At 44.0% G+C, this 106,674-nt stretch carries 92 protein-coding genes and 3 tRNA genes; 49 read left to right on the plus strand and 46 right to left on the minus strand.

Going from position 1 to position 106,674, the window contains the following annotated elements:
- Window positions 1-243: 243 nt before the first annotated feature.
- The 3 genes from DBZ36_RS19935 (at window position 244) to DBZ36_RS19945 (ending at window position 545) form a co-directional block, all read left to right on the plus strand.
- Window positions 244-320 (plus strand) — tRNA-Met (locus DBZ36_RS19935).
- A 30-nt stretch (window positions 321-350) separates the two neighbouring features.
- A tRNA-Leu gene (locus DBZ36_RS19940) sits at window positions 351-435 on the plus strand.
- 25 nt (window positions 436-460) lie between these two features.
- Window positions 461-545 (plus strand) — tRNA-Leu (locus tag DBZ36_RS19945).
- 503 nt (window positions 546-1,048) lie between these two features.
- Here DBZ36_RS19945 and DBZ36_RS19950 read toward each other — a convergent pair.
- Window positions 1,049-2,209 carry an FAD-dependent oxidoreductase gene (locus tag DBZ36_RS19950; RefSeq protein WP_120356755.1) on the minus strand — a complete coding sequence of 387 codons (1,161 nt, stop codon included), beginning with the start codon at window positions 2,207-2,209 and terminating at the stop codon, window positions 1,049-1,051.
- Between the two features lie 218 nt (window positions 2,210-2,427).
- On the opposite strand from DBZ36_RS19950, the gene miaB reads away from it, so the two are divergent.
- The 5 genes from miaB to lnt are packed head-to-tail and all read left to right on the plus strand — an operon-like array spanning window position 2,428 to window position 7,857.
- Window positions 2,428-3,861, plus strand: a complete 1,434-nt coding sequence (gene miaB / locus DBZ36_RS19955; RefSeq protein WP_120356756.1) for a tRNA (N6-isopentenyl adenosine(37)-C2)-methylthiotransferase MiaB — start codon at window positions 2,428-2,430, stop codon at window positions 3,859-3,861.
- 41 nt (window positions 3,862-3,902) lie between these two features.
- A complete protein-coding gene (locus tag DBZ36_RS19960) occupies window positions 3,903-4,961 on the plus strand; it encodes a PhoH family protein (protein WP_120356757.1) in 1,059 nt (352 codons plus the stop codon).
- Window positions 4,958-5,410, plus strand: coding sequence for an rRNA maturation RNase YbeY (gene ybeY, locus DBZ36_RS19965; RefSeq protein ID WP_120356758.1), 453 nt, complete (start codon window positions 4,958-4,960; stop codon window positions 5,408-5,410). Before DBZ36_RS19960 ends, ybeY begins: the two co-directional genes overlap by 4 nt.
- Before the next feature lie 19 nt (window positions 5,411-5,429).
- The gene (gene corC / locus DBZ36_RS19970; protein ID WP_120356759.1) at window positions 5,430-6,308 is read left to right on the plus strand and encodes a CNNM family magnesium/cobalt transport protein CorC; all 879 of its coding nucleotides are present in this window, start codon (window positions 5,430-5,432) and stop codon (window positions 6,306-6,308) included.
- Between the two features lie 4 nt (window positions 6,309-6,312).
- Window positions 6,313-7,857 carry an apolipoprotein N-acyltransferase gene (lnt, locus tag DBZ36_RS19975; RefSeq protein ID WP_147395052.1) on the plus strand — a complete coding sequence of 515 codons (1,545 nt, stop codon included), beginning with the start codon at window positions 6,313-6,315 and terminating at the stop codon, window positions 7,855-7,857.
- On the opposite strand, the gene DBZ36_RS19980 is transcribed toward lnt, so the two are convergent.
- A complete protein-coding gene (locus DBZ36_RS19980) occupies window positions 7,813-8,340 on the minus strand; it encodes a zinc ribbon-containing protein (RefSeq protein WP_120356761.1) in 528 nt (175 codons plus the stop codon). The two genes, lnt and DBZ36_RS19980, sit on opposite strands and share 45 nt — an antisense overlap.
- Before the next feature lie 199 nt (window positions 8,341-8,539).
- Here DBZ36_RS19980 and leuS point away from each other — a divergent pair, with 199 nt between their 5' ends.
- The 14 genes from leuS (at window position 8,540) to lipA (ending at window position 22,284) form a co-directional block, all read left to right on the plus strand.
- Window positions 8,540-11,119, plus strand: coding sequence for a leucine--tRNA ligase (gene leuS, locus DBZ36_RS19985; RefSeq protein ID WP_120356833.1), 2,580 nt, complete (start codon window positions 8,540-8,542; stop codon window positions 11,117-11,119).
- Window positions 11,120-11,130: 11 nt separating this feature from the next.
- A complete protein-coding gene (locus DBZ36_RS19990; protein WP_120356762.1) occupies window positions 11,131-11,634 on the plus strand; it encodes an LPS-assembly lipoprotein LptE in 504 nt (167 codons plus the stop codon).
- Window positions 11,627-12,652: a DNA polymerase III subunit delta gene (gene holA / locus DBZ36_RS19995; protein ID WP_158589160.1), complete on the plus strand. Its 1,026-nt coding sequence runs from the start codon at window positions 11,627-11,629 to the stop codon at window positions 12,650-12,652. The genes DBZ36_RS19990 and holA overlap by 8 nt, the downstream gene beginning before the upstream one ends.
- On the plus strand, window positions 12,633-13,286 hold the full coding sequence (gene nadD, locus DBZ36_RS20000; protein WP_120356764.1) for a nicotinate-nucleotide adenylyltransferase: 654 nt from the start codon (window positions 12,633-12,635) through the stop codon (window positions 13,284-13,286). Before holA ends, nadD begins: the two co-directional genes overlap by 20 nt.
- Window positions 13,287-13,348: 62 nt before the next feature.
- Window positions 13,349-13,696 (plus strand): ribosome silencing factor, encoded by a 348-nt coding sequence (gene rsfS / locus DBZ36_RS20005; protein ID WP_233558192.1) that lies wholly within the window; start codon window positions 13,349-13,351, stop codon window positions 13,694-13,696.
- Window positions 13,693-14,163 carry a 23S rRNA (pseudouridine(1915)-N(3))-methyltransferase RlmH gene (gene rlmH / locus DBZ36_RS20010; RefSeq protein WP_120356766.1) on the plus strand — a complete coding sequence of 157 codons (471 nt, stop codon included), beginning with the start codon at window positions 13,693-13,695 and terminating at the stop codon, window positions 14,161-14,163. The genes rsfS and rlmH overlap by 4 nt, the downstream gene beginning before the upstream one ends.
- Window positions 14,164-14,168: 5 nt before the next feature.
- The gene (mrdA, locus tag DBZ36_RS20015) at window positions 14,169-16,067 is read left to right on the plus strand and encodes a penicillin-binding protein 2 (RefSeq protein ID WP_233558193.1); all 1,899 of its coding nucleotides are present in this window, start codon (window positions 14,169-14,171) and stop codon (window positions 16,065-16,067) included.
- Complete coding sequence (gene rodA, locus DBZ36_RS20020; RefSeq protein WP_120356767.1) at window positions 16,060-17,163, plus strand: rod shape-determining protein RodA; 1,104 nt, start codon at window positions 16,060-16,062, stop codon at window positions 17,161-17,163. Before mrdA ends, rodA begins: the two co-directional genes overlap by 8 nt.
- Before the next feature lie 28 nt (window positions 17,164-17,191).
- On the plus strand, window positions 17,192-18,172 hold the full coding sequence (gene mltB, locus DBZ36_RS20025) for a lytic murein transglycosylase B (RefSeq protein ID WP_233558194.1): 981 nt from the start codon (window positions 17,192-17,194) through the stop codon (window positions 18,170-18,172).
- A complete protein-coding gene (locus DBZ36_RS20030) occupies window positions 18,150-19,007 on the plus strand; it encodes a septal ring lytic transglycosylase RlpA family protein (RefSeq protein WP_233558195.1) in 858 nt (285 codons plus the stop codon). Before mltB ends, DBZ36_RS20030 begins: the two co-directional genes overlap by 23 nt.
- A gap of 124 nt (window positions 19,008-19,131) precedes the next feature.
- On the plus strand, window positions 19,132-20,289 hold the full coding sequence (locus DBZ36_RS20035) for a serine hydrolase (RefSeq protein WP_120356836.1): 1,158 nt from the start codon (window positions 19,132-19,134) through the stop codon (window positions 20,287-20,289).
- Between the two features lie 100 nt (window positions 20,290-20,389).
- Window positions 20,390-20,653: a DUF493 family protein YbeD gene (ybeD, locus tag DBZ36_RS20040; protein ID WP_120356769.1), complete on the plus strand. Its 264-nt coding sequence runs from the start codon at window positions 20,390-20,392 to the stop codon at window positions 20,651-20,653.
- A 3-nt stretch (window positions 20,654-20,656) separates the two neighbouring features.
- Window positions 20,657-21,316, plus strand: coding sequence for a lipoyl(octanoyl) transferase LipB (lipB, locus tag DBZ36_RS20045; RefSeq protein ID WP_120356770.1), 660 nt, complete (start codon window positions 20,657-20,659; stop codon window positions 21,314-21,316).
- Window positions 21,316-22,284 carry a lipoyl synthase gene (gene lipA / locus DBZ36_RS20050; protein WP_120356771.1) on the plus strand — a complete coding sequence of 323 codons (969 nt, stop codon included), beginning with the start codon at window positions 21,316-21,318 and terminating at the stop codon, window positions 22,282-22,284. Before lipB ends, lipA begins: the two co-directional genes overlap by 1 nt.
- An 11-nt stretch (window positions 22,285-22,295) precedes the next feature.
- Here the strand turns inward: lipA and DBZ36_RS20055 are convergent, their stop codons facing one another.
- A complete protein-coding gene (locus DBZ36_RS20055) occupies window positions 22,296-23,333 on the minus strand; it encodes an HD-GYP domain-containing protein (protein ID WP_233558196.1) in 1,038 nt (345 codons plus the stop codon).
- Between the two features lie 60 nt (window positions 23,334-23,393).
- Entirely contained in the window at window positions 23,394-24,953 is a 1,560-nt protein-coding gene (locus tag DBZ36_RS20060; RefSeq protein ID WP_120356773.1) for a hybrid sensor histidine kinase/response regulator, read from the minus strand.
- 218 nt (window positions 24,954-25,171) lie between these two features.
- On the opposite strand from DBZ36_RS20060, the gene DBZ36_RS20065 reads away from it, so the two are divergent.
- Both DBZ36_RS20065 and DBZ36_RS20070 read left to right on the plus strand, forming a co-directional pair.
- Window positions 25,172-26,155: an aldo/keto reductase gene (locus DBZ36_RS20065; RefSeq protein ID WP_120356774.1), complete on the plus strand. Its 984-nt coding sequence runs from the start codon at window positions 25,172-25,174 to the stop codon at window positions 26,153-26,155.
- Window positions 26,156-26,288: 133 nt separating this feature from the next.
- Window positions 26,289-27,158: a fumarylacetoacetate hydrolase family protein gene (locus tag DBZ36_RS20070; RefSeq protein WP_233558197.1), complete on the plus strand. Its 870-nt coding sequence runs from the start codon at window positions 26,289-26,291 to the stop codon at window positions 27,156-27,158.
- A gap of 6 nt (window positions 27,159-27,164) precedes the next feature.
- Here the strand turns inward: DBZ36_RS20070 and DBZ36_RS20075 are convergent, their stop codons facing one another.
- The 3 genes from DBZ36_RS20075 to DBZ36_RS20085 all read right to left on the minus strand — a co-directional run bounded on the left by DBZ36_RS20075 (window position 27,165) and on the right by DBZ36_RS20085 (window position 30,394).
- On the minus strand, window positions 27,165-27,608 hold the full coding sequence (locus DBZ36_RS20075; RefSeq protein WP_120356775.1) for an FKBP-type peptidyl-prolyl cis-trans isomerase: 444 nt from the start codon (window positions 27,606-27,608) through the stop codon (window positions 27,165-27,167).
- 29 nt (window positions 27,609-27,637) lie between these two features.
- The gene (locus DBZ36_RS20080; protein ID WP_120356776.1) at window positions 27,638-29,431 is read right to left on the minus strand and encodes an ABC transporter ATP-binding protein; all 1,794 of its coding nucleotides are present in this window, start codon (window positions 29,429-29,431) and stop codon (window positions 27,638-27,640) included.
- 72 nt (window positions 29,432-29,503) lie between these two features.
- Complete coding sequence (locus DBZ36_RS20085; RefSeq protein ID WP_120356777.1) at window positions 29,504-30,394, minus strand: LysR family transcriptional regulator; 891 nt, start codon at window positions 30,392-30,394, stop codon at window positions 29,504-29,506.
- 119 nt (window positions 30,395-30,513) lie between these two features.
- Between DBZ36_RS20085 and DBZ36_RS20090 the strand changes: the two genes are divergently transcribed.
- Window positions 30,514-31,236: a sulfite exporter TauE/SafE family protein gene (locus DBZ36_RS20090; protein ID WP_120356778.1), complete on the plus strand. Its 723-nt coding sequence runs from the start codon at window positions 30,514-30,516 to the stop codon at window positions 31,234-31,236.
- On the opposite strand, the gene DBZ36_RS20095 is transcribed toward DBZ36_RS20090, so the two are convergent.
- The 3 genes from DBZ36_RS20095 to DBZ36_RS20105 all read right to left on the minus strand — a co-directional run bounded on the left by DBZ36_RS20095 (window position 31,233) and on the right by DBZ36_RS20105 (window position 32,485).
- Window positions 31,233-31,487 (minus strand): VF530 family protein, encoded by a 255-nt coding sequence (locus DBZ36_RS20095; protein WP_120356779.1) that lies wholly within the window; start codon window positions 31,485-31,487, stop codon window positions 31,233-31,235. The two genes, DBZ36_RS20090 and DBZ36_RS20095, sit on opposite strands and share 4 nt — an antisense overlap.
- Window positions 31,488-31,614: 127 nt before the next feature.
- A complete protein-coding gene (arfB, locus tag DBZ36_RS20100) occupies window positions 31,615-32,034 on the minus strand; it encodes an alternative ribosome rescue aminoacyl-tRNA hydrolase ArfB (protein WP_120356780.1) in 420 nt (139 codons plus the stop codon).
- Between the two features lies 1 nt (window position 32,035).
- Window positions 32,036-32,485 (minus strand): MarR family winged helix-turn-helix transcriptional regulator, encoded by a 450-nt coding sequence (locus DBZ36_RS20105; protein WP_120356781.1) that lies wholly within the window; start codon window positions 32,483-32,485, stop codon window positions 32,036-32,038.
- A 394-nt stretch (window positions 32,486-32,879) separates the two neighbouring features.
- Here DBZ36_RS20105 and DBZ36_RS20110 point away from each other — a divergent pair, with 394 nt between their 5' ends.
- The 4 genes from DBZ36_RS20110 (at window position 32,880) to DBZ36_RS20130 (ending at window position 34,801) form a co-directional block, all read left to right on the plus strand.
- Window positions 32,880-33,233: a DUF2057 family protein gene (locus DBZ36_RS20110; RefSeq protein ID WP_158589161.1), complete on the plus strand. Its 354-nt coding sequence runs from the start codon at window positions 32,880-32,882 to the stop codon at window positions 33,231-33,233.
- Between the two features lie 82 nt (window positions 33,234-33,315).
- On the plus strand, window positions 33,316-33,543 hold the full coding sequence (locus DBZ36_RS20115) for a DUF2057 family protein (RefSeq protein WP_120356783.1): 228 nt from the start codon (window positions 33,316-33,318) through the stop codon (window positions 33,541-33,543).
- A 75-nt stretch (window positions 33,544-33,618) separates the two neighbouring features.
- Window positions 33,619-34,041 (plus strand): organic hydroperoxide resistance protein, encoded by a 423-nt coding sequence (locus tag DBZ36_RS20120; protein WP_120356784.1) that lies wholly within the window; start codon window positions 33,619-33,621, stop codon window positions 34,039-34,041.
- A gap of 397 nt (window positions 34,042-34,438) precedes the next feature.
- Entirely contained in the window at window positions 34,439-34,801 is a 363-nt protein-coding gene (locus DBZ36_RS20130; protein ID WP_120356786.1) for a DUF2057 family protein, read from the plus strand.
- A 290-nt stretch (window positions 34,802-35,091) separates the two neighbouring features.
- Here the strand turns inward: DBZ36_RS20130 and DBZ36_RS20135 are convergent, their stop codons facing one another.
- A complete protein-coding gene (locus DBZ36_RS20135; protein WP_120356787.1) occupies window positions 35,092-35,583 on the minus strand; it encodes a MarR family winged helix-turn-helix transcriptional regulator in 492 nt (163 codons plus the stop codon).
- A gap of 185 nt (window positions 35,584-35,768) precedes the next feature.
- Between DBZ36_RS20135 and DBZ36_RS20140 the strand changes: the two genes are divergently transcribed.
- The 6 genes from DBZ36_RS20140 (at window position 35,769) to arsJ (ending at window position 41,780) form a co-directional block, all read left to right on the plus strand.
- Window positions 35,769-36,764: an ABC transporter substrate-binding protein gene (locus DBZ36_RS20140; protein WP_120356788.1), complete on the plus strand. Its 996-nt coding sequence runs from the start codon at window positions 35,769-35,771 to the stop codon at window positions 36,762-36,764.
- 186 nt (window positions 36,765-36,950) lie between these two features.
- Window positions 36,951-37,847, plus strand: coding sequence for an ABC transporter permease (locus DBZ36_RS20145; protein WP_120356789.1), 897 nt, complete (start codon window positions 36,951-36,953; stop codon window positions 37,845-37,847).
- The gene (locus DBZ36_RS20150; protein WP_120356790.1) at window positions 37,844-39,061 is read left to right on the plus strand and encodes a quaternary amine ABC transporter ATP-binding protein; all 1,218 of its coding nucleotides are present in this window, start codon (window positions 37,844-37,846) and stop codon (window positions 39,059-39,061) included. The genes DBZ36_RS20145 and DBZ36_RS20150 overlap by 4 nt, the downstream gene beginning before the upstream one ends.
- A gap of 90 nt (window positions 39,062-39,151) precedes the next feature.
- Window positions 39,152-39,466, plus strand: a complete 315-nt coding sequence (locus DBZ36_RS20155; RefSeq protein ID WP_120356838.1) for an ArsR/SmtB family transcription factor — start codon at window positions 39,152-39,154, stop codon at window positions 39,464-39,466.
- 79 nt (window positions 39,467-39,545) lie between these two features.
- Window positions 39,546-40,559, plus strand: coding sequence for an ArsJ-associated glyceraldehyde-3-phosphate dehydrogenase (locus DBZ36_RS20160; RefSeq protein WP_120356791.1), 1,014 nt, complete (start codon window positions 39,546-39,548; stop codon window positions 40,557-40,559).
- Between the two features lie 3 nt (window positions 40,560-40,562).
- Window positions 40,563-41,780: an organoarsenical effux MFS transporter ArsJ gene (arsJ, locus tag DBZ36_RS20165; protein WP_120356792.1), complete on the plus strand. Its 1,218-nt coding sequence runs from the start codon at window positions 40,563-40,565 to the stop codon at window positions 41,778-41,780.
- Here the strand turns inward: arsJ and DBZ36_RS20170 are convergent.
- The 16 genes from DBZ36_RS20170 to DBZ36_RS20240 all read right to left on the minus strand — a co-directional run bounded on the left by DBZ36_RS20170 (window position 41,777) and on the right by DBZ36_RS20240 (window position 58,792).
- Window positions 41,777-44,803, minus strand: coding sequence for an EAL domain-containing protein (locus DBZ36_RS20170; RefSeq protein WP_158589162.1), 3,027 nt, complete (start codon window positions 44,801-44,803; stop codon window positions 41,777-41,779). The genes arsJ and DBZ36_RS20170 overlap by 4 nt on opposite strands.
- A 397-nt stretch (window positions 44,804-45,200) precedes the next feature.
- Window positions 45,201-45,836: an urease accessory protein UreG gene (gene ureG, locus DBZ36_RS20175; RefSeq protein WP_120356794.1), complete on the minus strand. Its 636-nt coding sequence runs from the start codon at window positions 45,834-45,836 to the stop codon at window positions 45,201-45,203.
- A 37-nt stretch (window positions 45,837-45,873) separates the two neighbouring features.
- Window positions 45,874-46,569, minus strand: a complete 696-nt coding sequence (locus DBZ36_RS20180) for an urease accessory protein UreF (protein WP_120356795.1) — start codon at window positions 46,567-46,569, stop codon at window positions 45,874-45,876.
- On the minus strand, window positions 46,570-47,130 hold the full coding sequence (locus DBZ36_RS20185; RefSeq protein ID WP_120356796.1) for a HupE/UreJ family protein: 561 nt from the start codon (window positions 47,128-47,130) through the stop codon (window positions 46,570-46,572).
- A 49-nt stretch (window positions 47,131-47,179) separates the two neighbouring features.
- The gene (gene ureE / locus DBZ36_RS20190; protein ID WP_120356797.1) at window positions 47,180-47,644 is read right to left on the minus strand and encodes an urease accessory protein UreE; all 465 of its coding nucleotides are present in this window, start codon (window positions 47,642-47,644) and stop codon (window positions 47,180-47,182) included.
- 15 nt (window positions 47,645-47,659) lie between these two features.
- Window positions 47,660-49,363 carry an urease subunit alpha gene (gene ureC / locus DBZ36_RS20195; protein WP_120356798.1) on the minus strand — a complete coding sequence of 568 codons (1,704 nt, stop codon included), beginning with the start codon at window positions 49,361-49,363 and terminating at the stop codon, window positions 47,660-47,662.
- Window positions 49,363-49,683, minus strand: coding sequence for an urease subunit beta (locus DBZ36_RS20200; RefSeq protein ID WP_120356839.1), 321 nt, complete (start codon window positions 49,681-49,683; stop codon window positions 49,363-49,365). Before DBZ36_RS20200 ends, ureC begins: the two co-directional genes overlap by 1 nt.
- Before the next feature lie 42 nt (window positions 49,684-49,725).
- Window positions 49,726-50,028, minus strand: a complete 303-nt coding sequence (gene ureA / locus DBZ36_RS20205) for an urease subunit gamma (protein ID WP_120356799.1) — start codon at window positions 50,026-50,028, stop codon at window positions 49,726-49,728.
- A gap of 13 nt (window positions 50,029-50,041) precedes the next feature.
- Window positions 50,042-50,902 (minus strand): urease accessory protein UreD, encoded by an 861-nt coding sequence (locus DBZ36_RS20210; RefSeq protein ID WP_120356800.1) that lies wholly within the window; start codon window positions 50,900-50,902, stop codon window positions 50,042-50,044.
- Window positions 50,899-51,594, minus strand: coding sequence for an urea ABC transporter ATP-binding subunit UrtE (urtE, locus tag DBZ36_RS20215; protein ID WP_120356801.1), 696 nt, complete (start codon window positions 51,592-51,594; stop codon window positions 50,899-50,901). Before urtE ends, DBZ36_RS20210 begins: the two co-directional genes overlap by 4 nt.
- 17 nt (window positions 51,595-51,611) lie before the next feature.
- Window positions 51,612-52,475 (minus strand): urea ABC transporter ATP-binding protein UrtD, encoded by an 864-nt coding sequence (gene urtD, locus DBZ36_RS20220; RefSeq protein ID WP_120356802.1) that lies wholly within the window; start codon window positions 52,473-52,475, stop codon window positions 51,612-51,614.
- Window positions 52,472-53,608 (minus strand): urea ABC transporter permease subunit UrtC, encoded by a 1,137-nt coding sequence (gene urtC / locus DBZ36_RS20640; RefSeq protein ID WP_199711941.1) that lies wholly within the window; start codon window positions 53,606-53,608, stop codon window positions 52,472-52,474. The genes urtD and urtC overlap by 4 nt, the downstream gene beginning before the upstream one ends.
- 3 nt (window positions 53,609-53,611) lie before the next feature.
- A complete protein-coding gene (gene urtB / locus DBZ36_RS20645) occupies window positions 53,612-55,222 on the minus strand; it encodes an urea ABC transporter permease subunit UrtB (RefSeq protein ID WP_199711942.1) in 1,611 nt (536 codons plus the stop codon).
- Window positions 55,223-55,289: 67 nt separating this feature from the next.
- Window positions 55,290-56,585 carry an urea ABC transporter substrate-binding protein gene (gene urtA, locus DBZ36_RS20230; protein WP_120356840.1) on the minus strand — a complete coding sequence of 432 codons (1,296 nt, stop codon included), beginning with the start codon at window positions 56,583-56,585 and terminating at the stop codon, window positions 55,290-55,292.
- 443 nt (window positions 56,586-57,028) lie between these two features.
- The gene (locus DBZ36_RS20235) at window positions 57,029-57,421 is read right to left on the minus strand and encodes a glycine zipper family protein (protein ID WP_120356841.1); all 393 of its coding nucleotides are present in this window, start codon (window positions 57,419-57,421) and stop codon (window positions 57,029-57,031) included.
- A 186-nt stretch (window positions 57,422-57,607) separates the two neighbouring features.
- Window positions 57,608-58,792: an amino acid aminotransferase gene (locus DBZ36_RS20240; protein WP_120356803.1), complete on the minus strand. Its 1,185-nt coding sequence runs from the start codon at window positions 58,790-58,792 to the stop codon at window positions 57,608-57,610.
- A gap of 244 nt (window positions 58,793-59,036) precedes the next feature.
- Between DBZ36_RS20240 and DBZ36_RS20245 the strand changes: the two genes are divergently transcribed.
- On the plus strand, window positions 59,037-60,041 hold the full coding sequence (locus DBZ36_RS20245) for a gluconeogenesis factor YvcK family protein (RefSeq protein WP_158589163.1): 1,005 nt from the start codon (window positions 59,037-59,039) through the stop codon (window positions 60,039-60,041).
- Between the two features lie 491 nt (window positions 60,042-60,532).
- Here the strand turns inward: DBZ36_RS20245 and DBZ36_RS20250 are convergent, their stop codons facing one another.
- A complete protein-coding gene (locus DBZ36_RS20250) occupies window positions 60,533-62,419 on the minus strand; it encodes a monovalent cation:proton antiporter-2 (CPA2) family protein (RefSeq protein WP_120356805.1) in 1,887 nt (628 codons plus the stop codon).
- A complete protein-coding gene (locus tag DBZ36_RS20255) occupies window positions 62,409-63,044 on the minus strand; it encodes an NAD(P)H-dependent oxidoreductase (protein ID WP_120356806.1) in 636 nt (211 codons plus the stop codon). Before DBZ36_RS20255 ends, DBZ36_RS20250 begins: the two co-directional genes overlap by 11 nt.
- Window positions 63,045-63,343: 299 nt before the next feature.
- On the opposite strand from DBZ36_RS20255, the gene DBZ36_RS20260 reads away from it, so the two are divergent.
- On the plus strand, window positions 63,344-64,078 hold the full coding sequence (locus tag DBZ36_RS20260) for a DUF3581 family protein (RefSeq protein ID WP_120356807.1): 735 nt from the start codon (window positions 63,344-63,346) through the stop codon (window positions 64,076-64,078).
- Window positions 64,079-64,110: 32 nt separating this feature from the next.
- Here the strand turns inward: DBZ36_RS20260 and DBZ36_RS20265 are convergent, their stop codons facing one another.
- Complete coding sequence (locus DBZ36_RS20265; RefSeq protein WP_120356808.1) at window positions 64,111-64,587, minus strand: Lrp/AsnC family transcriptional regulator; 477 nt, start codon at window positions 64,585-64,587, stop codon at window positions 64,111-64,113.
- A 400-nt stretch (window positions 64,588-64,987) separates the two neighbouring features.
- On the opposite strand from DBZ36_RS20265, the gene DBZ36_RS20270 reads away from it, so the two are divergent.
- Window positions 64,988-65,488 carry a dual specificity protein phosphatase family protein gene (locus DBZ36_RS20270; protein ID WP_158589164.1) on the plus strand — a complete coding sequence of 167 codons (501 nt, stop codon included), beginning with the start codon at window positions 64,988-64,990 and terminating at the stop codon, window positions 65,486-65,488.
- Window position 65,489: 1 nt separating this feature from the next.
- Here DBZ36_RS20270 and DBZ36_RS20275 read toward each other — a convergent pair whose 3' ends face one another.
- Together DBZ36_RS20275 and DBZ36_RS20280 are read right to left on the minus strand one after the other, a co-directional pair.
- Window positions 65,490-67,748 (minus strand): malate synthase G, encoded by a 2,259-nt coding sequence (locus tag DBZ36_RS20275; protein WP_120356842.1) that lies wholly within the window; start codon window positions 67,746-67,748, stop codon window positions 65,490-65,492.
- Between the two features lie 336 nt (window positions 67,749-68,084).
- Window positions 68,085-69,164 (minus strand): class I mannose-6-phosphate isomerase, encoded by a 1,080-nt coding sequence (locus DBZ36_RS20280; RefSeq protein ID WP_120356810.1) that lies wholly within the window; start codon window positions 69,162-69,164, stop codon window positions 68,085-68,087.
- Between the two features lie 248 nt (window positions 69,165-69,412).
- Between DBZ36_RS20280 and DBZ36_RS20285 the strand changes: the two genes are divergently transcribed.
- The 4 genes from DBZ36_RS20285 to DBZ36_RS20300 all read left to right on the plus strand — a co-directional run bounded on the left by DBZ36_RS20285 (window position 69,413) and on the right by DBZ36_RS20300 (window position 73,388).
- On the plus strand, window positions 69,413-70,864 hold the full coding sequence (locus DBZ36_RS20285; RefSeq protein ID WP_120356811.1) for a TPR end-of-group domain-containing protein: 1,452 nt from the start codon (window positions 69,413-69,415) through the stop codon (window positions 70,862-70,864).
- 193 nt (window positions 70,865-71,057) lie between these two features.
- Window positions 71,058-71,972 carry a sensor domain-containing diguanylate cyclase gene (locus DBZ36_RS20290; RefSeq protein WP_120356812.1) on the plus strand — a complete coding sequence of 305 codons (915 nt, stop codon included), beginning with the start codon at window positions 71,058-71,060 and terminating at the stop codon, window positions 71,970-71,972.
- A gap of 109 nt (window positions 71,973-72,081) precedes the next feature.
- Window positions 72,082-72,429 (plus strand): rhodanese-like domain-containing protein, encoded by a 348-nt coding sequence (locus DBZ36_RS20295; protein WP_199711943.1) that lies wholly within the window; start codon window positions 72,082-72,084, stop codon window positions 72,427-72,429.
- A 170-nt stretch (window positions 72,430-72,599) separates the two neighbouring features.
- A complete protein-coding gene (locus DBZ36_RS20300) occupies window positions 72,600-73,388 on the plus strand; it encodes a hypothetical protein (protein WP_120356814.1) in 789 nt (262 codons plus the stop codon).
- Here DBZ36_RS20300 and DBZ36_RS20305 read toward each other — a convergent pair.
- The gene (locus DBZ36_RS20305) at window positions 73,385-74,431 is read right to left on the minus strand and encodes an NADP(H)-dependent aldo-keto reductase (protein WP_120356815.1); all 1,047 of its coding nucleotides are present in this window, start codon (window positions 74,429-74,431) and stop codon (window positions 73,385-73,387) included. The genes DBZ36_RS20300 and DBZ36_RS20305 overlap by 4 nt on opposite strands.
- A 201-nt stretch (window positions 74,432-74,632) precedes the next feature.
- On the opposite strand from DBZ36_RS20305, the gene DBZ36_RS20310 reads away from it, so the two are divergent.
- From DBZ36_RS20310 to DBZ36_RS20325, 4 genes are read left to right on the plus strand one after another with little or no spacing between them, the layout of a single operon-like run.
- Window positions 74,633-76,039, plus strand: a complete 1,407-nt coding sequence (locus tag DBZ36_RS20310) for a TolC family protein (RefSeq protein ID WP_233558198.1) — start codon at window positions 74,633-74,635, stop codon at window positions 76,037-76,039.
- Between the two features lie 12 nt (window positions 76,040-76,051).
- The gene (locus DBZ36_RS20315; RefSeq protein WP_120356816.1) at window positions 76,052-77,050 is read left to right on the plus strand and encodes an HlyD family secretion protein; all 999 of its coding nucleotides are present in this window, start codon (window positions 76,052-76,054) and stop codon (window positions 77,048-77,050) included.
- Window positions 77,047-78,174, plus strand: a complete 1,128-nt coding sequence (locus DBZ36_RS20320; RefSeq protein ID WP_120356817.1) for an ABC transporter permease — start codon at window positions 77,047-77,049, stop codon at window positions 78,172-78,174. The genes DBZ36_RS20315 and DBZ36_RS20320 overlap by 4 nt, the downstream gene beginning before the upstream one ends.
- Window positions 78,171-79,325: an ABC transporter permease gene (locus tag DBZ36_RS20325; protein ID WP_158589165.1), complete on the plus strand. Its 1,155-nt coding sequence runs from the start codon at window positions 78,171-78,173 to the stop codon at window positions 79,323-79,325. Before DBZ36_RS20320 ends, DBZ36_RS20325 begins: the two co-directional genes overlap by 4 nt.
- Here the strand turns inward: DBZ36_RS20325 and DBZ36_RS20330 are convergent.
- The 4 genes from DBZ36_RS20330 to DBZ36_RS20345 form a co-directional block, all read right to left on the minus strand.
- Window positions 79,301-80,425 (minus strand): DUF1513 domain-containing protein, encoded by a 1,125-nt coding sequence (locus tag DBZ36_RS20330; RefSeq protein ID WP_120356819.1) that lies wholly within the window; start codon window positions 80,423-80,425, stop codon window positions 79,301-79,303. The two genes, DBZ36_RS20325 and DBZ36_RS20330, sit on opposite strands and share 25 nt — an antisense overlap.
- Entirely contained in the window at window positions 80,412-81,410 is a 999-nt protein-coding gene (locus DBZ36_RS20335) for an imelysin family protein (protein ID WP_120356820.1), read from the minus strand. Before DBZ36_RS20335 ends, DBZ36_RS20330 begins: the two co-directional genes overlap by 14 nt.
- A gap of 10 nt (window positions 81,411-81,420) precedes the next feature.
- Entirely contained in the window at window positions 81,421-82,803 is a 1,383-nt protein-coding gene (locus DBZ36_RS20340; RefSeq protein ID WP_233558199.1) for a di-heme oxidoreductase family protein, read from the minus strand.
- A 108-nt stretch (window positions 82,804-82,911) separates the two neighbouring features.
- Window positions 82,912-84,153 carry an imelysin family protein gene (locus DBZ36_RS20345; protein ID WP_120356821.1) on the minus strand — a complete coding sequence of 414 codons (1,242 nt, stop codon included), beginning with the start codon at window positions 84,151-84,153 and terminating at the stop codon, window positions 82,912-82,914.
- A 145-nt stretch (window positions 84,154-84,298) separates the two neighbouring features.
- Between DBZ36_RS20345 and DBZ36_RS20350 the strand changes: the two genes are divergently transcribed.
- Window positions 84,299-84,871: a 5-formyltetrahydrofolate cyclo-ligase gene (locus tag DBZ36_RS20350; protein ID WP_158589166.1), complete on the plus strand. Its 573-nt coding sequence runs from the start codon at window positions 84,299-84,301 to the stop codon at window positions 84,869-84,871.
- A 49-nt stretch (window positions 84,872-84,920) separates the two neighbouring features.
- Entirely contained in the window at window positions 84,921-85,574 is a 654-nt protein-coding gene (gene rpiA, locus DBZ36_RS20355) for a ribose-5-phosphate isomerase RpiA (protein ID WP_120356823.1), read from the plus strand.
- Between the two features lie 66 nt (window positions 85,575-85,640).
- On the opposite strand, the gene DBZ36_RS20360 is transcribed toward rpiA, so the two are convergent.
- Entirely contained in the window at window positions 85,641-87,632 is a 1,992-nt protein-coding gene (locus tag DBZ36_RS20360; protein WP_120356824.1) for an amylo-alpha-1,6-glucosidase, read from the minus strand.
- Window positions 87,633-87,890: 258 nt separating this feature from the next.
- On the opposite strand from DBZ36_RS20360, the gene serA reads away from it, so the two are divergent.
- A complete protein-coding gene (serA, locus tag DBZ36_RS20365) occupies window positions 87,891-89,120 on the plus strand; it encodes a phosphoglycerate dehydrogenase (protein WP_120356825.1) in 1,230 nt (409 codons plus the stop codon).
- 68 nt (window positions 89,121-89,188) lie between these two features.
- Here the strand turns inward: serA and DBZ36_RS20370 are convergent, their stop codons facing one another.
- The 8 genes from DBZ36_RS20370 to DBZ36_RS20405 are packed head-to-tail and all read right to left on the minus strand — an operon-like array spanning window position 89,189 to window position 106,654.
- A complete protein-coding gene (locus tag DBZ36_RS20370) occupies window positions 89,189-89,869 on the minus strand; it encodes an SIMPL domain-containing protein (protein ID WP_120356826.1) in 681 nt (226 codons plus the stop codon).
- Window positions 89,866-91,827: a bifunctional diguanylate cyclase/phosphodiesterase gene (locus tag DBZ36_RS20375; RefSeq protein ID WP_120356827.1), complete on the minus strand. Its 1,962-nt coding sequence runs from the start codon at window positions 91,825-91,827 to the stop codon at window positions 89,866-89,868. Before DBZ36_RS20375 ends, DBZ36_RS20370 begins: the two co-directional genes overlap by 4 nt.
- A complete protein-coding gene (locus DBZ36_RS20380; protein ID WP_158589167.1) occupies window positions 91,824-92,519 on the minus strand; it encodes a transglutaminase-like cysteine peptidase in 696 nt (231 codons plus the stop codon). The genes DBZ36_RS20375 and DBZ36_RS20380 overlap by 4 nt, the downstream gene beginning before the upstream one ends.
- A 2-nt stretch (window positions 92,520-92,521) precedes the next feature.
- Window positions 92,522-93,124: an OmpA family protein gene (locus DBZ36_RS20385; RefSeq protein ID WP_120356828.1), complete on the minus strand. Its 603-nt coding sequence runs from the start codon at window positions 93,122-93,124 to the stop codon at window positions 92,522-92,524.
- Window positions 93,124-94,428, minus strand: coding sequence for a TolC family outer membrane protein (locus tag DBZ36_RS20390; RefSeq protein ID WP_120356829.1), 1,305 nt, complete (start codon window positions 94,426-94,428; stop codon window positions 93,124-93,126). The genes DBZ36_RS20385 and DBZ36_RS20390 overlap by 1 nt, the downstream gene beginning before the upstream one ends.
- Window positions 94,429-94,455: 27 nt before the next feature.
- On the minus strand, window positions 94,456-95,847 hold the full coding sequence (locus DBZ36_RS20395; RefSeq protein WP_120356830.1) for an HlyD family type I secretion periplasmic adaptor subunit: 1,392 nt from the start codon (window positions 95,845-95,847) through the stop codon (window positions 94,456-94,458).
- Window positions 95,844-98,015 carry a type I secretion system permease/ATPase gene (locus DBZ36_RS20400; RefSeq protein ID WP_120356831.1) on the minus strand — a complete coding sequence of 724 codons (2,172 nt, stop codon included), beginning with the start codon at window positions 98,013-98,015 and terminating at the stop codon, window positions 95,844-95,846. The genes DBZ36_RS20395 and DBZ36_RS20400 overlap by 4 nt, the downstream gene beginning before the upstream one ends.
- 56 nt (window positions 98,016-98,071) lie before the next feature.
- The gene (locus tag DBZ36_RS20405; protein ID WP_120356832.1) at window positions 98,072-106,654 is read right to left on the minus strand and encodes an Ig-like domain-containing protein; all 8,583 of its coding nucleotides are present in this window, start codon (window positions 106,652-106,654) and stop codon (window positions 98,072-98,074) included.
- Window positions 106,655-106,674 lie beyond the last annotated feature (20 nt).

A 106,674-nucleotide genomic window follows, 5' to 3' on the forward strand; every position in this document is an offset into this window, starting at 1 on the left:
CTGCTATCCCTGCCAACCTTTAGACTTTGGTTATTCGTAACGAGAGTCGGTAGGATAGAGTTTGATGCGCAATATGTCGTAGATTCAAACCCACTATCCCTGCCAACCTTTAGACTTTGGTTATTTGTAACGAAAGTTTTGCGATGCGGTAATTCGTAATCGTTACCAAATTTTACTTTTATTTTCGGATGAGAGTAAGATAAACAGTTCAGATGGCTTCTTCGGGAGTTACTTGAATATGTTGGCTATGTAGCTCAGCTGGTTAGAGCACAGCACTCATAATGCTGGGGTCGCAGGTTCAAGTCCCGCCATAGCCACCATCTTAAGTTTTGGCTTAAGAGAACAAAGATGCGGAAGTGGTGAAATTGGTAGACACGCTGGATTTAGGTTCCAGTGCTTCGCGGCGTGAGAGTTCAAGTCTCTCCTTCCGCACCATCTTTGAGAACAACAACATTTTGATGCGGAAGTGGTGAAATTGGTAGACACGCTGGATTTAGGTTCCAGTGCTTCGCGGCGTGAGAGTTCAAGTCTCTCCTTCCGCACCATTAATGTTGAGTACGTTCTAATAGTCTTTGTCCCCCAGCAGTTAAGCTCCCTTACCCAACAAATAACAGCTACTCAACCGAACTTTGCACACAGCAGCATCACTTCTAAAAGTCTATAACTACAATCTTCAATCGCCCGACTCAAGATTTAATTTCATTGTGTGCGCCAAAGCACTCACAGAACCAAGCACAGAACCAAGCCACTATTAGCGTTAAAATAATTCATCCCCCAGGAATCTATCTAATACCATTGCTATTAATTTGTTGGTCTTTATTAGTCGTATATAGAATTGCTTAGATCAAGGAAAGAATTGCAGTTACTAGTTGACCTAATGACACCATTTTTGACGCTGATATCAGAAATTGTGGTCGACGAAGTTGAGTTAATAATTTGAACGATTTGTATAAGCACCAAGTCCCTGTATTGCGAGCCCCCAAACTGTAGACTATAAAATCACCAAAATCCTCAGTAAAAAAGCTAAAAAAGGACGCTCTTAAACGCCTTATAAAGGCGCTAATCCAAGCGCATAGCGCAAAGCTACGAGTTTTAGAGGGCCACTTTTTTGCGCCAGATTTAATCCAACTTTACGCAATCCTTTCGCTAGCGGATTGTCATTTGAAAAGCCTAAGTAGAAACCATCCATCATCGATTGCATTAAAAGGTTGTCACGACGTCGTTGGCGTTGATAATTCGCTAAGGCAAAGTTGTCCACCGATTTACCATGTTCAGCTATCGACTCGAGAAGAGCTTCAACATCCTTAAAGCCCAAGTTAACTCCCTGCCCTGCCATCGGATGAATGGTATGCGCAGCATCACCAAGCAACACCGCACAATCTTTAACATAAGATTTTGCGTGCATGCGAGTTAATGGGAAGCTGGCAAAGTTGGAAATCTCAAAGTTACCTGGTAGCTGTGGGAACTGTTCCTTAATGGTGAGTTTTAAAGCAGCTGAGGATAGTGCTTTAAGCGTTTTGATTTGGGCTGGAGTATCGTACCAGACCAAGGCTGCTTTTTGTCCGGGCAAGGGCAATAAGGCCCGGGGTCCCGAAGGATTAAACTGTTGCCATGTTGTAGTTTGCTGCGGTGCATCTAACTCAATATTTATGAGTAAGCAATGCTGTCGATAATTCCATCCACTCGTGGCTATTCCAAGTTGGCTGCGCATACTAGAGAGAGCTCCGTCAGCAACTAGTAGTCTTTTGGCTTTCACTTGTTGCTCGCCTAGTAGAATTTGACAGTCATGCTCTGAGATAGAAACTAGCTTACTACTATCACTTTGAACAAACTCAACATTAAATGCTTCAAGCTGATCCCAAAGTGCAAGTTGTATAACTCGGTTCTCTACAATCGAACCTAAATTCTCTAGGCCAACATCATCAGCCTCGAAACTTAAAACTTGCTCTGGATTTTCCCAAGCTTGCAAACTGCGATAAGGGGCATGCCGCATGGCTTCTACGGCCTGCCATGCGCCTAGACGCTCTAGCAGTGCAATGCTTTGATGACTCAGCGCGCTAACTCTAAGATCAATCGCTTGACTGGCTTGATAGGCCACTGGTGGACACGCTTCGACAACTAAAACCCGCTGACCAAGTCTAGCCAGCCCTAAAGCGCTAGCTGCTCCAATCATTCCCCCGCCGATGACAATTGAATCGTAGTTTTTCAAACCCTAAACCTTTAAAATTGCTCTATAAGCAACAGTATACCAAAGACTGCGTTTTTACTCCCTTATAGTGCAGCCCAGCAATCGTTTTGACACACCGTTTACCTAATTCCTTACTTGCCTAGATTAATCCCATTTAGATTAAGCCATGAACTGGCATTCCCTCCAACAAAGGTTTAAAATGCCGCTCCTTAAAAATCTGAACAGAAATAGAGCAACTTATGGCCAAATTACTTCACATCAAAACTTGGGGCTGTCAAATGAACGAGTACGATTCGTCCAAAATGGCGGACTTACTTGATGCGACCCACGGCTATGAACTTACCGACGAAGCAAAAGATGCAGATGTCGTGCTACTCAACACCTGTTCGATTAGAGAAAAAGCTCAAGAGAAAGTATTTCATCAGCTTGGTCGCTGGAAAAATATTAAGAAAAAAAATCCTAACTTAGTTATTGGGGTGGGTGGTTGTGTTGCCTCACAAGAGGGAGCAGCCATTCGTCAGCGCGCACCTTATGTAGATATAGTATTCGGCCCCCAAACCCTGCACCGCTTGCCTGAAATGATTGCACAAGTGCAAGCTGGTGAGAAAGCAGTAGTGGACGTAAGTTTCCCCGAGATCGAAAAATTTGACCGTTTGCCCGAACCAAAGGCAGATGGAGCCACAGCGTTTGTCTCTATTATGGAAGGCTGTAGCAAATATTGCTCGTTTTGCGTTGTCCCCTACACCCGTGGTGAAGAGGTTAGCCGTCCCTTAGACGACGTACTTTACGAAGTTGCCACCCTAGCCGAGCAAGGAGTTCGAGAAGTTAATCTACTCGGACAAAATGTAAATGCTTATCGAGGATTACAACACGACGAGAGCATTTGTAGTTTTGCTGAATTACTGCGTTATGTTGCTTCAATTAATGGTATTGATCGAATTCGTTTCACAACCAGTCACCCTATTGAGTTCACCGATGACATTATTGATGTCTATGCCGATACACCAGAATTAGTTAGCTTTTTACATTTACCGGTACAAAGTGGCAGCGACCGTATTCTGACTTTAATGAAACGCAGTCATACCGCCTTGGAATACAAATCTATAATTCGTAAATTAAAAGTCGCTAGGCCGGATATAGAAATAAGCTCCGATTTCATAGTTGGCTACCCAGGAGAAACCCAAGCCGACTTTCTGGACACCATGCAGTTGATAGAACAAATAAACTTCGATATGAGCTATAGTTTTATCTACAGTGCACGCCCTGGAACGCCTGCCGCTGATTTACCTGACGATGTCAGTGACGATGAGAAAAAACAACGACTCTATATTTTGCAAGATCGTATCAATCAACAAGCCATGCAAGTTAGTCGTAGAATGCTTGTTACTGAGCAGCGTATTTTGGTTGAAGGTCCATCCAAGAAAAACCCAATGGAGCTTCGGGGTCGCACTGAAAACAACCGCGTTGTCAATTTTGAGGGGCCACACGATTGCATTGGACAATTTGTTGATGTAAAAATCAAAGATGTGTTTGCCCACTCCTTACGTGGCGAACTTGTACGTGTTGAGTCAGAGATGAAGCTACGTGATGCGATGTCACCATCTAGCATTATTGAGAAATCCCAAGAGGGACAAGCGGATGAACTTGGCGTAAGTACCTTTACCCCTGCTTAAACATCCCTCGAAACTTGGCCGCGTAGCGGCCAACAAGGACTATTTTGAGTCAGACTAGTAATATAGAGATCCACCTAGAGCCAGCAAATAGCCAACGTTTAGCCAGTTTGTGCGGCCCATTTGATGACAATATAAAGCAAATCGAACGCCGTCTTGGGCTTGAGATTTCCTACCACAACAATCAATTTAGTATCATCGGCCCTTCACGAGCAACCCTTGCATGTGCAGACATATTGAAAAAGCTTTATGTAGAAACACAAGGTCTTAAAGGCAAAAAAGTGACGGAGTTAGATCCTGAGCAAGTCCATTTGGCAATTCAGCAAAGTAATGCACTAGAATCCGATCACGCCGCACAAAGCTACTCCAAAGAATTAAACATAAAAACCAAACGTGGCGTCGTCAAACCACGCGGTGACAATCAAGCAAATTACGTAGCCAATATTTTACGTCATGACGTCACCTTTGGGATCGGCCCTGCCGGTACCGGGAAAACCTACTTAGCTGTTGCTTGCGCTGTCGATGCACTAGAGCGTCAAGAAGTGCGTCGGATTCTTTTGACAAGGCCTGCTGTTGAAGCAGGTGAGAAACTAGGATTTCTACCCGGCGACTTAAGCCAGAAAGTTGACCCTTACTTACGCCCTCTCTATGACGCCTTATTCGAAATGCTTGGTTTCGAAAAAGTTGAACGACTCATAGAACGAAACATAATTGAAGTTGCACCACTTGCTTATATGCGCGGCCGTACCTTAAACGATGCCTTTATTATCCTTGACGAGAGCCAGAACACGACCCCTGAACAAATGAAAATGTTCTTAACTCGCATAGGCTTTAATTCGCGCGCAGTGATTACTGGTGATGTAACCCAGATTGACTTACCAAAACATCAGAAGTCAGGTTTACGCCACTGCATGGAAGTGCTCAATGAAGTTGAGGCTTTAAGCTTTAATCACTTCGAAGCTGCAGATGTTGTGCGTCATCCAGTGGTTGCTAGTATTGTTCTTGCTTACGAAAAAGCTGACTTAAAAGAGCAGTTAGCAGAACGTTTACGCTTGCAAGCTCGCGAAAAAGCTCAGCAATCCAATAGCAAGGCACCGTTATGAGTTTTGACGTCGACTTGCAAATTGCCTGCAAGGACCAACAATCGATTCCTGAACCAGCTTATATTCAAAGCTGCGTTGAATCTGTACTGAGTCGGTTTCGAGAACAAGCCGAAATAACAGTGCGCATTGTTGATGTAGACGAAAGTCAGACCTTAAATCATGAGTTTCGGGATCAAGATAAACCAACCAACGTGTTGTCATTTCCCTTTATCGCTCCCCCGGGTATAGAGCTGCCTTTACTCGGTGATTTAGTGATTTGCCAAGCCATTATTGCTAAAGAAGCTACTGAACAAAACAAGCCTGAGATCAATCATTGGTCGCATATGCTTGTACATGGCTGCCTGCATTTGCTAGGTTATGATCATATCGATGATCACGATGCTGAAGAAATGGAAGCCCTTGAGGTCGAAATCTTAAACAGCATGGGCATTGCTGATCCTTATTTATAACTGTTAAAACAAGAAGCGAATGAACGACGACCCAAACTCGAGCAACGGCTCCTCTAAAAAATCTTTGCTAGGAAAACTAGCACAATTGGTTTCAGGCGAGCCGAAAAACAAAGAACAACTCGTAGAACTAATCAAAGATGCGAATCAACGAGAATTAATCGATAGTAATACTACCGATATGCTCGAAGGAGTATTAGACATCACCAAATTGAGGGTGCGGGATATTATGATCCCGCGTTCGCAAATGGTGACTATCGATGTCAATACCACCATCAGTAAGGCGCTTCCAAAGCTGATCAAAGCGCGTCACTCGCGCTTTCCCGTGATCAACGAAGACAAAGACCATATTGAAGGAATACTGCTTGCGAAAGATTTATTGCAGTATAGTTTTGATGACAATGCTGAAACCTTACTCATTGGCGAGACCATTCGCGCTGCAGTGGTTGTCCCCGAGAGTAAACGCATCGACAAACTTCTCAAAGAGTTTCGCAGCAAGCGTTATCACATGGCAATTGTGGTTGATGAATTTGGTGGCGTTTCAGGATTAGTGACCATTGAAGATATTTTAGAACTAATTGTCGGTGATATTGAAGATGAATTCGCCAAGGCTGAAGACTTGCTCGACGATGTAAAGCGCATTAACAACAGCACTTATTCAGTCAACGCGCTAACCGAAATTGAAGACTTCAACGAACAGTTTTCGTGTTCATTTCATAGTGATGAAGTAGACACCATTGGTGGTTTAGTGACACACGCTTTTGGTCACCTGCCGGCTAAAGGTGAAATCATAAAAATCGATGGATTTAAATTTAAAGTCAAAAGTGCAGACCGCCGGCGCTTAAATCAACTACGCGTGACAGTCCCAAAAGGCACCGTGGTAACCCTTAATCAGGATTAATCTATTGGCGCTTTCAACGCTCAAAAGCTGGCAGGCTTACCTGCTAGCTTTTTTATTAGGCCTTAGCACCCCATTTTCGTTTGCTCCTTTTGATATCTGGCCAATAATGCCACTAAGCCTTGCTGGCTTATGGCTCCTAGCGAGTCACCACAATCACCCAGGAAAACTTGGTTTCGTTTATGGGTTAGGTTGGTTTGGTTACGGTGTTTCTTGGGTACATGTAAGCATGGCTCAATTTGGAGGAATGCCGCTCGCAGCTAGTTTAGGGTTAATGCTGTTGTTGGTAAGCTACCTGTCCCTATTCCCTAGTTTAGCGATGCATCTCGCCTTTCGCTGGGCGCGAAATTACTCCATAGGTTTTTACTTAGTTTACCTACCTAGCTGTTGGCTTTTAACCGAATGGCTACGCTCATGGCTACTAACCGGCTTTCCTTGGCTTCAACCTGGTTATTCGCAGTTGGCATCGCCGCTTTCAGCATTCGCACCCTATCTAGGTGTACTTGGGGTCAGCGCTGCAACTTTTGTGCTTTCCGGCATCCTAGCCTATGGTTTTTTGAACCCTAAACATCGCTTGCCCCTTGCAGCCCTTATTGTGCTAAGCGCAGTTGCATTGATGATTGTTAAGCCCATTCAATGGACAAAAGATAGTTCTAGCCTTGAGCTCGCACTTGTCCAGGGTAACATTGATCTCAATCAGAAATGGTTACGCAAAAATCGAGTACCGATGCTACAGCGCTATCAAGAATTGAGCCTTGCCCAACCCCAAGCTGACGTTATCATTTGGCCAGAATCAGCTATTGCAGCAACCGAATTCGAAACCTTAGGTTTTTTGGAATCACTTGATCGCCGACTATTAGAGCGCCAACAAGCTTTAGTTACTGGAATCATCGCGCTAGATTACCAAAGCAATCATTTTTATAACGCGATGATTACGCTTGGACAATACACCTTACCTAACACCGATCAGAGTACCGAACATGAGCAGCTCAGTTATGAGTTTGAAGGGGATAATCGATATTATAAGCAACACCTACTCCCTATTGGAGAGTTTGTCCCCTTTGAAACCATCTTAAGGCCCTTGGCTCCCTTTTTTAACCTTCCGATGTCGTCGTTTGCTCGAGGTGATAGCACTCAAAAAAATCTAGTGGTTAAAGGCCAACAATGGATACCCGCAATTTGTTATGAAATTGCTTTTAGCGAATTAGTTAGAAAATATGCGAATAAGCACAGCGATGCAATCATCACGGTTAGTAACGATACTTGGTTTGGCTCATCAATCGGTCCCGAGCAACATTTGCAAATAGCTCAAATGCGCGCTCTTGAATTGCAGCGACCAGTAATTCGCTCAACAAACAGCGGCGTGACCGCCATCATAGACCGTCGCGGCCAAATAAACGCTAAGGCAGCAAGCTTTGAAGAAGCAACCTTAGTTGCCAATATAACAGGCGCCCAGGGGCTCACCCCGTTCCAACGTTGGGGAGAGCGTCCGCTATTATATGTAATGCTATTGGTTTTGGTTGTCTACCGATTTAGATTCAAAGGCAAATAGCTGATCCAGCGGTAAGTGCTGATAACTATCATGTTGGCACTTTGGACAAGGGCTAAGCTTTTCTGGGTGCCAAATCGCATGTTGGTACCCACACTTAGTACATTCTATAAGTCCCAAACCTAATCGCTCACCACTTTTATAAATACCTTGGTGTTTTAGATCTTCACTTAGGTCATGCCACGCGATTTGACTTGGGTCACTTACTTTGCCTAACCAATGCCAAATACTATCCTCCAATAACCCCATCGATGGGCTGGCTTGCCAATCTTCTCGATAATCTTGTTGCCACTGCGCAATATCGCGTTTCACATAGACTTTAACAAGTTCTATCTCATCTTTACTGAGCTCTTGAGCTGCATTAATGTATTGCGAACTTTTTTCTAGTAAGCTTTTTAGCTCTTCACTACTTGGATTGTTTTCCCCATTTAAACGTTGCCCAATATCTTTAATCACCTGCTGATATACATCGGTAAATTTTGACATTTCATACCTCCTAGCGGCTAGTTTTAACTCTAACGAGCAATCGCTTGAATAAAAGCGCTCTAAATCACAACTTTAAGCATAGAAAAAACACTTCATAGCACAAGGAGTATTGTTGTTGTAAGGCGTACTCGGTATCCTATGCTGATTTGCATCATGCCGGAAAACCCGGAACAACTGGAAGTACTCAGCAATGCCACACATGTCAGAGCAATATAGTCCGCGCGATATCGAAACCCGCATCCAAGAACAATGGGATAAAGACCAAACTTTTGCCGTCACCGAAGACGCTAGCAAGGAAAAGTTTTATTGCCTATCAATGTTCCCGTATCCAAGCGGACGACTGCACATGGGTCACGTACGCAACTACACTATTGGTGATGTGGTCTCGCGTTATCAACGCATGCAGGGTAAAAACGTTCTCCAACCCATGGGTTGGGATGCATTCGGTCTACCCGCTGAAAACGCAGCAATCAATAATAATACTGCGCCAGCGAAGTGGACTTACGAAAACATCGAGTACATGAAGACCCAATTAAAACAGCTAGGTTTTGGATATGATTGGAACCGCGAGCTGGCCACATGCCGCCCTGATTACTATCGCTGGGAGCAATGGTTCTTCACCAAACTATATGACAAAGGTATGGTTTATAAGAAAATGGCTACGGTTAACTGGGATCCGGTTGACCAAACTGTACTCGCCAATGAGCAAGTTATCGACGGTCGCGGCTGGCGCTCTGGAGCCTTAGTTGAACAAAAGCAAATACCGCAATGGTTCATTAAGATTACTGATTACGCTCAAGAGTTACTTGATGATTTAGATCAGCTAAATGAATGGCCAGAGCAAGTTAAGACCATGCAACGCAACTGGATAGGTCGTTCTGAAGGCGTAGAAATGACCTTTGGTCTTGCTGGGCGCGACGATAGCTTTGATATCTACACCACCCGCCCTGACACGTTAATGGGTGTAACCTATGTAGCATTGGCTGCTGCTCATCCTTTAGCTGTTGAAGCCTCTGTCAACAATCCGGAACTAGCGAGTTTTATTGATGACTGTCGTAACAACAAAGTTGCCGAAGCTGATATGGCAACGATGGAAAAGAAAGGTGTTGATACCGGTTTAAAAGCAATTCATCCAATTAGCGGTGAGCAAATCCCAGTATGGGCAGCTAATTTTGTGCTGATGGATTATGGCTCAGGCGCCGTAATGTCAGTACCCGCACACGACCAACGCGATTATGAGTTTGCTAAGACTTTCGGCCTAGACATAAAAGCGGTTATCAAACCTGCCGACCAAGATGTAGACATCAGCGAAGTTGCTTATACAGAAAAAGGGATTCTATTCAACTCTGGTGAATTTGATGGCTTAGATTTCCAAGCAGCCTTAGATGCCATATCCAGTAAGCTTGAAGCTCAAAACAAAGGTCGTAAAACCGTAAACTTCCGATTGCGAGATTGGGGCGTATCGCGCCAACGCTATTGGGGCACTCCAATCCCCATGCTAAATTTGCCAAATGGTGACGTGGTGCCCGTACCTGAAGACCAACTGCCGGTGCGCTTACCTGAAGATGTGGTTATGGATGGCGTTAGCTCGCCAATCAAGTCAAATCCGCAGTGGGCTAAAACAACTTACCAAGGCGAAGAAGCGTTCCATGAAACCGATACCTTTGACACCTTTATGGAGTCAAGCTGGTACTACGCTCGCTACTGTAGCTCGAATCAAGATGAAGTCATGCTTGATCCAGAACAAGCCAACTACTGGTTACCCGTTGATCAATATATCGGAGGCATTGAGCATGCCATTTTGCACTTACTATATGCGCGATTCTTCCACAAACTATTGCGTGATAGCGGCTTAGTTGAGTCTGACGAACCGTTTAAGAAACTACTTACACAAGGCATGGTACTCGCTGACGCCTTCTATTATGAAGATGAGAAAGGCGGCAAGGTTTGGGTATCTCCAAGCGATGCGGTATGCGAAAAAGACGAAAAAGGTCGTATTACTTCAGCTGCTACAACTGACGGTAAAACTCTGACTTATGCGGGCATGAGCAAAATGTCTAAGTCAAAAAACAACGGCATTGATCCCCAACAAATGGTTGACCGTTACGGTGCTGATACCGTGCGCCTATTTATGATGTTTGCAGCACCTGCTGAACAAACACTTGAATGGCAAGATAGCGCTGTTGAAGGTTCCTTGCGCTTCCTGCGCCGGGTATGGAAACTGGCTTTCGACTACAGTAACAGTGGCGAACACTCCAAATTAGATGTTGAAAATCTAAGCGCTGTTCAACAAGAATTGCGTCGTGATTTGCACAAAGCTATCGCTAAAGTAAGTGATGATGTTGGTCGTCGTCAGACCTTTAATACGGCAATTGCAGCCATAATGGAATTGATGAACAAACTAGGCAAAGCAAGCTTAGAGCACGAACAAGATCGAGCATTAATGCGAGAAGCCATCGAAGCAGTAGTACTAATGCTTAGCCCTATAACACCACATATCTCCAAAGAGATTTGGCGTCTACTAGGTAATCAAGAAGAAATAGATACCGTTGACTGGCCGCTAGCTGACGAAAAAGCCTTGGTTGAAAGTAGTAAACTTATAATTGTTCAAGTCAATGGTAAGCTTCGTTGCCGCTTGACGGTTGCCGCTGATGCGGATCAAGACCAAGTGCAGACGCTAGCAATGAATGATGAACACGTTCAGAAATTTACCGAAGGAAAAACCATCCGTAAGGTGATATTTGTACCCGGTAAACTTCTTAATATTGTTGCAAATTAAGGTCTAAATGCATGTCGATTAAAGCAGTTCAGATTGTTTTTGTCAGCATTGTTATCGCAACCCTCTCGGGTTGCGGTTTCCAGCTGCGCGGTGACTACTTGATGTCAGAAGAGCTCAATCGTATGTATGTCAGTGGTGGCGAAAAATATTCGCCTATCCACCGTGAAGTACGCCGTCGTTTAGAGCTTAATGGTACACAATTAATGGCTGAGCCTAGCGATGACTACCCAACTCTGCGTTTAGGAAGAGTATCAAGAACGAAACGAACTTTATCGCTCTATGAAAACGGCCAAGTTGCGGAATATGAAATGAGTTATCGCATCAATTCATCATTAATCTCGCCAAAGCATAACAACCAGGTTTACCCTATAAACGTGAAAATGCACCGTGATTTTCAAGACAACCCACTGAGCTCTTTAGCCAAGCAACGTGAAGAAGATATGTTGGATAAGGAAATTAATGGTCTAGCTGCGGATCAAATCATTCGTCAATTGGCTGCGATCCAATTTGACTAAAATTTACGCAGATCGTTTAAACCAGTATCTAGATAAAGCTTGCTTGGCTTACGCAGTTGTTGGTGAGGAACCTTTAATCAAACTTGAAAGTTGCGACGCAATTAGGAATTCCTTGCGACAACAGGGTTTGCTTGAAGAGCGTTTACGCTTCAACTTTGATAGCGATTTTCGTTGGGAAGACGTCATCGATGCCTTTCAAGAGCTCTCATTATTTGCCCAACAACGCTTAGTTGAGATCCACTTTGAACAAAGCCCGGATAAAAGCATCAATCAGCAGCTAGAGCGGGTAATGCAGTTGCTCCAAGCTGATTGTCGCCTATTGCTAAGTTTTAGCAAATTAAACAAAAGTGTTGAGAAACAAAACTGGTACGTCTCACTTGAGCAACAGGGCTTACTGGTTATGGTCTATGCACCAGAAGGACAACAACTCAATCGTTGGATAGTCCAGCGGCTTAAGAATAATCAAATAGAACCCAGTAACGACCGCGTTGAACTGCTCTCTCATTATTACGAGGGAAACTTACCAGCGATGTCACAAGCAATTCAAACCATCGCTTTGTTAAGTCACGGTAAGAAGCAACACGCACTTAGCATTCACGACATTGAGAATTGCCTCGATCAAGCCAGTCATTTTACGGCCTTTCACCTTGTCGACGCCATGCTACAGATGGACCTGCGCCGTAGCTTACATATCGCGCATCAACTCCAACAACAGCAAAGTGATAGTTTATTACTCGTCAACTGGGGGCTAAGCAATGACTTTAAATGCATTCAAGCCTTGTGGAACGGCGAAGCTGAACGCAGTGTGTTCCAACGATTTAGAATTTGGTCAAAACGCCAAAACATGCTGCGAAATGCAAGCCACTCTCTAAGCCAACAACAGTTAGCTTCAGCCTACGAATTACTAGCCCAAATTGATATAGCTCTGAAAACCTTTGATGCAGCGTGGGCTTGGCATTTGCTAGAGCGTTGTATGTTGTTAATGGTCAAACCCAATTATGTCCAAGCTCCACACTAAGTTAATTTTTGGCGGTAGTTTTGACCCTATCCATCTAGGGCATCTACAGCATATCGAATCACTGAAGCAAGAATTCGATCCTTGCGAAGCAATTCTGTTACCAAATGCATTGTCGCCGCTAAAACAAAAACAGTTCTGCTTGCCTGAGCAGCGCCTTCGTTGCTTAGAACTTGCCGTGGCTCAATCGCCGAATTTGCAACTAGATACCCGCGAATTGAAGCGCCAAGAGCCAAGCTATACCTTACTTAGTCTACAAGAGTTTGCTAACGAATCCCCCCATGACTCGCGTATCTTTGTGCTTGGTATGGATTCTTTAATTCATTTAGACCGATGGTACAAGTGGCGAGAGCTATTTGATTATGCCAATTTACTGGTTCTTAATCGTCCCGGATACAACCGGGTACTCGCACCAGAGCTGCGAGACTTCTTAGCGCCTCGCCAAGTTGATAGTGCTAATGCGCTAAGCCAAACCGAGGCTGGAAGAATTGCCTTTATCCAGCAGCAAGAAATACCTATATCTTCAAGTCAGATCAGGGATTACTTAGTATCACAGCCTAAACACCCAGATCTGAAACGATGGTTGCCGAAGTCTGTATACGACTACATCCAGGCCGAAGGTATTTATCAGTTGTAAGGCAGTACGGCCGGCTTAGGCCGTGTTATACTCGGCCGCAACGAAAACACATAGGACCGATTTTGAAAAAAGAACAAGCACTTGTCGACTTTGTTGTCGACAAAATAGAAGACCTGAAAGGCCGCGATATCAGCGTACTCGACGTACGAGAAAAATCGACGGTAACTGACTATCTCGTTGTATGTAGCGGTAATTCAAAACGTCACGTTCAATCCATTGCACAAAATGTCAATATCGAAGCCAAACAAGCCGAGGTAGAAATTCTCGGAATTGAAGGGCAAGTTGAAGGTGAATGGGTTTTGGTTGATTTGGGTAATGTTGTTGTACACGTGATGCAAGATCAAACTCGTGATTTCTATCAACTCGAAAAACTATGGTCACAAGGCCCAAGTGAGTCAGCTGCAGGATGAAAATCCAGCTACTTGCCGTCGGCCACAAAATGCCGGCGTGGGTTGAGCAAGGCTACCAAGAATATGCCCGCCGATTCCCTAAAGATATGCCCTTAGAGCTCGTCGAAATTAGTGCCGGTAAGCGGGGTAAAAATGCTGATATACGCCGTATTCTTGAGAAAGAAGGCGAAGCCACCTTAGCAGCAATTCCCAAAGGTAATCGTATTGTCACCTTAGAAGTGACAGGAAAAGCCTGGACGACCGAACAGCTTGCAAAGAATATGGACGCCTGGAAAATGGATGGTCGCGATGTTAGTTTGCTCATTGGCGGTCCCGAAGGATTAGCGCCAGCTTGTATTCAAGCATCAGAGCAACGTTGGTCGCTTTCTGCGTTGACCTTACCGCACCCTATGGTTCGAGTCATTGTCGCAGAAGGCTTATATCGCGCTTGGAGTGTCACAGCTAACCACCCTTATCATAGAGAATAAGTTGCATGAATAAGCGCGTCGCAATGCGCGATCATAGCTCAGAATCAAATTTATTTAAGCGCCGAGCATTTGTTTGTTTTGTCGGTGTTATAGCTTTGTTGTGCCTATTACTCGCGAATATGTACTATCTGCAATTACAAAATTTCGAAACCTATAACACTCGCTCCAACGACAACCGAATAAGCATCGTACCGATAGCACCTCCACGCGGCCTAATTTATGATCGTAATGGAGTATTGTTAGCGGAGAATCGTCCAACATTTAGTATTGAAATTATACCGGAGCGCGTTGATGATATTGACGTGATGCTTAAAGAGCTCGGCAGTCTTATCACGCTCAGCGAAACCGATATCAGTAGTTTCAATACCCGGCACAAACAAAGTCGTCGCTTCAAGCCTATCACCTTAAAAGACCGTCTAAGCGAACGGGAAGTCGCCATTTTCAGCGTGAATCAACATCGCTTTAAAGGGGCTCAAATCGAAAGTAATCTCAGCCGTTACTATCCTTATGGAGAGGCGATTACCCATGCTTTAGGCTATGTTGCCCGCATTAATACCAAAGACGTTGAGCGCCTAACTAAAGATGAAAAAATCACCAATTATGCCGCCACCAAAACCATCGGTAAGCAAGGCATTGAGCGCTACTACGAAGACTTACTACATGGTGAAGCTGGCTACCAAGAAGTTGAAGTCAACAACCGTGGGCGTATTATTCGGACATTAAGGGTTAAGCCACCTGTACCCGGCCACGATCTATACTTGAACATTGATATTAATTTGCAGCTTCAAGCCCATTCCATTTTGGAAGGACGTCGAGGTTCTATCGTGTTGATAGACCCTGAAACCAGTGGCATCTTAGCGTTGGTTAGCAGTCCTAGTTATGACCCTAATCAGTTTGTAAGCGGCATCAGTAACACCAATTATAGTGCTTTGCTAAACTCGCGCGATAGACCTCTAATTAACCGTGCCAGCCAAGGTACCTACCCTCCCGCCTCAACCATAAAACCTTTGATGGCAGTCATGGGCTTAGAGCTCGACAAAATTGATGAAGAAGAACAAATTTTCGATCCCGGCTTCTTTCAAATTCCCAATACTAAACGTCGTTTCAGAGACTGGAAACGCTGGGGACACGGTTGGGTAGACGTTACTAAAGCAATTGAACAAAGTGTTGATACATTCTTCTACAAACTCGCCTACGATGTAGGCATCGATAACATCCATAACTATATGAATAAATTTGGTTTTGGACGTTATACGGGTATTGATATCCATGAAGAAACAAAAGCCAATATGCCAAGCCGAGAATGGAAAAGAGAGCGCCATCGTCAGCCATGGTGGCAAGGTGACACGATTTCAGTCGGTATAGGTCAAGGTTACTGGACAGCAACCCCATTGCAGCTCGCTCAAGCAACTAATATTTTAGTTAATAAAGGCCGCGTAATTGATCCCAAAATTGTCCATGCGATAGACGACGGAAACCAAACCGTAGCCTTGCCTCTACTCGAACATGATTCAATTGAAGTAAGAGATCAGAGGCACTGGGAGATCGCGCTTAATGGCATGTATGGTGTTGTTAATCGCTCTAATGGTACAGCCAGACGAGCTTTTGTAGGGACCCCTTACGTTTCCGCTGGGAAATCGGGCACAGCACAAGTTATCGCAATCGCTGACGACGCAGAATACGATGCAGATGCGATCGACGAGCGTCACCGTGACAATGCGATGTTTATTGCCTTTGCTCCCTATGACAAGCCAAAAATTGTTGCCAGTATCGTTGTCGAAAACGCTGGTGGGGGTAGTTCAAATGGCGGTCCAATAGCTCGCGAGCTTTTCGATAGTTTCATGAGTCGGCAAGACTTCAATGATGTATTAAACAGATATGATTTAGTGGATGAAAATGAATAAACAGCAACAGCAGTCAATTTGGTGGCGACTGCACATCGACTGGCCACTGTTACTCGGTTTGGTCGTGCTTTGCGGTGTCGGTAGTTTCATCCTATATAGCGCTAGTGGCGAAAGTATGGCGATGCTCAATCGACAATTAGTGCGTGTTTTCTTTGCCTTTGTGGTGATGTTTGTTATGGCGCAAATATCACCCGATGTGTATGCACGTTGGGCACTACCACTATTCTTAGTCGGTCTGATAATGTTGGTTATGGTACTCGTTTTCGGACATGTCGGTAAAGGGGCCCAACGTTGGCTTGATCTAGGTGTAGTTCGCTTCCAACCCTCTGAAATAATGAAAGTAGCTGTCCCATTAATGGTTGCAAGTTATATCAGTAAGCACTCACTTCCACCTAAGTTTACGGTGCTGCTTGTGGGTGCAGCCATCGCCATCGCACCTACCTTGCTCATTGCTCGACAGCCAGACTTAGGCACGTCCTTACTGGTTGCAGCTTCAGGAATATTCGTTCTGTTTCTTGCTGGCATGAGCTGGGCTTTAGTTGCCGCTGCCGCAGCCGCTATCGCAGCTTTGCTCCCAGTATTATGGTATTTTTTCATGCACGATTATCAGCGTCAGCGAGTGCTCACCTTACTAAATCCAGAGCGAGACCCTCTCAATACCGGTTATCATATTATTCAGTCAAAAATATCTATTGGCTCAGGCGGTTTATCCGGCAAAGGATGGTTGCAGGGCACTCAAAGCCAACTAGACTTTTTACCCGAGCGGCATACCGATTTCATCTTTGCAGTTTTCGCGGAGGAGTTTGGCTATATAGGAGTGATACTGTTACTGGCTTTATATTTATATATTATCGCTCGAGGACTTTTAATCGCTATTCAAGCTCAAACAGCCTTCGGACGCTTAATCGCAGGAAGCCTAACACTCACTTTTTTCGTGTATGTGTTCGTAAATATCGGTATGGTTAGCGGACTATTACCGGTTGTGGGCGTACCTTTACCCTTAATTAGCTATGGCGGCACATCCATCGTAACCTTAATGGCAGGTTTTGGTGTATTAATGTCGGTGCACACTCACAAGCGATTATATGCTCAATAACTCAATCCTCAGAATTTTAGGAGAAAGAATGCGCCAACTTGTTCTCGCGCTAAGTTTAGCTCTCGGTTTTTCTCAATCTGCATTAGCAGCCCCTATGGACGACGCCACACGAACCAGAATCGCTGAGCTAGCGGAGCAATTGTCGATCGATCAAAGCAAGCTTGAGGCAGCTATAGGCCAAGCTAAAAAGAGCCCAACTGTTCTTAAAGCAATTACTAAACCTTGGGAAGCCAAGCCTTGGTATGAGTACAGGCCCATTTTTCTAACCCAAAAACGCATCGATAAGGGTGTTGAGTTTTGGAAGAAAAACCAAGACACCTTAATCCGCGCCGAACAGGAATTTCAAGTACCCGCCCATGTTATCGTCTCTATCATTGGAGTGGAGACTTATTACGGAGGTAATAAAGGAAGTCTTTCAGTTCTAAATTCTCTGTATAGTTTAGGTTTCCACTATCCCAAACGAGCCGAATTTTTCTCTAAAGAATTTGCTTACTACGTCAAACTAGCAGCAGAACAAGGTTGGGACCTAAAGTCAGTAAAAGGATCATATGCCGGAGCGATGGGATATGGCCAGTTTATCCCCAGTAGCTACATCCATTACGGTGTCGACTTCGATGGTGACAACAAAGTAGACATACTAAATAATGAAGTTGATGCGATTGGTTCAGTTGCTAATTATTTCAGTGAGCACCATTGGAGTTTTGGAGAGCCCGTTATTCACCCAATTGAGATAGGTGAGTTAGATCCAGCTCTATTTGAGCAAAAAGGCTTGAGTTTTGACCACACTTGGGCGCAATTAAATGCTCAGGGTCTAAAAAGCAGCGACGCTATTCCCCAACAAGCGAAAGTGCGGTTTGTAAGCCTCAAAGAAAGTGACACCAAGACCAGCTACTGGGTTGCTCGCGAAAACTTTTATGTCATTACTCGTTACAATCGCAGTGTGTTGTACGCTATGGCCGTTCACCAACTAAGTGAAGAGATCAAACGTGCTTATCAAGCTTCGAATTAAACCGAATAATCTGCGCTTAATTGCTGCCGCAGCGCTAAGCCTAATTTTAGCCGCATGTAGTTCTAAAGCGCCACCGCCACAAAGCAAACCCAGTGCTGCTGACCCCAATGCCGGCCGCTATTCCATCAGTCAGGACATAGCACCAGACGACGCGCCAAAATTGGACCATTTAGAAAATCCTGTCCCTCGTGCGGAACCGCTTAGCAAAGGGGGTAACCGAGATTACACGGTACGTGGGATTGCATATAAAGTTTGGCGTGATATTGAAAGCTATGAAGTCGATGGTATCGCCTCTTGGTACGGTAAAAAGTTCCATGGGCACCTTACTTCAAATGGTGAAATTTACGATATGTATAGCTTCTCAGCAGCGCATAAGAATTTGCCTTTACCTAGCTACGTTGAAGTTACAAATTTAGCCAACGGGAAATCAGTGATTGTTCGGGTAAATGATCGCGGACCATTTCATAGTAAACGCGAGATCGATTTATCATACGCAGCTGCGTACAAGCTTGATATGCTAGCAAATGGGACGGCCAAGGTTCGCGTAAAACTGATACGACCGGATGCGCCACAGACGGATACTGAACGGGCTTACATTTACGAAAGCGAGTTCTTAATCCAACTTGCCGCCAGTAAGAACAAAGAAGCATTACAATTACATCAGCGGAAATTACAACAGCAGGGTTTAAAAGCTAGAATTGTCGAAGATAAAGGGTGGCAGAAATTACAATTAGGCCCCTATGTCGACAATAGAGAAGCGGTTAAAACTCTGGAACAAATTCGGGAACCCGACTACAAAAATGCCTTTATCATTGAGCAAAACTTATCGAATTAGCAAACGAGGGCCTAAAGTGACATTTTTCCAAGCTAGATATCTAGCCTAGTCATTCTATCTGCTGCCAAATTTGTTAAACTACCGGCGTTTTACTCGCCCTTAACGACCAAGAAGACTTTTTATGATGCAAATCGTTCGAAATGGCCTTATCGCCTTAGCACTAACAACTCAAATTGCAGTCGCTGCACCGCAAGTAATCCCAAGTGCGCCGTTAATTTCCGCGAAAGCCTATTACTTAATCGATTTTGATTCAGGTGAAGTACTAGCGCAAAGCAATGCTGATGAACGTCTACCCCCAGCAAGCTTAACTAAAATCATGACCAGCTACATAGTTGGTAAAGAAATCGTCAATGGCAATATCAGCCCCAAAGATATGGTTACTGTAAGCGAAAACGCATGGGCAGCTAATTTTCCAGACTCTTCAAAAATGTTTATTGAAGTCGGTAAACAAGTCAGTGTAGAAGATCTAAATCGCGGAATCATCGTACAATCAGGTAACGATGCATGTGTTGCCATGGCAGAACACATTGCAGGCAGTGAAGATTCATTCGCAACCTTAATGAACAGCTGGGCTGAGCATTTGGGTCTGCAAGACACTCGCTTTGAGAACAGTCATGGTTTGCATACCGATACTCACTACACCACAGCCAAGGACATGGCACATTTGGCTATCGCGCTTATTCGAGATGTGCCAGACGAGTATGCTATTTATGCTGAGAAAGAGTTTACCTACAACAACATTACTCAATCGAACCGCAACACCTTACTCTGGGATCGTAGTTTAAATGTTGATGGAATGAAAACCGGACATACTAGCCAAGCCGGTTATAGTTTGGTGTCTTCAGCTACTGACAATGGCATGCGTTTGGTATCTGTAGTTCTTGGTACGGCTTCAAGCAAAGCGCGTTCTGCTGAGTCTAAAAAGCTATTGAATTGGGGGTTTCGTTTTCACGAAACGGTTAAACCATATGCTGCTGGAGATACCTTAAGTCAGCAACGAGTTTGGATGGGTGAACAAGATCAAGTTGCGTTAGGCGTTGCAAATGATATAGCCATGACCTTACCTCGCGGTCAAGCTAAAGACCTAACTGCCAACTTCGAATTATCACAACAGTTAAAAGCACCGTTAAGCGCTGGACAGGTTGTGGGTAAGGTTTATTTCCAACTTGAAGATAAAGATGTTGCTGAATATCCTTTAGTAGTTTTAGAGCCGGTGCCTGAAGGCAGCATTTTTAAACAAATACTGGATTACATTAAATTGTTCTTTTCTCAATGGTTTTAGCCTCTTTGTATAACAGTTATTGTATATAACTAGAAACTAAGGCACTCCAACTAAAAACGCGTTAAAATAACGCGTTTTTTGCTACTCTCAAGTGATATCTATGCAAACCAAATTTGACGAATACCTAGAGTTTCCCTGTGCTTTCACGTTTAAAATCATGGGTGTAAACAACGACAAGCTTGAAGCTGACGTCCTCAAAGTAATCCAAGAACTTGTCCCTGGCGAATACTCGCCAAAGTCGCGTCCTAGCTCAAAAGGCAATTATCTAGCCCTCACGCTATCGGTCGTGGTGACGAGTAAAGAGATTATTGAGGCCATCTATACCCAAGTTGGTGCTCTCGAAGATGTTCGGCACATTCTCTAACTAATGCCTTATGACGCGCTGCAACACAGCATTCAAATTATAGACTTAGGTTTGCAAGACTATGCGCAATGTCTCGAGCAGATGCGACAGTTTACAGACCAAAGAAACAGCGATTCCTTGGACCAACTATGGTTGGTTGAGCATCCAGCGGTGTTTACTCAAGGACAAGCAGGTAAAGCAGAACATGTGCTTAACGCTGGTGATATCCCAATAATTCAAGCGGATCGGGGTGGACAAGTTACCTATCATGGTCCCGGCCAATTGGTCGCTTATCCTCTAATCGATTTACGCCGCCGCAAACTGGGTGTCAGAGAGCTAGTAACGGCTATTGAAAACAGCTTAATCAAAGCATTGGCGACTTGTTCAATTGATGCCTACGCTAAACCTGATGCCCCAGGTGTTTATGTTAACAACAAGAAGATTGCGTCTCTAGGGCTACGCATTCGTAAAGGCTGTTCATTTCATGGCTTAGCGTTAAACGTCAATATGGATTTAGAACCCTTTTCGCGCATCAATCCTTGCGGATATGCCGGACTAAACATGACTCAAACCTGCCAAGAAGGTGGTTTTGAAAATCTCGATTTAGCCAAACAAGCGCTGATCGAAAGCCTGATGACGACACTAGATTATCAGCATCGAATTCAACATAGTGAGCAATCATAATGACTAACAAACCAAGCCGGCTCGAAGCAGGAGTTAAGCTTCGCGACGCCGACAAGATGGCTTATATCCCAATTAAAGTTTTACCAACAGAAAAACAAGATATGTTGCGTAAGCCGGATTGGATGCGAATTAAGTTACCCAGTGATTCAACCCGGATTAACGAGATTAAAGCAGCAATGCGCAAACATAAACTTCACTCAGTTTGTGAAGAAGCGTCATGCCCCAATTTGTCTGAGTGTTTTAATCATGGCACCGCTACTTTTATGATCATGGGAGACATCTGTACTCGCCGTTGTCCGTTTTGCGATGTTGGACATGGCAAACCCTTGGCTTTGGATGTTGATGAACCAGCTAAATTGGCTGCCACTATAAGGGATATGAAGCTTCGGTATGTCGTCATAACCTCGGTAGATCGTGACGATTTACGAGACGGTGGTGCTGGGCATTTCTCTGAGTGCGTTGCACAAATCCGACAGGCTTCACCCAGTATTCAAATTGAAACACTGGTACCCGATTTCAAAGGCCGTATGGATAAAGCATTAGCGATTATCAAAGACAGCCCGCCTGACGTATTCAACCACAATTTGGAAACTGCACCGGGTCTATACAAGCAAGTTAGGCCTGGCGCGGATTACCAATGGTCTTTAAAGTTATTGCAACGCTTTAAAGAACAACACCCAGACATCCCAACCAAATCAGGTTTAATGATGGGTCTGGGAGAAACTAACGAAGAGATTTTGCAAGTGATGCAAGATCTACGAGACCATGGTGTAACCATGCTCACACTTGGTCAATACTTGCAACCAAGCCGACATCACTTGCCAGTTGTGCGCTACGTACCACCTGCAGAATTTGATGAGTTAAAAGCTAAGGCTGAGGCTATGGGCTTTAGCCACGCCGCTTGCGGTCCTTTGGTGCGTTCTTCATATCACGCAGACCTGCAAGCAAAAGGGGTTGAGGTAAAGTAAGGGAGCGCCTACTAGTCTTTAAAGCTATCTCGTACTTCGAGTAACTGGGGTACGAGAGCAACAAAGACGGCTACTAACTTTGGATCAAAGTGGGAGCCGGCTGACTTTTCGATTTCCTGAACGGCGTCGTCAACCTTCCATGCCTTTTTGTAAGGTCGCTCTGAGGTTAACGCATCGAATACATCTGCTATGGCTACTATTCGCCCTTCAATGGGGATTCCCTCACCCACTAAGCCATTCGGGTAACCGCTACCATCCCACTTCTCATGATGGGTTAAAGCGACGCTTCGAGCCATTTTCATTAAAGAACTACTCGAACCGTCGCCAAGAATTTCTGCCCCAATTTGCGTATGTTCCTTCATAATTAGCCATTCATCAGCATCTAAGGCCGCAGGTTTCTTGAGAATGTGGTCTGGAATTCCAATTTTACCCACATCATGCATAGGTGCAGCGTTAAGCAATAACTCACAAAACTCTTCACAGTGCCCAGCTGCGGCGGCTAACAATTGACTATATCGACTCATACGTATCACATGCATACCCGTTTCGTTATCCTTATATTCAGCAGCTCGACCTAAGCGTTGAATGATCTGACTTCTCGTCTGTTTGATAACTTTGGTTTGCTCGTTTACTTTGCGGTCCAATTCTCTATTTTGTTGACTCAATGCGAGGTGAACTTTCACTCGTTGCGTGACCAACGGCGGGCTTACGGGCTTGGTGATATAATCTACAGCGCCGAGTTCAAGCCCTCGAATCTCATCTTCTACCGCAATTTTTGCACTCACAAAGATGATAGGAATATGTTTGGTTTCGAGGTCAGCTTTCAAGGTTTCACAGACTTCATAACCATCAATTTCAGGCATCATAATGTCGAGTAATATCAGATCTGGAACAGGCTGCATTCTTGCGAGCTTTATTCCAGTGCGACCATTTCTTGCGACCCTAATTTGATAGTTGTTCTTGAGCACACCGGCCAATACGTCAATATTTTCAGGCACATCATCAACAATTAAAATTAGTGGATTCTCTTGCTGTTTTCTTTTTGTCAAAATAATCCTTAGAATAGACAAACCATTCATGGTTGCAGTTTATGAATCACCAATATCGAGCTAAATCACGAAGGGTAGCGAAATAAGAATCCGAGTGAGGTCACTGCTATCATCCGTCTGCATTTCTATTTGCCCCTTTTGAGCTTCTATCATTAATTTTGCCGAGTATGTCCCTAGGCCTGTCCCTTGATTTTTGCCGGAACTGACATACTTACGCCAAAACTTGTCTCTAATATCCTCTGGCACAACCCCACTGTTGTAGATGCCAAATTCGATGTGGTCAACTTTGATATCTAGTCGAGCAGTAATTTTTCCACCGACAGGCGACGCCTCACAGGCATTTTTAAACAAATTAAATAACGCTGATTGGCTCAAGGATTCATCACCATAGCACTCAACTTTCGAGTGCTCTCCGGCTAGGTTTTTAATTTCAAACTGCAGACCTTTCGATTTATAAGTGCTATCTAAGGTCTTTAATAGTCGCTCCAGGAGCTTCAACAAACTAAACTTCTCAGGTTTTAGGGTGTAGGACCCGGACTCAATTTTGTAAAGTTCTGCGGTGTTATTAACCATGTCTAAGCTTCGGGTAGATAAATCTTCTATCATCTCCAAACTATCGCGGACCGCAGAAGGTAGGCGCGGATTCGCCAATAGCTGTTCAGCTAAACTAAAAATACCCGCCATTGGTCCTTTTAAATCATGATGTAGAATTTGTTCAACGTCATCTTTTAACTTCTGGTTCTCGAGCATTTGCTGGTAATCATCTTGCAAGTTCTGACGCATGCGTACATCTTGCATCAAATTCTTAACTCTCAACTTCAACAACTCGGGCTGAACCGGTTTGGTAATATAGTCAACCGCTCCTCCACCTAAACCACGACTCTGGCTCTCAACATCGCCAAGAGCAGAGACAAAAATCACGGGTATCTGTTCTGAAGCTGGATGTTCGCGCATCCTCTTTAGCACCTCAAATCCATCCATGCCAGGCATCATCACATCAAGTAAAACCAAGTCAGGAGGCGTTTCCGACTGACAAAGCGACAACGCTCTTAGTCCATCTTTGGCTAAAAGAATACGGTAGTCTTTCTTTAGCAAACCCGCTAGCAGGGTTAAATTGTCAGCTACATCATCGACAATCAAAACACTTCGCTGAGTAGTACTTCCAAGAGAGCTGGTGTTAGGGCTAATACGCACATCTTTTTCCAACTCAAGCTCTTTACTTTTCACCCTATTTCTAATTTCGCCATTTAGTGCAGCTACAACCCTTTCTTTTAACCTGCCTAGAGTAAATGGCTTAATCAGTAAGTCGCTTACGCCGCTACGAACTGCGTAAGCGACTCGACTACGTTCAGACTCAGCAGTGACCATCACAAATGGAATATCTTCCCAAGCAGGGTTCTTGCGTATCTGCGAGAGCAATTCAAGTCCATCCATAACAGGCATACTCCAATCACTAAGAATCAAATCAACTTTACGCTGTTTCATATGATTTAGTGCAGCTTGACCATTGTCCGCTTCTAAAATCATCCCTACCCCAAATCCGCGTAAGTTAGAGATATTGATTTTCCGCATTGCTTCCATGTCATCTACGATCAGTACGGTGGCGTACTTCAATTCCATAGTGTCACCTTTTAATTAGTCTCTATTTATTAAAGTCGTAAATCCCTTTTTTTCCAAATATTTTAGGAACTTATTCAACTTTTGTTGAAAAAGTGTTTATGAGGATTAGTTTGAATCAGTTTCTTTCTAGTTAAATGCGGCTTACGTAACACTAATACTGTCCGATATTTCTTAGAATTAACCAATATGAAGAAGTGTCTAATAAAAAAGGAATGTAAATGTTATATCGTCGATTAGGCCGTAGTGGCTTGCAACTTAGTGAATTTGGACTTGGCTCCTGGGTTACCTTTGGTAAACAAGTAGATTTAAGTGCAGCCAAAGAAATTATGAGCCAAGCCTACGCCAACGGAATTAATTTTTTTGACAATGCTGAGGGCTACGAAGCGGGTGAAAGTGAGCGCTTAATGGGACAAGCCTTAAGCGATCTTAATTGGTCTCGTGATAGTTATGTTGTTAGCAGTAAAGTATTTTGGGGTGGCGATAAGCCAACTCAACGCGGCTTAAGTCGTAAACATATCTTCGATGCCTGCCACGCTGCGCTAGCTCGACTACAAGTTGACTATCTGGATCTCTTCTATTGCCACCGCCCCGATATAGATACGCCAATCTATGAAACAGTGCGCGCCATGCACGACTTGATTACTCAAGGTAAGGTTCTGTATTGGGGAACGTCTGAGTGGAGTAGTCAGCAAATTACCGAAGCGTGGGCAGTTGCCAAGGCCGAAAACCTGCACGCACCGGTAATGGAGCAACCGCAGTACAATATGATGGTACGCGAAAAAGTCGAGCTTGAATATTTGCCCTGCTATTCGCTAACCGGTTTAGGGACCACTATATTCTCGCCTTTAGCAAGTGGGCTTCTAACCGGTAAATATTTAAGTGGAGTACCTGAAGACAGTCGCCTTAACCTGCCTGGTTACGAATGGCTGAAAGACATGCTAATTGGTGAAAAGAACCAACTCGCTACCATTTCAAGCTTGCAGGATTTAGCCCAAGATTTAGGCATGCCACTGCATCACTTAGCGCTTAATTGGTGTCTACGCAATCCCAATGTTAGTAGTGTCATCTTAGGGGTTTCGAAACTATCCCAGTTGCACGATAACTTAAGTGCGCTAGAGCAACGTAACAAATGCAATGCTTCAGTTTGGGCTCGTGTCGATGCAATTCTGGACAATACTCCCGCCAAACCAGAACGATTTTAAGCATTTCCCACGCGGTAAATAGATGTTTATCTCATCTATTTACCCCCATACAAGAAAATTTGAACCTTACTAATCTATTTACAGCTTATGATCGTAAGTTAATACGAATTCTAAACGATATAAGAGATGTTCAATGCGTACAGTCAGCAATATCCGCTATCGCGGTGCTCCAACCATACAACTAACTAGCATGCTTATGATGAGTTTTGGCTTAGCATTACTTAGCTCGAAAGCAAATGCTGCGGAAACCAGTTCAACACAATTTGCTCGGGTAAATTACCAGAACCAGCTTTATTGGGCTCAAAGCGTCGACTCTTCTCAACTACAACTCTTAAGTGATGCGCCTTGGATGACCCCTACAAACGTCGCTGACCCCTTGCCACTAGATGAAGTCGAGTTTGAGGTTCCATTTACAGGAACCAACGTATTTGCTATCGGCTTAAATTACCGCAGCCACGCAGGGGATTCAGGAGCAGCCAAACCTGAAGTATTCTTCAAATCACCGGCTTCTTTGTCGCTAAGCGATACATTAGCTCTATCTGAGGACATGAAAAACCTTCATTTCGAGGGCGAAATGGTGTTGGTTATCGGTAAACAATGTGACGCAGTAAGCATTGAAATGGCACCGGAATGCATATTTGGATATTTAGCCGGCAATGATTTAACCGAACGCAGCTGGCAATCAAGGGATCTACAATGGTGGAGAGCCAAAGGAGCAAAAGGTTTCGCACCCATAAGCCAGTGGGTAACAACATTTTCAACTTCTGAGCCCAAATTTAATGTAACTACAAAACTAAATGGGCAAATTGTTCAACAAGAAAGCAGCTCGAACATGATTCATTCAAGCGCCGCCATTGTCTCCTTTATTAGCCAATATATACCACTGCAAGCAGGGGATCTTATTTTTACAGGTACTCCTGGCCGAACCCGAGCACTGCGAGCAAGTGACCAAGTGAGCGTCGAGATCGAAGGGATTGGCATTGTTACAACACTTATCGAATAGACTTAACTAATCGAGTATTTTCAGCAAACGTACATCGACAATCATCAGTGCATTGGGTCCGATACCGCTCCCATTGCCCTTTTTCCCCCAGGCTAAATCGGGTGGGATCAAAAACTCGTATCGAGATCCTACTGCCATTAATGCAATGCCTTCTTTCAAACCTTCGATAGCTTCATTCATGTGAAATCGCTCCGGCAAGGCGCGTTTGTAACTGTCATCAATCACACTGCCATCAGCCAGCAAAATCCGTTGGTTAACTTCCACCCTTTGCTTCAAATTGGCTCGCGATCCATCGTCAATTTCTGGCAAGGCGATTACACGGCTAATTAAGCCGCTATGACTATGTTCTACCTCATGCTTGTTGCAGTACTTATCAATAAAATTCTGCGCTAAGTTTTTATTTTGTCCCGCTGATCCTTTTGCATTTCGTCTATGTTTTTGCTTTGCCATAACCACGTCTTTTTTTTAGTTCATTAAAGTTAATTGGAATACAAGGTTTGATAAAGACCAGGTGTGTCTATTAAATCCCGATGGCTTCCCGACTGTGTCATTTTACCGTCGTCTAAAACGTAAATAAGGTCTGCACGTTGGATTGCGCTAAGTCGATGAGCAATGATTAATGTCGTCCGTCCTTTTAGAAAGCTATCCAGATTCGCCAAAATCCTAGCTTCGGTCTCCGTATCAAGAGCAGAAGTTGCTTCATCAAGAATAACTACTTTTGGATCGCTAAGTAACATTCGAGCAATCGCCAAACGCTGCCTTTGACCGCCAGACAAACGCACCCCATTACGTCCTATTCGGGTATTAAGTTGATCCTTGAGTTCCCGAACTGTCGACTCCAGCTCTGCGAGTTTTAAAGCTGACCAGATTTCAGAGTCACTAAAGCTATTCCCCATACTCAGGTTTTCGCGGATTGTGGTGTTAAATAATATAGGTTGTTGCAGTACCGTCGCCACGTTATTACGTACGCATTGGTAACCAATATCTTCAATCGAATGCCGATTATACCGAATAGCACCAGCTTGGGCTTGATATAGGCCTAACAATAGCTGCACTATTGTCGACTTACCGCCACCGCTGACAGAAACAATGGCTGCTTTTTGGCCCGCTTCAATTTGCATAGAAACCTGTTTTAACAGCGGTTTATTCTTAGAGTAATAGAAATCAACATTCTCAATTTCGACAGAAATACCTTTTTCCGGTTGCTCAAAAGGATTTACTTTATTGGGATAAAATGGCTCTGTCTCTAGAGCTAACAATTCGTTGAGCCTCGACATTGCTGCCTGGGCGCCAAAAAAACTATATTGCATGCTTAGCAACTCTTGCACAGGTCCCATCATGAACCACAGATATCCGAAGACCGCAAAAATCTCCCCCACGCTAAGCCCAGAGAACACCACCATCAACATCGCAATGGCTCTAAATATTTCAAAACCAAGCAAAAAGATGGTGAAACTTAAGCGCTCAACCGCTTCAGTTTTCCAGTTTGATTCAATTGAATAGTCTCGCAGTTGCTGCGCAGCATCTGATACGCGGGCAAAGTACTGCTGTTCTCGTTGCGCCGTTCGAAGTTGATTAATCGCATCCAAGGTTTCGACAAGCGATAACTGAAAAGCCTCAAATGCAGCGTTCTCCTTACGTTTGAGTTGTTTTACTCGCTTTCCAAAACTGCGGGAAAAATAAATAACCGCAGGGTTAAGCACAATGATAATTAAACCTAAAGTCCAATCAATCCAGAGCAAAATTCCAGCCACACCAATGATCGTCATAACGCTCATCAATAACTTTGACAACGATACACTGATAAATTTGTCGAGCGTTTCCACATCTGTTACACAGCGAGCACTGATAGCAGCAGCACCTTGAGTTTCGTATTCGCGCAGCGACACCTTGGGCAAAAAATCCAAAACTTGTTCGCGAATCTGAAAACTGATTTGCTTTCCAATAATTGTAAATTGCCGGCTTTGGGCAACGCCAAGAATCAAAGCTGCTATGCGCATACAACACACCATAGCAAGGATGAACAATATGTATGCAGTGGGTCCATGCCATGATTGCGGCAAAAATTGTTGCATCAAATCAACGGCTTTCCCGGGCTGATTTAATAGCACTTCGTCGACCAATAAGGGCATCATTAGTGGGATCGGTACCGAGACTAAGGTTGCAAGCAATGCAATCACATGCGCTTTTATAAGAACGGGTTTATGCTTGAAAATTTGCTGGCGGATTTGCTGCCACGAAAGAGTATTTACTACAGAGGGTACGACTGACATGCCAACCTAAATGAGAATCAATAATAGTATGTTTTATACTAAACCTGACCGACCTAAAAAACTACAAAAAACCTAGTCTTTATCAAAGTGCTCCGCGATGAATGTCCAAAACAGGGAAACCGTTTCTCTTAGTGCAACGTCACGGTGTCGGAGCATATATATGGGAACTTCACTTTGCCAATTAAAGTCCTGAACCTTAATTGCAATTAATTGCCCCCTATCAAGTTCTTCACGAACTAAGTGTAAGGGAATACGAGCCCAGCCCATGCCACTAAGTAAGAGCTGCTTTTTGGCGTAGTAATCACTTACAAACCAGCGCTGCGCGCCATTAATCACATTGATATTGTCAAACGGTGCTTGTGATCCCGAATCGGCGAGCAAAATATGCGGATGCCTTCTAATTTGGGCATGACTCAGGCTTTGACCATCAACCATACTTTCAAATAGCTCGGGGGCAGCAACGGTTAACATACGCATACTAGTAATCTGTTTAAGCTCAAAATGTCCATCAGCACCAATACTAGGCCCTATAGATAAATCGCTACTACCGAGTTGCAAGGGTTCTAGTATTCCAGATAAATGACCTGTCTCAATATTGAGCTGCAAGCTAGTTTGCTGAGTTTTGAACGCCTTAATCGCTGTAAACAGGGGTTCTAGTTCGCACATCGGGCTTAAGGTTAAGCGTAAAACCGGGTCGGCGCCCTTCGATAGTTGCTGAGCAAATAAATCGAGCTCTTGAGCATGCAGCATTAATTGTTGCGCTTGCTGATACAGCTGTTCCCCTGCGCTGGTTAACTGCGGCCGGTAAGGCTCACGATCGAACAGTTGTAAATCGTAATGCATTTCCAGTTTTCTAACCGATGCACTAATGCTTGGCTGAGTTTTGTGAAGGTGTAAGGCCGCACTACGAAAACTACCAAATTGGACCACTGCAATAAACGCTCGTAAGTGTTCATGGTTCATAGTAATGAGATTCCCAAGCCAAAAACATCATAGATTAAAACTATCATCATTAATCAAACTTGCAATTATTATGTTTATGTACTGGCTGTTATTCTTGCTGCAATCAAACAGGAGGTACATTGGATAATTCAATATTGGTATTACATGTAGCAGCCATGCTTAGCGGCATTTCGAAGTTTTCAGTTGGCGGAATGGGTGCATTAATTCTACCTTTGCTCTTGTTGGCCTTCCCTGGTCAGCAAGCACTTGCCATACTCATCCCAATGTTTCTTGTCGCAGATCTTTTAACCATGGTCTGCTATCGAAAAAACATTAATTGGAAAGTCTTACTGCGCCTACTAGCTTTGATGGCGGTAGGTTGCGTATTAGGAGCCGTGCTTATGAATAGCATCAACACTCACCAATTTGCACGGATTATAGGCCTAACTATACTTGGTATGCTGCTACTGAGCATCTACCTAGAATATAACCAGACGCAAATAAGAACATCTTCGCTGGCTCAATCCAGTAGCGGTATTTTCGCAGGTTTTATTAGTATGACGGCAAATTCGGCGGGCCCAATAATGAGCCTATACCTACTCGAAGAAAAGCTAGGTAAACCCAGCTATGTCAGCACTCGAGCATGGCTAGCCGGAATGGTTAATATCATCAAAATACCGTTGTTAGTTAGCATTGGAGCTTTAAACACACAAACAGCACTCTTAAGCTTGAGTGCTTTACCAAGTCTATTGCTTGGTGCATGGCTCGGATACAAACTACTCAAACGAATAAGTTTTACTCAGCTCACATGGTCTGTCAGGTGTCTAATTGTTTTAGCAGCTGGAAGTTTACTCTTAAATTAGGCTCTTGGTGAATCAGCCCAAGGGTCGTCGGCTTTTTGTTTAGCTTGCAAATCAATATACAACTCTTCAACTTTTGTTCTAGCCCAAGGAGTTTTACGCAAAAATGTGAGACTAGACTTCAAACTTGGATCATGAGAGAAACAACGTATATCGACGAGCTTAGCCAGCCCATCCCAATCGTAATGGCCCTGAAGCTCGGTTAGGATCAGCTTAAGGGTTTTACCGTGAAGGGGATCTGAGGAAGCGTGCATTGAGTAATTCTCGATTAGAAACCATTTATTCGTGGATCATAGCAAGCTACAGACAAACTTACTAAAGAAATGCGCTATAAGGCTCGTTAAACACAACAATCAATCAGCTTCGATCAATAGCCCAAGACTACTCTGAGTTGCTTACTTTCCTGCGTAGCGCTTTGGTTTGGCCAGCTTTAGTTTTTTTGTCCATACGTCGTCGTTGCGACCCACGAGTCGGCTTTGTAGCGCGGCGCGCTTTTTGTACCACAACAGCTGATTGGACAAGCTCTATGAATCGAGTAATTGCGTCCTGGCGGTTCTTGTCTTGAGTTCGGTGCTGCTGCGCCTTAATGATCAAAACACCGTCTTTGGAGATACGTTTGTCTTTCAGCTCAAGCAGCCGTTGCTTATAAAACTCAGGCAAACTGGAATTCACAATATCAAAGCGCAAATGGATCGCACTTGAAACCTTATTGACGTTTTGTCCCCCCGCGCCTTGAGCACGGATAGCTGTCAGCTCTAGTGCATCCTCTTCGAGCTCAACAGTATTGGACAGAGTGATCATTTTAAGCTTTCGAATCTAGAAGAAGCATAAGCAATTTATCAACTTTTAGTTTCAAACCTTCAACTTCTTGCATATCTAGATCCACATGACATCGCATTTGCGAAGGCACTTTGCTAGCTTCTGTCTGTAGTTGTTTGCCTTCATCAGTTAAACTTATCAGGCGTACTCGCTCGTCCATCTCGCAACGGCGGCGCATAATTAAACCTTTACTATCGAGCCGTTTTAACAAAGGCGTCAACGTTCCAGAGTCCAAATGTAAACGCTCACCAAGAACTTTTACATTAACCTGCTGCTCTTGCCACAATACCATCATCACAATGTACTGCAGATAAGTTAAATCTATTGCCTCTAAGATTGGCCGATAAGCACGAGTCATAGCATTTGATAGACTATAGATAGAGAAACACAACTGGTTTTCTAACATCATTTCGGCATTACAGGGCTTATTCATATTCGTCGACCTTTTATATACATTGCGCACAATATACTTCAAAACTCTTTTAATTTCGACCTCTTTTTGTACAACATTCAATATAAATTCTGCTTTAGCATTTGCTCTATTTCAGCTCATACACTCGAGTTTAAAAAACATTTTAAAAAAATAACTTTCTAAGGCGTTGAAATTAAATAAAAAATAACAAGCAATATAGTTGCCATCAAATTAATTGCGCACAACCCTATTGCAATCAATCGACACTACCAATATAGTTGTCCGCAACCTAATTGCTAAATCGCAGTTATCCAGTAATTGTAACTGAAGAGCTAAACAAGATTTCAAAACAAGAACGTCTCGAAATTAGATTTTAGTCCTTCGATATCAAAATAAGTATTTTTGGAGATATATGATGAATACAACAACAACTCTTTTGACAGCCGCTGCACTATTCGGTGCATTCACAGTGAACGCAGCCACCATCAACACCGGCCCAGGTGTCATTGTGAGTGCCATTGATGGCGTAAACACCACCCTTGAAACACGTCACTCTACCCAGTTAAACCCGGGGACCTATGAACTTGCAGTCCGCTACGGCATTCAAGATCACAGTAGCAACGATGCTAGCTACTTCCACAGTGAGCGCCAGATTATCACTGTGAATGTTCAAGACAGCGACTTAACTGTCAGTGTTCCAAGTTACTACGCTGACCCCGAAGTGGCCGCCTATCACTTTGCCCGCAGCCCACAAATCATCGTTAAATAATCGAATTAAAATTTTGGAGTCAACATGAAAAGTTCAATCAAAGCAATCGTAGCCCTTAGTTTCCTTGGCGCAGTTGGCGTAAATGCGGCCACCATCTACCCAGTTAAACCCGGGGACCTATGAACTAGCAGTCCGCTATGGCATTCAAGATCACAGTAGCAACGATGCTAGCTACTTCCACAGTGAGCGCCAGATTATCACTGTAAACGTTCAAGACAGCGACTTAACCGTCAGTGTTCCAAGTTATTACGCTGACCCCGAAGTGGCCGCTTATCACTTCGCAAGAAGCCCAGAAATAATAGTTAAATGATAAACAAAATGGGCGATCTCCCAAACGCCCATCAGATTACAAATTGATTAGTAAACATATATAAGGAAGTTTAGAATGAGCGCACTTTACACAACTAAAGCAACAGCCCTAGCGGGACGAAATGGCCAAGTAGCTACTGACGACAATAAATTGAATGTTGAACTAAGTTACCCAAAAGAAATGGGTGGTTCCGGTTTAGGCAGCAATCCTGAGCAACTGTTTGCCGCCGGCTACGCAGCTTGTTTCTCCAACGCAATATTATTTGTGGCTAACGAAGCTAAGATTGCTTTAAAACAAGCACCTACAAGTGCAGAAGTAGGAATCCATCCCCGGGCTGAAGGTGGATTCGAATTATCAGTAAGTCTTAGTGTTGAACTTGAACTCGAAGCTGAGCAAGCTCAAAGTCTTGTCAAAACGGCGCATCAAGTCTGCCCTTACTCCAACGCGACCCGCAATAATATTGACGTAAAACTTAGCGTTAATGGCGTAGCCATCTAGTGCAATACCCCAGTAAATCGTTGTTTGCCGGCGTTATACTCAATAGCGCCGCCGCGTCAATCAAGTCTGCTGGCTTACTGGGTTACAATTTACTTCAACAATCAGTTTTACTGAGCCCTCTTAGAGTAATCGCGATCTAATAATAATGGTCGTGAGACTTCCACTCCTAAATTACCTCTGGGAAGTTCTGCGGGTATATCATCGGCGATTTGATTAGCTAGTAATCGGCCTAGAGCTCTTTGACTATAGTCCTTATCCCTGGTGTCTAACTCAAAAATGCTACACTTGATATAGAGTCCCAAAAGCTGAGACATAAAAACGGTCTTTTTATTGGTAAACTTATCGCATACTTTGTACGTATAGAAAGAACCAACTTTAGAATGTTTTGGAGATTGTTATGAAAACTATTACACCTTTTTTGACAACAATTCTGTTACTCACAAGCTTTGCAGGACATGCTGCGTTTGTAAAAATGGGTTCGGGAATGACTTTGCTTTCAGTAGATAGTGCTAAAACCGATGCCGAAACCCGAAGAGGAATCGAACTAGCCCCTGGTTCTTATGAATTGGTTGTTCGCTACGCAACGGTAGATGACAGAAAGGGTGATATTAAAAGGTTCTCAAGTAAACCCCAAACAATAGCTATCGATGTCGGGAATATCGACTTACACATAGGAGTACCAGGGCATTACGCAAAACCGGATACTGCGGCTTATCACTTCGCTAATGAACCCGAATTTATTATCAAAGAGAAAAAGTAACACGCAATCGTTCATGATTATCAAACTAGGATATTTTAATTCTCGAAGAAACATTTCATGTAAACGGGCACCATACTAAGAGATGAATTAACCCACGCCTATCAGCAGTGCAGGTAAAAGTCCGGTGAAGCAGATTGATCTGGGATCCATGGTTTGATTCTTCAATCCAATATTGTTTGCGCAAACAATATTGGATTATCTAGATACAGTCTTGTTGTCTAAAGCACTCTCAACTCAACCTAGGCTCAGTATTTAGCAAGCCTTATGATTAAAGTATAAGGGTCTTAGTTCTATACCTGTAAATCTCTGTTTGGTGGTGCGATATCCAACAATGGCGCAGCATCAATTTCATCCGCCTGCATCATTTGTCCAACCCGCTGCAACGATGACAGAATCTGGGTTTTTTCCCACTCATCAAGGCTTTCAAATTGTTGAATAAACTGCTCATGCAATAATGGTGGGACTTCCTCTAGAATTGCCGCACCTTGATTAGTCAAGCGTGCATTTACGATTCTGCGGTCAACGGCACTGCGCACCCTGGCAACATATTCACGCTGTTCTAAGCGATTTAAAATGGTTGTTACTGTGGCCTGACTGAGAGATACCTGAATAGAGATTCGTTTTACCGTCACATCACCGAGCTCGTCAATCGCCCGAAGTACCATCACTTGCGGAATAGTTAACCCACAAACCTTCATAATACGTTTAGATTGCAAATCAGTTGCACGAATAATCCTTCGAAGTGAAATTAAAACTTCTTGCCAATAATCACTTTTATTCATGCTTTAACCTTGTTTTCAATGCCATTATCGATCAAATCAAATCCTACTTTACACACAATAGTTTGAAGTCTAATGATTAGAGTTGTAACCTAATGCACGAGTAAGTACAAATTTTCTGCTGTATATAAGTGTAATTGCTTACAATGCGAGCAAGGATCCAAGAATCTCAACAAGGAAGGTAGGATATGAAAAAACTTTTAGGCGCCGTGTCGCTTTTAGCTCTTAGCACTGGCGTACAAGCGCAAGACTGTGGTTCTGTAACGATTGCAGATATGAACTGGAGTTCAGCAACATTCCTAGCGTATGTTGACCGATTTATTCTTGAGCACGGTTACGACTGTGATGCAGAGATCGTCCCTGGAGACACCATGCCAACCGGTGCTTCTATGATGGAAAAAGGCCAACCTGATATCGCTCCTGAGTTTTGGACTAACTCTATGCGTGAAGCTCTTGACCGTGGTGTTGCTGAAAAACGCTTACGTTATGCCGGTCAATCATTATCTGACGGCGGCGAAGAAGGCTTCTGGGTTCCTCAATACATGGTTGACAAAGACCCAAGCCTTGCAACCATCGAAGGTGTAATAAAAAATGCGGCTTTATTTGAGCATCCAGAAGGTGAAGATGGTTACGCTTTTTACGGCTGCCCAGCTGGCTGGAACTGCCAAATCAGTGGTGAAAACCTGAATAAAGCACTTGGTCTAGATGAAGCTGGCTTTGTTGTTATCGATCCAGGTTCAAGTGCCGGTCTATCCGGTTCAATTGCAAAAGCATATGAACGTGAAGAAGCTTGGTTTGGTTACTACTGGGCTCCGACTGCTGTTTTGGGCAAGTACAAAATGGTTAAAGTTGATTTTGGTTCTGGTATTGATGAAGAGCACTTTAAAGCGTGTACCACTCAAGCCGATTGTGCTGATCCAAAACCGACCATGTACCCTGTTTCAGTCGTTCAAACTGTGACCACGGAAGCCTTCGCAAGCCGCGCGCCAGAAGCGTACGACTACTTGGCTAAACGTTCATTCACTAATGCAAACATGAACGAATTGTTAGCATGGATGGAAGACAACCAAGCTGATGGCGAAGTTGCTATGGAGTACTTCATGGTCAACAACCCAGATACTTGGAAAGCTTGGTTAGGTGCAGACGCTGCTTCTAAAGTTCAAGCGGCACTCGACTCGCTATAGTCTTTCCTAGCAACTAGTTTTGTTGCTAAAAGATATAAACAAATGCTCTACATTCTGAGCGTTTTCGGTAGGGAGGTCTTTGACCTCCCTAAGTCAATTTTGTAAGTTATTATTGATGGCAAAACAGATCGCCAACTCACTAGAAAATATTGCAACTTGCTACACGTCAATTGCACAAGGAAGACAATGTCTGACTCATCTTGGTTAACCAAATTCCCACAAATGGAACGCGCCGATCTTTTGGCCATTCGAAAAACTCTCGACAATGCTTACCGTGGATTTTCACGCGAATATGGCGAAGCCATCGAAGGTTTTTTTGAACCCCTATTACAGTTTTTAATTGGCTTTGAAAAACTACTACTCACCACCCCCTGGTGGATCGTTCTACTGACAATGACCGTACTTGTCTATGGCGTTGCCCGTTCTTGGAAACTCTGCGTCGCTGTCGTTGTATCTATGCTTCTCATCGGCTACTTTGGCATGTGGGAAGATACCATGCGAACCATGAGTATCATCGTCGTATGTACCTTTATTGCCATCGCTCTAGGTATTCCTATCGGTATTATTATGGCGCGCTCCAATCGCGGCCAACAAATTATTACTCCCATTTTAGATGTGATGCAAACCATGCCTGCATTCGTATACCTTATTCCAGTGGTCATGTTGCTCGGTATAGGCCGTATACCTGGTGTAATAGCCGTGGTTATTTACGCTATTCCGCCTGTCATTCGTTTAACCAACCTAGGGATAAGGTTAGTCGACAAAGAAGTCATGGAAGCGTCAACAGCCTATGGAGCAAGTCCTTGGCAACGTCTTACCGGCGTTCAACTCCCCTTGGCAATGCCAACCATAATGGCGGGTATAAACCAAACAATAATGATGGCCCTTTCGATGGTTGTTGTAGCTTCAATGATTGGTGTAAAAGGATTGGGCCAACCAGTATTGAAATCCATTACTAACCAATACTTCACCATGGGCTTGCTTAACGGCTTAGCCATTGTTGCACTAGCAATTATTTTCGATAGAGCTTCACAGGCCTATGCTAAGCGTACCCAACAACATTTAGGGAATAAGCACTCATGAGCGACACATTAATTAAAGTTGAGTCCCTATACAAAATTTTTGGGCCAAAACCAGAGTCAGTTTTCCCTCTCATAGAACAGGGCTTATCTAAAGACGAAATATTGGCTAAAACCAATCATACCGTTGGTCTGAAGGACATAAATCTAGAGATAAAACGTGGCGAGATATTTGTGATTATGGGTTTGTCCGGCTCAGGAAAATCAACATTAATTCGTCATTTTAATCGACTGATTGACCCTAGCAGTGGTGAAATTGAAGTCGATAAAATTTCGGTGATGCAGCTTGAGCCTAAGCCTCTAATGGAGTTCAGACGTCACAAAATGTCGATGGTATTTCAAAACTTTGGCTTGCTCCCCCATCGTACCGTTGGGCAAAATGTCGCCTATGGTCTTGAGATTCAAGGTTTAAATAAAGCAAAGCGTCAACAGCAAGCACAGCAATGGCTAGAAGCAGTTGGCTTACTTGGCTATGAAAACCATTACCCTTCGCAACTCAGTGGTGGTCAGCAGCAGCGAATTGGCCTAGCACGAGCGCTTTGTACCGATGCTGAGATTTTATTAATGGATGAAGCCTTTTCTGCGCTTGACCCGTTAATTCGAAGTGAGATGCAAGACCAGCTTATTGAGCTTCAAGAAAAACTTCACAAGACAATTATCTTTATTACTCACGATTTGGATGAAGCCTTGCGCCTTGGAGATCGAATTGCAATTTTGAAAGATGGTGTGATAGTTCAACAAGGTAAGCCCGACGAAATTTTACTTGAACCCGCCGATGACTATGTCGAAGCTTTTGTGAAAGATGTAAACCGCGCTCGAGCACTAACGGTTGCGACGGTCATGCAAGCACCAGCTGCGCGTATCACAGCAGAAACAATAGCCGGCGCGCTCAAACAAATGAAGCAAATCGACAGTGATTACGGACATTTAGTGAGCGATGATGGTTACCAAGGCGTCGTAACTAAAGACACTTTGGAACAGGCATTGAAGGACGATGCCAGCAGCCATCTTAACGATCAAATCCAAGATGAGATTCCTAGCGTTATGCCGGATGCTATTTTGGAGACGGTGATCCCAGAAACATTAGAAGCGGATTACGCTCTACCAGTGGTAGATGAAGATGGCCACCTACATGGCGAACTATCACGCCGCGATTTAGCCGAAGTTTTAGGCGAGCAAGACAGTGATAAATCAAGCGAGAAATCAAGCTATCGCTAGAGTCGAAGCTTTGTCTTAAAACTTTCACTTGCAATAATCAAGTAAGGGCCTTATCGTTCATCGTCTATGAACGATAAGGCCCTTGCTTTTATGCACTGCACTTCTTCTATCGATAACATCAGCATCGATACTGAACTCGAATCTGATATCGCCAATATTGCAAAAGCATTTTCACACCCTGCCCGCGTCCGTATCATTCGAATTTTATCTCAGCTCAATGGCTGTATGACCAGTGACTTAGTCAATGAGTTAAACCTAGCGCAATCTACGGTATCTGAACATTTACGTATTTTACGTCAAGCAAAACTTGTTATTGCTCAGGTTCAAGCCCCCAAAACTTGCTACCGCATTAATGCTGAGCAACTGCAAAGGTTCTATCAACAACTTGAGTACACTCAAATTTGATGCGCGTTTAACAATAAAAATCTAGTCCGTTTATGAGCAATAAATTGCTGATTAGACTCAACAACTCTCGAGGAATAACATGACGATTAAAGTAGGTATCAATGGTTTTGGACGCATGGGCCGTTTAAGTTTTCGGGCAGCTTTTGACTGGCCTGAAATCGAATTTGTAATGATTAACGATCCTGCCGGCGACGCACAAACCCTTGCGCATTTGGTCAATTTCGATTCAGTTCATGGACGTTGGAGCCACGAAGCTTCAGCCCAAGATAACACCATACTCGTCGATGGCCATCGGATTGAATGCAGTAGGTATACAGATATTGCTCAGAATGATTGGTCACAATGCGACATCGTTATCGAAGCCAGTGGCAAAATGAAAACTAAAGCGCTATTACAAGCCTATTTAGACCAAGGTGTTAAACGGGTGGTCGTCACCGCACCAGTAAAGGAAGATGGTATTCTCAATGTGGTGATGGGCGTCAATGACGACCAATACCAACCAGATCTGCATCCCATTGTTACCGCAGCATCGTGTACCACAAACTGTTTAGCACCTGTAGTTAAGGTCATTCATGAGTCCTTAGGTATCAAGCATGGAAGTATGACCACCATCCACGATATTACTAATACTCAAACTATCTTAGATGCTCCCCATAGTGACTTGCGCCGTGCTCGAGCCTGTGGAGCAAGCTTAATCCCAACAACAACAGGTAGTGCAACCGCAATCACCCATATATTCCCCGAACTTAAAGGAAAGCTAAATGGCCACGCAGTGCGAGTACCATTGGCAAATGCTTCTTTAACCGATTGCGTTTTTGAAGTTAATCGCGCAACTAGTGTTGAAGAAGTAAACCGTATTTTAGAAGATGCCTCTAAAGCGATGCCAACCATTCTGGGCTTTGAAACTCGTCCACTAGTCTCCGTGGACTATCGAACCGATCCGCGAAGCTGCATAGTCGATGCGCCATCAACTATGGTTGTAAACAATACGCAGGTGAAAATGTACTTGTGGTACGACAATGAGTGGGGCTATGCCAACCGGGCTGCAGAGTTAATGCGTAAAGTGGCCGATATGGACAGCAGGGCAGAATAAATCATGTCAAAACTTCCCGAACAGCTAAAACAGTATTTCATTATCACCGGCAACTACTGGGCATTTACCCTTACCGATGGTGCGCTGCGAATGTTAGTCGTTTTGCATTTCCATCGTTTGGGCTATAGCCCATTTGAAGTTGCCATGTTGTTTTTGTTCTATGAAGTGTTCGGGGTAATAACCAACCTGGTCGGAGGATGGTTGGGGGCGCGCATCGGTTTAAACAAAACCATGAACATTGGCTTAGGGCTACAAATATTAGCCCTGCTGATGTTAATCCCAAACAATCTGTTAAGTTTGGCTTGGGTAATGCTAGCTCAAGCAATTTCTGGAGTCGCCAAAGACCTCAATAAAATGAGTGCCAAGAGCTCCATTAAAGCCTTAGTAAGTGATAGCCAACAAACGAAGCTCTACAGTATGGTTGCAGCGTTAACCGGCTCAAAAAACGCGCTAAAAGGTTGCGGCTTTTTCTTGGGAGGAGCGCTGCTAAGCCTTTATGGCTTTCAGACTGCTATCGCTATTATGGCCGTAGCACTCGCATTGGTTTGGATTTTCAGTCTATTGTGTCTGAAACAAGATTTGGGTAGAGCCAAGAATAAGCCAAAATTCTCACAAATATTTTCGAAAAGCGGCCCTGTAAATACTTTATCCGCTGCACGAATGTTCCTATTTGGCGCTCGCGATGTATGGTTTGTGGTCGCCCTTCCGGTTTATTTAGCCTCAGTATTCGCTTGGGACCACTGGAACGTAGGCGGGTTTATCGCATGCTGGGTTATTGCATATGGCTTTGTACAGTCTGTAGCCCCCTACTTCACAGGTAAACGCCAAGGTCGGGTTCCCGACGGCAAAAGTGCATTCATCTGGGCCAGTACTTTGGCTTTAATTCCGGCAAGCATAGCACTTGGACTCCATTTCTCTAGCAACCAAGAATCCGTAGTTGTCATCGGATTACTAATATTTGGTGTTGTTTTTGCCATAAATTCATCATTACATAGCTATCTTATTGTTAGTTATGCCGATGCCGATGGCGTATCTCTTGATGTTGGATTTTACTACATGGCTAACGCCATGGGACGCTTAATCGGTACCGTATTATCAGGCTGGGTGTATCAAGTGTATGGCTTTGAAGCTTGCCTATGGATCAGTTCTTTGTTTGTCGCTGTTGCCGCTGCTATTTCTATTAAGCTACCCCTTAGGAAGCCGGCTGCTAGGCACAATTAAGACTTCCATGCGATATCTGGACGCCACTGCTTAACCCAGCTTGGTATGTCCTCGGCTGGCATCGGACGCGCAATTCCATAACCTTGGGCAAGCTCACAGCCTAAGGCTAGCAATTGCGTTCCATGTTCAATACTTTCAACCCCTTCAGCGGTAACTCGACGATTAAATGCATTCGCAAGGCTAATAACCCCTCTAACTATTGCTTGATCGTCGGCGTCATCTAACATATCTCTTACAAAGCTTTGGTCAATTTTCAATAAGCCTACGGGTAGGCGCTTAAGATAAGTTAAAGATGAAAAGCCAGTGCCAAAGTCATCTAAAGCAAAATTCACCCCGAGTTCAATACAAGCATTCATCGTACTTAATGCTTCAGCTATTTCACCTAAAGCACTAGTCTCTAAAATTTCTAATTGCAATCGACTTGGTTTAACTAAGGGGTGTAGAGTTAAAGCTGTAGCCAACTTTTCGACAAACCCTGGTTGTTGCAATTGAAAAGCATCAATATTAACACTCACCGAAATGTCTAGATCTTCATGCTGCCATTTAGTCATTTGCTCAAGAGCTGTCTCGATAACCCAGTCACCAATTTCTAAGCTAATCGGGTGATTATCAATAACTGGAAGAAAATCCGCGGGATACACCAAACCTCGTTCTGGATGCTGCCAACGGATTAAGGCTTCAGCACCAATGACCTCCCCAGTTTTCATATTGACTTGAGGTTGGAAATACAACACAAACTGACGTTGTAACAGACCTTGTTTAATATGCTCAATGGTTTCACGTTGGGTTTGAATAGACTGGTCTTCATGAACATCAAATAAGTGATAGCGATTTTTTCCAGTCTGTTTTGCTATATACATCGCCTGATCCGCATGGCGCATGAGTTGGTCTGCATCAACACCATCTTGTGGGTAAATGGTAACCCCAATACTTGTTGAGACTTGTAACTCTTGTCCGCCAATAACAACCTTGCTTTTTGCCGCACAAAGCAAACGGTCTAAGACCAATGTATAGTCACCCATTTGCTCAATATCCGCGAGAACAGCAACAAACTCATCACCGCCAATTCGGGCTAATGTATCCCCATCTCGCAGGCTTTTATTCATCAAATCCGACAAGGCGATCAACAATTCATCGCCAATCTTATGTCCGTAGTTATCATTGATTATTTTAAAGCCATCTAGATCAAGGTAAGCGACGGCTATCGAACTCCCTCGTCGCTCACTTTGACTCATGGCATGGTTTAAACGCTCAGCGAGCAACATTCGATTGGGTAAGTTGGTGAGCGCATCATACAGAGCAATATGTTCTAGCTGTTGTTGGTGGTGTTTCATTGGTGTGATATCGGAAAACAATGCGACATAGTTTTGAGTATTGCCAAAGCTATCCAAAACCGCACTAATTGTAACTAATTCAGCGAATAACTCGCCATTTTTACGTTTATTCCAAAGTTCGCCACTCCATTGCTTAAGCTCAATAAGTGAGTTCCACATTTGCTCATACAATTCTTTATCATGTCGCCCTGAGCGTAAAATTCGAGGATTTTCACCCAGTGCTTCTTCGCGGCTAAAACCGGTTATCGATGTGAATGTTTCGTTCACATCAATGATGTTTCCTTGGGGATCGGTGATCATAATCCCTTCTCGAGCATGGGTAAAAACGCTCGCTGCTAATTTTAATTGTTCTTCAGTTTTCTTACGCTCTGTAATGTCCAAAAACTCGATGACCCGCGCGTCTTGCGATTTGTAGACAATATTCTTGCCTTTAATAGCTAACGGAAATTTAGAACCATCTTTTCGTAAGCCCTCCACTTCGTAGCTTTGCGTATAATCCAAACGCATTTTTTCCAAAACTGTGTCGATATGCTCTGGGGCAATAAGTTCCAAGCCGTCTTTGCCAATAAGCTGGAAATAGCTATAGCCGGTAATATCAGACAGGCTTGAATTACACTCGAGAATTTTCCCCTTGTCGTGAATTATAATTCCGCCGTAAGTTGCAGCGCTAAGTGCTTTAAATCGTTCTTCACTTTCGCGCAAGGTCATTTGTGTTGAAGCCATGCGTCGATTAAAACGATGCAAATAGAATATGGTAATACTACCTAAGACAACCAAGGTTAATGCCGCAATCAGTACCGGTAATACCCATGTTGGTAACCTGCTACTTCGAGGACCATAAATAAAGCCGTCAAGATGATGATCGTCAACCACTAGGCCCGATGTAATAAATGTATCCGCCATATGTTGCCATCGTTCTGGATTCATATGACCAATTTGAATAAGGTCAGGAATGATCAGTTTTCGTATTTGTTGTGCTTCAAACTTCAAATGCTCGCGCGACTTATTCACTTGATAATCATTAATTAGAAGGTCAATGATTTCATCCGGATGATTCATCGCATATGACCAGCCTTTAAGCGTGGCTCGCAACATCGCTGCAACTCGTTTCGGATTAGCTTTAAGTTCAGTCTCTGAAGTGAACAAAATATCGCTATAGAAATCGACACGATAGCTAACCGGGTCAATGATGTTATAGGCGATATTATTTTGTTCTAAATAGTAAGGTTCATTAGTGCTGTAGGCATTAAATGCGTCGACTTTGCCAGTAATGAGATCATCAAGCTGGTAACTACTAGCAATAATGTCGAGCTGCGAAAGGCTAATTCCTTCATTGATTAACATCGTTAGAAAATCAGCGTCGGCATCTTGATTTGCTAACATGACTTTTTTGCCAACTAAGTCATGAACCGACCGAATACCAGAACTTTGAAGCGTGATTAACACTGACGGAGAATGTTGGAATATGGAAGCCATCGCAACGAGAGGTTGACCGAGCAAGCGTTGATATAGAACCTCACTGTTGCCCTCGGCATAATCTGCTCGACCTGACAGCACTTCATCAACCGGTTGGCGTGAAGGGTCTCCATTTATTATTCGAACATCTAGCCCTTCGTCACGATAAAACCCTTGCTCTAATGCCGCGTAATAACCTGCAAACTGAAATTGATGATGCCAACGCAATTGCATTGTTACCACTTCAAGTTCTGATTGATTTGCAGCAAAAGACGGTGGGATTAAAGATAAGCAGAGAAAAAGTAAACAGTAGTAGCCGAAAGAGAAAAACGCAGAAATAGTACGCATAATTATGTGCGCACAAAGCTTTATGGCATTCACGATAACAAGTAACATTATCAAAGCAATATCTTCCTAATACTGCACCCGCACCTTATTTTCTAACGTTTTCAAATTTAATAGATTTAAATCACCTTACTTGAATATAACGCAGCTCACAATGCTTAGAAAGGACAATAAGTTGGAAGTGCTATGTGCTAATAAATATTAATACTTTGCACGGCAGGATCGTTTAGAAATGAACGAATAACCACAGCGCAATGATGATATTACTAGCACTGTGGTTCACAGTTTATGCTGCTTTGCGCTTCAGCATACCTTGGGTTTCAATAAACTCAATAATGGTGTCTAAACCAACCGATTTTTTAAGGTTAGTAAATACATATGGCTTTTCTCCTCGCATGCGCTTTGTATCTTGCTCCATTACTTCTAAAGACGCGCCAACATAAGGGGCTAAGTCTATTTTGTTAATCACTAACAAATCCGAACGCGTAATCCCGGGGCCACCTTTGCGAGGAATTTTTTCGCCTTCTGCTACATCAATCACATAGATGGTCAGGTCCGCAAGCTCAGGGCTAAACGTGGCGCTCAAATTGTCGCCACCACTTTCCACAAAAACAACATCTAAATCGCCATGTAGCCGAGCTAAGTCTTCAACTGCTGCTAGGTTCATTGAGGCGTCTTCTCTAATAGCAGTATGTGGACAACCGCCAGTTTCAACCCCTACGATGCGATCCGCTGCTAAGGCTTCTGCTCGAGTCAGAATCTTTGCATCTTCTTGGGTGTAAATATCATTCGTTACTACCGCTATACTGAAATGATCGCGAATAGCCTTACACAGTACTTCTAGCAATGCTGTTTTTCCCGAACCGACCGGGCCACCAACACCAATGCGAAGCGGTGATTTATATTGTGCTTGAGTATCCATAAGTAATTCTTCCTTCTTAAACTACGTTTTTACGTCTCTATGAGCGAAATAAACGAGTGTATTGAGTTTGATGACGGCAACTAGCGATAATTTGTGCTGGCGTAAAACTGCCCATTTGTTCATCACTAATGCTAGAAGCTCGATCCAAGGCGGCTTCAAATTGACTCGAAAGCTCCATTAAGATTTGTTGGCCTGCACTCTGCCCCAGTGGAATGAGCTTAACCCCTGCCACTGAAGTATTCTCAAGCCATGACCATAAATAACCTAAGCAAAGCTGCTCAAGCTCGATATGCCAATAATTGGCCGCCAAAGCAATGCCAGCGAGTTGATTTTCTGCACATACCTTTAACAAATTTTGATCAAGTTCTGGGAGCAATTGTTTTAACAAACGAGCCAAAGCTTGACCACGTTGCGACTCTTCAGCTCTTAATTCAGACGTTTCGCGAGACGCAACTAAGAATTGGTTAAGCTCGCTGATTTTTTGTAAATCTTTGAGCTCGACAGCACGATATAAACGCATCAACAGCGGAATTTCCAACGTCGCTAAACTATGCTGCAAAATGTCACCTAGCCATAGCGCTAAGCTTTTCTGCGATGTGACCCATTGTGCTTCAACCGCCCATTCCAGACCTTGAGAATAGGTAAACCCACCAATTGGAAGACCTGGACTAATAAGCTGAAATAAACGAAGCTGCGCTAATTTAGGGCTAGTGCTATTGCTTGTTCCTTGCATTTACAATTGCTCAAGTTGGTACTGTTTACGCGCTGACATAACACTTATTGACTTCGCTACAGCTAAACCCAATGCCATAATCACTGTCGCGCTGCTTAACATACCTAACAAAAACATAGAGCTGCTACCACTGACTTCAGCACCATGTGCCCAACCATGGGCCATTAAAGCTGCGCTGCACAAGCTAAGGTTAAACCGCTGTAGGCCAGATGATGCCTTACGAAAGCGGGCTAACAGACCTATTCCAGCAACGATAAGTGACGCCATAATCAACCCTTCTAAGCCGACAAACCCGCCGAGCGTAGATCCTGCAATCATGCCTAAAGCTAAACAGGCAAGGGCCGCTACTATTTTGGTTTTTACTCGAACTTGCTTAAACATGAGTATTCCCAATGCAAACATCATCAGCAAATGATCAACGCCAGTAAATGGGTGCAACAACCCACCAGATAATCCGTGGATAAGTGAGTTACTTACCGTTGTATCTATGGTGTGCGCTGCTGCAAAAGGTGAAGCAATAGCAACAAAAAATGCCAAAAATGAGAGAAGTACGCGATTCATAATAAGTCCTTAAAATAGAGAAACTAAATTGTAGTCAAAGTGTGATTGTCTAGTGATGATGCGAATGACCACCTGCTGAGCTGCCGCCGTATGCTCCGGGTTCAGGCTCAAATGGATGCATCGCTACATCCACACTCAGGCCCAAATCGCGTAGCATTGCATCAAGCACATGATCATGTTGATAGCGGACCCAGTTGGCTTCAATTTGTAGCGGTACGTGCCGATTGCCAAGGTGATAACAGGCTCGCGACAAAAGATGAGCGTCAGCGCAATGTACGGTGGAAACTTGTTCGTCAGCGGCTTTAATTAAAACATGCAGTCCTGCCTCATTAGCTAATACATCGCCATCGCGTAACACCTTACCCCTAGGCAAAAACAGGCCGGCTGATTCACCACTGTCTAGCTCAACTTTGATACGACTTTTAATTCGCGCGTTAATTGGCAAACTCAAACACGCTGTAGTTTGTAGATTTTGAGCGTCGCTTCGCTCAATAATGGTGGTTAGTTCAATCATAAAGTTTCCTTCGCCCTAGAATAGAAAATAGCGCTGCGCCATTGGCAATGTGACCGCAGGTTCGCATATAAGTAGTTCGCCATTGGCTCGAACTTGATAAGTCTGGCTGTCAACTTCTATGGTTGGCTGCCAGTGGTTATGGATCATGTCGGCTTTACTGATGTTTCGGCAATTGCTTACCGCTGACAGCATTTTTTGTAAACCGATTTGCTCTCCCACGCCTTTTGTAATCGCCGATTTGGACATAAAGGTAATTGATGTCGCAAATTTTGCCTTGCCAAAACTACCGAACATCGGCCGATAATGTACCGGTTGAGGAGTTGGAATAGACGCATTTGCATCGCCCATAGGTGCTGCAGCTATCATGCCCCCTTTAATGATCATGCTTGGCTTAACACCGAAAAAGGCTGGCTTCCACAACACTAAGTCTGCAAGTTTACCGACTTCGATAGACCCAATTTCATGACTCATGCCATGGGTGATTGCAGGGTTGATCGTATATTTTGCTATGTAGCGTTTTAGACGATTATTGTCATTGCGGGCACTGTCTTCTTTAAGTGGACCGCGCTGCACCTTCATTTTGTGGGCGGTTTGCCACGTTCTAATGATAACTTCACCGACTCGGCCCATGGCCTGCGAGTCCGAGGCAATCATTGAAAATGCACCTAAGTCATGCAAGATATCTTCGGCGGCAATTGTTTCACGGCGTATTCGCGACTCTGCGAAAGCAACGTCCTCGGCTATTGCAGGGCTCAAATGATGGCAAACCATCAACATGTCCAAATGTTCGTCAACCGTATTAATCGTATAAGGCCGAGTAGGATTAGTTGAAGACGGTAATATATTGGACTCGCCACAGGCACGAATAATGTCAGGTGCATGACCACCACCAGCGCCTTCGGTATGGTAGGTATGGATCACGCGGTCACCAATCGCACCAAGCGTAGACTCCACAAAACCTGATTCGTTGAGTGTATCGGTATGAATCGCTACCTGAACGTCTGTCTCTTCAGCGACATCTAAACAATTGCTTATTGAAGCCGGAGTTGTGCCCCAATCTTCATGTAACTTTAGGCCTACTGCGCCAGCGTCAACTTGCTCATGCAGTGCTAAAGGTAAGCTTGCATTGCCTTTGCCTAACAAACCAAAATTCATTGGAAAATCATCTAAAGACTGCAACATGCGATGCATATTCCAGATGCCAGGTGTACAAGTTGTGGCGTTAGTACCCGTTGCTGGCCCTGTTCCACCACCAATCATCGTGGTCACTCCAGACATGAGTGCTTCTTCAATTTGCTGCGGGCAGATAAAGTGAATATGCGAGTCGATACCACCGGCGGTTAGTATCGAACCTTCTCCGGCAAGAATTTCGGTTCCGGGTCCAATTGGAATATCCACGCCACTTTGCACATCAGGGTTACCCGCTTTACCAATGGCAGCAATGCGGCCATCTTTGATGGCAACATCACCTTTTACGATACCCCAATGGTCTAATATCACCGCATTGGTTATCACTAAGTCAGGCGTAACATGACAGCTAAGCTGCCCTTGCCCCATACCATCGCGTATAACTTTACCGCCGCCAAATTTAACTTCGTCACCATAGCGGGTGTAGTCTTTTTCAACTTCAAGCCACAGTTCGGTATCGGCTAAACGTAAACGGTCGCCTGTCGTTGGGCCAAACATTTCGCCGTAGGCCTGCCTAGAAATCTTAGCCATTAGCGGTTCTCCTTATCGATAGCACCCATTACTTTGCCTTGGAATCCATAGACAATCCTGTCTCCGCCAAACGCAACCAGTTCAACACTGCGGCTTTGGCCTGGTTCAAAGCGCACGGCAGTACCAGCAGCAATATTTAGACGTTTGCCTAAACTTTGTTCCCTATCGAACTTCAGCGATTCATTCACTTCAAAAAAATGGTAGTGAGACCCAATCTGAACTGGTCGGTCGCCAAGATTAGCCACTTTAATTTCTGTCGTGGGCAGCCCTGGATTGAGTTCAATATCACCACTGGCTACCTTTAACTCACCCGGAATAATGACGTCATCTTTATAACTCATGTTTGCTCCTTGCGCTGTGCGCTAAACAATCGGCTGATGAACCGTGACCAACTTAGTGCCGTCGGGGAAAGTTGCTTCAACTTGAACATCGTGAATCATGTCAGCAATACCCGGCATTACTTGGTCAATACTTAGAACTTCACGCCCTTCATTCATAAGCTGAGCCACCGTTTTACCGTCGCGAGCGCCTTCCATAATAGCCGCACTAATAAAAGCAATGGCTTCTGGATAATTGAGCTTTAAACCACGAGCCAAGCGACGCTCGGCTAGTAATCCGGCAGTAAAAATGAGTAATTTGTCTTTTTCTCTTGGGGATAGTTCCATTCCAACCTCTAACTTAAGTTGCCCAAATGCGGGGGGCTAAGGGGATTACACCAAACCAATGTTCGCGGGTTATTTGCCACATCTTCACATAGGCTCTAAGAATATCTTCGCTGTATACGGCCATCGCTCGGACGACGATTAATCCGTCAACACAGGTGATACCTAGGATTAATCGCTTCGGGGAGATACCAGCGTTTATTTTTTGTAGGCTTTCATTCAAGCTTTCGAACAATTGCGTGTCGTCAGATGAAATGATCATGGTCGCCAGCATGGGATAGTCTCGCATCCCGGCACAGGACTGATGCTGATCGAAGCCTTGTTTAGCCAACCGCTCGTTAAGGACAAGCTTGTTGTCGCGATAGACGCGAGTTCTCCCAAGGATACAACCGGTACTAAATCGCTCTTGTAGCGCCGGCCGTCCAAAGCATTGCATTTCCCAAGCGATGCAACGAGCACTGCCTTGCAAGTGAATATCAGTATTAATCTGAGCCTGACTTCCAGGAAAAAATATGTTTTCTTGCGGTAACCATTCCAACATGGCTCCGTCTTCTATTTGTAGCTGTTGGTCAACATAAGCGGTTTTACCAAGCGAGCGATAAAACTTGGTGGCGCCAGGCGTTGTCACTAAAGCGCGACTGTTACCCAGCGACTTGATATCGACTTTTAGTGAATCTCCTGCAACCACGCCACCAGGAGGATGCAATAGATAAGTATGGCAAACGGCTTCTTCAGGGTAAAAAGGCCGCTGTACATTTAAGGGCCCTATTTGTCTACGACGACTAATGACGGTCCGAGAGCCGCGTTGCTGGTACTCCAACTGCAAATGTCCTTTCCAAGAACTCGAGCTATCAAATTGTTTAGCCAAATCGCTCATACAGTTAAATATTCCTGAACTAGCTGCTCGCTAAGCCCTTCCATGTCGCCTTGGGCAACTAATCGCCCCCGGTCAAGTAAACAAAAACGATCTCCAACGCGACGTGCAAATGGCAGCTTTTGCTCTACAAGTAATACTGTTAAACCCATTTCGCGATTCAGTCGCTCGATGATGTTTCCTATTTCCTGAACAATGTTTGGCTGAATCCCTTCAGTGGGCTCGTCCAAAATAAGTAATTCAGGATTCACCACAAGGGCTCGTCCTATTGCAAGTTGCTGTTGTTGACCACCACTTAGGTCTCCTCCGCGCCGATTTAACATCTGTTTAAGCACGGGAAATAACTCGTAGATAAACTCTGGAATTTTTCTATCGTTTCTGGCTCGTACCGGTAAACCAACTTGCAGATTTTCTTCCACACTTAACAGCGGAAATATTTGACGACCTTGGGGGACGTAACCGATACCATGATAGGCGCGTTTTTCAGCGGCTAATCGGCTGATATCAGTGCTACCCAGATGAATCTCACCACTTTGAAGCGGTAATAGGCCCATAATGCACTGTAACAAGGTGGTTTTACCCACTCCATTGCGGCCCATGAGTACCGTGCACTCTCCTTTTGGGATTGACATGTCCAAATCCCAAAGCGTATGACTCTCGCCATAGAATTGATTTAATTTACTAATTTCTATCACAACAACTCCCTGACGATTTACTCACCTAAGTAGACTTCTTTAACTTTGGCGTTATTTTGAACCTCACTCATACTGCCCTCAGCCAAGATATGACCTTGGTGCAATACACTGACTTTGTTGGCAATTGAACGGACAAAGTCCATATCGTGCTCTACCACAACCACTGAATGTTGCCCCGCTAGTGATGTTAATAGCTCCGCGGTGCGATCCATCTCTTGGTGGGTCATACCCGCTACAGGTTCATCAACTAATAACAATTTAGGCCTTTGCATAAGTAACATACCGATCTCTAGCCATTGCTTTTGTCCGTGGGACAAACTTCCAGCAGACAAGGCCAATTGGTCACTTAAACCTATAATCGACAACACCCGTTCAATGTCGTCTTTCTGCTCGCCAGTAAGCTTGGATAGAAATACCTGCCATGGACCTCGTGGACCAGCCATGGCGAGTTCCAAGTTTTCCCAAACACTTAAGAATTCGAAAACAGTCGGCTTTTGAAATTTTCGCCCCACCCCTGCGTTTGCAATCTGCGCCTCATCCATTTCCAATAAGTTAATATTAGAGCCAAGCCAGACTTGACCATTATCAGGTTTCGTTTTGCCGGTAATAATGTCCATCATGGTGGTTTTACCGGCACCATTGGGACCTATAATGCAGCGTAGTTCACCTTCTTCGATATAAAGGTTGAGGTCGTCAATGGCTTTGAAGCCATCGAAACTTACCGAAACCCCTTCGAGGTAGAGCAATATTTTGTGTCGGGTGTCGAGCAAGGGATGATGCTGCGGAACCAAAAAGTCAAAGACTTGGTCGCGCTGGAAAAACTTTTGCACCGGCTCGATAACTTGTTTCCCAAGCGGCAGATTATGGACTTGAGCACTCATGCTTTTGCCTCCGAAATTTGTGCTGTTGATTCTTCATCCTTAGAGTTGCTGGTCATAGTGGACGATTTAGACTTAACTAAGCCCACGATTCCCTTGGGTAGATAGAGTGTTGAAAGCACAAATAGAGCACCTAAGAAAAATAGCCATACCTCAGGCAGCTCAACGGTAAACCAAGACTTGGCATAGTTAACGATAACAGCTCCCGCTACCGCGCCAAACAAGGTAGCTCGCCCACCGAGCGCAACCCAAACCACAACTTCTATCGAGTTGATGGGAGCAAACTCTCCGGGATTGATGATGCCAACCTGTGGAACATACAACGCTCCGGCAACACCAGCTAACATGGCCGAAATCACGAAGATCCATAACTTGACCGTATCAACGCGATAACCAATAAAACGTGTTCTAGATTCGGCGTCTCTTATGGCAACTGATAATCGCCCTAGACGACTTGCCACGATAGCTCGGCAAATCAAATAGCCCCCAATTAGGGCTGCGCAACTTGCGACAAATAACGCAATTCGAGTTTGGTCTGATTGCAAGCTATAGCCCAATATATCTTTGAAATCAGTTAAGCCATTGTTACCGCCAAAACCCATCTCGTTTCTGAAAAATGACAAGAGCAATGCATAGGTCATAGCTTGAGTAATTATTGATAAATAAACGCCACTAACTCGCGAGCGAAAGGCAAAATATCCGAACACAAAAGCGAGCAAGCCAGGGATGAGTACGACCATTAGCGCAGCAAACCAAAATTGATCGAAACCTTGCCAGAACCAAGGAAGCTCTTGCCAATTAAGGAAGACCATAAAGTCAGGCAACACGGGGTCGCCATAAACACCACGTGAACCAATTTGGCGCATCAAGTACATGCCCATCGCGTAGCCACCCAAGGCAAAAAATGCCGCGTGTCCCAAGCTCAGTATGCCTAAAAACCCCCAGACTAGATCAACCGCTAAGGCCAATAAGGCATAGCATAGATACTTGCCCATCAAAGTGACGGTATAGGTTTGCACGTGTAAGGGGTGTTCACTTGGCAAGGCCAAGTTCAAGAATGGAACAAGCACAATTGCAATCATCAGGATTGCTAACAATATTTTCCCACCACGGTCTTGGCGCAAGATATTCAGCATTGCTTAACTCTCCACAGCTCGGCCTTTTTGCGGAAATAATCCGCGTGGGCGCTTTTGAATAAACAAAATGATAAAGACCAGCACTAATATCTTAGATAAGACTGCGCCTACCCATGGCTCAAGCATTTTGTTGAAAATACCGAGGCTTAATCCAGCAACTAAAGTGCCCCATAGATTTCCAACTCCACCAAAGACAACAACCATAAAACTATCAATGATGTAAGCTTGGCCCATGTTTGGCCCAACGTTGGTAAGTTGAGAGAGTGCAACTCCAGCAACACCAGCAATTCCCGAACCTAAACCGAAAGTCATCGCGTCGACGCGCTCTGAGCGTACGCCCATTGCTTTAGCCATTTCCCGATTTTGGGATACAGCACGCACCTGCAAACCTAAGGCGGTTTTCTTCAAAATAAGCACTAACAACACAAAAACAATCATGCAAAACAATAGGATATACAGTCGACTATTGGTGAGTGAAAGCATGGGATTGACTTCAAACATGCCGCTCATAAACTCTGGCGTAGCAACGCTGCGGTTTAAGGGCGAAAAGACCGAGCGCACCGCTTGTTGCAAAATCAGGCTAATACCAAAGGTAGCAAGAAGCGTTTCTAGTGGGCGATTGTATAGGTGGCGTATCACTAATCGCTCAATAATAATGCCGACAATAGCGCTGACCATAAATGCTATAGGAATGGATATCAGCAATGACGCTCCCAAGTTATTAGGCATCAGTTGCTGTAGAACGTAAGTTGTATAGGCACCCAGCATGATCAGCTCACCATGGGCCATGTTGATAACGCCCATCACACCAAATGTAATCGCTAAACCAATCCCTGCGAGTACCAATACACTGCCGAGGCTTAGGCCAAAGTATAAGGTTTCAACCATCGCATAACGCTTCTGCGACGCTTGATAATCGGCAATAGATTTATCTATCAAAATGAGTAATTCAGGATCGCTTAATTCTTGTTTCGCCAAATTAAGGGCTTGCAGCGCTTCTGGTCGTTTAGAGTCGGAAATACGTTCAATGGCAGCACGTTGCGCTCCTTCGTCACTACCGCGTAAATCGATAATCGCTAATGCCAATGCCAGTACGTCTCGAACTTTAGCATCGCTTTCTTGCTTTATGACGTCTTGGATTAAAGCTTGATGCTCTAAGCTGGCATTGCTGAGTAAATTCTTAGCCGCATCAAAACGCGTACTAGCGTCATCACTATAGAGGTCAAGGCTTGCCAATTGAGTTCTAAGTTCACTACGAAGCTGGTTATTCACACCAACTTTTTTAAAATCTCTTTTCTTATTAACAACTATCGTTTCATCACTAAATAGGAAGGGTAAACTAGCTCCCTTTTCTACTTTGCTAGCGTACACAATTTGTTTGGTTTTCTTATGGAAGTAAACATTGCCCTGCATGAGTTTTTCAAATACAAAACGGGCATTGTCATCGCCGCTTTGCGCAAGCCAAACAATAGCCTCTGATTTTAACGCGTAGTCCTTTCCAACTAAGCTCTGCTCTACTTCAACTACGTTAGATATCTGAGCCCTAGAAGGCAAACTGACTAACCCAATACAAAGCATTAAAATAAAGAAACAACGCCGAATACTTGTACTCATGTACGGCCTCAAAATATGGAATAAATAGAGAGAAGGTGCTTAAGACAACTTAAGCACCTTGGGTGTCTTACTCAGTAACTTGACCTGAACAGGTCTTGGTTACGACATTAAACGCGCCGCAAGCAAATGGTTTTGCCCAGCTAGAGAACAAGTCGGCTGAACCAGGTAGAAAGTTAGACCAGGCGTCTCCGGCTACATCACTGCCCGTCTCCCACACAACTTCAAACTGACCATCATCTTGAATTTCACCAATCAAAACCGGCTTGGTAATGTGGTGGTTAGCCAGCATGGTTGCGTAGCCGCCAGTTAAGTTAGGAACCGTTACACCAATAATCGCATCTTGAACAGCTTCGGCGTCAGTAGTACCGGCTTTTTCAACCGCTTTTACCCACATTTTAAAGCCGATATAGCTTGCTTCCATTGGATCGTTGGTGACACGCTCATCGCTATCAATAAAGCTTTGCCACGCTTCGATAAACTCATCGTTTACCTCAGTGTCAACGCTCATAAAGTAGTTCCAAGCCGCTAAATGACCCACCAATGATGAGGTGTCCATACCAGATAACTCTTCTTCACCGACAGAAAATGCAACAACAGGGATATCTTCTGCAGATACACCTTGGGCACCAAGCTCTTTATAGAACGGAACATTCGCGTCGCCATTAATCGTTGAAACAACCGCGGTTTTCTTACCCGATGCACCGAATTTCTTAATATCAGACACAATTGACTGCCAATCAGAGTGGCCAAACGGTGTGTAGTTGATCATGATGTCTTCAGCAGCGACACCTTTAGCAACTAGGTAGGCTTCAAGAATTTTGTTTGTTGTGCGTGGATAAACATAGTCAGTTCCAGCAAGAACCCAACGCTCTACACCGATATCATTCATCAAATAATCAACAGCGGGGATTGCTTGTTGATTTGGCGCAGCACCTGTATAGAAAATGTTTTTGGATGACTCTTCACCTTCATATTGAACCGGGTAGAAAAGAAGACTATCTAGCTCTTCAAATACCGGTAACATCGATTTACGCGACACCGATGTCCAACCGCCAAAAACGACATCAACTTTTTCTTTTTGAATCAATTCGCGCGCTTTTTCAGCGAATAGAGGCCAATCTGAAGCAGGATCAACAACAACTGCTTCAAGCTGTTTACCTAACAATCCACCAGCTTGGTTTTGTTCTTCAACCATCATCAAGATGGTGTCTTTAAGTGTGGTTTCACTAATCGCCATCGTCCCTGAGAGCGAATGCAACACGCCGACTTTAATGGTGTCGTCTGCTGCAACTACATTGAATGACAAGGCCAAAGATGCTGCGAGGCCAGTAACGCTTGCTTTAAATTTTGATGTAGCTTTCATGTTGGTTTGAACTCCTTGTAAACGGTCATGCAAGGTGTCGCAAACACTAGGCCAATAATACCAAAGTATTAATTTTTTCATTAAAGCATTGTTTTATAAGATTTATTTTATAGGTTTTATTTCGATTGATAATTAGGCAATTTTTATTCACCACCAATTTGGTGCGCACAGAAATGCATTAGCACCAGATTGGAGCAAACAATATTTGATTTCAGAATTACGCACCAAAATCATGCGCGCTAGCATTTATAACTGGCCCAAGCTGCAATGCCAGCCAATTGAACTGCCGCATTGATTTAGTGGAAACTAATGCAAGGCTAGGGTGACGCAAACTAGACTTACATCTCGTAAGGTGTATCGATTGAGGTTTTGTGCGAACACCACTTAAGGCTATCGAGATAATTGTAACCATCCTTGGCGTTAATTCAAATGTGCTGTTCGCACTAGTTCAGGACCGTATAACCACGACCAGTCATGCAGTTACGTACAACTTGCTCTTGCTCAGCTTGGAAGTTATCGGCAACTCGACGCCTGTCGCTACCACGAGATAACACGCCGGCTCCCATACCAATAGCGGCGCCAGTTTTAGCGCCTTCAGTGCCTGACCCACCAGCAATGGCCTTGCCAGCCGCTCCAATCGCAGCCCCTTTTGCAGCTCCGCTTACAGCCCCACCACGAGTAGCGGCTTCTTGCTCAACCTGCAGGGACATTTGAGTGCATTCGTGCATGTCAGCAGCATACTCACGCTCATCAACGCCTTTTCGGTCAACTATAATCGTTGCGGAAGCAAGCGAGCTAAATAGAGATAAAACTAGGATAGAAGTAAATTTGAACACGGCGAACCTCAAACATTCATTCATCCGTGACTTTACACCCAGCTCCTTGATGCTGAGGTGCCTTTAAATACGTTGGTATACGTAAACTACGCTTACCTCGCTTGAATCGTACCTTGCTAAACATAAGCAAGCAGCGCAATTATAGCGCTGCTTGTCTAATTGTAGTAATTACTTTACTTATATTTACTAAGCACCAACAGCAACGAAAGCTTCAACAACTTGTTGGACATCCGCTTCAAGCAAACCAGCAATATTCATCCGTCCGTCGCCAACCATATAAATAGCGTGATCATCACGCAAACAGTCTATTTGCTTAGGTGTTAGCCCTGTGACTGAAAACATACCTTTGTGTAAAGCGATATAATCAAATCGGTTTGAGTTTGTCGCTTGATTAAGCGCATCTCGTAACGTTGTTCGCAACGACAAAATACGTTGATTCATAACATCGAGTTCTTCTCGCCAATTGGCTGTCAACCTTTCAGTCCCAAGAATATGCGCCACACATGCAGCGCCCCAGTCTGGCGGCATGGTGTAGGTTTTTCTCGATAAAGACATCAAGTTTGCCTTAGCGTTTTGTGCCTGTTCGATTGACGGTGATATAACACAAGCCATACCAGTACGCTCGCGATACAAACCGAAATTTTTTGAACAACTAGCAGTAATTAACATCTCGTCGCAAACTTCAGATAATAAACGCAGGCCATAGGCATCCTCGTCTAATCCGTCGCCAAAACCTTGGTAAGCAATATCAATGAAAGGCAAAAATCCGCATTTGGGCGCAAGCTGCGCTATTTGTTGCCAAGCTTGCTTAGACAGATCTGCACCGGTTGGATTGTGGCAGCAGCCATGTAGTAAAACCACGTCATCGCTACCCAAACCAGCTAAACACTCAAGCATAGCCTGCTCTTTTACTTGCTTCGTTTGAGCATCAAAGTATGGGTAGTACGCAACGTTAAGACCGGCTGCTTCCATAATCGGATGATGGTTTACATAACTAGGATCACTGAGCCAAACCGTTGCATTGGGTTTTGCCTGTTTAATCAAATCCGCCAATAAACGTAAGCCTCCACTAGCGCCTGGGGTTTGGATAGTCGCGGCTCGAGCCATGGCATTGGTGTTATTAAGCAATAAGGTCTGCATAGCTATATTAAAGGACTCGTTACCGGCTAAACCGACGTAGCCTTTGCTTTCTTGTTGAGCAAACAAATACTCTTGGGCGGCGCTAACACTCTTCATAATAGGGGTTTTACCCAAAGCATCTCGATAGACACCAATGCCCAGATCGACCTTATTAGGCCGCGTATCTTGGCGAAATGCTACAGTTAGCGAGAGTATTGGGTCTGCTTTGGCGACCGGTAGAGATTCAAACATCAAAAGTCCTCTTTTCGAAAGATATAACAATCTTATCAGCCCACTGCCACAAGGCGTATACAAAATATGAATTCTTTGGAGTAAATCTTTCGATTCGCAGTCATTTTCCAAAACATTCACAATACCAATGTTCAGGCTGTGGGCTTTCTCACTGTTTTGACCTAGAGCTAAAGATAACTTAACCTTTAGCTTGTTCAAAAATCAAAGCACCTATTCTTAAATTACTGCGTCACGGAGCATTGCATTGTCTAACCCGCCCAGCTACAAACTCCCTTCTCCAATCCGAGTCGCCACTATTGGCGGAGGAACAGGACAATTTGTATTGTTGTCGGGTTTACGCGATGTGGAACAGCTTTACATTAGCGCGATTGTATCAATGACTGATAGTGGTGGCAGCACCGGTCGATTACGCGACGAGCTGGGAATTTTACCCCCCGGTGATATTCTAAAATGTGTGTTAGCCCTATCACCCTATCGAGAAATGGCTCGCGATTTATTACTTAAGCGTTTTACTAAGGGCAAGCGCCTGGTCGGACACAACGCTGGCAATATGTTGCTTACTATGTTGTCCCAATACAGTGGTTCGTTTTCAGAAGGGATTCATGGCTTAGCTGAGCTACTCAATGCAAAAGGTGAAATATTGCCGGTGACCGTTGACAAGTCGACACTTGTTGCGGAATTAACCAGTGGAGAGCGGATATTTGGGGAAAGCGCAATTGATATTCCCCGCGGAAATCAGCGAGAAAAAATCTCCAACGTTTTTTTAGTGCCCCATCATGCCGACCAAGTACGAGTTTACCCAACAGTGATTGAGCGTATTAGTAACGTAAACGCCATCATCCTTGGGCCCGGCGATCTATTTACCAGTATTATTCCAAACCTATTGGTACCAGGGGTAAAAGAAGCGCTAATTAATAGCCCCGCAAAGCTGATTTATGTCAGTAATATTATGACCAAATTTGGTGAAACCCATGGCTTTAGGCTTGAAGCGTTTATTGAGGCCTTAGAGCATTACATCGGCCGAGCCATAGACATCATTGTACTTAATAATGAACCAGCTGATCCCGACATATTAGAGCGTTATCAAGTACAGCAAGCGCGAATGGTCACCGTTGATGATATCAATCAACTTAAAGCTAACTATCAAGTCATAGAAGCACCATTACTAGACCAAGATGGCGGGATCATCCGTCACGATAGCGATAAACTTAGCCAAGCCTTGTTACCATTGTTGGCCTCAAGTTTATAACTTTGTAGGGAATTACAGACTTTAGTTTCGAACGAAAATTTTTATTACTAGAGAATTTTGAACTGAACCAAAGGCAGAATATGTAAGCTAAAGGCGGTTTCAATATACTCGACACAAGCAATCGTAGTTGCCGCATATACGATCAACATTAGATAAAACTTCGACTATTTTGAGCAGCAAAGGCTTATGGGTATCAGGAAGTGTAATAGGGAAATTCATAGTTTACCTATTTCTAGATTGTTAGAGCTGCGAGAGCTAGTGCGTTAAATTAGCGCAGCATTACAACTTATCTAAATACTTAAAAACTATCAATACACCTCGTAAACAGCCTATAACTTGTTGCAAAGCCATAATTGGTACTGTTTTCAGAACGCAGACAATATTGACCTTCGGCTACAAACTTGTCATTGAACCGTCGCTATCGACCAATATCCTATTGCTCTGCAAAACTCTAAGGATTTAGCACCCAGCTGTTAGATGTCTTTTGGCCATTAGCGCGAGGTTTTATTATGCTTGTGGCCCGCCAATAAACTGCGAGCTGAGCGTCCGGTTTCTTTCACTGGCATTTCAGTTTCAAAGGCGTGGTCTTCTTTCTCCACTCGAGCTGTTAAATCATCGTCTTGCAATAAGGCGTTTAGCCAGTTTCGCGCATCCATGGAGCGACTAACACGTTGCCGCTCTTCATCATTTTGCCCCACCGACTCGCTTAGTAAACCTTGATCGTAGCGTTTAAAAACTTGCCCAGCTCTAAAGGCCTGATTTGCCCTATACCCCAATAGTTCTAAAGCTTTAACCCCTAATGCGACCGATGATTCAAAGGTTTCACGTATGCAGTAATCGATACCGGCAGCCTCTAATTGACGGGCATGCTTTCGATCGATTGCGCGTGCAATAATTTGTAAATTAGGAAAGTGCCGTTTAGCTAAACTTACCACTTGTAAGGTGCTCTCAGGGTCGTCTAATGCAACCACTAACAGCTTAGCGTCCTCAGCGCCGGCGGAGATTAGCAAGTCTAAACGAGTTGCTTCGCCATAGAACACGGTGTAATTAAACTTGCGCAGCGTTTCTATCTGACTGGCGTCATGCTCCAGGATTGTGGTTCCAATATCGTAGCCGTGAAGCAAGCGTCCAACAATTTGTCCAAAACGTCCAAAACCAGCAATAATAACTGGGTTGCTTTCATCGATGTGGTCGGCTTCGCGCTTGATATCACTAGTAAATCTCGGGGCGAGGAATTTGTCATAAACAATCAATGCAATTGGGGTCAGTAGCATCGATAAAGTCACGACCAATACCAACAGCTGCAATAGGGCCAGATCGATAACTTGATAACTCAAGGCAGCGCCAGCAAGCACAAAAGCAAATTCTCCCCCCTGCGCAAGGGTGACCGAGAAGTAACTATTATGACGTTTCGAAAATCCAAAAATAAGACCAACGACGTATAGGATCAGCAATTTTCCTAGCATCAGGATGCAAACACAGGCGGCAATCAATACTGGCTGAAACCACAACAAGTCAAAGTTAATCCCAGCTCCTATTGAGATAAAAAATAAACCTAAAAGCAATCCTTTAAATGGCTCAATGTCAGATTCGATCTCATGTCGGTATTCACAGTCAGCTAAAACTAAACCCGCTAAAAATGCGCCAAGAGCCGGTGATAAGCCAGCCCATGTCATCGCCAACGACACCCCGACTACAACCGCAAGTGCACTTGCAACAAAGAGCTCCCTTGAACCGGTTTTAGCCACAAATCGAAACAAATGACGCAGTACATAGTGACCACCAACCACAATACCTGCAATCACAGCCGTCACTTGTATCGCTTGAGATATACCGCTTGTACTATTACTTAATTCGCCACTTTGAGTCGATAACAAGGGTAAAATTGCGAGCATAGGAATAACGGCAATGTCTTGAAATAGTAAAACTGCAAAAATCTTTCGCCCTACAATTGTTTTTAGTTGTCCTTTCTCTTGCAAACTTTGCAATACGATTGCTGTTGAACTCAAGGCCAAAATCATACCCAGACTTAAAGCTTCCCTCCAGTCCATGCCAAAGCCAAGTCCTAAGGCCATAAACATCAATAAAGTAAGGCCTACTTGAGCACCTCCATAACCCATGATTGGCAAGCGCATTCGATATAACAGTTTTGGATTCAGTTCTAATCCAATAAGAAATAGCATCATTACAACGCCAAACTCAGCAACGTGCATAACGTCGCTTTGATTCCCGACAAAATTGAGCACGAATGGACCAATTAGGATCCCAGCTAATAAATAGCCTAAAACAGAGCCAAAACCTAAGCGCTTGGCAACAGGCACAGCAATAATCGTTGCTGCCAAATAGACAAAGGCGTCCAGCAATACATTATGCTCCATGACCACCTCGCGCGTGTTTATCCCAGGGAATATGATGTTCTTCAAGCTGATTCAAAAAGGTCGCTTCGTGTATCTCGGCCTCGGGATAGCTGCCCTCGGAGAGCCCGATAAGTAGCTGTTTATAGAGCTGTGATTTGCGTTGTAAACGATCCTTTGAAGCTCGTTTATGGATGCCGTCGAGCACAAATGGCGGTAAAAAACGCATACCGCAAATTTTAGCCGTTTGACGAAACGGCAAAAAGAATTGAATCAAAGGATACTCGTTGTAACCATCGATGTTGTAAGAACTAAAGCTTCCGCCACAACTAACGCTACATAACCAATCTTTGCCTTGTAAAGCGGTTGCGTTTTCGCCATAGGCAAAGCCATATTCAAGCACTAAGTCTGTCCATTCATGGACAATGGCCGGGCAGGAATACCAATAAAATGGGTACTGAAATACGATAATGTCATGATCTTGTAGCAATGCCTGCTCTCGTGCAACGTCAATAAATGAATCAGGGTAGACCTGATACAAATCATGGACCGTTACATTATCTAATCCTTGGGCGGCCTTAAGCAATGAGGCATTGGCTGTAGATTTTTGCAGCGCTGGGTGCGCCAAAATCAACAAAATTCGTTTCATTATTCCCTCGCATCATTTGCGTAATGATTTATTACTTGAGTCCAAAACTATTCCAGTTTGCCCGAAAGCAGGGTTTTCTTCTCTGAGCACAAATACTAGAAAATATTATAACTGTATTTACAATAACTTGAGTTCAGTTTAAGCATGGTAATTAACCTAGTCTAAGTGAAGCAACCGCCATCTTTCTAGTATTCTCGGCTTCATTTTTAAATATCATTTGCATCAACTACCGCTGGTTTGTCCAATTGTTGGTTTTTTTTTGTTAGCATGTGCGCCTAATATAGGAATAAGCAATACTCATGAACTTAAAGCATTACTACAGTGAATCATCGAGCAACAATAGCGAACTCGAACAATTTAGCTTCACAAAACAGCAAGCATGCGACTTTGCCAAAAGCGTAGCGAACGACTTTAACGCGATCCACGATGCCGATTCATCACGTTTTTGTGTACCTGGCGATTTATTGTTCTCAGTGGTATTAAGTAAATTAGGTCTAAGCCAAGAAGTGACAGTAAACTTTGCAGGCATGATCAATGATGACCGAAAACTACACATTGCTCAACTTGATGAAAGCCATGCCCAACTGCAAGACCAAGATGAAAAATGCTATCTAAAGGTTGCGCATCAGGGCCAGCATACCTTCGACCAAGCCTTAATTAGTAACCTCGTACAAGAGTATGTACGCTTTTCCGGACAGAATTTCCCGCATATTCTTGAACCGCTACTGAAACAGCATGATCTCATGCTAAACCTTAACCGCCCCTTAGTTATCTATGAAAGCATGAGCTTACATCTCGATTCCTTAGAGCTTGAAGACGCTAGTATTGAGTTTGCTGGAGGTGAACTTGTACCTGAGGGCAAACGCTACATCGCACTACTTAATTTTAAGGTGATGGGTCAAAACGGCCAAGTTGGAATCGGTCAAAAACGTATGGTACTTGGTAAGCTACTGCCTTTTGAACAAGCGGTTAGCGACGAGTTGGTGCAAAAATACACCAACAAACGCGATCTTTACTTAGCCAACAAAGCTTAAAAAATCACAAGGCGCCTAACGAGCGCCTTAAACTAGCGAATGTGCGTTAAAGGCAAAGCGGTGTGTTGGAAAACTTCGCGTAATACAAAGCTTGAACGCACACCCGTGACGCCGTCTATTCGGGTCAATTTACCTAATAAAAATTCTTGGTAATGCGCCATATCTGGCACGACTACCTTCAACTGATAATCAGCATCAGTGCCCGTTACTAATACACATTCTAAAACTTCTTCGTAGCTCGACACCTTGGTTTCAAAGTTTTCAAATCGATCTGGCGTGTGCCTATCCATAGAAATATGTATATATGCGGTTAAGTTGAGATTCAATTTAACCGGATCGAGAAGGGTTACATGGCGAGCAATCAATCCAGCTTCTTCAAGAGCTTTGACTCGGCGAGAACAAGGTGAAGGCGACAAGCCAATTTTATCGGCCAGTTCTAAATTGCTGATACGACCATCAGCTTGCATTAATTCCAGAATACGACGGTCGGTGCGGTCTAGTTTGATCATCAAAATTTCTTTAACAGATATGAAGATTGCAGATTATGGCAAACATCACACAACATTACACTAGCATAGCGCTCATTTTAACAAAATAATTGCTATTATTTAGCTATAGCTAGCAAACAACGCAAACACATTCTAGCCATACAATTCTATTATATATCTAACGGTTTGGAGTAAAGCTTGAGCTCACAAGACTCAAGTCACCGCAGGTTTACCGGCCTGTAGGTAGCTCATAAGCAGCTAGTATTATCTTACTAAATTGCAACAGCCTGTTTACCCAACAGAGCCCACCGGTGGTAAAGAGCAGCTTCTAAGCTGCTCTTTTGCTTTTTGCAGATTAGCATTTGCCTCATTGCTCCACTCACGGTACATTCTTTCCTTTTAGAAAATTTCGAGTGTAATTGTGTCTCAACACCCAATCTATGAGTTAACTATTAACAGCGAAAGCTCGCTTTTCCTAGGCCCTTGTCCAGGCACTAAAGATGTCGATCTAGTGACTAGCTTACAAGATATTATTCACCGTCATTGCAGTGCCGTTATTAGCTTAATCACCAGTGAAGAGATGGATAAATGCTCGGTTCAAGACTTAGGCCCGCAAAGTTCAACCATTGGTATGCAATGGTTTCATCTACCTATCGAAGACGATACCGTACCCAATGCCCAAACAATGCAGCGCTTTAACGAAGTATTGCCTCGTATCAAGCAGTTATTAGCGGGCTCAGAAAATGTGTTTATTCATTGTATGGGTGGAAGTGGTCGCACAGGCTTAATCGCCGCACTTATTCTTAAGGAATTAGGCTGGAGTGATGACAAAGCAATGGACGCTATCAAACATGTGCGCCCAAATGCTTTTCGTCAAATTGAACAACAAAATTTTGTTAAAGCTTACCAACCCAAGACTTAGCTTAAGAGACTAGTTCAGCACTGGATTGGCGTTGCTGCTGCTTGGCTTTAAATTTGCGACGCCAAGCATGCAGCAGTGGTTCGGTATATCCACTAGGCTGAGTGCAGCCTTTGAAAACCAAATCAAGCGCTGCTAAATAAGCCATACTTTGTTCAAGGTTTGGCCCCATTGCATGATAAGCAGAGTCAGTTCTGTTCTGCTGATCAACTAACTTAGCGCTGCGTTGAAAACTTGCCACCACACGCGCTTTACTAACCACCTGGTGCTGTAGCCAATTAGCTACGTGCTGACTAGAAATCCGCAAAGTTGCACGATCTTCCATTAAGCCAACACCATTAATATCCGGCACCTTGGAGCAACCAACGCCCTGTTCTACCCAGCGTACAACATAACCGAGTATGCCTTGGGTATTATTATCAAGTTCATCATCGAGTTGCTGATCCGTCCAATCACAATGTTGAGCCAAAGGAGGTACTAATAATTGCTGACGATAGTCTGTAAATACGTCCGTCTTTGCCTCAAGAGATTGCTTCAATTGGCTTTGAACATCGGCGACTTTAACTAAATGATAATGCAAAGCATGTAAGGTTGCAGCTGTTGGGGAAGGAACCCAGGCTGTGTTTGCCCCGCTTTGCGGATGGGCTATTTTGGCTGCCATCATTTCGCTCATATTATCTGGTTTGGGCCACATTCCTTTACCAATTTGAGCCTTACCACTTAATCCACAAGCCAAACCTTGCGCCACATTACTAAGCTCATAGGCCTTAATCCAAACACTATCTTTAATATCACCTTTACGCGCCATCGGACCTGCAAACATAGAGGTGTGTAGCTCATCTCCGGTGCGATCTAGGAAACCAGTATTGATAAACACCACACGCTCTTTCGCCGCTTGAATACAAGCACGAAGATTTAGGCTAGTACGGCGCTCTTCGTCCATAATACCCAACTTTACACTGTAGGGTTTAAGACCAATGATTTGTTCAACCCGTGCAAAAACCTGATTGGAAAACTCGACTTCACTTGGGCCGTGCATTTTAGGTTTTACGATATAAATTGAACCAGTTTTAGAATTACGAAATGGACTATTCCCTAACAGATCATGTTTTCCAATCATGGCGGTTACGACCGCATCAATTAAGCCCTCCGGAAATTCACGGCCTTGGTCATCGAGCACCAAGTCGGTATCCATTAAATGCCCAACATTGCGTACAAACATCAGAGCACGCCCACTTAAAGCAATGCGCTCACCATTCAAACCCAAGTATTCGCGATCAGGATTCAAACTTCGAGTAAAGCTACGGCCATTTTTGTCTACTTGCTCGCTCAGATTACCTTTCATTAAACCTAACCAATTGCGATAAACTGCGATTTTATCCTGTGTATCCACCGCTGCAATTGAGTCTTCGCAATCCATAATACTGGTGAGTGCAGACTCAAGTAACATGTCGTTAATGAAAGCGCTATCGCCTTGACCAATGAGCCCTTGCGCATCAAATTGTAGCTCCCAGTGCAAACCATTATTCCGTAGAAGTAGTGTTTTAGGCTGTTGTGCATCCCCGGTAAAGCCTAAGCATTGCTCAACCTTGCTAAGTGCAGAAAAACTGCCATCGACAAACCCAACTTGTAACTTGTCATCAAGAATGGAATACGATATTGCGTCTTGATGGGAGCCGGTTTGCAGTGGGAAGTGCTGGTCAAGTAAACGCTTAGCTTGGCCAATAACCTCATCCCCGCGGTGCGGATTATAGCCGCCATCACGGCTAAGCTCCGGCGTATCTGGGATTAAATCAGTACCGTAGAGAGCATCGTATAAACTTCCCCAACGAGCGTTGGCGGCGTTTAATGAATAGCGCGCATTCATCATCGGCACCACTAACTGTGGGCCGGCTAAAGTCGACAACTCAGCATCAACATTTTGAACCGAAATATCGCTGGCACCTGGCTCAGGTTCAAGATAACCAATCTGCGTTAAAAACTGTTGATAGTGCTGTGCATCAATCGACTGGTGCTTTGAATGATAATCATTAATTTGTAGCTGTAAACTATCACGGGTTTGCAACAATGCGCGATTTTGTGGCGTAAATTCGAGTAGATACTCAACAAACTGAGGCCAGAATTTTTGCAGATTAATTTCCAAGCCCGGCAATACTTCTTGATTAATGAAGTCGTAAAAAGCATTAGCAACTTTTAGTTTTCCAATCCTTTGGTATTGAGGGGTTGAGGGGCTATGCTTTGCGTCTGTAGGTTGTGAGGGCATAAATTGTCCTTTTATTATTGTTATAGCGCGCATCATCGAAGCTTGCTTTTTATTATGCTGGTCGGCATTTTCTTTCGTTTCCGAGGTGAAAACCACGAAACAATCTATATAGTGTTGCTCACTATTTCGCTAATAACTATGCGCCAATAGTCGAAGCAATATAACAAGGTTGCAACATTATTAAAACAGTTGTTTGAATTCAAATTTGCGAGTTTCTAGGCTATCGTTATAAACGAAGTATTTGTCAATTTCAGAAATGTAGCTTTAAATTGGTAAACATTTACTTGTTCTATCAATAGTGACAAATCGATAAGGTGTGTGGGAGCAGTTGCTAGCTTACACTGGTGGATAACACTCGATTATTTCGACTCCAGAGTCAGAGATAATGGTGATTTCCTCAAGGCCATAGGGACAGAAAAAAGTGTCATATTGCGATAATTGAAGGCTTGATTCCGCCGTTTCTATGGTGCATGTACCGCGGGTAATCACCGCAATAAAAAAGTCGTTTTCCGACTTACTCACCTTCCCTTTAATCGTCGACTTACAAATTCTGAATCGGTCGGTACTGCTGCTATCGACTAGTGATTCTTTGAAAGAAAACGAGTTATATTCAAATAACTTGCGTGGTTTTTGTTTGAAGTTCTCAAGTATATATTCAGGTGTGTACTGAGTGTAGTCGAATACATCTAAACAAAAATCTAAGCCTCTTTGCATAAATCTGGCTTCTTCCGGCAACGTATATCCGGATTTTTCAAATTCAAAGCGCACAGCCCAGTCTGAAGGCTCCATGACCTCTATCATAAGAATACCTTCGCCAATGGCATGTGGCATGCCACCGGGAATATAGAAACAATCCCCAGGTCTGACACTGATTTTCTTAAAGCAAGATTCAATGCTATCAATCTCTTGATTCTCTATCATTGTTTTAAGCTGACTGCGGCTTGGCGGGTGTTGAAAGCCTAAATAAATATAAGGATCATTTGTCCCTTCTCTGATATCGAGTATGTAATAGGCCTCGGCCTTTCCCGAACTAGAATTCAGTTTTTGCTTGGCAAACTCAGCGCTCGGGTGTGCTTGAAAGTGTAAGCGCACGGCTGAGTCTAAAAATTTCACTAAAACCATAGGATTTGCAGCATATTTTTGGCAGTGTTTAAAACCTAAAAAGTATTCGGGATCGGATTGAATCAAGCTTGCAAAATCGACTTGTTGAGTTTCAATGACTGTTTTAGATATCCCTTCAATGTGAGCTGTTCTGCCTGGGTTCACCGCTTGAACCGTCGACGCTATCCACTCCTCTGGAAAGTGTGTGTCACTTGCTTGGGTGACGTTTTGAATGCGATCTAAGGTTTTTCCGCCAACATAGGAGCGCCAAACGCGGTTAGGTAAAAAAGTAATGATTTGTCCGGTATAGCTCACGAAATACTCCCATTAATACCCACCACGGGGCTTCCCTTGTAACGACAGCCGCTGAAATACAGACCTTCTCCGACAATATCACTCTAAAACATGATTTTCTGTTCTTAAGTCTCAAAGTTTTAAGACTGGCGCGATAGTTTAGGCTTAATGATTAATAACTGATTAGTTGTTCTCGCAATGCTGTAAGCTACCGCTTCTCAATGCATAATTACCAAATACTTCGGTTTTCACCTTAAATGGATTTTAGAATGACAATCAATTTTCGCGCCACCATACTCGGCCTATGTTTATTAAGCACAGCACTGCAAGCCAATACCGCAGAAAACTTTGTTGGTAAGTATTCATCAAGTGAGCGTGAAACACTGGCGGAACTATTTCTCTTAGACGATCAAAGCTTTTGTTTTGTTTTTATGGGTGGTGCCGTCGATGCAAAAATAGCCGGTGCTTGGAAAGTCATTGATCAAGAAGAAAGCACTATTGAGTTACAGCAAACCCAAGTCGAAGCCAATCCTCATCAAGTCCGAGCTAAGCTTAGTCAGCGCGTCGACAAAAAAATATCGATTGTAATCGAAGGTTACAGTACTAGAGATATCAACAGTCCCGTATTTGCATTTAGTAAGGACAATCAATTTCCGCAACAGTTCAGAGCCTTATTACCTGCCAACAACAGCGTAGGTCGAAGCAAATATGCTCTTCCCCTCATCACACCCGCTGATGCGAAATATTTTTACCTCGGAAGTGAAACATCAAGCAATAACGACGGATCAAGTGAAATTACAGTGAGTCAGTTCAAAATAGGCTTATTTGATACCTTTCAACTCGGTTTTAATCCACAACCAGATATGATCCCAGAATCTTTTATTGCCCAACTCAATGCCGAAGGATTACAGTTTGAAAACGAGTTTTTCTCAGCCAAGGGCGAGTTAGATGAAGCAACAATTACTAGCGTTACACAGCAATGCATCAACGCTAAGCCGCAAACCACTAACCCTCTAGCAGAGAATTCACCATGGACAATGCTCGAGCCTAGTAATGTTACCTATATCACTGATAACAATATTAATAGCGATCCATACTTTGGTCCTGATGACCCAGAATTTGCGCGTCAAGGCAACGGCACAACAGCTTTGGTTGCCTATGAAAAGCAACTCCTAGAGAGCTATTATATTGAAGCAAAATCTAGTTCAGAAGCCTTGGGCAAATTCTTAACCTTTTCGAAGGCGCTTATAGCGATTGAGCCACGCTATACAATCTATGCCTCAGATTTAGGGATGAAGCTGTCTCAATTGTTAGTAGACGCCAATAGCAAAGGTGATTTAGATAGTGCTGAACTGATATTTAATACTTATGCGAACGATGTTTTTCCGCGGGTTAAAGACATTGATGACCAACAAATACAATACTCAGTGTCAGTCATCGCCAGTCAGGGACTCATTATTTATGCGGTTGGGGATAATAAAGCCGTACTATCTACAGTGGTTGACACCTTACTTGGTCCTGATTTCGATTTCGTTAACAGCAGAAATCCAACCTTGGTCTACAACCTTGCTTGCGTACACTCGCTAAACCGGAACAAAGCCCAAATGCTTAAAGCGGTGAAGGCCGCTCGCACAATGGATAAACCTAGAGAGCAGTTTATGAAAGATGGAGACTTCGCATTTTATCTCGAAGACAGCGACTTCTTAGCAGCGATTCAGTAGCCTAGTCCCTCTTAAATAGCGACAAGAATAATGGGATTTTTGTCGTTCTAACCTTTCAAGCTCTGCAAAAAACTGTCTTACCCCTTTATCTGGCTTCAATAACCCTACTTTATGTGGCATTTAAAGCTTCACATAAAAGCAGGGATATACTAGTTTAATAAACTTGATGTGAACCAATGAGTCAGTTCCAACTATGCAGCAAAGCGACGAAATTTCCCGGTTTTTAGATTTTCTTGTCGACGCAATTCTCATTGTTGATAAACAATCGAACATTCTCTTTGCTAATCGTTCTTGCGCTAAACTCTTTGGTTACCAAAAGAAAGAGCTAATGTCATTAGGACTAGATGACTTAATGAAAACCGATGTGGTAAAGGGGCATGAACACAAAGTCAGTAGTTTCATTTCCAATCAATCCCAAGCTCGAGCCATGATGTCGCGAAGTATTATGCCCTGCCTCAATGCTAACGGCGAAGGCTTTAATGCCAGAATTTCCATTGCAAACATCACTTATAAACAACAAGACTGCGGCATTGCCACCATACAAGACTATTCAACCGTACAAGAACTTATCGACAATCTAAAAAACGAAGCAAGTACCGATGCGCTCACCAACTTGTTTAACCGTCGTCATCTAGAGAATGTGATTGAGAAGCAGTATCTGGCTATTCAGGATTCAGGATGCTTAGGAGTCGCCTATATCGACCTTAATGGTTTCAAACCGATTAACGACACCCATGGTCACGACATTGGCGATTTGCTACTGGTTGAAATTGCGACTCGTTTACGCCAACAATTGCGAAGTAGCGATATTTGCTTTCGGGTTGGGGGGGATGAGTTTTTAGTGCTGTTTAACATTAATGATCATCAGAACTACGAGCATGAAGCAGCAGGGATCGCCAAGAAATTACAGCAGCTAATTTCAAGCCCAGTTAAGGTCGAAAAACTAAAACAAGATATTTCTGTGGGAGCAAGCATTGGCATTGCAATTTTACCTCACGATGATAAAGAGCTAGCTTCAGTGATCGACAAAGCAGATAAAGCGATGTACCACTCAAAGACCAATAATGTGCCATTTACTTTAGTTTCGAGTTTAACAATCAACGATTAAATGAAGACTCCACCTAGAGCAGATAAGGTCTACAAAGCTAACAATTGAAAACAAGAGTAGCCCTTGTAAACTGCTTGCATAACTTACCAATCGATAAAGGATTATTAGAATGAAACCAAGCTTTTTAGCGTTACTTTTGCTAGTCGTATCTGCTTTGGGACAGGCCCAAGAGAACATGTCGCAGTGGCTAAATGAAGGTCAAATGATCGATGTACGCACACTACAAGAGTATCAGTCTGGACATATGCGCGGTGCGGTAAACATCCCATATGATCAAATTCAGCTGCAAATAGCAGCGCAAGTTCCCGATAAATCAACGCCAGTGCTGCTTTATTGTCGTAGTGGTCGCCGCTCAGGCATTGCACAGCAAAGTCTAATAGCTTTAGGTTATAAAAATGTGGTAAATATTGGCGGTATTGAAGAACTTCAAGAATTTGTGGCGCAATACGCTCAATAGTAAACACCACAAACTTTCCACTAAGGCAAACTGCTATCTTTGATTTTCTGCGACGCTACTCGTCACCCTTGCTTAGTGCATGCGCTCTGATTGGTTTTGCTTTACCCGAGTTTTCAAACGCCTTACTGCCTTACCTTCCCGCGGTACTCTTTGTACTGATGGTGTTGACAATGCTGAGCTTGAATATGAAACACCTGTTTCTTGAGCTCAGTAGCTGTAAACCTTGGTTGTATGCACTTTGGCACAGCTTAGGGCTGACATTGATTAGTGCCTTACTTGTCTGGGCTTTGGATCTCCCCCTCCAAACCCTGATGCCGCTTTTTGCTGTAGCAGCCACTGGTTCCTTGTTTGCAAGCCCAGCTATTGTTCGCTCACTTGGACTTGATGCGCAAGCTTGCATGGCAATGACTTTATGTTCCACCTTGCTTATGCCTTTTGTATTGCTACTTAATGCAGCCCTTGCTCAACTTTGGATCGGCCAAGATGCGGTTAGCATCGATTTCATTGAATATAGCCGCCGCTTATTAATCTACATCGTATTACCGATTGCCATCAGTTTATTTGCGCCGCGTCTATTTGGTGCCAGTCGCGTCAACGCCGCGGTTACCCGTATCAGCCCATATACGATTTTGGTAGTGTTCTTCTTCCCCTTAGGACTGATGGGCGCATTTCGACAGCAATTTGATGTTGATCCGCGCAGTGCGCTGTTATGGCTGGCACTGGCTTTTGTGATGTGTTTGATTATATTTGCGCTTAGTTACGCACTTTATCGTCGACATAGCGCTGATCTTGCCTTGATGGCTGCGATCACAGCCACCAATAGAAATGTACTCCTGACCTACAGCGTAGCCGGGATTTACCTTGGAAGCGACTACATGGTCTACATGGGTGCTATGCAGCTACCCATCTATTTTTTACCCATTTGCGTATTCTTTTTCAGAAAACGCTCCAAGTCTTAGGGACAAGGATAGGTATAGCGCGTCTCAAGTTCTTCGATTCTGCCCATAAGCTCTGCGCTTAAACTAATTTGAGCACTTTCAATGTTCTGCCCAAGCTGATCCAGACTAGTCGCTCCAATTATGTTGGAGCCTACAAAACTTCGGCCATTCACGAAGGCCAAGGCCATTTGCGCTGGATTAAGAGCAAACTCTTGTGCCAGTTCAACATAAGCTTTAGTCGCCTGTTGAGCTTTTTCAGTTTTTAGGTAGCGATTGAAGCGTTTGTATACGCTTAAACGAGCATTTTCTGGAAACTGTCCATCTAAGTATTTACCACTTAATACCCCAAAGGCTAACGGGGAGTATGCTAGTAATGGTAGATTTTCGCGATGTGATATCTCAGCTAGACTCGACTCAAAACTGCGGTTTAGAAGATTATATGGGTTCTGAATACTCACGATACGCGGTAAATTGTGTTTTTCAGCTAAGTGCAAATAACGCATCGCTCCCCAAGGGGTTTCGTTGGAAATACCTATATAACGAACCTTTCCGGAGTTAACTAACTCACCCAGCGCTTCTAGTGTTTCGACAATTGGGGTCTCGTCGGCACCGTCGACATGTTCATAATTCAATTTGCCAAAAAAATTGGTGGCACGGTCAGGCCAATGAACCTGATACAAATCAATATAGTCGGTTTGTAAGCGCTCTAAGCTGTCTTCCAAGGCCTGATGAATCGACGTCCAATTTAAGGACATATCTGGGCGAATATGCTCACCGCGGCCACCAGCACTAGGGGCTGCAACTTTAGAAGCTAGCACAAACTCATCACGATTTTTGTGTTGCTTAAAATAATTACCGATGATGGTTTCGGTTACACCTTGCGTTTCTTGTTTTGGTGGTACCGGATAGAGCTCGGCAGTATCGAGAAAGTTAATTCCTTTACTCTGTGCAAAATTGATCTGCTCAAAGGCTTGAGCTTGCGTATTCTGCTCCCCCCAAGTCATAGTGCCCAAACAGATTTCGCTCACATTAAGCTGCGAACTTCCCAGTAATCGATAACGCATATTGTGTCCCTAACTAACAAATACAAGAATGATCCTAGGCATATGCGATCAAATAGAACTCAATCTCTCGACATGCCTAGCGCCAGATCAGATCTTAGATTATGGTAAATGAGTACGAAATGCGAATTTGCTGGCCTTAGGGCTTGCTACACAGTAATAATATATTTAGAGTATATACTCTAATTAGACTAGGGATGCAGCGTGCTAAGAATTCTATTTCGCCCCAAACTTATAACGAGTTTGATTTTCATCGGTTTTGTTCAGAGCAGTTATGCAATGGATTTCGAACAAGCCTGGCACACACTGCTACAATCCAGTGATAAACTTGCTGCTAATCAAGCCAATGTTGACCGCAGCGACGCTTTAGCAAAAGCAGCCTTATCTTTGTACTACCCCAAGGTGGACTTGCAAGGCAGCTACACTCGCTTACAAAAACCAGTCGCCTTAGATTTAAAAGATCTTGAGCCAATCGCTTCAAACCCAGACCTTCTGCACGGCTTAGCTGGGTTTGGTCTCGATTTATCAAGTATTAATACCGTGACTAATTTTACCGAGCAAGATGTCACTACCAGTTCCATTCAAGCTCTTTGGCCGATTTTTACCGGTGGTAAACGCGAAGCGGCGATTGATATTGCTAGAGAGCAAGGTGAGTCAGCCAAACACCTTTGGCAAATGGAGCGTCAGGTACAATTTGAATCGCTTGCTAAAACCTATTTTGCGGTGGTACTAGCCAAGCAAGTCGTCGATGTAAATCAGCAAGTAGTTGACGGTTTGCAAGCCCATTATGAAAATGCTCTAAAACTGCAACAACAAGGCCAGATTGCTTACGTTGAGCTGCTGCAAGCTCAAGCCTCTTTCGACAAGGCTAAAGTTGACCAGAAAAAGTCCCAGCGCAACTATGAAATAACTCAGCTTGCACTCAACGATTTAATCCACCAAAACGGTGTGCATCCAACGACGCCATTGTTCACTCAAGAACAGTTTGGTCAGTTACATGACTATGAACATAAAACCCTCGAGGCCTATCCCGGGCTTGCCTTACTCGACAGCAAGCAATATCAAGCCAAACGCGTCATCGATATTGAAAAGGCTGCCTATATGCCAACGGTGGCTGCCTTTGGTAACTACAATGTCTATAAAGGGGATAGCCTAGCGGCAAAAGTCACCCCTGATTGGGCAGTCGGTGTTGGGATTTCTATCCCTCTTATAGACAATAGTGGTCGTTCGGAAAAAGTACAGGCGGCACATAGCCTAGAATTACAAGTTCGCCATTTAAAATCTCAGGCAAAACGTGATTTAGGCTTATTAGTTGAAAAAACTTTCCGTGAAGCCAGCCAAGCTTTGGAAGAATACAATGGCTTAAAATCAAGTGTGACCCTCGCGGAGGAAAATCTACGCATGCGTCAAAAAGCTTTTTCCCAAGGTTTAGCGACGTCTGTTGATGTCGTCGATGCGCAAATGTTTAAAGCGTCAGTCAATATTCAACGTCAAGCCGCTGCGTACCAACATGTCGTCGCACTAGCTAAACTTTCTGCAATAAGCAGCCAAGTTGAACAGTTTAGCCAGTTTTATCGTAATGCTTCTTTAGTACAGCCCCCACAATCATAAGCGGACTTTTTTATGCGCAAGTTTAACTCTTTTATTCCTTTACTCCCGCTCTTGGCCATTGCCGCTTGGGTAGCTTGGTCATTTTGGCAAGCTTACCAACCAACGCCCATATATTTACAGGGCCAAATAGAAGCGCAGCAGTATAGTGTGTCTTCTAAAGTTGCCGGTCGCTTAGACCAGGTGTTAGTGACCAAAGGCCAACAAGTTGAAGTTGGTGAACTTATTTTTAGTATTACCAGCCCTGAACTCGATGCTAAATTGGTCCAAGCTCAAGCGGGTCAAGCGGCCGCATCTGCGCTATCTGACGAAGCTGAAAATGGTGCGCGTAGCCAAGATATAGCGGCTGCTAAGGACCAATGGCAAAAAGCAGTTGCTGGGGCAAACTTAGCGCGAACCACTTATCGCCGTGTTGATAATTTGTATAAAGATGGGGTTGTTTCTCAACAAAAACGCGATGAAGCTTATACCCAATGGCAAGCGTCCAAGTTTACTCAAAACTCTGCGCTCCAAATGTATGAATTGGCTCAAGAAGGCGCTCGCGATGAAACCAAGCGCGCAGCAAGTCAACAAGCTAAGGCAGCTGCAGGCGCGGTAGCTGAAGTTGAAGCCTATGCCGCCGACACCAAAGTTGATGCCCGTCATCGTGGTGAAGTGAGTCAAATATTACTGCAATCGGGCGAGCTTGCACCGCAAGGCTTCCCAGTGGTTACCTTAACCGATATGGAAGATGCATGGTTGACCCTAAATGTCCGAGAAGACCGTTTATCTCAATTCCAAGTTGGTCAAGAGTTTGAAGCGACATTACCCGCTTTTGGTGAGCAAAGCTTTCGTTTCAAAGTAAGTCACGTTGCAGTCATGGGTGATTTTGCAACTTGGAGAGCGACGAGTAGCGACACCGGGTTTGATTTACGCACCTTTGAAGTTGAAGCTAAACCAATGCAAGAGATTGAAAACCTTCGGGTTGGGATGAGTGCATATGTACTGCTAGATGAGCTAAAAGACCAACAATGATGTCTTACTCGTTAATACTGAGAAGCTTATTCAATGACCGATGGTTATATAGTCTATTGAGCTGGTTACCCTTGGTCGTTTTTCTAAGTATTGCAGCGATATTCTCTTCTAGCTTTGCTCGAGAAAATGTAATTATGGTCGTTGACCAAGACAATAGTCGTCTGAGTCGTCAGTTAATCCGCAGTTATCATGCCAGTCCAAATCTGTCGGTGACTATGAGCAGTAATATTCAAACGGCAAAAGATGCTCTAGTCAAAGGTGACATCTATGCCTATGTAATCATCCCTAATGATCTTGAGCGTGACGTAAAACGCTTTCGCTCACCCCTTGTTCAAAGTTATTACAATGGACAGTTTCTGGTCATCGGTAAACAAGTCAATGCCGCGTTAGCTGGCATCCATACCACAATAAACGTAGGAATTGATGTCGGCAGAGTTATGGGTACAGGTAATACTCCAGCTCTGCAAGCCTTTGGCAGTGTTATGCCTATTAGGGCTCAGATGAGTGCGCTGTTTAATAGTAATAATGACTATGCACAATTCATCCTTTCAGGCGCACTACCTGCCGCCTGGCAACTTATTATCGTTCTTAGCATGGTGCTTATTTACTCTAAATTTTTAAAAACCGAGTCTCTTGAAAACAAACGTAACATCAGTAGTATTCTGCGCATATCCTTAGTCAGTGGGGCAATGTTGGTACTACAGGGCTTAGTGATGGCTTGCCTTTTATTTGTCTACAAAGGCTGGCCCATGCGTGGAGATTGGAGCCTTATTGTTTTTGCCCAAGTGCTATGTGTTATGGCAAGCCAAGCGATTGCCTTGTTTTTGGTTTTTCTACTTAAGGATCGAACTCGAGCGCTAAGCTTTGCCGCCGCATTAACAGCCCCCAGTTTTGCATTTATGGGCGTCACTTTCCCATTAGATAGTATGCCAACTTTTTCATTATTATGGCGCCAATTGATCCCTATCTGTCATTATGTGGATATTCAGATTTCCCAATCAAATCATGCACCAGCAATCGTTCACGACGCTGATAGTTTGCTTAAACTAGCCATGTTTGGCTTGCTGTTTCTAGCAGCTTTATGTTTGGTACCACAAGTCCAAAAGCAAGAGGTTCAAGCATGAGTTTCTGGCAGCTTTTTAAACATGAGTTAATGCTCGTTGTTAGTAACCGTGCACTGATGCTTACCGTTGTAGGGGGCTTATGCTTATACGCATTTTTGTATCCACGCCCCTACTTAGCGCAAAGCCCGCGAGAACAATCAATCGTTATCATTAATCAGGACAACTCCGCTATAAGCCGACGCCTAGAACGGATGGTCGACGCGAGTCCGTTGTTAGAAGTTGACCAAAGCGTAGCGAGTCTTGAAGAAGCGATTACACAAATTCGTGATGGGCACGTCGGCGGATTATTGTTTATCCCCAAGAATTTTTACCGCGATTTACGTTTAGGCAGCAGCCCAACACTAGCATTTGCTGGAGATGCTTCGTATTTCCTAATATATGGCAATGTAATTGAAGGCTTAAATCTAGTCAGTAATGATTTAGCGAAACAAATAAAACTGCAACGACTGTCCAGTGAAGGGATCCCAATTTCCCCAGCCAACGATAATATTCAGGCTTTTAGTGCCAATAATCAGGCCGTTTTTAACAGCCATCAGGGCTATTTGGACTATGTCATCCCAGCTGTATTTCTGATCATTTTACAGCAAACACTACTAATTGCCGTGGTCTTACATTCCTGCTCGCCCCTAAGCAGAAAAAGTGCGCTTAGTGTCGACTCAAGCGTAAAACTGGTATTAGTTCGTACACTAATTTTCACGCTTTTATATGTGCTAATGGCCTCTTTTTATCAAGGCTTCGTATTACAGCATTACGACATTCATCGTTGGGCAAGCGCAGGACAACTATTACAGCTGCAATTGCCATATTTTTTGGCCATTATTGGATTGAGTATGTGTGTGGCGAGCATACTTAACAATGGCCACAATGCCATGATTATTGGGCTTCTTACCTCATTGCCAATCGTTTTTTCAAGCGGCTTTATTTGGCCAATACACTCAATGCCAACCATGGTCAACGCCATTGCTGAACTCATACCCGCTAGAAGTATGGTATTAGCAAATCTAAAGCTAAACCAACAAGGTGCAAGTCTTAGCCAAATTACCAATCACGTACAAATGCTTTGGTTGTTGGCAATCGGCTACTTGATACTTGGATACTTAATGACACATTGGCGTAAAATTCGAGATCAGAAACTTGCAGCAAGCAAATGATTATCCCAGTGGTAATCATTTGCCTGTAATTGATCTTGGTGACCTAAATCTCCAGTTCCCGTTGAAACCACAAGCTGTCCTTCAACTGATGTTAGCCCACAAACCTGTTCAATATTAAGCAATGATTTAAGTTGTCCAGTTGCATCCCAAGAGCCTAGCAAGCCGGCTCTTGGTGAACTGGCGACTATCGTGTCTTGATAAACCTCTACGCTACCAATATAACCCTCAAACAGCGGCCAATAGTGAGCGCCATGGTCTAGCGGTTTTAAACTTTGTTGCTGCTCACAGAGGTAAACCAATGAGTTGACTGACTCAGGGTGTAACTGAGCTTGGCAAGCAACTACCAGTTTATCCCAAGAGCCGCTGAGATGCCTAACACTGAGGTCAGCATTGTCTAATTGGTGACGGCTCAATACTTTCCCTTGATGGTTTAAGAAAATCAATTGTGCTTGAATATTCTCAAGTTCAATTGTTTTTCTTGCTAGAGTTTTAATACCACCAATGGCGACAACTACGCCTTGCTCAAATGCTAATAATTCATGCGGACCAGTACCCAACTTTGGCCAAGTTTCTGATAATTCCCAGTGTTGCTCTTGCCAATCATACACTTGCACTAGCCCCTCGCTGCTCGAGTTCTCATAAGCACTTACATACAATCGTTGCGAGTCAGGATGGAGCGCGGCATGCCCCGCCAGACTTAAAGTTGGACTTAGGTCTATCTGTTGAACTTTTTGACCACTTAAGGCATCAAAAATATGGATACTACGACCAGGACGACGATCGAGAACGATCAACTGTCGTTGCATCTTAGCAATGGCCAATCCATGCCCTCTGGCAACCAGCGGACTTTCAAACTGCTGACGAAATTGTTCATCGAAGCTAAGGACATAGTAATTGTCTTCACGTTTCGCGCAGCCAAAATAACGGACTCCCTTTAACAAGGGCTCCAAGTTATTCCCATTTGGCTTAGCCAACAGTGCGGCCAAGGTATCGCCTGAACACGCAAAAGGCAGCATAGCGCCAAGGCTAAACAGCTGAGTTAGTACCCGTCGCCTATCTTTGTTGGTTTCGGCAACACCTTGTTGTTTAATCGCCGTCATTGTTATTAAAGCCTATTGCCAAGCCTTGTGCTTTCGCCCATTGCTGCTCAACCTCAACATAAGCGATATCAGTGTGGTCTAGTAAATTTATCCATTGTTCAAAACTAGTGTTTTGAATTGTACCTTGAGGTAAAGCTGAAACCATATTCTGAAGTAACACACGGCTGTGCTGTTCAAGCTCCGGACTTTGATTATCTAAGGCATATTTAAAGAACAAAGCATTGCTGCGTTCTACAAACAGCTGGCTTTGAACCCTAAGCATTTGCGTACTTTGTTGTGAGCGCCAGGATTCAGATAACATCGGCTTAAGACTTTGGTTTTTTTCATTAACGACCAACTGCATTTTTTTACGCATCCAGCCCAGTTGTGCACGATAACTTGCTAAGATGCTTCGCTGCGCATCTTGGTTGTAAGACAGCTTTACCGCCCAATCTTTCCAGGCAGCATCAAGTGCAAATGCACTTTGCTCAAGTTTTGTTGCAGCAAATGGGAGTATCTCGCAGCGTTGTTGCGCAAACTTTTCATCGAACAACAGTGCTTCGTGGGCCCTAAGGTTACTCTGAACCGCATTCAAGGACTGTGAAGTATTAGGCTCAGCCAAGGCATGTGTCAATTGCCGACCCACTTGGTCTTTTTTATCCGGAAAATAACTCATCAACCAAACGTTTCGCAGATCTTGTAAAGGTCCAAGTCCTAAACCGTCAAACACCAGCCATTGTTGGTAGCTGTTTTGCCAAGCAGTCTTTAGGCTAGAAAGTGATGCCATATCAGGTGCCAAGCAATAACTATTAGCCAATGACCTATAGTTTTGAAGCGACGTTAACAACGCTTCACTTTGCGTCAATAAATACGACTTTTCGGCCTTTAACCATTGTACCTTTGCCTCTGTCACTTCAGATGTGTCGGTATTTGCTACTGCCGTGTTAGCAAACACAAAAGTGACACTCAGTAGCACTGTCTTGAAACGATTAATACTGAAACACATATGTTGGTCCCTACAAGGAATTGACAAAATCAACTAGCTGCTGACGCTGCTTCGGTTCAAGCTCACGAAAAAACTGTTGCGAAGGTGCAGCTTCCCCACCATGCCATAAAATAGCTTCTTCAACATTTCGTGCTCGCCCATCATGTAACAGCTCGCTATGACCATTGACGCTTTGTGTTAACCCAATGCCCCATAGTGGTGGCGTACGCCATTGATTCCCACTTGCCGCAAATTCAGGACGATTATCACTCAAATCATCACCCATATCATGAAGTAGTAAGTCCGTATATGGGTAGATAACTTGTTCACTTAATGCAGGTCTGTCCTCTCGCTTTTGCGTCACGAAACTTGGCTGATGGCACGCGACACAATTAGCTTGTGTAAATAGCTTCTCGCCTTGCATGACTGACTGACTATCGACATCACGGCGCATAGGAACCGCTAAATGCTGAGTATAGAATTCCACCATTGCAAGGATTTTGTCGCTGACTTCAGGTGTGCCGCCATTAACAGCGCTAATGCAATTAGTTTGTGAGGTTCGGCAGTCATCGCTGCCAAACATGCTTGTAGTTAGACCTAAATCACCAGAAAACGCAGCAGCATTTTGTTGGTTTAAGTTGGGTTGCCCTGCTTTCCAACCAAATCGCCCGAGACTGTGTTGCTGTGTTTTTGCATCCCACACCCAATTTGCTTGTCCGGAAATTCCATCTTTGTTGTTATCCAAAGGATCTGTGTTTTTCAGAATATCTTCTTCTGCGATGCTTTCGAGTAAGCCCAATCCAATCATCGGCGGTGCAACTCGGACTGAAAATAAAGTCTCAGGGTGCATGTCTTGATAACCAAGTTGGTCGACGACTAGCTTAGGTACACGTAACTTCGCTGGCGCACTGCCATTGAGGTCAACCGATTTAGTACCATATTCGATGCGTACTCTCGCTTCCGAATGATGCCCACTTAGGCTTTGGTCTTGGATTTGACCGCCATAATTTGGCTCAGGTAGGGGCCCTAATTTCAATTGTTGCTGCTCTTGTTCAGCATTTGTAGCAGGAACACTAACGCGCACTAACATTGATACAGCGTTCGAGCTTCCAACAGCTGCAGCTCGGCCGCGACCGTCTTTAATATGACAACTTTGGCACGAGTTAGTGTTGAACAATGGTCCTAGGCCGTCGCGAGCGATGGTGGTTGCTGGCGCAGCGACCCATGGATTTCGAAAAAAGCTATTACCAGTGCTAAATTCGAGCCTGCCACTGAAATCTAAATTACTGGCAGGTTGAGAAAATGCATTATGGTCTTGCTGCACTGTCGTTGTCGCCCCACCAGCAAGTTGTGGTTGCGCTATTGCAGTAACACTGATTGCACACAACACCATCAACAATTGAACTTTAAACACGTTACATCCCTATATATCAAACAACCACAAGCAAACTTGCTTGCTGTGCTTTAAACACAAAAAGGCACCAACAGTGTTGGCACCTTTGTTAACAACAACGGCGGAGAATTAGAAAGTGTGATCCGCTGTATCTGGGTTCAATTGAACAATACCCAATTGCTGAGCACTAAGTTCGATATAACGCGTTTGCTCAACAAGTGCATCGATAGAATTCTGTACTAAGGTGTGGCCTTCGGTATTAGTCGGTGCTATCAGCTGGTCAAAATGAACGCCATCTTTTTCTGCACTATCGACTAGTGCCGTCATTTGAACTTGAGTCGCATCAAAAGCAGCCAATGTTTGTTCTGCAAGTTTAGTGTCTTGTTTGGCTACCAAATCAAGTAAGTTTGGCCCAGTAAGCTCGCTTCCATCGAGTCGTTGGAAACTACCGGTAAGTACATTACGAACGCCCAATGCATTGTAATAATGTGAATTATGGGTGTTATCGCTAAAGCAGTCATGCTCATCTTCAGTAGAATTAGCTTCAAGTGCAACCTTCATACGCTCACCTGCCAATTCACCCAAAGATAGACTACCCATACCGAAAAACATTCTGCGCAGAACTTGTTCGCGTGGTTCAAAAGCAAGTGTACTTTGATAGTCACCACCCTTCTGCCATTGACCAACCATCCAATTGAGGTCCTCGACCAATAGATCGCTGGCTGCGTTTAAGTATGCAACTCGACGGTCACAGTTGTCATGAGTACAGCCTTCACCGACCACAAAATCTGTATAAGGACGCTCACCCGCCCCCTCTTTTGTCCCATTGAGATCTTGACCCCAAAGTAGGAACTCAATTGCGTGATAGCCAGTAGCCACGTTTGCTTCTGAACCCGATAGCTCGTTTAAGCTCGCAAGAAGTTTACTGTCGATAATTTTGGCATCTATTTTTTGCTCGCCAACCTCAATACTATCACTTGCGATAATGTTCAAATTGGCTGCAAGATTTCCAAGTTCACTTGGGTAACTTGCGGTATCGACATAATCAATGAAGCCTTCATCCAGCGGCCATGCATTTAACTGCCCTTCCCAATCGTCTACGACAGGGTTGCCAAACCGAAATACTTCACTCTGTTGATAGAAAACCCGTGAAGTCTTCCAAGCTTCTTGAGCTAAGACTAAGCTTTGCTCGCTTGGGTTTTGGCTAAATTCGAGATTTGCGGCTTGTAAGCTACGTGCAGAGCTAAGAGCATCGCTATAGACCGCATGTGCTAAGTCGGAGTAATGCTGCGCCACAGTGTCTGGCGTGGTTTCAGCAGCGTTAGTCACCATTGATGCGCAAAGCATGGCAGAGAAGAAACCCAATTTCATGTAAAGTCCTTTTAGAATTCATTGATTGATAATAGTTTTCATTAGCATTATCTACACTATTAGCATTTGATCAAGTCTTGTTTGCATTTACATTTGCGATGCGATGTTTGAGAATAAATTATTCCCCTTTAATTTAGTCAACTCAATGGAAACGCCTTTAACCCGACAACAGTTACGTCGCGCACGACAAAACCTAACAATCGAGCAAAAGCAGCAAGAGTCTGCGCAGGTTTTAGGACGTCTCTTTAATATGCCGCAAATCCAACACGCTAAGATGATTGCTAGTTATCAAAGTAGTAACGAAGAGCTACAAACTAAAGCCATCAACCAGACTTTGGAACATGGTTGTCAGCAATATTGTTTACCTATTTTGCATCCCTTTCGCCCTGGTCATTTACTGTTCCAGAAACATGATTCAACGACAAAAATGAGGCGTAATAAATTCGGTTTGGACGAACCTGCGCTGGATGCGCGACATGTGGTCCCGCTGAAGGACGTTAATGTGATGCTGGTACCTTTAGTTGGATTCGACGATAAATGTCAACGCATTGGTATGGGAGGTGGTTACTATGACCGCAGCCTAATTTGGTTAAATCCTTCATGCATAACGATAGGTCTGGCTTTCGAATGCCAAAAAACAACCCATATCGATGTACAAGCTTGGGATCAGTCCCTTGATTTCGTGATTACTTCTCGACAAGTTTGGCGTAGGACTTAATGGTCGCTATAATCGCCAAGCCTCAAATTCAACGCACTAGGATGCAGCAATGAATCAAGACCAATTAAAACAACAAGCAGCACAAGCCGCTTTAGCTTATGTCAACGATGGCGAAGTTATCGGAGTCGGAACCGGATCGACTGTAAATTTCTTCATTGATGCACTTGCGGCTAAAAAAGATAGAATCGCAGGAGCGGTATCAAGCTCAGAGGCTTCAACTCTGCGCCTAGAAGCTCTAGGGATTGAAGTTCTAGATCTAAACAGTGTTGGGGAGTTCTCGGTATATGTGGATGGCGCAGATGAAGTAAACCCAGCTAAGCATATGATCAAAGGTGGCGGAGCTGCTTTAACTCGCGAGAAAATTGTTGCAGCAGTTGCCAAAAAGTTCGTTTGTATTGTGGATGCGAGCAAACAGGTCGATGTCATGGGCCGATTCCCACTGCCAGTAGAGGTTATTCCGATGGCTAGGAGTTATGTTGCACGTGAATTAGTCAAACTTGGTGGCGATCCGGTTTATCGGGAAGGTGTTGTCACCGATAACGGTAACGTAATTCTAGATGTTCACAACATGAAAATAACCGATGCCGTAGCACTTGAGCGCGACATCAACGCTATTGTTGGCGTAGTTACCAATGGTTTGTTTGCTGCTCGAGGCGCAGATCACGTGATCGTCGGTAGTAAGAATGGTGCAATAGAACTCTAAACACCATTTAGGTCGCCAAAAAGAAACAAAAGCAGTGCCACTTGCACTGCTTTTTAATATCTGTCGCTATTCTTTATACTCATAGCGCTTCAATACACGCAGAACTTCTGCAACTGACCAAGCTTGGTTAAAACAACCGCGTGCTTGGTTCGGGCTTTGCCCATCAAAGACTTCAGATATCCCCATAATGCCAGCATCTTGGTAGAAATGATCAATTAAGCTTTGAAGCATAATCTCAACTTGCTTTGGCTGTTGATAAACCCGTTGCCACGCATCAATAAAGTGCCCGATTAACCATGCCCAAACTGTCCCTTGATGATAAGCCTCATCACGTTGCGAGAGCGGGCCGAAGTAATTCGGATGATAATCAACGTGCCCGGGCTCCAAACTCCTAAGCCCCATAGGCGTCCAAAGGTGTTGCCAAACTTTATCAACTACTGCTTTGGCTTGACCATCACTTAACACGCTAAAGGGTAAACTTACTGCAAATATTTGATTGGGCCTTAGATCTGCATTGATGCCCTGCTCGCACACATAGTCGTAGAGACACCCGCGCTCTTCATTCCAAAAGGTTTGGATATAACTAGCTTGGGCTTGGTCAGCATAGTTTTGATAGATTTTTGATTTATGACCCAGTTGATTGGCCCACATTTGCATCGCACGCAAGGCGTTGTACCAAAGTGCGTTAATCTCAACAGCTTTGCCATAGCGTGGGGTTACCGCTTTTCCCTGATATTTCACGTCCATCCAAGTGAGTTGAGTGCTTGAGTCTCCACCGCTAAGTAAGCCATCTTCTTGCACTTTGATATCAAAACGTGTACCCGCAATATGCGCATTTATAATCGACTCTAAACATGGAAATAACTCTTCCAATAAGGCTAGGTCCGCGGTTGATTCAAGGTACATTTGGATCGCCCAAAAATACCAAAGCGATGCGTCAATGGTGTTATAGCGTAGCGGCTCACTGGCATAATCTGGAAACTTATTTGGCAACATACCTTCGCTACAATAGTGAGCAAATGTTTGCAGTATTTTCCTAGCGTCATCATGACGCCCTGTACTTAGGCAGGCTCCGGGCAAAGCAATCATGGTATCTCGCCCCCAATCGCCAAACCAAGGATAGCCAGCTAGTATCGTTTTTCCGTGTACGCTCGGGCGATCAACGATTAGCTTGTCTATCGCTTGCGCTAGATCTTGCTGAGTTTTATTACTGCTGCAAGTAACACGTAATGCTTTAATCCGTTGAGTTTCTTGTTCAAAATAGCTTTCCACTTGCAGATCATTGAGTTGTTCTTGTTGCTCGTTCCCAATTGCAATCCACAAGCTTTGTCCTGAAATCAGCGTCGCGTTAAGCTTGGCAAACTGTTGGCTAGAATCAAGCCGATAGTCGCCTTGCTCACCCATTTCTATTTCATATGCTATGTGTTCTCGAATTGGTACAGTACTTAAGGTGTTTTGCCATTGCCCATGATTGGATTGCAACGACAAAGTCAGTTGATAATTGCTATCACTTTGTCGTAATAGCAATCCTTTTGAAAGCCTTTCATACTCGGTTTTAAACGGAGAAAGTTTGGTGATACTGTCATCGACGTTGCTAGCTTGACGGAAATGATTGAATAGATTGAGCCTTATGCCCACGGATTGATGATCTGGTCCATTTAACTGATAACGCACTAACAATAGGTCGCTACCGTATACGAAGCACAACTGCTTTTTAAGTACTAGATTGCCGACACCGTAATACCATGTTGGTAAAACATCTATTTCAAAACGGTCAAGATAACGCTGCCCGTCGCCAAGGACATTTAGGTCCCCTGTTTTGTATCGATACACTGCGAGATCAACGCCGTCAATTTCTTCTTCAACTTTGTGGACTCCGATATAGCGCCCCATCGGTTCTTCCATCGCTTTGACATAGAGACCATGAAACTTTCGTGCGAGATTGCCATTAACCGCGGCGCTGCTATAGCTGCCCCGCCCATTAGAAACTAAAAATTCTCGGGTCGAGCCAGCTTCAAAGTCTCGAAGGATAGATTTGGCTAAGTAAGCGAGAGTCATAAACGTCCGTAATAAAACTAATAATGGGGTAAGACTTACACTAAAGCGGTAGAAACACAAAAAATATTAATTACTCGAAATCAAAATTCTTTGTCTATATGAAAAAATGTAATTATTGCGATCTAAATCGCAAAACGGTATTCAGTAGCCCTTTTTTTTGCTAAATTTCATGTCCCAGTAATTCAACGTTCGCCCCGAATTACTGGGTTTCGTTCTTAATATGCAATGGGCTCAAAAATATAGATTAAGGGACATAGAATGGCGCGTTTTTCGCTTGGTAAAGAAAAGATAAAAGTATTACTTTTGGAGGGCTTACACCCAAACTCGGTTGAGTCTTTCCACAATGCCGGTTACGAAAACGTCGAGTCCATTTCAACTTCCTTAAGTGAAGAAGAGCTGATCGAAAAAATCAAAGATGTTCACTTTATCGGGATCCGTTCGCGTACTGACTTAAATGCTAAGGTTATTGCAGCCGCCGATAAATTAGTCGCCATCGGTTGTTTTTGTATTGGGACCAATCAGGTTGACCTAAATGCAGCTTTAATCCGAGGAATTCCAGTTTTTAATGCCCCTTTTTCTAACACTCGAAGTGTAGCTGAACTAGTACTTGGTGAAATCCTATTACTGCTTCGAGGCATTCCCGAAAAAAGTGCCAAAGCACACCGCGGTGTTTGGCTCAAATCGGCTGAAAGCTCATATGAAGCGCGTGGTAAAAAACTTGGCATTATTGGCTACGGTCATATCGGTATTCAGCTTAGTATTATTGCTGAAACTTTGGGTATGAACGTTAGCTACTATGATATTGAAAATAAGCTATCACTTGGTAATGCGAATCAAGTAACGAGTTTAGATGAACTACTGGCACAATCGGACATTATTAGCTTACACGTCCCTGAAAATGACAGTACCAAAGACATGATTGGAGCTTCTGAGCTGGCACGTATGAAGCCTGGCGCCTTGTTAATCAACGCATCGCGTGGCACAGTTGTTGATATTGATGCATTAGTAGAAGTATTGAAAAGTGGTCACCTTGCAGGTGCTGCTATTGACGTATTCCCAGTAGAACCGAAATCGAACAGTGAGCGATTCGAATCACCTTTATGTGGCTTGGATAATGTCATTCTAAGCCCGCATGTTGGTGGTTCAACCCAAGAAGCGCAGGCCAACATTGGCATTGAAGTAGCCTCTAAAATGGCGAAGTATTCAGACAATGGTTCGACCTTGTCAGCAGTTAACTTCCCAGAGGTATCGTTGCCTGAGCATACGGGTACTAGCCGATTGTTACACATCCACCGTAACCAACCCGGTGTGCTAACTCAAATCAACTTGGCATTTGCCGAGGATTCTATCAACATCGCTGCCCAGTTCTTACAAACGAATGCTGAGATCGGCTATGTCGTCATTGACGTTGAGACGTCTCAAAGTGACTTAGCGTTAGCCAAGCTTAAAGGAATTGACGGTACTATCCGGGCGCGAATACTGCACTAAAGCTCGTTGAGCTTTTGCTAAACCAATAAAAAGGCCTCGTAATACGAGGCCTTTTTATTGGTTGTTTTTTATTCACTTACTAACTGATAAGTGATATTTACAGACTCTTGCAAAATAATACTTTCGCCTTGAAATGCGACTTGCGGCGCAACATCGGCAGCCATGGCATAACGCTCATTAGGTGCGCTAGCCGAAACCAAAGCAACATCACTAATAATGATAGGCTGGCCAAGGTTTAAACCAACTTCTTGCGCCATAAGTTCCGCTTTCGCTTTGGCATCTTTAATAGCACTGATGCGTAAGGCATTGCGATACTGTTCGGGATCATTTAAGTTATAGTTAATCAGCGAAATTTGAGCGTCACTATGTTCAAGTACGCTGTCAATCACTGCAACAATCAACTCCATGTCTTCAATCTCTACCACTAAGCTTCGCTGTACTTGATAGCCGGTAAAACTTCGTTTTCTATCATCATAATCATATTGCGCATTAATACCAATTTGACTGGCTCTTAAGCTTCCTGAATCTTTGATGATAGGCTGTAATCGTTCAATTACCTTGTCAAGCTGGGTATCAACTTGTTCACGGGCTTGTTTAGCTTGCTTAGCGCTTTGAATAAACTCACATTTCATAATCGCTTGGTCGGCAGCAAAGCTTTGCTGTGCATGTCCTTGCGTATGCAAGGTCGTTTGCGACTGCGCCATCGCCAAGCTGCTTAGGCTACACAAAAGTAAAACAATTAGTCTCATGATTTCATCTCGAATAGTAGTGGAGTTTCTGGATCAACATAACCTTGGTAGGCATCGAGAGCTAGATTTTGTAAGGCTTTCACTTTGTTGTCATCTTCGATGCGCTGTGCAATTGCCACAACATCAATAGCATGGACAGCGCGACAGAGACCATTGAGAACCATGGCTTGCTGCTCAGACTCAATAGCATTATGTGCATAGGAAAAATCAATTTTGACGTAGTCTGGCTGCACTTTTTTCAAATACCTCAACTGTTGTAGATTTCGAGCAAATTGGTCTATTCCAAAACGAATATTATTACGGCGTAACACTTTTAGTAGTGAATCAAAGTCATCACTAACAAAGTATTGTTCGGGTATATCGAAGCACAAACGCGCCATAAACGAGCGATGCTGTGGCGCAAAGACTGCTAACCATTGTATGAATTTAGGATCACGAAGAGCACTAAGGCTTAGGTTCACTGCCAATGACTCAGATCCAGGCTTGGACTCGAGTCGCTTAGCGAGTATTCGCAATACAGCCTTATCGAAGTCGGCTCCTAGACCAAATTGCTCTAAAGCTGAGATAAAACTAGCAGCCTTCACTAATTCGCCTTCGATCCTAATTTGGCTAAAGAGTTCGTAGTGCAAGGTTTCACTGCTGCTGCGCCGGATCGTAGCATTCGGATAATAGCTAACCATTTGTTGGCTAAATTCAATATCATCGTTTTTAATGGCTTGCTCAATTATCGCCTTCCATTCTAAACGACCTTTGCTTTGCGCCTGCAGGGCTTCAGTAGCATATGGTTGAGAGTTTTGCACCGCACGCTGAAGTGCCGAATCAGCCACATTTAACAACTCCCCAACCTTCAACTGGGCCTTAGGCTCAAATTCACAACAACCAATCACTAAGCTTTGTGTTTGTACCGTAGTATCAATTGAGAGAATGTCTTTTAATTTCGGAATTAGTTTGCCTAGGTAAGTTTTTAGTTCTTCGCCATGGAGTAAAGGTAATAACAACACAAACTCATCACTTGATATACGAGCGAGTAAGCTTTCACTTTCAAAGGCTACATTTTCAATTAATGCATCGGCCAACTTCTTAATGCTGTTATCTCTATAGTCAAAACCAAACTGCTGATAAATATCGGTAAGTACGGGGATTTTAATCAGGATTAAACTACCGTGACCAAATTCATCGATTTGGACCTCAGCTTGTTGCATAAAATGTTTACGATTGCTTAGTCCACTAACCGCGTCCAAATACGCACTGCGTCGAAGCTGCTCCGTTTCAAGAAGTTGCTCATTAAACTGACGTTCAATACTCTCAGCCATAACATTCATCGCGTCGACCACGTCGATTAACTCTTTGGTTTTAGGCTTCGCAAGCGCTTGTTGATATTCGCGACGACTGATCGCAATGGCTTGCTTACGAATGGCATCAAGCGGACCAAGTAGGTAGCGCAGCGCACGCATTAATAGTAAAACGGTTATAAGATAACCAATGATAAAAATGCTCGCCAAATCAATAACCAGTTGCCATAGCTTTTGATAGGCTAAACCTCTATGCCCTACCACGGTAACTTGAGCCATTTGCATCCAACCACTCGTAAGCACTTGCTTTGACTCTAATTCAGGTAGCGGCAGTAAGGTTTCAAACCAAAGCGGTACCCCTTGTGCGCCACTGATATTTTTCCGATGGATACTAACTGGGGGATCTTGGTATATCTCAACTTCAATTTTTTCGTAGAAACCACCATCGAACATCGCATTGACAACGGTTTCTGCGCCCACCATGTCTTGTGACTCAATATAAGGCGTTAAAGATAATCCCAACGAGGTTCCTGTATTGTCAACATCCGACGCAAGTTGGAGAGTCAAGTAATCATAAGTATTTCTGAGCTCCAAGCTAAACACGCCAAACAACAGCAAGGCATAGATAAAGAGTATGGTGATTAGAAGTTGTCGATGTAAGGTCATTGTGCTGTCCCTTGCTTCAAAATTGGTTGGCGCATGCGTTGGGCTTGCCAACCTTCGCGCAATTCAGTCCATAACTTAAGTCGATCTGATTTTCCTGCAAGCTCTCCTCGCCCTTGTTCTTTCACCAGCCACAAGTGTTGCGCGTTGAAACTATAAACGGGAGCTAGGTCATTGCGTTTAGTTGCTGGAAGTATTTGAGGATTAATGTTGTCAAGAATTACCGGCACGGATGAGGGGGTTTCGTAATAGGCAAGTACCATATGGAACTGCTGGTAATCTAATGCTTTGACGTATATCAAGCGCATCTTTTCATCATCTACGCCTAGCTTTCTAAGGCTATAATACTTAGCAATACTAAAATCTTCACAATCGCCAGCGCCAGCGCCTAAAAACTCAGAAGGGGTTGCCCAATAGTCATTTTTACCCCAAACGGTTTGGTCTTCTAGCCACTGCATTTGATTGAAAAAATCATTCACCAGCGTAAGCTGAGTCAACTCACTTTCGGTTTTCGACTGCTCCAAAAGGGCTTGCCATTGGGTCACGCGCTGAGCAGCGCTTTCGCCATAATTATCTCGAACTAAGGCGATTAGCTTTTGGGCATCTTGTTCTAATGCGACTAGTAGCATAGGCGCAAGTAGACACAAACACGCTAAGACCTTAAGCAAAGGCCTCAGCGCGATATGACGCAGCATTGTTATAGTAAAGCCCCACGTTGCTCGCGGAATACAGACCACTTAAGTTTAGCTTGTTGCTCACTGTGTTGTGTCGCTACGCGGGCATAGCGGGATAGAGTTTGCTGCTGTGTACTGCTCGCATTTATCGATTGTGCTTCCCCAACGGCTTGAATTTCAATTCGATTTTTATCCACACCAAGCTTTACCAAGCTTTGTTGTACGCGATTTGCCCGGCGCTCTGATAGATCCTGATTATAGGCCTGTGATCCTGGTTCACTTGCATAAGCTTGAATCAGTACCTCTAAACTTGGATTTTGAGACAAAAACGCAGCATAGATCTCTAACTCATTTATGAAGTCTTGTTCAATACTTGCCGAATCGTGTTTAAAAAAGACTAATAACTCGTTCTCGAGTTCTTGGCTAAGCATAGTTTCACAGCCGTTGTTACCTACCACAGCATTAGGGGGTGTTTCTAGGCACAAATCACGTGCATTGATCACACCATCTAGGTCATCATCGTTTAAGTCTTGCGATTGAGGAGCCTGATAGCTTGTCGCTTGCTCAGGTTCCGAACTACACGCAGCCATAACTAATAATAGCGATAGCGCTAGCAGCCTTTTCATTATTCGAAACTCCACTGTTCTGGTTTCTCTACCCGCAATGAGGCTAGTAACTCACCCGTTGCATTGAGTAAGCGATAACGAGCAGTTAACTCATCAAAATTGGCAGTAATGAAATCGGTTTGAGCTTGGAAGAGCTCATTTTCAGTATTAAGTACATCCAACAAACTACGACGGCCAATATTGAATTGTTTTCGATAAGCTTTAACCGTGGACTCACTGTTTTCAACATGCTGTTGTAAGAATTCTTTTTGGCGGGTCAACACCTCCAAAGCATTCCAAGACAAACGGGTTCCTTCTTCAACTTGGCGATGACTGTCGTCGCCAATTGCTTTAGCTTGGGCTATTTGGTGTGCGCTACGGCGAACCTCGGCGGCGTCTTGCCCACCACGGAACAAGTTGTAACGCACCTTAACCATGGCTGACAGATCATCTTCTCGCTGGTTCAAAGGAATTCGACTTGCCGAATCCCAATCCCAATTACCATCAATTTCAAAGGTCACTTCAGGATAATAGTTGGCTTTGTTACGTTGATATTGCGCATTGCTGGCTTGCACATCAAAGTTGGCACTGCGCAAAGTTGGGTGTTGGTCTAAGGCCTTTTTGATCGCCTGCTGTTGGTCGCTTGGAAGTAACAATGCATCAGCTTCTGGAGATGTTAAGTCTTTTGGTAATTGATTAAGTACTCGAACATATTGGGCCTGCGCATCTTGCAGGTTGTTGCGCGCTGAAAGCACATTGGTGTTCGCCCGTGCTACACGCCCCTGTACTTGCGTAAGGTCGGCACTAGAACCCACACCAGCATCGGTTCGACGCTTAATATCGGACTGAATCGCCAGGTGGGTTTCTAAGTTTTGTTCCGACAGTTTCAATAATTGTTGGTTTTTAAGCACCTCTAAGTAAACTTCGCTCACCCGTAGTGCTAAGTTTTCTGCTTGAGAAAACAGACTCCATTGAGCCGCCCTAGCTTCCATACTGGTACGTTCAACTTCGTTCGAGGTAGAGAAACCATCAAATAACATTTGCCGAATACTAATACCCACTTCTTTCGGAGTATCGTTACGAGACTGCTCAATACTATTGTCGTAATAATCCCAGCCCGCACCTGCAACTAAGTCTACGGTTGGATAGTAACCACCTTTAGCGCCGGCGTAACTCTCGGTATAAGATTTAAATTCATTGAAGCTGGCTTGCAGCTGAGGATGCTCAGCGATAGCACTGGCAACAGCTTGCTCTAAGCTCAATTCTTCTGCGGCAATACTTCCAGCCAGAGGGCCTAGCAGCATTGCTACGACTAATCTTTTCATTTCCAATTCTCTCCTTGAATGCTTAGGCTAACGCTCGCGTAACGCGTTTTGCTTAGCTTTTAAAATAGGTTTTAACAAATAATCTAATACTGTTTTCTTGCCAGTAATAATATCAACACTGCTCAACATACCCGGAATAATGGGTAGCTTTTGCTCCCCTTTGGATAGCTCGCTTTGTTCGGTTCGCACGCGAACCAGATAAAAACTATTACCTTCTTCATCAACAATAGTGTCTGCGCTTATGTGTTCTAGAGTGCCATCCAATCCACCATAAATAGAAAAGTCATAGGCACTAAATTTTACGACCGTGTGTAAACCTGGCCGTAAGAACGCGATATCTTTAGGTTGAATTTTAGCTTCAATCAACAAGTTGTCTTCAGTAGGCACAATTTCCATAAGGCTCATACCTGGCTGTACTACGCCGCCAACGGTATTGGTGAATATTTTTTTTACAGTCCCGGCAACCGGCGACTCAACCACCGTGCGCTCAACTCTATCCTTCAGCCCGGCTTGCCCCTCGGTTAATGAGCTTAACTCGGCCTGAGTTAAGCTTCGCGCAATTTGGGTCTCACTTAAGTAACTCAGCGCTAAGTCCTGACGCTGAAAAATAGCTCCACTTAGTTCGTTGGACAACTTGGGTAGCAGCAGTTTTACACTTTCAAGCTCTGAGCGTAGCTCATTTGCTTGCCGACGCAACTTTAATACATCAACTTTCGATACAACCCCTTCGTCGGCTAGCGGCGCTGTAATACTTAGTTCTTGGCTAACCAAGTTCAAGCTTCGTTGAAAATGACTAACACGAGACTCTTGTTCAATAATCTCTTGATGTTTTGAGTCAATAGTCTGGTCTGCAATAAACAGTGCATTACGAAGCCGCCTTTGCTCGGTGGCTAATTGCGATAATTGGCGTGATTTTTCAAGCTCACTGAGTTGTGCAAACTGAGGCTGCGATTCTAAATCAACCTCTTCGATTCGGACTTGTTGTTTCCATTGACTGTCTTCGATCGAACTATCAACCACAACACTTTCAAGCAAAGCATTTTGCCTTGCCAAATCACCAATCAAGTCATTTAGTTTTTGTGCTCGCTCCCTAAAGTCAGATGCAAAACGAGTATCATCAATGCGCAGCAATTGTTCTCCTCGTTCAACATTTTGTCCTTCTCGAACAAACACTTCCTTAACAATGCCACCTTCTAAATTTTGGATTACTTGCAGTTGTTGAGAAGGAATGACTTTACCACTACCGACGGTCACTTCATCAAGTTCGGCGTAATACGCCCAACCCAAAATCGCAGCGAAAAACAGGCACACGAGGTAAACGACTAAGCGAGAACGACGGGTACTACGCTGCAGCATTGCTGCGTTGATGTCGTCAATATAGAGCAGCTCTTTGCGGCTCGGTGTTTTAGCTTTACTCATTCGCTTTGAGCCCTAAGTTGACCACTTTTGAGTTGCTCAAGCACTTTCGTTTTAGGGCCGTCCGCAACTATTCGTCCTTGTTCAATAACAATGATGCGATCAACGAGTTCCAGCATCGAGCTTTTATGGGTAATGATCACGGTGGTTCGGTCTTGAGTTACCTCAGCGATTGAGCGCCTGACGTGAGCTTCACTATTGCTATCCATGCTGCTGGTCGGTTCGTCCAAAATTAGCATTGGCGGGTTAAATAGAAGTGCTCGAGCCAAAGCAACGGCTTGACGTTGTCCACCTGACAAAAACATACCGCGTTCACCAACTTGACGATCCAACCCCTCCGGGTCTTGATCGGTAAACTGGGTCACGCCTGCAAGGTGAGCAGCACGGAAGATAAGCTCATCTTCAACGTGAGGAACACCCAGTGTGATGTTGTCACGGATACTGCCATATACAAGATGGATGTCTTGCGGCAAACAACCAATTTTGGTTCGAAGATCAACTGGACTAATTTGATTAATATCGATGCCATCGATACGGATCGCTCCTGCGTTTGCTGGATAGAAACCCATAATTAGTTTTTCGATGGAAGATTTACCCGCGCCAATACGGCCAATAATAGCTACTTTTTGCTTTGGTTCTATACTGAAGCTAACTTGATTCAAGGCCGCCTTTTGAGCCTTTGGATAGGTAAAATCAACATGATTGAATTCAAGCTTTCCTTCGACATGAGGTCGATGTAGATAGCGGTCAAGATTTTCGTCTGGAATCGCCATGATTTCATCCAAACTTTGTAAGGCCGACTTAGCTTGGTTATAGCGGGTAGCAAGCATTGATACTTGAGAAAACGGTGCTAGTGCGCGGCTGCTCAACATAATTGCAGCTATCATTCCCCCCATAGATAACTCACCTAGCGTAATAAAATACACCCCAACAATCACAGCGCAAACATTTGCAGCTTGTTGCATGAAGCTATTCACACTGGAAACGGAGTTCGCTATCTTTTTAATTGCGATATTCCATGTCGACAAGTTACCGACTAACTCTTCCCATCGCTGCTGAAATTGGCTTTCAGCACCAACCAGTTTGAGATATTCGATTCCGCTTAAGGTTTCAATTAGGTGAGCATTTTTCATTGAACTGAAACGATTCCCTTTTTCAACCTCTAAACGCATACGACGCTTAATCCATAAAGCATAGAAAATCATACACAGCATAGCGATAGCTGGGGCAACAACTACGGGACCAGAGACAACAAATATTATTCCTAGAAAAAGAATCGCAAAAGGTAGGTCCACCAAAGCGATAATACTCGCCGAGGTGATAAAGTCTCGAATCGATTCAAATTCTTGAATATTACGGGCGAAAGCACCCACCGAGTCGGGTCGACTGGATAATCGCATGTTTAATACTTTTTCAAAAAGCTTGGCTGATAGCAATACATCCGCTTTCTTAGCAGCTAGGTCTAGTACGCTGGAACGAGCTTGTTTGAGCGCAAAATCAAATACAATCACCAACAGCATTGCAATGCTCAATACCCACAATGTATCCATTGCGTGATTAGGTACAACTCGGTCGTAGACATTCATCACGAATAAAGGAGAAGCGATCGCGAACAGATTAATCAGCAGCGATGCTAATAAAGCATCTCGATAGCTGCCCATAGAACTGAATATAGTGCCCCAGAACCAGTGCCCCTTTGAGCTTTTATGCTGTTCAGGGCTCCGCGCATCAAAGCGATAGCGCTTGCGTACATAGAAACAATAACCACTATAGATCTGTTGAAGTTTTTCAAGCTCGATCTCATCAACGCTATCACTGAGTTCTGGCCAAGCTACTTGAGCTAGACCATCCTCATAAGACATAAGTACGGCACTTCGGCCGTCATCCAGTAATAGAACACAGGGCAATAGAAGTTGAGAAATTTTGGTAATTGGCTTTTTGTGTAACTTTGCGTCCAAGCCTGCTCGACCTGCAGCACGAGGGAAAAGTTGCGCAGTAAGGCGGCCATTTTCAACCGGCAGCCCAGCAACCAGAACTGTAGATGAAAATGGTTTTCCATAAAATTTGCTAAGAAAGACTAGCGAACTTGTTAAGGGATCGATAGCTGCGGCATTAAAGGCCAGTTCAGATTCTTTTACAATCTGTGCAGAGCTAACTGTGTTTTGTTCCATAGGTCTCCAATTGTCTTGGCTTATCCGGCCAAGACATACAACATGCTTCGTTCTACTTAACTGTTATCAATAATCAACTGCTGATCATCGATAAGTGTTTGCAGTATATTCGTATCAAAGCTGACCCCTTCTAACAAAATCGTTTGGTCGACAGTACCATCGCCATTTTTAGAAACTTCAATGGTGGTATTCGTGCCATCAGTTGTCGCAGTGAGATAGTTGTCAAGATTGTCATTAGTTGCGCCAACTAACAAGTCACTTAAATCTAATTGGTCAAAATCTCCGCTTCCATCACCTTGGACGGCAAAATCTTTAATGGTATCAATACCATTATTGTCTGCATCACCGTTAACCCATGCGAATAAATCATCACCGCTGCCTCCGGTTAGAATGTCGCTATCTAGACCTCCGATAAGCACATCATTACCATCGCCGCCAACCAATACGTCATCACCTCCTCGACCCATAAGCAAGGTGTTTTCGCTAGATTCCGCTGTCAATACATCGCTGCCTTCAGTTCCGACATCACTATGAGCTGCCGCGGTTACTTGTATGCTTGAAGAGCCATCAGAGCTTTCTACATCAAATTGTATTTGGTTGAGTTCGTTAGCATCGAGTGTGGAGCCTGAGTATATTTTAAAGTTCAGTTCACCTTGCATCTGCTGTGCATCAACCACAGCTTTGCCGTCAACAACACTCACTTGGACGCCGTCTAACCACAAACTAGCACCCTCAGGAATATTGCTAATATCTAGATCACTTAGCTGCTCTGAAGAATCCGCTACTTTGCCATAAACGTTTAGATCATAGGCATAAGATATGGGTTCAACATTGAAATCACTGCCGTTGTAGCCAGCATTCGCCTCAGCTTCAAATACAACATACTGAAATGCAATCGCAGAAATTATCGGCAGTACAAAAGCGGTACCGTTCGAGCTACTAAGGAAAGTCGTTGGACCTCCCACTCTATTTCCCTGCGAGTCAAACAAGGTAAACCGACCCGCTTCCGAGCGCCCCTCACTTTCCGCTGCGAATAGTTTAACAATCTCTACATTTAGCTCGGTCACTTCATCGGCGAGTTCAAACACTATGGCTTCTGAAATATCCGGATTATTTGCGTCCATTTCAAGTTGTTCAGCTTTCCCCCCCCCAGATAATGCCTCGACGACACCAAATCCTGCATCATCACCTTGACCTCGCTCAACACTGCCCGTTGCTTTAGTAAAATCGAGATCCAATATGTCTTGATTCACTAGGTCTTCATTTGAGGTATACCCATGTGCTTGAATAAAGCCGCCGAAGCCATCGAAAACGATTGTATCGCTAACTGTTGCCGCAAGATTAGGCAAGTCAGCAACAGCATCGACATCAATATTCATCGTGTAGATTTCACTTGAATCTTTGCCATCACTTACGCTAAAGGTGAAATCTGCATAATCACTACCACTGCCATTATGTGAAGGCGTATACGATAGATCACCGATAGCTACAGAGGCAATTTGCTGGCCAGCAATAATCTCTTCGCCATCAAGGTATAAAGTGCCTGACGTAGGGAGGGTTTCAATGGTAACAAATGCTAGCGAATCTCCGGCATCGACATCAGCGAACGCAAAATCAGTTGCGGTAAAGTTGTAACTTGCATCTTCATCAATGGTGATTGATACATTCTGCGAACTAGGTGCGTCTTGGATTGGATTTACATTGACAGTGATTGTTTGCGCTGCACTTTCATCAATGCCGTCACTCACAGTAAATTCAAACTGGGCATAATTATTACCATTTTCATCACCCGCGGGCTTAAACGATAAATCGCCTATATTGTTTGCTGCTATTTGTTGCCCTGCCGAAACCTCTGCCCCATCAAGGTATAGAGTACCGTCTTGCGGGAGCGTTTTAATCGTTACAAATTCTAAGTTCGAACCAAGATCAATATCATCGAAAGCAAAATCAGAGCTAGTAAAGTTATAACTTTCATCTTCATCTACCGAAACAGTTGTATCTTGCGAGCTCGGGGCGTCATTGCTTGCCAGAATAGTGAAGCTAACCGTTGCCGTATCTTGATTACCATGTTCATCTTCGATGGTATAGGTATAACTCGCTATACCGTTAAAATTAGAGTCTGGTATGAACGTGATTTCACCCGTGTCCCGGTCGAAACTAACGGTTCCGTTAACTGGATCCTGGGCAGACACGATACTAAAGTCATCGCTCTCAGGATCACTATCATTTTCCAGTAACAATTCTTGCTCACTAAACACCAATGGGCGGTCTTCAATTCCAGTACCTTCTTTTACCAGATCATATTCGCTCATCGGTAAAGCATCACTGCCATCTTTAGCTAATTTAGGTGAAAATACTTGTTGGCCACCTTGATCCCAATAATATATTTCGATTGGGTAGAACCCATCTTCAGCTATCACGAATTCTGAATGTTTAGTGTTAGTCGGCGATTGGTTTCCGGCCTCCGCTACATTGTCTCCATCAATAAAGATTCCGTAGCCATCGTCCGCATAGACTTCAAAGTTGTAAGTGCCCGCTTCTAGGTAAATCATACCCGACATCGCGAATGCTGCTTCTTCTGAAGGTGCGATTTCGGTTTCAGTTAAACTCTCACCATCTTGCCCTAAAAAGGTCTTAATTTTATTTGCGACGCTCGTCGGCGTTCCGGATGGTAAATTGACTTGGCCTTGGGCAAAGTCAATGTTTGTTCCAATAAAATCAGAACCAAGTACTAACTGGCTGCTACCACTGTTGATCATATTTACGAGGTCATTTAAATCGTCAACCTCAAAGTTATTTCTATCGGAGTCTTGCTTAAGAACCCCATAGTAGCTGCCTTCCAGTCCCCATCCACCAGAGAGTGTCAGGTCGTCATCTACGGCAACGGGAGCTAAGTTAATCGTATGGCTACTGGTAGTCGTGGCAGTAAAAGGATTACCGGCGGTATCGGTTCCAGACACCGATACATCGAAACTGGTATCCGCTAGTAAGTCGCTTCCGGCTACCTCAACACTGTAACCTAACTGACCATTACCTAAATCGACCACTTCACCGGTGTAATTCTGATTATTCACCTGAAAACTAACAACATCGCCGATATCAGCGTCACCGCCTACAGTTCCGCTAACATTAACGAGTCCATTTGCTTCGCTGGCTGTTAACATATCGTCAGCAGTGATGTCGTTGACTGTGATGGTGGCCGCCGCACTTAAATCCAAGGTATGTGTCGAGGTCACATTTTGACTAAATGGATTGCCTGCTTCATCTTCCCCAGTAATAGTGATGACGAAACTAGTTTGCTCTTTAAGATCGCTCCCCTCCACTTCAACGCTATAGCCTAATTGACCATTACCCAGATCAATGACGTTGGTTGTATAGTCTTCATTATTGACTTGGAAACTGATGAGATCGCCAATAGCTGCATCACCACCAACATTACCGCTAACCGTTACTTCTGTTCCCGCTTCTGCTGCATTTAAAACATCATCGTCAGTTATGTCGTTCACTGTAATCGTCGCTGCCGCTTCCAAATCAACAGTGTGTTCAGAGGTAACACTTTGAGTAAACGGGTTTCCAGCGTCATCAGTGCCTGTCACGGTAATATCGAAATTAGTTTGTTCTTTTAGATCACTGCCAGCAACGTCGACGCGATATCCTAATTGCCCACCACCTAAATCAATGACTGAACCGCTGTACGCTGTGTCATGAACTCTGAAGCTAATTGCATCACCAATAGCAGCATCACCACCGACCGTTCCACTAACTGTTATTTGTTCATTGACCTCAACAGCATTCAAAATATCATCCGCAGTAATGCTATCCACGGTGATCGTTGCTGACGCTTCTAAATCGACCGTATGTTCAGAAGTCGTTGTGGCGCTAAACGGATTCCCAACATCATCAAAACCACTTACAGTGACATCAAAACTCGTTTGTTCTTTGAGGTCGCTGCCTTCAACACCTACAACGTAGCCTAATTGCCCGCCACCTATATCAATCACGGTAGTTGAATAATCGGTATTATGGACTCGGAAGCTCACTACATCACCAACCGCGGCATCGCCACCAACGGTGCCACTGACGCTTAGTTTTACGCCTGACTCGACAGCGTTAATGACATCATCCGGCGTTATATCCCGAACAGTAATCGTGGCTGATGCATCGAGATCCAAAGTGTGATCTGATGTGACACTTTGGCTAAATGGATTTCCTGCTGCATCTTCCCCGGTGACGGTAATATCAAAGCTAGTTTGTTCTTGTAAATCACTACCTTCAACTTCAACACTGTAACCTAACTGGCCACTACCCAAATCGACCACGGTAGTTGAATACAATTGATTATTCACAGTAAAGGTTACTGGGTCACCTACGGCTGCGTCTCCTCCTACACCACCAGTTACCACCACAATACCATCAGCTTCAATAGAGTTTAAAATGTCATCTTCGGTGATAGGATCAACCGTAATTGTAGCCTGCGCACCAAAATCAAGTGTATGTTCGGATGTGACACTTTGAGTAAAGGGATTACCAGCTTCATCTTCCCCAGTAATAGTGATTACGAAACTAGTTTGTTGTTCTAAGTCACTACCTGCAACGTCAACGGTATAGCCCAGTTCACCGTTACCAATGTCAATGACTGTCGTTGAATAATCTGTATTGTGAACTCTAAAGGTGATGACATCGCCTAAGTCTGCGTCGCCACCAACGGTACCCGATACGGCTATGTCTTCACCCGCTTCGAGCGCATTCAACACATCGTCATCGGTTATGTTGTCCACGGTTATTGTTGCCGCAGCATTTACATCAAGGGTGTGTTCTGAAGTAACATTTTGACTAAATGGATTACCGGCGTCATCTTCGCCGCTAACATTAATATCAAACCGCGTTTGGGCTAATAAATCTTCCCCAGCAACGTCTACAGCGTAACCAAGTTGACCGCCACCGATATCAATCACGTCGGTCTCATAATCAGTATCATTCACGCGAAAGGTAACTTTATCCCCAATCGCTGCATCACCACCTACGGTACCACTAACGCTCACGTCGCCCTGAGCCTCCGAGGCATTCAAGACATCATCGGGTGTGATGTCATTCACGGTAATTGTTGCAGCAGCCCCGAGATCAACCGTGTGTTCAGAAGTGACACTCTCACTAAATGGATTTCCGGCGTTGTCAGAGCCCGTCACTGTGATATCAAAACTGGTATCTTCTTTAAGGTCACTGCCTTCAACAAGAACACCGTAACCTAACTGACCACTTCCTAAATCAATTACGGTTGTCGAATAAGTTTGATTGTTCACGACAAAAGTAATGGGATCACCGACGGCTGCATCGCCACCAACAAAACCACTAACGGTGACCTTTAAGCCAGCTTCTGCTGCATTTAAAACATCATCTTCAGTGATGTTATGAACCGTAATCGTTGCAGCCGCTTCAAGATCAACGGTATGTTCAGAAGTGACACTTTCACTAAATGGATTACCCGCGTCATCAGTGCCCGTCACCGTGATATCAAAACTGGTATCCTCTTTGAGATCGTCACCATCAACCTCTACACTGTAGCCCAGTTGACCACCGCCCAGATCCACAACTTCAGTTGTATACTCGGTGCCATTTACCTCAAACGTAATTTCATCACCAAGAGCAGCATCTCCCCCTACGTGACCGCTTACCGTTACATCGCCACCAGACTCTTGCGCATTTAAAATATCATCCGGCGTAATATCATCGACAGTAATTGTGACTTCGGCTTGCGTAGCTACTGTGTGCTCAGAGATAGTTGTTGCTTCGAAAGGGTTACCAGCATCGTCGCTACCAGAAACCGTGATTTGAAAACTTGTTTGCTCCTTGAGGTCACTACCTGCTACAGGAACGTTATACCCCAACTGACCGTTGCCCAAGTCCACGACGAAAGTTGAATAGGGTTTATTATTCACTTCAAAACTGACGGTATCACCAACCGCTGCATCTCCGCCAACTCGTCCACTAACCATGACATCATCTAGCGCTTCAGCAGCATTCAAAATATCATCATCAGTAATATTATCGACAGTGATAGTTGCCGTAGCGCTTAAATCAACCGTATGTTCGGATATAGTTGTTGCTTCAAATGCATTACCGGAGTTATCGCTCCCATTTAGAGTAAGAATGAAGTTGCTTTGTAGCACCAAATCACTACCTGCAACCTCTACGCTATACCCTAGTTGGCCATTGCCCAAGTCAACCACTTTAGTTTCATAGTCTCGACCATTGACTTCAAATGTGACGATATCATCAATTGCAGCATCTCCGCCCACCTGACCACTGACGGTTACTGAAGACTGCGATTCGGCAGCATTTAGAATATCATCTTCAGTGATATCTTCGACAGTTATGGTCGCGCTAGCACTTGTATCTAGAGTATGTTCAGAAGTAACACTTTGACTAAACGGATTTCCGGCATCATCGGTACCCGTAACAGTGATATCAAAACTTGTATCTTCTTTGAGATCACTACCTTCTACGACTACACCGTATCCCAGCTGACCGTTACCTACTTCAATTACTAGGCCTTCGTAATCGCGATTATTCACTGTAAAAGTAACTTTGTCTCCGACAGCGGCATCACCGCCAACCAAGCCGGTAACAGTAACCGTTGAATCGGCTTCAGCTGCATTGAGAATGTCATCAGAAGTGATATTCGCTACCGTAATCGTTGCTGCGGCTTGCAAATCAACACTGTGATCTGATGTGACTGTTTGGCTAAACGGATTTCCTGCGTCATCTTCGCCTGTCACGGTGACGTCAAAACTTGTATCTTCTTTTAAGTCACTACCTGCTACTTCAACGCTGTAGCCTAGTTGACCGTTGTCGAGAGCAACCACCTCAGTTGAATAATCAGTATTGTGAACCCGAAAAGTCACAGGGTCACCAACGGCTGCATCGCCACCAACATTTCCGGTTACGGTTACAATACCCAGGGATTCAGCTGCATTAAGGATGTCGTCTTGAGTAATACTATCAACACTAATCGTTGCGGCGGCTTCCAAGTCGACGGTGTGCTCAGAGGTCACGCTTTGGCTGAAGGGATTACCCGCGTTATCACTGCCCGTCACTGTGATATCAAAACTGGTATCTTCTTTTAAATCACCACCAGCAACGTCGACTCGGTAGCCGAGTTGACCACTGCCTAAGTCGATAACCGTTGTTGAATAATCAGTATTGTGAACTCGGAAAGTCACTGCATCACCAAGCGCAGCATCGCCACCGACATTGCCACTGACGGAGACTTCTGCACCCGATTCCGCGGCATTTAAAATGTCGTCTTCGGTTATGTCATTTACCGTAATCGTCGCCTGTGCAGATAGATCTAAGGTATGTTCTGAAGTCACTTCTTGACTAAATGGATTGCCAGCTTCGTCGCTACCTCTCACGGTGATATCGAAGCTAGTTTGTGCCAATAAATCTACACCTTCAACATTTACTTCATAACCTAGTTGCCCGTTGCCTAATTCAATAACCGAACCAAAGTAGTCCTGATCATTAACTCGGAAGGTAATGGGATCGCCAATTGCAGCATCACCACCTACTGTCCCAGTAACCAATACTTCACCAAGGGCTTCAGCTGCGTTTAAGATGTCATCAGGGGTTATACTATCGACAGTAATAGTTGCTGCCGCTTCTAAATCTACAGTGTGTTCTGACGTCACACTTTGGCTAAATGAATTACCTGCGGCATCTTCACCTGTCACCGTGATATCAAAAGAGGTTTGTTCTTTGAGATCGCTACCTTCAACAGCAACACTATAGCCCAGCTGACCACCGCCCAAATCCACAACTTCAGTCGTATACTCGGTGCCATTTACCTCAAACGTAATATCATCACCAAGAGCAGCATCTCCCCCTACGTGACCGCTTACCGTTACGTCGCCACCAGACTCTTGCGCATTTAAAATATCATCCGGCGTAATATCATCGACAGTAATTGTTGCCGCAGCTTCCAAATCGATGCTGTGCTCTGAAGTCACGCTTTGACTAAATGGATTACCAGCATCATCGCTGCCCGTTACGGTCAAATCAAAACTAGTCTCTTCTTTGAGATCACTGCCGGCTACATCAACAGAATAACCTAATTGACCACCGCCTAAATCAATGACCTGGGTTGAATACGGACGACCGTTTACTTCGAAAGTAACCCAGTCATCAACAGCTGCATCGCCGCCCACATTACCACTTACTGTTACAGAGCCATTGGCTTCATCTGCATTTAGGATGTCATCTTGAGTTATATTTCTAACCGTTATTGTCGCTTCAGCTTCTGTATCTACTGTAAAAGCATACGCATCGGCGTTAGCTGTGTTACCTGCGACATCAGTTGCAGTGGCTGTAATCTCGTAGTCATTATCAGCAAGCTCGACAGCACTATGATCAAGGCTCCAATCGCCATTTTCGTCGGCTTCAACTGTTCCGATTGACTCACCGTTCAAGAAGACCTCAACCGAGGCGCCCGCCTCGGCAGCCCCGCTAAAGACTTGGGTGTTGTCATTGGTGATATTGTCGCCATCAATCGCCGAGTCGCTGTTGATGTCGGTGATCGCAACGTTGGTTTGGGTATCCACCTCAAAGCTGTAGGCGTCTGCATCAGCGGTATTACCCGCCACATCAGTCGCCGTTGCGGTTA

It is taken from the genome of Alginatibacterium sediminis (genome assembly GCF_003610775.1).
Classification (GTDB): domain Bacteria; phylum Pseudomonadota; class Gammaproteobacteria; order Enterobacterales; family Celerinatantimonadaceae; genus Alginatibacterium; species Alginatibacterium sediminis.

Coding starts and splice junctions, on each gene's coding strand:
- DBZ36_RS20385 (WP_120356828.1), bottom strand. CDS start 93,124: ATGAAAAGGCTGCTAGCGCTATCGCTATTATTAGTTATGGCTGCGTGT.
- DBZ36_RS20395 (WP_120356830.1), bottom strand. CDS start 95,847: ATGAGTAAAGCTAAAACACCGAGCCGCAAAGAGCTGCTCTATATTGAC.
- urtC (WP_199711941.1), bottom strand. CDS start 53,608: ATGCTGAATATCTTGCGCCAAGACCGTGGTGGGAAAATATTGTTAGCA.
- urtD (WP_120356802.1), bottom strand. CDS start 52,475: ATGAGTGCTCAAGTCCATAATCTGCCGCTTGGGAAACAAGTTATCGAG.
- DBZ36_RS20180 (WP_120356795.1), bottom strand. CDS start 46,569: ATGCAAGGAACAAGCAATAGCACTAGCCCTAAATTAGCGCAGCTTCGT.
- DBZ36_RS20285 (WP_120356811.1), top strand. CDS start 69,413: ATGACAATCAATTTTCGCGCCACCATACTCGGCCTATGTTTATTAAGC.
- DBZ36_RS20345 (WP_120356821.1), bottom strand. CDS start 84,153: ATGAAATTGGGTTTCTTCTCTGCCATGCTTTGCGCATCAATGGTGACT.
- ureC (WP_120356798.1), bottom strand. CDS start 49,363: ATGGCTAAGATTTCTAGGCAGGCCTACGGCGAAATGTTTGGCCCAACG.
- rpiA (WP_120356823.1), top strand. CDS start 84,921: ATGAATCAAGACCAATTAAAACAACAAGCAGCACAAGCCGCTTTAGCT.
- DBZ36_RS20260 (WP_120356807.1), top strand. CDS start 63,344: ATGAACTTAAAGCATTACTACAGTGAATCATCGAGCAACAATAGCGAA.
- nadD (WP_120356764.1), top strand. CDS start 12,633: ATGTCCAAGCTCCACACTAAGTTAATTTTTGGCGGTAGTTTTGACCCT.
- DBZ36_RS20065 (WP_120356774.1), top strand. CDS start 25,172: ATGTTATATCGTCGATTAGGCCGTAGTGGCTTGCAACTTAGTGAATTT.
- DBZ36_RS20105 (WP_120356781.1), bottom strand. CDS start 32,485: ATGAATAAGCCCTGTAATGCCGAAATGATGTTAGAAAACCAGTTGTGT.
- lipB (WP_120356770.1), top strand. CDS start 20,657: ATGCCTTATGACGCGCTGCAACACAGCATTCAAATTATAGACTTAGGT.
- DBZ36_RS20320 (WP_120356817.1), top strand. CDS start 77,047: ATGATGTCTTACTCGTTAATACTGAGAAGCTTATTCAATGACCGATGG.
- DBZ36_RS20360 (WP_120356824.1), bottom strand. CDS start 87,632: ATGACTCTCGCTTACTTAGCCAAATCTATCCTTCGAGACTTTGAAGCT.
- DBZ36_RS20240 (WP_120356803.1), bottom strand. CDS start 58,792: ATGTTTGAATCTCTACCGGTCGCCAAAGCAGACCCAATACTCTCGCTA.
- arfB (WP_120356780.1), bottom strand. CDS start 32,034: ATGATCACTCTGTCCAATACTGTTGAGCTCGAAGAGGATGCACTAGAG.
- DBZ36_RS20210 (WP_120356800.1), bottom strand. CDS start 50,902: ATGAGCGATTTGGCTAAACAATTTGATAGCTCGAGTTCTTGGAAAGGA.
- DBZ36_RS20325 (WP_158589165.1), top strand. CDS start 78,171: ATGAGTTTCTGGCAGCTTTTTAAACATGAGTTAATGCTCGTTGTTAGT.
- ureE (WP_120356797.1), bottom strand. CDS start 47,644: ATGATTGAACTAACCACCATTATTGAGCGAAGCGACGCTCAAAATCTA.
- arsJ (WP_120356792.1), top strand. CDS start 40,563: ATGTCAAAACTTCCCGAACAGCTAAAACAGTATTTCATTATCACCGGC.
- urtA (WP_120356840.1), bottom strand. CDS start 56,585: ATGAAAGCTACATCAAAATTTAAAGCAAGCGTTACTGGCCTCGCAGCA.
- DBZ36_RS20380 (WP_158589167.1), bottom strand. CDS start 92,519: ATGCTGCGTCATATCGCGCTGAGGCCTTTGCTTAAGGTCTTAGCGTGT.
- DBZ36_RS20150 (WP_120356790.1), top strand. CDS start 37,844: ATGAGCGACACATTAATTAAAGTTGAGTCCCTATACAAAATTTTTGGG.
- DBZ36_RS19990 (WP_120356762.1), top strand. CDS start 11,131: ATGTCGATTAAAGCAGTTCAGATTGTTTTTGTCAGCATTGTTATCGCA.
- miaB (WP_120356756.1), top strand. CDS start 2,428: ATGGCCAAATTACTTCACATCAAAACTTGGGGCTGTCAAATGAACGAG.
- lipA (WP_120356771.1), top strand. CDS start 21,316: ATGACTAACAAACCAAGCCGGCTCGAAGCAGGAGTTAAGCTTCGCGAC.
- DBZ36_RS20275 (WP_120356842.1), bottom strand. CDS start 67,748: ATGCCCTCACAACCTACAGACGCAAAGCATAGCCCCTCAACCCCTCAA.
- mrdA (WP_233558193.1), top strand. CDS start 14,169: ATGAATAAGCGCGTCGCAATGCGCGATCATAGCTCAGAATCAAATTTA.
- corC (WP_120356759.1), top strand. CDS start 5,430: ATGAACGACGACCCAAACTCGAGCAACGGCTCCTCTAAAAAATCTTTG.
- DBZ36_RS20135 (WP_120356787.1), bottom strand. CDS start 35,583: ATGAATAAAAGTGATTATTGGCAAGAAGTTTTAATTTCACTTCGAAGG.
- DBZ36_RS20185 (WP_120356796.1), bottom strand. CDS start 47,130: ATGAATCGCGTACTTCTCTCATTTTTGGCATTTTTTGTTGCTATTGCT.
- ybeD (WP_120356769.1), top strand. CDS start 20,390: ATGCAAACCAAATTTGACGAATACCTAGAGTTTCCCTGTGCTTTCACG.
- DBZ36_RS20170 (WP_158589162.1), bottom strand. CDS start 44,803: ATGCAATTGCGTTGGCATCATCAATTTCAGTTTGCAGGTTATTACGCG.
- DBZ36_RS20075 (WP_120356775.1), bottom strand. CDS start 27,608: ATGGCAAAGCAAAAACATAGACGAAATGCAAAAGGATCAGCGGGACAA.
- DBZ36_RS20330 (WP_120356819.1), bottom strand. CDS start 80,425: ATGACGGCGATTAAACAACAAGGTGTTGCCGAAACCAACAAAGATAGG.
- DBZ36_RS20305 (WP_120356815.1), bottom strand. CDS start 74,431: ATGCGTTATCGATTACTGGGAAGTTCGCAGCTTAATGTGAGCGAAATC.
- DBZ36_RS20095 (WP_120356779.1), bottom strand. CDS start 31,487: ATGCACGCTTCCTCAGATCCCCTTCACGGTAAAACCCTTAAGCTGATC.
- DBZ36_RS20265 (WP_120356808.1), bottom strand. CDS start 64,587: ATGATCAAACTAGACCGCACCGACCGTCGTATTCTGGAATTAATGCAA.
- DBZ36_RS19980 (WP_120356761.1), bottom strand. CDS start 8,340: ATGTCAAAATTTACCGATGTATATCAGCAGGTGATTAAAGATATTGGG.
- DBZ36_RS20070 (WP_233558197.1), top strand. CDS start 26,289: ATGCGTACAGTCAGCAATATCCGCTATCGCGGTGCTCCAACCATACAA.
- DBZ36_RS20080 (WP_120356776.1), bottom strand. CDS start 29,431: ATGTCAGTCGTACCCTCTGTAGTAAATACTCTTTCGTGGCAGCAAATC.
- DBZ36_RS20250 (WP_120356805.1), bottom strand. CDS start 62,419: ATGGAGCATAATGTATTGCTGGACGCCTTTGTCTATTTGGCAGCAACG.
- DBZ36_RS20155 (WP_120356838.1), top strand. CDS start 39,152: ATGCACTGCACTTCTTCTATCGATAACATCAGCATCGATACTGAACTC.
- DBZ36_RS20085 (WP_120356777.1), bottom strand. CDS start 30,394: ATGAACCATGAACACTTACGAGCGTTTATTGCAGTGGTCCAATTTGGT.
- DBZ36_RS20120 (WP_120356784.1), top strand. CDS start 33,619: ATGAGCGCACTTTACACAACTAAAGCAACAGCCCTAGCGGGACGAAAT.
- DBZ36_RS20110 (WP_158589161.1), top strand. CDS start 32,880: ATGAATACAACAACAACTCTTTTGACAGCCGCTGCACTATTCGGTGCA.
- ybeY (WP_120356758.1), top strand. CDS start 4,958: ATGAGTTTTGACGTCGACTTGCAAATTGCCTGCAAGGACCAACAATCG.
- DBZ36_RS20145 (WP_120356789.1), top strand. CDS start 36,951: ATGTCTGACTCATCTTGGTTAACCAAATTCCCACAAATGGAACGCGCC.
- DBZ36_RS20390 (WP_120356829.1), bottom strand. CDS start 94,428: ATGAAAAGATTAGTCGTAGCAATGCTGCTAGGCCCTCTGGCTGGAAGT.
- DBZ36_RS20060 (WP_120356773.1), bottom strand. CDS start 24,953: ATGGAATTGAAGTACGCCACCGTACTGATCGTAGATGACATGGAAGCA.
- ureA (WP_120356799.1), bottom strand. CDS start 50,028: ATGGAACTATCCCCAAGAGAAAAAGACAAATTACTCATTTTTACTGCC.
- rlmH (WP_120356766.1), top strand. CDS start 13,693: ATGAAAATCCAGCTACTTGCCGTCGGCCACAAAATGCCGGCGTGGGTT.
- DBZ36_RS20140 (WP_120356788.1), top strand. CDS start 35,769: ATGAAAAAACTTTTAGGCGCCGTGTCGCTTTTAGCTCTTAGCACTGGC.
- DBZ36_RS20400 (WP_120356831.1), bottom strand. CDS start 98,015: ATGGAACAAAACACAGTTAGCTCTGCACAGATTGTAAAAGAATCTGAA.
- leuS (WP_120356833.1), top strand. CDS start 8,540: ATGTCAGAGCAATATAGTCCGCGCGATATCGAAACCCGCATCCAAGAA.
- DBZ36_RS20160 (WP_120356791.1), top strand. CDS start 39,546: ATGACGATTAAAGTAGGTATCAATGGTTTTGGACGCATGGGCCGTTTA.
- DBZ36_RS20035 (WP_120356836.1), top strand. CDS start 19,132: ATGCAAATCGTTCGAAATGGCCTTATCGCCTTAGCACTAACAACTCAA.
- urtB (WP_199711942.1), bottom strand. CDS start 55,222: ATGAGTACAAGTATTCGGCGTTGTTTCTTTATTTTAATGCTTTGTATT.
- DBZ36_RS20375 (WP_120356827.1), bottom strand. CDS start 91,827: ATGACCTTACATCGACAACTTCTAATCACCATACTCTTTATCTATGCC.
- DBZ36_RS20130 (WP_120356786.1), top strand. CDS start 34,439: ATGAAAACTATTACACCTTTTTTGACAACAATTCTGTTACTCACAAGC.
- serA (WP_120356825.1), top strand. CDS start 87,891: ATGGCGCGTTTTTCGCTTGGTAAAGAAAAGATAAAAGTATTACTTTTG.
- DBZ36_RS20290 (WP_120356812.1), top strand. CDS start 71,058: ATGCAGCAAAGCGACGAAATTTCCCGGTTTTTAGATTTTCTTGTCGAC.
- DBZ36_RS20255 (WP_120356806.1), bottom strand. CDS start 63,044: ATGAAACGAATTTTGTTGATTTTGGCGCACCCAGCGCTGCAAAAATCT.
- DBZ36_RS20335 (WP_120356820.1), bottom strand. CDS start 81,410: ATGTGTTTCAGTATTAATCGTTTCAAGACAGTGCTACTGAGTGTCACT.
- ureG (WP_120356794.1), bottom strand. CDS start 45,836: ATGGATACTCAAGCACAATATAAATCACCGCTTCGCATTGGTGTTGGT.
- DBZ36_RS20295 (WP_199711943.1), top strand. CDS start 72,082: ATGAAACCAAGCTTTTTAGCGTTACTTTTGCTAGTCGTATCTGCTTTG.
- DBZ36_RS20300 (WP_120356814.1), top strand. CDS start 72,600: ATGCTGAGCTTGAATATGAAACACCTGTTTCTTGAGCTCAGTAGCTGT.
- rodA (WP_120356767.1), top strand. CDS start 16,060: ATGAATAAACAGCAACAGCAGTCAATTTGGTGGCGACTGCACATCGAC.
- DBZ36_RS20350 (WP_158589166.1), top strand. CDS start 84,299: ATGGAAACGCCTTTAACCCGACAACAGTTACGTCGCGCACGACAAAAC.
- DBZ36_RS20315 (WP_120356816.1), top strand. CDS start 76,052: ATGCGCAAGTTTAACTCTTTTATTCCTTTACTCCCGCTCTTGGCCATT.
- DBZ36_RS20115 (WP_120356783.1), top strand. CDS start 33,316: ATGCGGCCACCATCTACCCAGTTAAACCCGGGGACCTATGAACTAGCA.
- DBZ36_RS20370 (WP_120356826.1), bottom strand. CDS start 89,869: ATGAGACTAATTGTTTTACTTTTGTGTAGCCTAAGCAGCTTGGCGATG.
- mltB (WP_233558194.1), top strand. CDS start 17,192: ATGCGCCAACTTGTTCTCGCGCTAAGTTTAGCTCTCGGTTTTTCTCAA.